The following is a 115,343-nucleotide window of genomic DNA, read 5'->3' on the forward strand; positions in this document are numbered from 1 at the left end:
CACCCAAATTAGCTGAGGCAATGGCATAGCTAGGACGCAGCTTTAATGCAAGCTCTAAATAATCTCGCGCTTCAATCCATTGACCTTGGTTGGCAGCTATCGCGGCAAGATTGTTATAGGGTTCTGGTAATTCAGGGAACTGCTGAGTAATTTCAATCAACGTTTTTTTGGCTTGATCGAATTGCCGCATCTCAATTTGTAAGCGGGCTTTTACAAAACGCAATTGCACATTGCGTGGTGTCTTCTTAAGATCTACATTGATTTGGGTAACCGCATCTTGGTATTTTCGTGCCTTGATCAGTTTTTCTACATCGGATGGCACCGCATTTTTGGTGATGGGATCCGGCTCAATAATCAAGAAGGATAAAAATGGGACGCCAACGGTCTCTGATAACTCTGGGTTTAATGGGTCATAGCCCATATCCGCCGATAACCTAGGGGGATCCGTTGGGCTGTAACCGCCTAAATAGGGTTGTGGAGCCATTTGGCCTGACTTCATTTCCTGGGCATTTAATGCCTGAATTTCAGCATCGGCACGTTGCTGGGCAGGCGTGCTGCAGCCTGTCATCAGTACCAGTGATACCAAAGTGGCAAAAGCTGGGACTAAGACCTTATTCAGGGCAAGGTGTGGCGCTGGGGCGTTGTGGGGCATAGAGGAAGGGGTGTGAAACGGGCTCATTCGATATACTCAGCGCTCAGTCTAACAAATTGGCGCTACTTGCCCCACCTTTATAGCCCTATGCTGCAAATCTATAACACCCTTAGCCGTTCTAAACAGGTCTTTAAGCCCATAGTGCCGGGCAAGGTCAAGATGTACGTCTGCGGCATGACGGTTTATGACTTTTGTCATATTGGCCATGCCAGGGTCATGATCGTCTTTGATATGGTGGTTCGTTGGCTTAGGGCTAGTGGTTATGAAGTGCTTTATGTGCGCAATATCACCGATATTGATGACAAAATCATCAATCGTGCCATTGAGAATGGCGAACCTATTTCTGTATTAACCAATCGCTTTATCGATGCGATGCATGCCGACTCGGATGAGTTGGGTTTAATGCATCCCGATCAAGAGCCGCGCGCTACCGATTACATCGCCCAAATGCAGGGCATGATTGGCAGGCTTATTGAAAACGAATTGGCTTATCAAGCTAATGATGGTGATGTGAATTTTGCGGTGCGTTTATTGCCACGTTATGGTCAGCTATCTGGTAAGTCGCTTGATGAATTACATGCTGGTGAGCGGGTGGCAGTGGGTGATGGCAAACGTGACCCACTGGATTTTGTTTTATGGAAAAGTGCTAAAGCAGAAGAGCCGGCTGATACTCGCTGGAAATCGCCCTGGGGCGAAGGCCGTCCAGGCTGGCATATTGAGTGCTCAGCAATGTCTTGTGACTTACTGGGCGAGCATTTTGATATTCATGGTGGCGGTGCCGATTTGCAATTCCCGCACCACGAAAATGAAATTGCGCAAAGCGAAGGCGCTTTGTATGGCAAAGATCGCAAAGAAGATGATGTTCCCTTTGTTAACTACTGGATGCATAACGGCCACATTCGGGTGAATGAAGAGAAAATGTCCAAGTCATTGGGCAACTTCTTTTTAATACGAGATGTCTTAAAAAGCTTTGATCCAGAAGTATTGCGTTTCTTCATGCTGAAGGCACATTACCGTAGCCCGATTAATTACAGCGATGCACAACTAGAAGAGGCGCGCTCAGGCCTTGGTCGTCTATATACCGCATTGGCTCAAGCCCCAAAAGCCCAATCAATTAATCTAGATCCACATAATCCATGGGCTAAGCGTTTTGCGGATGCCATGAATGATGATTTCAATACACCTGAAGCGATTGCAGTCTTGTTTGACCTGGCCAGCGAAGTCAACCGCGCGCAAGGTGATGAAAAGCAATTACTCGCCAATACAATGAAGGCTCTCGGCGCTTCCCTGAATTTCTTGCAACGTGATCCAACCGCATTTTTACAAGCAGGCTCTAAAGATCAGGATGGCTTAAGTCCTGCACAAATTGAAGAGCGTATCGCTGCACGTGTAGCCGCTAAACAGGCAAAAGATTTTGCCCAAGCAGACTTAATTCGTAAGGCATTACTAGAGCAGGGAATTGTTCTGGAAGATAAACCCGGCGGCTTAACAGAATGGCGTAGGGCTTAATGACTGTTGTAAAAGAAATAAAAGAAGAAAAAACAGAATCAATCTTGCAAGAAATTGCTCCAGACTATTGGGAGCAGGCTTGCATAGAATTGATGAAGCACGATCGTATTCTGAAAAAACTGATTCCTAAAATTGGATCCGGATTTTTAGTGACACGCGGCGATTCATTTAATACCTTGGCAAGATCAATTGTGGGGCAACAGATTTCAGTGGCAGCAGCCCAATCCGTTTGGAATAGAGTGGTTGCTGCCAGCAAAAAGAAAGTCACCCCTAAAAATATCCTAGCGCTCTCCGTAGAAGAATTGCGCGCCGCTGGATTATCTGGGCGCAAGGCGGAGTACATCCGTGATTTGGCAGATCACTTTGATTCTGGGCGCCTGCATGCCAATCAGTGGAAAGATATGGATGATGAGAGCGTGATCAAAGAATTAAGCTCTATTCGGGGAATTGGCCGCTGGACTGCTGAAATGTTCCTCATTTTTAATATGGTTCGCCCTAATATCCTCCCCCTAGACGATGTTGGTCTAATTAAAGCTATTTCCCTCAATTACTTCAGCGGTGAGCCTGTTAGCCGCCATGAGGCGAGGGAGGTGGCTGCCAATTGGGCCCCATGGCGAACGGTAGCTACCTGGTATATGTGGAGAAGTCTCGACCCCGCCCCAGTTGAACATTAAAATCAGACTATGAAAACGACTTTCCTGGATTTTGAGCAGCAAATCGCCGAATTAGAGTCAAAGATTGAAGAGCTGCGTTTTGTACAAGACGAGTCATCGGTAGATATCTCCGATGAGATCAAAACGCTTGCCGAAAAAAGTCAGCAGTTAACAAAAGATGTTTATGCCAATTTGACTCCTTGGCAGGTCTCTCAAGTAGCGCGTCATCCACAGCGTCCTTACACCTTAGATTATGTTGACGCCTTATTTACCGACTTCCATGAACTGCATGGTGATCGCACTTTTGCAGATGATCAATCAATCATTGCTGGATTAGCCCGTTTTGAAAATCAGCCTTGCATGGTGATTGGTCATCAGAAGGGCCGCGATACTAAAGAGCGTGCCCTCAGAAACTTCGGCATGAGTCGGCCAGAAGGTTATCGCAAAGCAATGCGCCTTATGCGTCTTGCAGAAAAGTTTGGCATTCCGGTATTTACTTTTGTGGATACCCCAGGCGCATTCCCTGGTATTGATGCAGAAGAGCGCAATCAGTCTGAAGCGATTGGTCGCAATTTGTTTGTGCAAGCAGAGCTTGAAGTTCCAATCATCGCCACCATTATTGGTGAAGGTGGTTCCGGTGGTGCGTTAGCAATTGCTATGGGCGATGTGGTCTTAATGTTGCAGAACTCCATTTACTCAGTAATCTCTCCTGAAGGCTGCGCCTCTATCCTCTGGAAGACCGCCGATAAGGCTCCTGAGGCGGCTGAGCAGCTGGGCCTCACAGCTCAGCGCTTAAAGGCTTTGGGTTTAATCGATAAGATCGTTGCTGAGCCTATTGGTGGCGCACATCGTGATTACGACAATATGATGAGCAATATGCGCAAAGCACTTGCTGAATCCTTAAAAACTTTTGATGGCATGAAGGTAGATGCATTACTTGAACGTCGTCATGAGCGTTTGATGAGCTATGGCAAGTTCAAGGAAATTACAGCAAAGTCCTAAGCCGGGAAAACGAATTGCGGTTGCCTTAAGTGGCGGCCTCGATTCGGTTGTGTTGCTCGACACGGTTTGCAAGGCGCAAGCTAAAGAAGCAACACAAAACAAAAACCAAACCAAGAACGAGATTTACGCTTTTCATATTCATCATGGCTTGCAAAAATCAGCAGATGAGTGGTTAATCTTTTGTGAGAAGCTAGCAAAAAAATACAAGATCCATTTTGATTTTCGACTCTTGCATCTAGACAATCCACACGAGCAAGGCAATATCGAGGCTAGAGCAAGAGCAGGGCGTTACGAAGCGCTCGCCGATCTCTGTGAAGAATATTGCATCGAAGATTTACTCTTGGCCCATCACCAAAACGATCAAGCGGAAACCGTTCTCCTGCAGCTCCTGCGGGGCTCAGGCGTAGCTGGCTTGTCTGGTATGCCAACCAGTAGGGGAGTTTCAAGCAATCAAAGTCTCACCCTATGGCGACCACTTTTAAATCAAAGTAGACAAGAGCTTGAGGCTTACGCAAAAGAACATAAGCTCCAATGGATTGAAGATCCCAGCAATCAAGATACAAAATATCGCCGTAATGCCGTTCGTAAAAGAATTATTCCAGTACTAGAAAAGATTCAACCAGAAGCCTTGGCTAATATGGCGCGCAGTGCAGAGCTTCTTAGCGAAGCACAAACACTACTTAACCGACTAGCAACACAAGATGGCAGAAGCATTCTCAATAAAGATCAATTGAAAGTAAGCCCATTACTAGCTCTTGCTAAAGATGATTTACCGGCAGCAAACAATGTCTTGCGCCATTGGTTGCAAACGCAGCAGTTGGCGATGCCATCTCAGGAGCGCCTACAAGCTTGGTGGCGTGATCTTGCTAAAGTCAAAGCAGATGCCAAATTAGAGTGGTTGCATGATGAGAAAAAAATCTACCTATGGCGTGGGGCACTGCAAGTATCCAATCCAGAAGAAGGGGGTTGGGTTCTCAAATTACTTCCAGCGAATTCCAAGCAATTAGGTCTGCCTGCAGATTGGGTAAAAGCTGCCCAAGAGAATAATCAAATCACCCTTAGAGAGCGCCTAGGCTCGGAGAAGATCCAGGTTAAGCCTAAGACGCCCCGTAAAACCCTTAAAAACCTCTACCAGGAGGCTGATATCCCACCCTGGGAGCGTCAGGCCCCCTTGCTCTATATCAACGATGAATTGATCGCGGTGGCTGGTATTGGGCTGAGTTACCCACATCTGACTTCAGATGGCAAACGTTTCCTGCCAATTTGGACTAAGGCGTAATCCCAGATTCTTTTTGATGACGTATGGTGCAAATGAGCACGGCATTTTTAGTTTCATCAAAGCTGTATAGCGCTACGTAACCAGACTTTCCGCGGGAGATAATTAATTCTCTGATGTGGGCATCGCAGGTGCGACCGATGTAAGGGTGTTCAGACAATATCTGAATTGCGCTCTCAATAATTTCTAAAGTAGCTAGAGCAGCATTTTTGTCACTTTCAACTAAAAAGTCAGTAAGTCTCTCGAGATCTAATAGGGCTCTTGGGGAGAAAACAATTCTTACCAATTCGCTGCTTTCAAGGTTGACTTCTTAACGGCAATGCGTGCTTTTAAATGTTTAAAGACTTTATCTGCATCATGCACTTTACCTTCTTGTAAAACCTCCTTGCGAGCATTGTTAGCGTCTTCAATAAAAGATCTCCGCAATTCCGCATTGATGCTTGCTTGCTTAATTGCTTCAACCATAAAGGCGTGAGTAGTAATGCCAAGATCTTTGGCCGCATTGGCTGCTTGGAGTTTGATTTCATCAGTGAGTTTGAGGGAGGTCGTACTTATAGGGCTCATGGAAGCTCCAAAGGAAACATTGAGGTAACACTAAAGTAACACCATGCTAAACCGGCCCTAGTGCAAAGTCAACGAGTTGGGCTTAAGCCCTACAAAACCCTGTAAAATAAGCCCTTTTTAGACCTCCAAGGATTCATTTCCTTGTTACAGATAGTTAAATAGACGGTTTTTATGGCTCTTATCGTTCATAAGTACGGCGGCACCTCAATGGGCTCAACAGAGCGCATTGCCAATGTTGCCAAGCGCGTTGCCAAATGGATGCGTGCAGGTCACCAAGTGGTGGTCGTGCCCTCGGCCATGTCTGGCGAAACTAATCGCTTGCTCGGCCTTGCAAAAGAAATTAATCCGGATGCAAACCCACGCGAGTTAGATCAAATTGCATCTACTGGTGAGCAAGTTAGCTCCGGTCTCTTAGCGCTGGCGTTAATCCGTGAGGGTATCGATGCAGTGAGTTACGCTGGTTGGCAAGTAACAGTCCACACGGATTCTGCATTTACCAAAGCGCGCATTAAGAGCATTGATAGCGAAAAGATTCTCAAAGACCTGAATGCTGGTCGTGCAGTTGTTGTTACTGGTTTCCAGGGTGTTGATCCTAACGGCAATATCACCACGCTAGGTCGCGGTGGTTCTGATACATCAGCAGTAGCGATGGCAGCAGCCCTGAAAGCCGATGAGTGCTTAATCTACACAGACGTTGATGGTGTGTACACAACTGACCCCCGTGTTTGTGAAGATGCACGTCGCTTAGATAAGATTACCTTTGAAGAGATGCTAGAAATGGCAAGCTTAGGTTCAAAGGTATTGCAGATCCGTTCAGTGGAATTTGCTGGTAAGTACAAAGTTAAAACCCGGGTTCTGTCTTCATTGACAGACCCATTGATGCCTTTAGACATTGAGATGAAGTCGGGCACCTTGATTACATTTGAAGAGGACAGCACTATGGAAGCCGCAGTTATTTCCGGCATCGCCTTTGCGCGTGATGAAGCGAAGATTACCGTTCTTGGAGTTCCTGATCGTCCAGGTATTGCGTATCAAATTCTTGGCCCGATTGCGGATGCCAATATTGATGTGGACATCATCATTCAGAACCAATCTGTAGAAGGTAAGACAGACTTCACATTTACAGTGCCACGTGCTGATTATCAAAAAGCATTGGACTTGCTCAAGAACACTGTGCAAGCGCATATTGAGGCAAAAGAAATCTCTGGCGATCCAAAAGTCTCTAAGGTTTCAGTTGTTGGTGTTGGTATGCGTTCCCATGTTGGTATCGCCAGCAAGATGTTCCGCACTTTGTCGGAAGAGGGCATCAACATCTTGATGATCTCTACTAGCGAAATCAAGATCTCTGTGGTCATTGATGAGAAATACATGGAATTGGCTGTACGCGCCTTGCACAAGGCATTTGAGCTGGACCAGAAGTAACTAAAAAGCGTAATAAACCCCTCAGGAGCGGTTATCCGTTAAACTGTGGGGCGTTGTAATAGTAAGAAGTACGGAGACGTGGCCGAGCTGGTCGAAGGCACTCCCCTGCTAAGGGAGCATCGGGGCTAAAACTCTGATCGGAGGTTCGAATCCTCTCGTCTCCGCCAAGTACTTAACGATAAAGGGGCTCTGAGCCCCTTTATTTATTCCTCTACCATCCTATATACCTAAAAAACCAGCTTACTTAGCCTGCAATGCTGAGATAGTTGCCTCTAATCTTGATGACGGATTGTCAACAGAAACAGCGGTACTAGCGTTTGGGCTTAAGGTTTTAATCGTTGCCTCTAATCGACTACTAGGATTATCAGCGGGCACAGTAGCGTTGCAATCAGTTTTACATAGACTTTGAATCGTAGCTTCTAACCGCTGTGATGGTGTGACTGTCGCTGCGCTTGAAGTGGTTGAGGATGAGCCACTACCGCCTCCGCAAGAAGCTAAGAGGATGGTGGAACAAGCCAAGAAAAGTTTAAGTGAGTGAGTATTCATTAGTACACGCTATATGAAATAGAAAGCGACTGTCCGTTATTGCCAATACAAGTCCCATTCAAGGTGCTAACAGATAAGTTGCAGGTAAAACTTCCTGTTCCTATATAAAAAGTGGCCACATATCCAGTTGGTGTACCCCCATTTGAATATTGAGTTTGATTATTAATACTAATGGTTGGAATCATGGTCCCTGTCACAGGAATGCTGCCTGTAAACGGACCCAGTTGGGTGAGATTATTTGGATTGATATAGTAAACAAGTGCAGTGCCAGCAATAGAAAAGAAGCCCTCGCTATTTTTTGGGTCAGTAATATTTACTATCATGTACTCAACAGCATTTACTGAAGTAGCACCTCCAGCATAAGGTATTTGAGTTGAATTTATAAAGCCAGCAAAAGAGCTTCCTACGCCACCAAGGCTCCATAGAATTGGACCGGCCACAGATGGAGTGGTAGTCGCAGCCCCGGCCAACATTGGGCATAAAAGAACTGCAGAGAAAATTAAAGTAATTAGTTTTTTCATATTAGGTAGGATTCTAATTTTGGTTATAAATATTAAATGTCTGCCCGTTAGAGTTGGTACAGGGTCCACTTAGACCTTCACTAGATACATTACAAACAATGACAGTTGTTCCTATGTAAAAGGTAACGATGTACCCATATGTATTAGCAGCGTTAGCTCCACCAGAATACAAATTGTTACTAAGAATTGATACCATACTTCCTGTAAATGGAAGTATGGGACCCTGTCCATTAGGATTGGAATACCATGTATTCGCAAACCCTGTAATGGCAAATATTCCCGTGGTGTTCATGGGCTCAGTAATATTTGCCTCAATAGTTTGAACTGTATTGACAGCCTGAGTTCCTCCTCCAGCCTTAGGCATGGTTAAAGCGGACATATTTCCAGCAGAAGTGCTGTAGTTAGTAAAGCCCCAATTAAATGGCCCTATAACGGCGGGGGTAGTAGTCGCAGCCCCAGCCCACATTGGGTATAAAAGAACAGCAGAGGCAATTAAAGTAATTGGTCGTTTCATGGCATTGCTTTCTATCAATGTCGTTGGGGTGTTCCAAATACTAGCTTAAATGCCCAAAGTGGTGTGGCTTCAAATTCCCCAATTTGGGTCATCCATAGCTCAGAAATTCAATGGAACGTTTCCTGTGGTTGCCGCTATCATGAGCTAACGAAATTGCCCAATAGGGTTCAAATAATCTAGGTGCTCATGACTACATCGCCACAAAGCCAAACCCAGAGCTCTAAAAATGTAGGCCTATATTCAGCTATTGCAATGAGTCTTAGCGGCATGATGGGCTCTGGTTTATTTACTGTCTTGGGGTATGCCAACCTCACTGCTAAATCTCATATCCCAATTGCTTTTTTACTTGCAGGTATTGCAGTATTTTTTACCGTGTACTCCTGTGCCAAATTAAGCGCCACATTTCCGGTGGCTGGTGGTCCTGCTGGTTATATAGTCTCAACTTATGGAAATGGCTTCATTGCCGGGTGGATGAACATCTTTCTCTATCTGGGATTTTTAATATCCACTTCGCTCTATGCATCGGGCTTTACCGAATTCATTGTGGTGCTGACAGGAAACATGTTTACCAGCTTTGAACTCAAGTTGATTGGTGGGGCATTAGTATTTATATTTGCTTTAGTAAACCTTCTAGGCGCAAGTATTGTGGGGCTTGCAGGTCTTGTTGCGATTGGGTTGGTATTGATTTCATTGCTTGCCTATAGCGCTGTGGGCATATCTCATCTAGATGCAGCGACACTTGATTTTGGTGTGGGCCCTATTGAGGGTATCGCTATCGCTACTGGCATGCTGTATATTAATTACCAAGGTTTTGCAGTGGTGAGTAGTGCAGCGGATTCGATGGCTGAACCTAAGAAAACAATTCCAAAGGCAATGTATATAGCAGTCTTATTCGTAATCGCTCTTTATGTATTGGTGAGCTTTGTTACGATTCAAGTAACGCCGGTTGACATTATTAAATCTAATCCAAGCAATGTGATAGGTGCCGCAGCAAATCTCTTAATGGGTAAAGCGGGTTTTATTGGTATCGGATTAATTGCTTTACTTTCCTGTGCTGCTGCAGTCAATGCCACAATTTTTACAGCCACCAAGATCCTTGGGGTGGTGGTCACGGAACATGCTAATGCTGCCTGGCTAACAAGAGCGCTCGGACGGGGACAGATGAGACGCCTGCTAGTTTCGGCTGCTATCGTGATTGTCTTGGTATTGGGCTTTCCGCTAGAGATCGTCGGAAAAATGGCCAGCATGGCTTTTTTACTCTTATTTGGTGTGATCACCTATGGTCACATTCGTATTTGTGGCCAAACAGGTGCCAATGCCATAGTTCTCTGGTTTGGACTGGTCATTAACCTAGCGCTATTTATCTTTCTGGTGCTGAACGGAATTCAATCCAACCCAGCCGGTGTTATTGTTCTTGTAATTGCCTTGGCGGCAACCGGTTTGATTCAATATAGATATCAATGTATTCCAAAACTTGGGAGGCAGTAATGGTTGCTGATTCAGATAACAATAACCCAGGCGTAGATAACAATAAGCCTCAGAATCCATCACGCCGTAATCTCCTCACAACAGGAGCAGCAGCAGTCGGAGCAACTTTGTTACCTGTTGGAATGCAAACCGCCCATGCTCAGTCCTATCCAGATAAGCCGCAACCCATTGCGCCTAATAGCCCGCCAGCGGGTTACAACATTCTTTTTGTATTGGTTGATCAAGAGCATTTCTTTCCCAAGTGGCCTATACCCGTTCCTGCACGTGAAGCCATTAAGAAGAAAGCCATCACGTTCACCAATCACCAAGCAGCTTCGATGCAGTGCTCATCTGCACGCTCAGTGATATACACGGGCTTGCACATTCAGCATTCAGGTATTTTTGATAATCTCAATTTCTTATGGCAGCCTGATCTATCTCACAATGTCAAAACCATTGGCCATCGCTTATCTGAATTAGGCTATCACGCTGCCTATCAAGGCAAGTGGCATTTATCCGCCAATATGGATGTCGTTAAAAAAGCATATGACGCGCCAATGGATACTTATCGGAAGATTATTAAATCCTATGGGTTTGATGACTTCTTAGGAGTCGGCGATATCGTTGATCAACAGCAGGGCGGCTATACGTTTGATAAGTTAACCCTTTCATCTGCCATTGGTTGGTTACGTAATGAAGGTCAGGAACTCCGGGCTAAAAAACAACCTTGGTATTTAGCAGTCAATATTGTTAACCCACATGATGTGACCTATGTGAATTCTGATTTGCCTGGCAAGCCAGTGCAGGGCGCTAAACATGCCATGACGATATTGCCGCCACCAACTACTGATTTGTATAAGGCTACCTGGGACAACTATCCTCTCCCTGAAAGTCGTCACCAAGCGCTCGATGCACCTGGCAGACCAAAAGCGCACAAACTCTATCAAGAAATTTGGGATTTACTCATGGGGGTATGGCCAAATGAAGATCGTCGCTGGAGGCTCTTACTAGACTATTACTTCAATTGCATGCGTGACAGCGATGAAAATGTTGCTGCTGTAATGCAAGGTCTTAAAGATAGCGGCATGGAAGATAACACCATCGTCATCTTTACTGCTGACCATGGAGAGTTGGGCGGTACTCATCAAATGCGCGGCAAAGGCACAACAGCTTACAAAGAGCAGAACCATATACCTTTGATGATTATTCATCCAGCCTATCCAGGCGGCAAAGAGTGTCAGGCAATTACTTCACAAATTGACTTGGCAACAACGATATTGGCAATGACGGGTAAAGATCCTCAAAGTATCCAAAAGGCTTCAGAGGGTCTGAAGGGTAAAGATTTAACTCCGTTATTTAAAGAGCCTGAAAAAGCTCAAGTAGATTCGGCAAGACCTGCTTCATTGTTTAACTTCAATATGTTGATGTTTACAAGCTGGTTCTGGGCAGAAAACACCTACTCATGGTTAATGTCTGGAAAATATGACAATAAACAAGCCATTAAGATCTTGAAACAGCACGAACCGAACTTTGCTAATCGAGTGGGTATTCGTAGCGTGTTCGATGGGCGCTATCGTTTCTCAAGATATTTCTCGCCACTGTTTTTTAATACACCAACAACGATGGAAGAAATGTTGGCTAAAAACGATTTGGAGCTATTTGATCTACAAAACGACCCGAATGAGATGAATAATCTAGCCATGGACCCCAAAAAGAATGGTGATTTGATCATGGCAATGAACAAAGTCATGAACGAGCGTATTGCTCAAGAGGTTGGGGTAGACGACGGAAGCTTCTTGCCAATTCGCAATGGCAGGTGGTATTTCCCGAAAGCTAATCAAAGATAGAAATTTATCTAATTTATAGTGCGTATAAATAAAGGGGCCCTAAGCCCCTTTATTGATCTCTACTGCAGTGATTATGCGATCAGTTAAATCCGTTGACCGCCTGCATATAACCTTGAATATATTGTGGCGGCACAAAGAGTTCGGTCTTCATTCCTGATTTGGAAGAAACAGTCAGGATGAAACCCTTCTTCATCTTATCTTTGAGGAATGCCTCAGGTATTTGAATAGAGACCACTTCTCTAAAGATGCAACCTCTATCACCACAAGCACCAGCTTCTCTACCAACCACTTTAAATGTTGTAGCAGGTGTGTTCTCTAGCATTGCAGAATCGTAATAACGCCATTGTGAGAAATAAGTTAATTGTGCGTTGAGCTCATAAGTCTTTGCGCCTTGCTTAGGCTGCTCTGCTCTGAGGCTAAACATTTCATAGGTATTAGCTTCATCCATCGTATTGATTGGAGGGCCCTGATAGGTTTTCCCGCCAGTTGCTGAATTAGGTGTGATGATGGTCGAGTGATAGACATCATTAACTTCCCAGCCACTAATTTTTTTATCATTCATATTGCAGGCAACTAGACCAGCGCTGATTGCTAGCAATAAAACTACTCGATAGATGATGCGATGCATATAAAGCTCCTAGAGAATCATCAAATCATACTATCCCTTGGGATCGGGTCTCGAATTCTGGGGCTTAGACATATTTCCCGGTTAGGCCGCCATCAACCACCAGCTCCGTGCCCGTAATGTAGGCAGCAGCATCTGAGACCAGAAAGGCGCAAGCATTTGCTACGTCCCAGGCTGTGCCAGAGCGTCCCATAGGTACCTGCTTATCACGTGCGGTACGAGCTTCATCAAGACCGTTTTCAGAGAACATCTTTGCTACGGTATGGGCAATACGTGGAGTATCTATTAGGCCTGGCACTACCGTATTGGCCCGAATTCCTTTATCCGCATATTGTTGAGCAATCATCCTAATAAATTGGGTATTAGCAGCCTTGGTAACGCTGTAGGCTAAATGTGGGTAGCCTAAGTAGCGCATACCGGCCACAGAGGAAATGGCAATGATATTGCCGGTACCGCGCGACACCATTTCAGGTAAGACTTCTTGAGCTGCTAGCAATAAGCTCCGCACATTAACTTTATGAATGCGATCAAAATCTTCAGCACTGGTTTCCATTGGTCCGCCAACTTTGCCAATGCCCACGTTGTGGTGCAGAACATCAATAGGACCAAATTGTTTACGTGCTTCGCTAAAAAGTCTTTTCACATCCTCTTCTTCAGAAACATCTCCAACAAAAGTCTGCGCTATACCGCCTTCATCCAGAATAATCTTGGTAGTTTCTTCTGCGGAAGCTTGATCTCGATCGACTACACAGACCTTTGCACCTAAGCGAGCATAGGTAACACATGATGCTCTACCAATACTCCATCCAGGACCTGCAGATCCGCCACCAGAGACGAAGATTACTCGATCAGTGAGATCTGTTGGCAAACCAGGAGGGTGCTTTGAACTCATTTACTGACTCAAGCCAACTGTCATGCCACCACAGACATATACAGTCTGACCGGTTGTATAACCAGCACGTTGATCAAGTAGTGAAGCGGCAATATGAGCCACTTCCTCTGGTTGGCCAATGCGACCAAGCGGCACGCTATCTAAGATGCGTTGCGTAGCAGGTACGCCAGGAGGGTTGGCACTCTGAAAGAGCTCAGTTGCTATCGGGCCTGGTCCAATCGCATTAACCGTAATGCCATCATTTGCGAGCTCTAAAGCCAAAGTGCGAGTCAATCCCAGTAATCCTGCCTTAGAAGTCGCATACGAAATACGCTCTTCTTTACCCAAAGCAGCACGACTAGCAATATTCACAATGCGACCAAAATGAGCGGCTTTCATGGCAGGGAGTACGGCTTGCACGCAAATAATGGCAGCAGCGACATTGACATTCAAGACCGCTTGAAAATCAGCAATAGTGGTTTTCTCAATCGTAGCGGGGCGAACGATACCTGCGTTATTGACCAAGCGAGTAATCGGAAATTTGGAGGTTACCTCAGCCAATACATCACGCAATACTTTTTCATCTGAAATATCTACTTTGACAAAAGTTTCATGCTCAGTAATTTTTACAGGAGACTCTTTATCAAAATTAATGACATGCATGCCATCCGCAATCAGACGCTCCAATATGGCGCGACCGATACCACGGCTAGCACCTGTAACTAATACGCATTCTCTAGAACCCATCATTAGCCAATCTTGTTGGCGCCATCCACAAACGGAATGGCATGTTCAATGGTGTCCCAAATAAAGCGACCGGATGGACTTTGTTGTTCCTCAACAATATGGGCCACTAAGCCAGCAGAGCGAGAGATAACGGCAAAGCCACGCATCACAGCAGTAGGTATGCCAATCTCACCAAGCAGGGCGGCAACGGCACCAGTCGCATTAATCGTAATAGGGCGACCAGCCACCTCATCCACCGCCTTGGATAAAGTTTCTAGCGCACGAATGTGGTCGCCTTTGAGTTCTTTCTCAGCACGGCCCATGTCTAATAGTTTGTAAGCGCGTGGATCTAGCGGCTTATGTAAGTGATGGCCAAAGCCTGGAACGGCACCTTTAATGCTCTTGTAATGTTGCGCAATCAAAAGGGCTTCAGCATATTGGTCTTTAGAAGCAATAATTCGATCTAGCAAGGCAGAGCAATTTTCCATCGTACCGATAAATGAGCTGCCAACAGCCAGCAAGCCAGCCGAGACTGCACCTTGAAGGTTCTCTGGGGCGCTCATATAGATCAAGCGTGTAGCGATTGCACTAGGCGTTAGACCATGCTCCATTAGCACAATGAGTACCACATCAGTAATGCGAATATCAACACCACGAGGCTCTCTACCCAGAATCTGCATCAACATCACTTCGGTAAAGGTTTTCTTGCCCATTAAATCTTCTACCAAATCTGCATCACGATAATGCAAGTTAGTAAGAGTATGTGTGCACAGGCTGGTAACAGGAGTTTTTTTGGTAGTCATAATCTATGAGTATTAAATATTGGCTAAGCGGGCGCTTGAAGTTTTTGAATCACTGCGCTCTTCAGTAACTTACCCACATTAGAGCGAGGCAAGCTTTCATAGAAGTGAACGTGTTTTGGAGTTTGCACTGGTCCAAGAAGATTACGCACAAAAGCAATAAGCTCAGCTTCATCCACTTTTTGTCCAGGGTGTAATTGGACGGCAGCTTGAACGGTTTCACCCCATTTTTCATCGGGGAGACCAAAGACGAGGCATTCATGAACGGCGGGGTGCTGACTTAGAGCATTCTCAACATCCACTGGGTAGACGTTGAAGCCGCCAGTAATCACGATGTCCTTAAGGCGATCCTTGAGATATAAAAATCCACGTTCATCAATCAAGCCACGATCACCTGTATGAAGCCAGCCATCGATAATGGTTTCAGCTGTTTTCTCAGGCATGCGCCAATAGCCATTCATCAGCAGATCACCTCGGGCAACTACTTCACCGATTTCACCGGTAGGTAATAGTTTTCCTTCGGGAGACATGATGCCCACATCACTAAACCAAGTAGGCCTGCCAACAGCCGCCCAGTTGTTGGGATCTTCAAAATCCTCAGGCCGCATTACTGTCAGAATTTGTGGTGCCTCAGTTTGACCATAGGTAGTGCCCAATACTGGACCAAAGAAATCACGCACCTTACGAACCTGTTCTGGAGGCATTGGCGCACCCCCATAAATCAGCCTTCGTAATTTTGGATAATCCTCTCTAGATGCATTAGGTAATGCCATCAACATATAAACAAGGGTTGGCGGCATGAAGCAAACAGTACCGCGTCGTTCACGAAAGGCTGTTCTCACTACTTCAGCGCCTGCACCATCCAGAATCACATGACAACCACCTTGCGCCAAGATGGGAACGATATAGGTAGATGTGCCATGGGTAATCGGAGCAGCAACAACATAGCGCTCATGCTCATCAAATCCCCATACCTGAATCTGATTAGTGATGTTTGCCATCCAAGCGCGGTAGGGCTGCATCACACCTTTAGGTGCCCCAGTTGTGCCGCCAGTAAATTTGATCGCCTGAATTGCGTCTAGAGGTAATTCAAAAGAAGGTTGCGGAGCATCCTCATGCAATTGAATTAATTCATTCATGCTGCGCGCAGAAGCATCAGAATCAGCGCCTGTATAAACCCATGCTCCCGCAGCGCCTTTCAGTAATGCTTGATTGGCGGCATCCAAAATCACAATAGAAGGCTCGGTGACATTAACAATGCGTTGAATCTCAGGGTGGGTGCTCTTAGGGTTCAGTGGTACCCATACCTTGCCGCAAGCCAAAATAGCTAGCAGGGCAGTAATGTGATCATCGCTATTACCCGCGCAAATAGCTACTCGACTCTGTAAAGTTGGATCTAATGCGGTAAGCCCCGCTGCTAGTGCTTTAACACGCTTAGCTAAGGTGGCGTAATGAATCGGGCCACTCGGTGTGTCAATGGCAATGCGATCGGGCCAACGTTGTGCAGCCCTCCAAAAAAAATCAATCGGAAACATAATGAATTATTCGGCTTTAGCGCCAGAAGCCTTCACAACATCCCGCCAGCGCTTCACTTCGGATGCTTCAAATGCCGCCATTTTTTCTGGGGTACCAGGCTCTGGTGTTGCGGCTAACTCTTGCATGCGCTGACGCACCTCAGGTGAGTTAAGTGCTTTATTCAGAGCGGCATTGAGTTGTGTAATGACTGGTTTTGGAGTTCCGGCTGGGGCGACTAATGCAAACCAAGACTGCACATCAAAACCGGGATAGCCTGATTCAGCAATAGTTGGAACATCTGGCAAAAATGGGGAGCGTTGGGCACTAGTCACAGCAATCGGACGAAGTTTTCCGGCCTTAATATGAGGTAATGCAGAGGGTGCGTTGTCAAACATGGATTCCACTTGACCACCAAGCAAATCCGTTACTGCAGGAGCGCTACCTTTATAAGGAATATGCAGCATTTGAATTTTTGCTTGCATCTTAAACATTTCACCGGAGAGGTGAATAGATGAGCCGCTCCCAGAGGAGGCAAAGGTTACGCCATCTTTCGCATCCTTAGCGTAGCGCACGTATTCTGCAAGCGTTTTTACTGGAAGATTTGGGTTTACTACCAAAATATTCGGGATCTTGGCGATCATACCGATCGGCTCAAAATCTTTAATCGGGTCATAGCTTAGATTGGGATAGAGCGTAGCGTTAATCGTATTCGCAATAGAAAAGGCGTAAAGCGTATAGCCATCTGCAGGTGAGCGAGCCACAATTTCAGCGCCAACGTTGCTATTAGCGCCGGGGCGGTTCTCAACCACGATTGATTGACCTAAGGCGTTACCCATTCCAACTGAGACTAGGCGGGTTAATACATCAGTTGCACCACCAGCGGAATAGCCAACAATAATTTTGATCGGCTTAGTAGGCCAGGCAGGGTTAGATTGCGCTAGGGCCGGAATTGAAGCGGCCGTGATGAGGGCAGCAAAAACAGTCAGCAAGCCTTTTTTGGGCGTGAAATGTAAAGACATAGATCTCCTTCAATTGGTAGGGTGCTTTAAGACAGTCTTAAGAAGCCCCAATTTCTTATTTATTCAGTATTTATAACACCAAAGCGGCTTAAACACCCCAATAAGGCCGAAGTCAAGGCGGCGATCCCCAATCCCTTTTATTAGGGTATCTCATTACTAAATTATTACACTTCACAACTTCACAACTTCAGAAGTTGTGATATAGTGTTGGTACTGGGAGATAAAATGAAGAGACAGATACCGAAAACACATCAAGCCTTGGAGTGGGTGGGGAAGGGTATGACCGCTGCTCAAGCAGCCAGAAAGATGCAGATTTCAGAATCCAGTGTGTATGCCGCCCTCAGAAAGACAAAGGCGAAAGAAGTAGGTTGTTGTCCAACGTGTGGTCACAAAATAAGGAACTAAGATGAAAAAGACTCTATTAGCAGCTGTAACAATCTCTGTTGCAGCATTCGCATACGCGAATACATCTCCGTCAGATTCTTCTGAGTTAGTCAATCAGCAGTGCAAGATATCTGCTGAAGCGGTATCCACCTTGAAGGGTCTGCGTTACGGTAACACTTCAATACGCAAGGATGTATCCACATTAATTAACGCGAGCCTCAAGACTCCAGAGAATCGCGAGCTAGCGCAAAAGACCTTGAACCTCATGGTTGACGATAAGACAACAGATATACGGGGTTTAGAGGGTAAGTACTGCTCTTAAGGAGTTCAGTCTGATTCCATAAGGTGGCACATAACGCTGAATGTCCTGACTGCGGAAATATGCGGGCATTGTTTAATCAGTGTCCGCATTGCGGTTCTGTCAATTTACCTATCTTGAGCTCGGACACGATTGAGCTCAATATTAAGCAAGATGGTCCATATGTTGAAGAGGCTCTAGATCGCCTAACGGACATCCTACGAAAATCGCTAGAAGTAGGGATTAAGGCCATCATTTTGATTCATGGATACGGGTCTAGTGGTGAGGGTGGTCGTATTAAGTGGGCGATTCATGAAGCGCTAGAAAATAACCGTTACTCAGATCGAGTTGATGAATACCATTTTGGCGAAGATGTCGCCTATGGTAGCGAGGCCTATCATGCCTTGCTTAGGCGCCGTCCTGGTTTAAAGCGGTATCTCAAGCGCTTTAAGGAGGGCAATGCTGGCATGACAGTTTTATTACTGGGATCTCAGGCTAGAAGTGCTTAGAATAGAAATATTGGCAATTAATGCTTTATCTATTAGGAATCCATTTCCATGACCGCTAAGAAACTCGAACATTCAGATTCGCATGATGATAAGCAAGCTGGCGCAGAAAGCCTGATTGGTGAATTCAAATCGCTGATGGCAGATGCCGAAGCTTTAATCAAAGCAACGGAAGATCATCCAGGTGCTGCTATTAGCTCCATTCGTAATAAAGCCCTAGAAACTCTTGCAGGCGCCAAAGAAAGCCTCTCAGGTGTCGAGGGCAAGATGCTTGATAAAGCGAAGGTAGCGGCTGAAGGTGCAGATGATTTCGTTCATCGCAATCCTTGGGAGGCAGTCGGTGTTGCAGCTGGCTTAGGTTTGCTGATTGGCTTATTCATTGGACGCCGCTAGACCTTTATGTCTCAAGAAAACTTACTTTCCTCCATCAAAGGCCTTGCATCAACTGGTGCATCGATAGCGCAAACGCGCTTAGAGCTTTTATCGCTGGATGTACAAATCGCTAGAAGTAAATTCATCAGCTTGTTAGTGATGATTATTGGGGCCTTATTCTTTTTATTCTTTGGCTTAGTGATGCTGGCATTGCTTATCGTGATTTATAGCTGGGAGACCGATCGCATGATGGCCCTAGGTTTATTGACCACAGCCTTTTTAATAGTTGGTCTGATTCTGGCAGCGCTGATTACACAATCACTACGTACGATGCCTAGACTATTCGAGGCCTCTATTACTGAATTAGCCAAAGATCGTGAAGCGCTTTCAAAATGAGTGAGCATTTAAAAGCTTTAGAGCTGCGCCAACATCAATTGAAGCTTCAGGCGCACCGTGAGCGCGCGGAGTTTGCCGAACATTTTGAGGCTTGGGAAAAGCCGCTCTCTTGGGCAGATAAAGGTATTGATACTGTCAACTTCCTAAGGAGTAATCCGATCCTATGGACTAGTGCATTTGCAGCCTTGGCACATTACAGGCCTAAGCTGGCAAGTAAGGCTCTTGCAGTGGGTTGGGGTGCCGTGAAGGTTATCAAGAGCGTTAAAAAACTGCTCTAGCTTCTAGCTTTTTAATACTGACTGATGGCGAATGCCTGATTGATTTAAAAGATCGCTGCCATTTAGGAAAGTAATTTCTAGCAAGGTGATTGCACCACATACTGCAAAGCCAGCACTACGAATCAATTTATCAGCAGCAACTAAGGTTCCGCCGGTAGCAAGAACATCGTCAAGCAGCAGTACTCTGGCATCCTTAGGTAGGCTAGATTGCTGAATCTCTAAAGCATCATTGCCATACTCAAGACCATAAGCTTCGCGGTGGCTTGCTAAAGGGAGTTTGTTAGGCTTTCTGGCTAGCGCTAAGCCTTTATGTGCATGGTGGGCTAGGGCAGAGCCAAAGATAAAGCCACGAGACTCAATTCCCAAAATGTGGGTGTAATCAAATTGCTGGGCAATCTCATTTAACTGACGAATAGCCTCTTTAAAAGCCGTTGGATTGGCTAATAAGGGCGATATATCCCTAAAAAGAACACCGGGTTTTGGAAAATCAGGAACCCCGGGTAGATAATCTAATAAATTCATCATCGACCAATATGAAAACAGAACTTCTTATTATTACCGCATTAGAGTCCGAGCTCAAGCGTGAAGCGCTACCAAGTGGCGTGGAAATTGTTTATTCAGGCGTTGGCAAAATTAATGCTGCCATAACCAGCATCAAAGCTATTCACCAATACTCACCAAAGAGAATATTGAATTTTGGTACCGCAGGGAAAATCAATACAGAATTACAGGGCCTACTAGAAATCGGCAAGGTAATTCAGCGCGATATGGATACCGAGCCATTAGCTCCTCGCGGCAGCACTCCTTTTTGCACAAGACCACAAGAGTATGTATCTACCGGACAATTTATCTGCGGCTCTGGTGATAGTTTTGTAACTGCATTCGATCCTTGGTTGCATAGCCAAGGGGTTGATGTAGTCGATATGGAGCTATTTGCAATTGCTGCGATTGCACATGATCATCAAATACCTTGGCAATCATTCAAATACATCACCGATGAGGCTAATGAAGACTCTGGGGAAGACTGGCAGGCGAAAGTTCATCTCGGCCAAGAACTTTTTTTGGCGGCTTTAAGTCAAGCTCTTGCTAACGATTCCTAGTTACCTTATTCCTTAATTTGAGCCCAAAATCACCCTAAAAGCACCCAAATAAGGGTTTTTTACCCTCATCAGGTTTGTGGTGATTTCTGCTGAGCCGCCTCGGCAAAATAAGTTCTTGTGTTATAAAATTCATTGACTAGTCAATTAGTTTTATGAAAAATACCAGCCCTTCACCATCCTCTTTCTACACCCCAGATAATTACCGCCCCCAGGGGAGTGTGGCTTATTTGATGTTGCGTAACAAATCAAGCTATCAACGCCTAGGTGATTTGAGGCTGGCAGATCTTGGTATTACTGCAGCGCAGATGAGCGTGTTGCTCCTCGTTTCACATTCTGAAGCGGCTACGATTTCTTCCTTATCGCAAGCGTTAGGAGTTAATGCCGCAGCAACAGTGCGCGTGGTTCAAAAACTGGAAAAGATGAAACTCATACAAAAAGAGCCCTCCAAAAAGGACGGACGTGTAATTGGCCTATCGCTCACTGCTGACGGAAAGAAGGCGGCAATATCGATTCCACCACTGTGGTGCGATCTATTAAATCAGTCATTAAATGGCTTTACGCAAAAAGAATTTGATCAATTACGCGATTTCTTATTGCGAATTGAAAAAAATAATTTACAGCAACTTGAGGTGAGCTCATGAGGCGCTTAGCTTGGGTATGTAGCGTAGTCCTAGTGACGTCCATAGGCTCTCTCCTATCGGCTTGTGCCTTTTTTCCTAGGCAGGCGTTGCCTGAGCAAGCTGCGAAATCTATTGATGTGCTTGAGCCAAAGCTGGCTACACAAACCAATAGCAATAACAGCAGTACTAATCCTATTGAAGATGCATGGTGGACGGCATTTGGTGATCCGCAGTTAAATCAATTGATTCAACTGGGGCTTAAGCAGTCTCCTAGCTTGGATACATCAGGCGCAAGGATAGCGGCAGCCCAAGCGATGTTAGAGAGTGAAAGGGCGGCATTTATTCCTCAGGTAAGTGTTGGAGGTCAGGTTGATCGACAACAACTTTCACAGAATTATATTTTTGTGCCTGGCATGCCTATTTACACCGGATACGGACTAGCCAATGCTTCACTGAGTTGGTCTCTGGATATTTGGGGAAAGCAAAAGAAGTATTTTGATGCCGCCAAGAATCAGGTACTTGTTGCTCAAGCAAATTACAAAGCCTCAGAACTTCTTCTCTCGACAACGATTGTGCGCGTTTATTTTGACTATGACCATATGGTTCAGGCTCGAGCACTTTATGCGAGGGAGCTTGAGGTCAGAAAGAATTTACTGCGTATTGCCATTGACCGCCAGCACGCAGGTCTAGTTGATGCGTTGACAGTAAATCAGCGCAAGGTAGAATTAGAGTCTGCTCAAGCTAATGTAAATCAGTCTAATTTGAGTGTGAAGATGATGCAGCATCAACTTGCTGCTTTGGTTCAAGAGGGCCCATCCTGGGGTGAATCGCTCAAGGCCCCATCGATTCAGGCAACCAATCTTAGTCTCCCCGAAGTTATCCCATCCGATCTATTGGAGCGCAGGCCTGATTTACAGGCATTGTTAAGTCAGATTGATGTAGCAAAGCTGCAATTAGAAGGTGCAAAGTTAGAGTACTTGCCGGACGTGAATCTTGCAGGTTTCATCGGAGTTCAATCATTTGGCTTATCCCAACTTTTTTCTAGCAGAAGTCAGCAATTTAGTATCGGCCCTGCGATAAATCTGCCAATCTTTGATGGCGGCGTAATTGATGCCAACGTAACTGGCAAAGAAGCCAATCGAAACCAAGCGATTGCCTCATATCAGGAGCAACTAGTACAAGCTTTGCGAGAGGTTGCCGATAGCATTGGATCTGTGAAGAATACACAGGCTAATTATGAGGGCTTCGCTAATGCCGAGATAAACGCCAAAAGAAATTTTGAAATTACGCGCAGTAGAAGCGAGGTTGGAATCGCCTCCAAAGAAGCGTCTTTAACTGCGGAGCAGGCTTATCTGTTGCAGGGGCAAAACTATGCAGATGCTAAATCCAAACTGTTAACTGCCAATGTGGTGCTGGTTCAGGCCTTAGGCGGATCTTATCTTCAGTCTAAATCTGAATCTAGAACTCAAGCGAAATTAAGCGGACAAACTCAATAAGTATTTCACTCGGAATATCCATGGACACTACTACAAACAATGGCGGTTTTAATCGACCAAAAGCTTTCAAGATCTTTTTCGCGATCCTGGTTGGCGTCTTTCTTTTAGGACTGCTGTACTGGCTTATTTTTAGCCGTCATTCAGAATCTACTGATGATGCATATGTAGCAGGTTCTCAGATTCAGGTTGTATCCCAAATAGAAGGCGCGATTGCTACTGTCAATGTTTCTGAAACCCAATCTGTCGAGGAGGGCCAAACACTCTTTAGGGTTGACCCTACAGAAGTACTGATTGCATCTGAAAAAGCAGACATTGATTTGCGAAATGCGAATGCAGATTACCAAAAGCGTAAGGTCTTACAGGGCGATGCCAGTGTGTCAAAAGAGGAGCTGGAACACTCTCAGTTGGCCTTGCTAAAGGCGATGGCTAATGCCCGCCAAGCCTACATCAATCTGCTTCGAGTTGATGTTCAAAGTCCAGCTAAAGCCACAATAGCAAAGCGGTATGCTCAAGTTGGCCAGCGTGTAGCTCCAGGCACTCAACTGGCAATGATGGTTGCGGGCGATCAGATTTGGGTTGATGCGAATTTTAAAGAAGATCAGCTTAAAAATATTCGCATTGGACAGTCGGTGAAATTGGAATCTGATATCTACGGAGGCAAGATGGAATTTCATGGCAAGGTAGTTGGCTTTGCCCCTGGAACAGGTTCCACTTTAGCTCTTTTGCCACCTCAGAATGCCACAGGAAATTGGGTAAAAGTAGTGCAGCGCTTACCTGTGAGAATCGCGCTGGATAGTAATGAGTTAAGTAAGTACCCCTTAAATATTGGCTTATCAATGAATGTTAAAGTCGATACTAGTGATCGCGATGGTAGTTCACTGCAGGCGATGGATAAAGGTCCCATTAGTGACACTACTATTTATCAAAAGCAATTTGATAAAGCTGAGCGCCATATTCAGTCTCTATTGACGAACTCTAAGAAGCCATAATTAGCCCTTATGAGTGCGCCTGAGCTAGAGCCTCTTAAGGGATATAAGCTGGTACTTGGAACCTTGGCTTTTGCCTTGGGATCCTTTATGAACGTTCTCGATATGTCCATTGCAAACGTTGCTTTACCAACGATTGCAGGAGATTTTGCTATTAGCCCAACTCAAGGGACCTGGGTCATTACTTCCTACGCAGTTAGCGAAGCTATCTTTTTGCCATTAACTGGTTTTCTAGCCAAGAGAATTGGCGAGGTACGTCAGTTTATCTTTGCCACAATACTTTTTACGATAGCTTCAATGCTGTGTGGGTTGGCGCCATCCTTCGAGGTGCTGGTCATCTCGCGCATCTTGCAAGGCATTGTTGGCGCTTCAATGATTCCGCTTTCCCAAACCTTGATCATGAAATGTTATCCGCCAGCAAAGCGGGGTATGGCATTGGGTATTTGGGCGACAACTACCATAGTGGCGCCTGTATTAGGGCCCTTAATTGGTGGCTGGCTTACCGATAATTTGGTGTGGCGTTGGGCTTTCTATATCAATTTGCCATTTGGCATTTTGGTTGCTGTGATGGTTTACTGGTTGTATGGGGCTCCAAAGCCTGAGTCCTCTAAAGAGAAAATTGATCTTATTGGCATAGCACTACTAGTTGCTGCTGTCGCCTCGATGCAAATTGCACTTGATAAGGGTAGTGAATTAGATTGGTTGTCATCATCATTCATTGCAACTTTAGCAACGATCTCCTTTATCTCTTGGGTCGCCTTTGTTCTCTGGGAGTTGGGGGCAGAGCACCCCATTGTGGATTTGCGCTTATTTAGGCTGGTGAACTTTCGTACCTCTGCCATCTGCTTGGGGATAGGATCTTTTGCCTTTTACATCTACATTGTGATCGGCCCTTTATGGCTGCAAACCCAATTGGGCTATACCGCATTTAACTCTGGCAAGGTCATGGCAATCACTGGAGTATTGGCTTTATTTTGTGGCCCTTTATTTGGGGCCAATATCCATCGTATTGACGCGAGAATCATTGCCACTATTGGATTTGCCGCCATGGCAATTGGGTGCTGGATGGCTGCCGGCTTTACAACTGGCGTCGACGAAAAAACGCTAATGTTTGCTCGCCTCATTATGGGTGTGGGTATTGCAGGATTCTTCATGCCAATGTCTGCAATTTCTATGTCACAGCTCAGGGGGAGTCAAATTGCTTCTGGTACGGGTATCTCTAACTTTTTAAGAAACGTGGGTGCCAGTGTAGGAACAGCGGTTGCCACTACGCTCTGGCAGGACAATGCGATTAGACAGCATGAGAACCTCATGAGCAATATTCAGACGGGGAATCTTGCATACCAACAATTGATGGAAACAACTGCCAAACTCGGCATGACAGAAATGCAACGATACGCCTTGATCGATAACTTGGTTACCTCTCAGGCCTACATGCTTTCAACCAATCAGCTAATGCTATTGGCAGGACTCATTCTGGTAGCGCTGATGCCCCTAATCTGGCTATCCAAACCTCCCTTTGGATCAGGCCTTATCGGTCACTAATAGGGCTTTCATGCTACCTCTTCATTAGGGATTCTACTGAGATGCTCCGAACACTGCATCCCAAAAGGCGGGCCATCCAATCAAGCAATTTTTGTGAGTCGAGGCTAAGATGTAGTTATGAATGGCATAACAACAACCCAAAATCCAGAGTGGAATGATAAGCGCTGGCTTTGGTTATTGAGCCCAACCATTCCATTTGCTTTTACCGCTTCTATTCTGGCATTCGTATTGACGGGTCAGTGGCTTTATTTGCTTTTTGCCCCCGCCATCATTCATATCGCCATCCCTATCTTAGATCTGACTTTTGGTGAAGACTTTAGCAATCCTCCGGAATCCGCTGTCGAGAGCTTAAATAAAGATTTCTTTTATCGCGCGCTGGTTTGGCTTTATGTTCCCCTTCAGCTCATTGGCACAGTCTATGGAACTTGGCTGGCAGCGACTCAGTCTTTAGATTGGTATGCCTACATCGCCTTAGTATTTACCGTGGGATCTACCAATGGTATTGGTATAGGAACTGCCCATGAACTTGGGCATAAACAAGATTCAATTGACCGCTGGCTTTCTAAATTAGCATTAGCTTCCAGTATGTATGGCCACTTCTTTGTTGAACATAATCGCGGTCATCACAAACGGGTGGCAACCCCAGAGGATCCCGCTAGCGCTCGTATGGGAGAGAGTTTTTGGGTATTTCTGCCGCGCACTGTATTGGGTAGCCTATATTCAGCATGGGAATTAGAGCGAGAACGCTTAAAAAGAAAAGGTAAGGGCGTTTGGAGTATCCAGAATGAAAATCTCCAAGCTTGGTCTCTCACCATTCTCTTGTATGGTGCTCTCATGCTTTGGTTGGGATGGGCAGCCCTGATCTTTCTTGCCCTTCAGGGCATCTACGCTGCCTCCATGTTGGAGGTTGTGAACTATGTAGAGCACTACGGACTATTGCGTCAAAAAGATCAAGATGGTGAGTACGTGCGCTGTGCACCAGAGCACTCTTGGAACAGCAACCATATAGTTGGAAACATTTTGCTGTATCACCTACAGCGTCATTCTGATCATCACGCACATCCAACTAGACGATATCAAGCGCTGCGACATTTTGATAAAGCACCGCAATTACCGGGTGGGTATGCATCCATGATTACCTTGGCTTACTTTCCACCATTATGGTTTGCCTTGATGGATCATCGTGTAGTGAAACACTACACTGGTGATCTAAGTAAAATAAATATTCAGCCATCGGCCAGCAGAAAGCTATATCAGCGCTGGTGCAATTAAGGAGACAGCATGACTTCACATAGCTATGACTATGTTGTGATTGGCGGAGGATCTGGTGGCTCAGTTGTGGCAGGGCGCTTAAGCGAAGATGCCAGCACCTCAGTGGTGCTACTAGAGGCGGGCGGCAAGGGCGATAGTTGGGTTGTGAAGACTCCGGCAGGCGCTGTTGCTATGCTGCCAACCCCATTAAACAACTACGCTTATGAGACCGTACCGCAATCGGGCTTAAATGGACGTCGTGGATATCAACCCAGAGGAAAGTGTCTTGGAGGCTCCTCAGCAATTAATGCAATGATTTATATCCGCGGCCATAAATCGGACTATGACCACTGGGCAGCATTAGGAAATGACGGTTGGTCATATCAAGATCTACTACCTTATTTCAAAAAAAGCGAAAATAACGCCGCTATAGCTGATGAGTTCCACGGAAATGATGGCCCTTTACATGTTTCCAATCTTCAATCCCATAATCCCTTTCAACAATTTTATTTAGAGGCCGCTAAAGAAGCTGGATTTAATATCAACCATGACTTTAATGGCGAGGAACAAGAGGGCCTGGGTATCTATCAAGTGACTCATAAAAATGGTGAGCGTTGGAGTGCTGCGCGCGGCTATATTCATCCATATATGGGCAAGCGCTCTAATTTAAATGTTCAAACTGGCGTTCAAGTCGAGCGCATATTATTCGAAGGTAAGCGTGCAGTTGGTGTGAGCTATAACCAAGGCGGCAAGCGGCATAGCATTCGCGCAAATAAAGAAGTGATCTTGTGTGCCGGCGCCTTTAACTCCCCTCAATTGTTAATGGTTTCTGGAGTGGGGCCTGAAAAAGAACTGCAAAAGTTTGGCATTCCGCTGGTCCATGATTTGCCAGGCGTTGGTCAAAATCTACAAGATCATCCCGACTTTATCTTTGGTTATTCTGCAGATAGTCTTGATCTAATTGGCATTTCACTTGGCGGCACAGTCAAACTTACGGGTGAGATTGTGAAGTATGTTCGCTCTCGCGAAGGCCTGTTGGCGACCAACTTTGCCGAAGGAGGTGGATTCTTGAAAACGGATCCGAGCTTAGAGGCTCCAGATGTGCAGTTGCATTTTGTGGTTAGTCTAGTAGACGATCATGCAAGAAAACTCCATATGGCTCATGGATACTCATGTCACGTATGCGTTCTTAGGCCAAAGAGCCGCGGTCAAGTAACATTAGCTAGCGCAAGTATGAATGAATCACCCTTAATTGATCCTGGCTTCCTAAAAGAAGATGAGGATCTAGAGACTTTAGTTAAAGGCTATAAATTAACTAAAAAATTAATGGATACCCCAACGTTTACTAAGATTCGTAAGAAAGATATTTTTACGCCTTATGTAAAAACAGATGATGATATTCGTCACGTTATCAGGCAAAGATCAGATACCGTGTATCACCCAGTGGGTACCTGCAAAATGGGTAATGACCCAATGGCAGTCGTCGACTCTCAATTAAAAGTTCATGGAATTGAGGGTCTAAGGGTGGTTGATGGATCGATCATGCCAACCCTTATTGGGGGCAATACCAATGCGCCCATCATCGCTATCGCTGAAAAAGCAGTCGATCTTATTCGGGCAGAAGCTTAAATAAGTTTCATTTTGAAAACTAGGCTAATAAAGGTAGCTTTCGGATGCGATTGCCAGTCAATGCAAATAAGGCATTACTTAATGCTGGTGCAACAGGAGGCACCCCTGGTTCACCCACGCCTGCTGGTGCCCTAGTGCTCGGCACGATCCAAGTCTCTACCTGGGGTGACTCTGACATGCTCAATATTGGATAGTTATTAAAATTTGTTTGCTGAACCACGCCATCTTTGATATCTATCTTGCCGTACAAAGCTGCTGTTAATCCAAAATTGACTGAGCTTTGTATTTGCTGGGCAACCGTATTGGGATTGATTACTGTGCCACAGTCAATTGCGCAAACTACCCTGTGGACCTGAGGTTTTCCATTCTGAATTGATGCTTCAACAACTTCCGCCACAATCGAGCCAAAGGATTCATGCAGTGCAATTCCTCTAGCGTGACCACTTGGAAGAGGGCCGCCCCAATTCGCTTTTTTGGCAGCCAGCTGTAAGACCGCTAAATAGCGCGGCGCATCTGTCAGCAAGGATTCTCTAAAGGCTAGTGGATCTTGTTTAGTAGCATACGCCAATTCATCCATGAAACTTTCTAGGAAGAAGGCATTTTGTGAATGACCAACGGAACGCCAATAACCAATTGGTACACCCATATGGGTTGGTATATGGGATATGTGTTGATTAGTAAAGGCATACGGAAAGTCAAATAGTCCTTCTGATGCTGTTTTATCTGGGGCATCAATTGGACCAGCCAAAGGAATGGAAACCCGCTCCATCCATCGGGGGGTAATGGCGTCACCAGCAGAGACAATGCGCAAGCTATCTACTTGACCTTTTTCATTGAGGGATGCTTTGAGCTGGGTAGCTTGCATTGGTCGATAAAAGTCGTTGGCCATATCTTGTTCTCGAGACCAAGTTAGCTGAACAGGTCTTCCATCTGTAGTCATGGCAACTTGCACAGCTTGGGAGACAAAATCAAGCTCTAGGCGTCGTCCAAATCCACCGCCCAATAGAGTCACATGAAGATTTACTTTCGCAACTGGAGCATTGGCGATTTTTGCAGCTAGTGCTCTCGCTAGTCCTGGAATTTGAGTTGGCACCCAAACATCCACTTGACCATCTTTAATTTGCACAGTGCAATTCATTGGCTCGAGAGTTGCATGTGCCAAATAGGGAGCAGAATAGCTGGCTTCGATAACTTTTCTGGCCTTCTTCTCGGCCTCTGTTGTATCACCTGTTTTATAGAAAGTAAATCCGTTATCCTTTTTTATATTTTCTTGGAGTGTCTTTAATATTTGATCGGTATTGATGGCGCCATCTTTTCTCTCGGCCCACTGAACTTTGACTTGTTTTGAGCCTTGCATGGCATCCCAAGTTGTTTTACCAACAACGGCAAAACCATTGGCTGATCCTGCATAGCTCTTGAGCGGAACAATCTTAAGTAACCCAGGTACATTCTGGTTTGTGTCTAGCTCCTTAATGCTGCCACCCATCATTGGAGCTTGAACTATAGTTGCATAAAGCATGTTTGGAAGTCTGATATCTATTCCAAATATTGCTGAACCATCCGTCTTTGATGGGATGTCTACGCGTTTCGTATCCCTGCCAATAACTTCCCATTCTTTGCGATCTTTTAACGCCACTTCATTTGGCGTGAGAGCTGCAGCCTCTTTAGCAAAGTCTCCAAAGTGAGCTGATTTGCCACCAGGACCAATAATTTTTCCATTTATTACCTGTAAATCTTTGGCGGGTACATTCCATTGCTTGGATGCAGCCATCAGTAGGCTGGCTTTTGCTGTAGCTGCAGCATAACGTAAATTGAGCCACGAATCCGCTACTGAAGTAGAGCCGCCAGTAGCATTGATACCTAATTCACGAGCAACTTTGCCAACAAGCCACTCACTACTTTTCATAATGAAAGGTTTTTCACCGTCATTGACGACGGGATGCAGCGGCAGGGCTCCCATAAAAAGTGCTACGTTGCCATAAATGCCGTCATAAGCAGCTTGGTGAAGATAAATGCTGGCCATTGGGGCGTTTAACTCTTCTGCTACAAGCATCATCAGGGCATTAAAAATACCTTGTCCCATTTCACTTTTATTCATAGCCAGACCCACGCTACCATCGGGAGCAATCTGAATCCAGCCATTCAGAGAAATAGCCCCATCTCCAGTCAAGAAATTATCAGGACTTCCAAGTCGTGATCTGGCTGGGAGGGCGCCCCATCCCACAATGAGCGCACCTGCAACACCAAGTGTGCTGAGGATCATCGTCCGGCGCTTCATGCTCGCTCCTTTGCTGCGGTATGTATGGCAGCCTTGACTCTTTGATACGTACCGCAACGGCAAATATTGGACATCGCTTCATCGATATCAGCATCGGTTGGCTTAGGTTTGCGTGTCAATAAATCTACAGCGGCTAATAGCATGCCACTTTGACAATAGCCACATTGTGGAACTTGTTCTTGAATCCAAGCAGCTTGAAGAGGGTGGGGCTTTTCTGGGGTGCCTAAATATTCAATAGTGGTAATTTTTGCGCCAGAGACACTTTCCACCGGGGTTACGCAGGAACGCGTAGCTCGACCATTAACGAGAACAGTACAAGCTCCGCAAGCGGCTATGCCGCAGCCATATTTCGTTCCAGTCATATTCAAAACATCGCGAATAACCCACAGTAGGGGCATGCTAGGATCTACCGTCAGCTCAACTGATTTATCATTAATGGTTAATTGCATATTTTCTCCCGAATTGATAGATCTAGGAATGCTACATTCTCAAAAACTAAAAACCATTACTAATCCAGCCCATCAAAATTAGGAGCGCGCTTTTCTAAAAAAGCGGTCAGAGCCTCTTTCGCTGCAGGACTATGAAGCCTATCAATGAAGAGTTTGCCCTCAATATCAATTTGATTGAGTACTGCAGTCTTCAGAGCGCCATCTTTCAATAGTGACTTAGTGCGTAAAACAGACCCGAAGGAGAGGGAGGTAAGTTTTTGAGCTTGCAGCTCTGCATAAGGCAAAGCGGATGGCTCTGTAATTACCTTGTTTGCAAATCCAATTTGCTTTGCATCGTCAGCGCTCATGGGTTCGCCAAAAAGCAATATTTCTGACGCTCTTTGATGACCAACGAGGCGTGGAAGTAATAAAGAGATGGCGCCTTCTGGAACCAATCCTAGCGAAACAAATGGAAAAATAAAGCGTGCATCCTTTTGAGCGTATACCAAATCACAATGAAACAGTAATGTCGCCCCTATACCAACGGCAACACCATCAACCGCAGCGATTAACGGCTTAGTTAATCCTGCCAGCACTTTCAATAGGTTAATGGGCGGGGCATCTTTATGAGTAACGGGGGATTGCATGAAATCAGCAATATCATTTCCGGCAGAAAAGGCATTGCCAGCCCCAGAAATCAGCATTACTTGCACTTCAGGACTTTTGTCGCCATCAGACAGTATCTGCGTAAGCTCGCGATACATCGCATTGGTGAACGCATTCTTTTTTTCAGGACGGTTCAGTAATATCTTCAGAATGCCGTCTACTAGCTGATGATTAATCATATGGGCTATGCAGTGCCTTTAAGCAGGCTGGCTTTAGTTTGATCGTATTCAGTTTTTAAACGAGCAACGAACTGCGCTGTCGGTGTAACCGCTTTCACGGCCCCAATACCTTGACCGCAACCCCAAATATCTTTCCACGCTTTCTGGGCTGCGCCACCAAAGTTCATCTTGCTTGGGTCACTTTCTGGAAGATTATCCGGATCCAAGCCAGCGTTACGGATGGAGGGCGCCAAATAATTACCGGATACACCAGTAAAAAGGTTGCTCAAGATAATGTCATCTGAGCTGCAATCAACCACTGCTTGCTTATAGTCCTCACTCGCACGCGCTTCTTCAGTGGCAATAAATGCAGAGCCAATGTACGCATAGTCAGCGCCTATGGCCTGAGCTGCCAAAACAGCACCGCCAGTAGCAATAGAGCCACTCAGTACTAATGGTCCTTTAAACCATTCCCGAATTTCCTGAATTAACGCAAAGGGGCTTTTAATACCGGCATGTCCACCAGCACCAGCTGCAACTGCAATTAAGCCATCAGCACCTTTTTCTATCGCCTTTTTAGCAAAAGCATTATTGATGATGTCATGCAATACGATTCCGCCATAGCTATGTGCGGCAGTATTAATTTCTTCGCGTGCACCAAGGGAGGTAATGATGATGGGTACTTTGTATTTGACGCATAGCGCCATATCATGCTCAAGACGATCGTTACTTTTATGCACAATTTGATTGATGGCAAAAGGTGCAGCAGGCTTCTTAGGATGTTCTTTGTTGTATGCATCCAATGCAGTGGTAATTTCAATCAACCATTCTTCAAGCTGTTCGGCTGGTCTGGCATTGAGGGCTGGCATAGAGCCAATCACGCCCGCTTTGCATTGGGCTATCACTAATTTAGGATTGCTGATAATAAAAAGTGGGGCCGCAATGACGGGTAAATTACCATCCGCCAAATGTTTGCGTAGCACTTCTGGAAGAGGTTGATGGCTCATATTTTTTAAGTGATCTGTAGATTACTGCTCAGCTTTGTACCAAACTTGGGTACGACCTAGTAATGGAACACCAATATAGCCACGGACATCCATTTTCTTGCCATCTTCAGTTGCAATTTTGACGCGATAGATTTCACCTTCTTCAGGATCCAGAATTTTTCCATCTATCCAAACACCAGGTTTGTCTCGTCTTAGATCGGTCATGATTTTCATCCCAAGGATAGGCTTATCTTTGCGATCATCTTTGCATAGCGTGCAATACACCAAAGGCTTTTCATTCGGCTTTGGAAAGGTTTTGATAATAGTGCCTTCCAGTTTGCCGTTTACTTCATCGATCTTGATTAAAGAAGAGGGCTCATTGGTTTTGTCATCAATCGTCTTCCAAACTCCAATAGCTGGGTCGGTAGCTTGAGCATTCACGTTGCATCCAATTAGACCAAGTATGCAGGCCGATAGGATAAATTGCTTCTTTAACATTCTGAAGTCTCCTGATTTAAATTAGGCTAATTAACAGCGCTCAAAAATTCCAGCAGCGCCCATGCCAGTACCAACGCACATCGTCACCATGGCGTGCTTAAGATTACGTCTCTGTAGGGCATGAATCGCTGTAGCAGCACGGATGGCGCCTGTTGCACCCAAAGGGTGTCCAAGGGCAATAGCGCTACCCAAAGGATTGACTTTGCTTTGATCCAAACCGAGATCGCGGATGACAGCTAAAGACTGAGCTGCAAACGCTTCGTTCAATTCGATCCAATCTAAATCCTGCAAATTGAGCCCTGCAAGTTTTAAGGCGGCTGGAATTGCTTCCTTAGGACCAATGCCCATGATTTCAGGTGGAACACCTTTTACGGCAAAGCTAACAAAGCGCGCCAAAGGGGTGAGGCCAAAGGTCTTGATTGCTTTTTCACTAGCCAAGATAAGTGCACCAACACCATCAGAGGTTTGTGAACTATTGCCAGCAGTAACGCTGCCCCTTGCGGCGAATGGAGACTTGAGTTTGGCCAAACCTTCAAGCGAGGTATCTATGCGTGGACCTTCATCTTTAGAAAATTCACGCCATTGCACATCTACTTCACCTTTACCCAGATCCATCGAGCGATGAGCTACCTTAACTGGGAAGATTTCAGAGTTAAATTCACCGGCAGCTTGTGCAGCCATAGCCTTTTGATGCGAATGGAATGCAAAAGCATCTTGATCCTCGCGACTGATCTTCCATTGCTGCGCAACTTTCTCAGCGGTTAAGCCCATGCCGTAAGCGATACCAATATTTTCATCGCCCATAAAGATTTCTAGCGACATTGATGGGGAATTGCCACCCATCGGTACCATGCTCATAGACTCAACGCCACCAGCAATCATCACATCCGCTTCACCAACCCGAATGCGGTCAGCTGCCATGGCAATAGCATTTAATCCGGAGGAGCAGAAGCGGTTTACGGTAATGCCACCTATAGTATTTGGCAGGCCGCCAAGGAGTAAACCTATGCGAGCCACATTCAAACCTTGTTGACCTTCTGGCATTGCGCACCCAATAATGGCATCTTCAATGGCTTTGGGATCCAGGGTAGGGACTTGCGTCAGAATATGTTGCAAGGCATTGCCAAGCAAATCATCTGGCCTAGTATTTTTTAATGCGCCTCGTCCAGATCTGCCAACGGCACTGCGAGTAGCTGCAACGATATATGCGTCTTGGATATTTTTCATAGTGATATCTCGGTAAATTAGTTTCTAACAGGCTTGCCAGTTTGGAGAATGCCCATAATTCGTTCCATCGATTTAGGGTGACCAATGAGCTCCACAAAAGCCTGACGCTCTAGTTTGAGCAGCCATTCTTCTGTTACCAGTGTTCCTGCATCGACATTACCACCGGTAATAATCTGGATGATTTTCTGAGCAATGTGAGCATCATGTTCAGAAATAAATCCACCATCACGCATATTGACTACCTGGCCCATCACGGTGGCAGCAACAGAACGGCCGCCTACGGGTATTAAGGTTGGGATAGGTGGCCTATATCCTGAGTAGCGCATTGCCTTGACCTGATTTTGTGCTTGAGCTAGTAACTCATAGACGTTAGCAACAATAATGTCACCCTTTTGCAGGTAAGCCATCTTCATTGCTTCTTGGGCCGATGAAGAAACTTTAGCCATCGCAGCATTTTCAAAAGACGCTTTGGTGAAATCTAAGTAATTGGTATTACCAGCAAGCGCGACTCCCTGTGCAGCCCGAATAGCCGCTTCTTTTAGTCCGCCACCAGCAGGCAATAGGCCAACACCAACTTCCACTAAGCCGATATAGCTCTCCATAGCGGCAACCCTGCGTGCAGATTGAAGAACCAGTTCGCAACCACCCCCTAAAGCAATGCCAGAGACTGCAGCAACTACAGGTACTTGGGAGTATTTGATTTTCATCATCGTGTCTTGAAACTCTTTGACGAACGGCTCAACTCCAGCAGGACCGCCTTTCATAACCATTGGCATCGCGGCTTCCAAGTTGGCGCCTGCAGAGAAAGGTCCGCCAGGTGTGCCGAGCTTTAATGAACTTGGCTGCCAGATCACCAATCCCGCATAATTTGCTTCTGCAATCTCAACTGCTTTTTGCAGACCACTTAAGACATCTGGACTGAAGGTATTCATCTTCGAGCGGAATGAGGCAATTAAAACCTCAGGTTGATTAGCATCTACCCAAGCTCGGAAGTCTGTGTTTTCAAAAATAGTAGTGCCCGCTATTTTAGGATCGGGAGATCCATCTCCTAATAGTGGCGCTCTAAATACTTGCTTTTGATACACCGGCAAAGCAGAGCGGGGGATGTATTTATTCTCAGACGCAGACCATGAACCTTCAGGCGTGTGGAAAGCTTGCTTATCAGCAACTGGGCCGCTAAAGATCCATGCGGGCAAAGGTTCTTTGCTTAGTGATTTGCCTGCATCAATATCTTCTTTAATCCAATTAGCCACTTGCGTTACGCCAGCCGCTTGCCAGTCTTCAAAGGGGCCTAAATTCCAGCCATAACCCCAACGCATTGCAAAATCAATCTCACGGGCCGATTGCGCAATCTCACCAAGATGAATGGCACAGTAGTGAAAGATATCCCGATAGATGGCCCACAAGAATTGCGCTTGGGGTTCATCAGTTTCCCTTAACAATTCTAGACGTTCAGCAATAGGTTTTTTTAGAATGCGTTCAATCAGCGGTTCAATTGTTGCAGTAGATGGTTTGTATTCACCGGTGGCAGCATCTAATACAAGAACATTCTTGCCATCCTTGCGATAAAAGCCTGCCTTGGTCTTCTGGCCCAGCGCACCTTTTGCAATGAGCTGACTTACAACCTCAGGCGTTTTAAATAGGGCGGAGAAAGAATCGCCTTGTAATGCATTTTCCATGGTTTTAATGACATGAGCCATGGTGTCTAAGCCAACGACATCGCTGGTTCTAAAGGTCGCTGACTTAGCACGTCCAAGTTTGCTACCGGTAATCGCATCAACTTCATCAAAGTCCAGACCAAACTTTTGTGCCTCTGCAAAAACAGCCAGGATCGAGAAAACACCTACACGGTTACCGATAAAGTTCGGCGTATCTTTAGCACGCACAACCCCTTTGCCCATCGTGGAAGTCATAAAGGTTTCTAGAGCATCTAATACGGCAGGATCGGTATCCGCTGCCGGGATGAGTTCTAGTAAATGCATATATCTAGGTGGATTGAAGAAGTGCACACCACAGAAGCGCTTCTTCAGATCTCCAGAAAAGCCTTTGGCAAGCTCGCCAATAGGAAGGCCTGAGGTATTGGTAGCAAACAGAGCATGCGCCGGAATATGTGGAGCCACTTTTTCATAAAGAGCATGCTTCCAATCTAAACGTTCAGCAATAGCCTCAATAATGAGGTCACAATTTGCCAAGAGGCCTAAGTCGTCCTCATAATTTGCAGGGGTGATTAGATTGGCTTCTGAAGATAAACCCAGTGGAGCGGGTTTTAGTTTCTTCAAATTCTCGATCGCTTTCATTGCAATCGCATTCTTGTTAACAGGTTTGCCATCATCCGATTTGCTTGGCAAGTCAAATAGAACCACTGGTAGACCGACATTAATGCACTGCGCAGCAATCTGGGCACCCATCACACCAGCACCTAGGATGGCTACTTTTTTAATAATCTTGTTATCACTCATGTTCAGTCTCTCAGAAAAAATCAGCAGGCATAGCCATTAACGATTTAGAGCCAGCACGTGCTTGACGGATCAGCATGGCTGTCTCAGGAAGGAGTTTGTCAAAGTAGAAGCGGGCAGTAGCTAGCTTCGCCTGATAGAAAGGATCATTACTCGATTTATTGGCCAAAGCAATCTTTGCCATGCGCGCAAAAAGATAGGAATAAATCAAATGGCCCACAACGCGCAAGTAAGGAACTGCAGCAGCGCCCACTTCTTCGTGATTCATCATGGCTTTCATACCAATTTCTTTGGTGAGCTTTTCAACCTTGACAGCGATATCAGAAAGCGGATCGATAAACTCCTGCATTTCCTTGCGAACACCTTCATCTTCGATGAACTGTTCGATGATCTTGCCAAACTTGGTGAGCTTCTTGCCCATATCTCCAAGAACTTTTCTACCCAAGAGATCAAGGGATTGAATGGTGTTGGTGCCCTCATAAATCATATTGATACGGGCATCACGCACATATTGCTCCATACCCCATTCGGCAATATAGCCATGACCACCAAATACCTGCATACCTTCATTCGTAGCAGTAAATGCGTTATCGGTTAAGAAGGCCTTAATAATTGGCGTAAGTAGGGCAACCATCTCGCCCGTTTCTTTGCGAACCTTTTCATCAGGATGATTGAGTTCTTTATCAATCATCAGAGCTACCCAGTAAGAAAAAGCCCTGCCTGCTTCTGCATAAGCTCTCTGAGTTAAGAGCATTCGCCGTACATCAGGATGAACAATGATTGGATCAGCCGCTTTCTCAGGAGCCTTAGCACCAGTCAAGCTGCGCATCTGTAAACGCTCTTTGGCATAAGCAGCAGAGTTTTGATACGCCACTTCGGTCAAGCCTAGACTTTGCATACCCACACCCAAACGCGCTGCATTCATCATCACGAACATCGCGTTAAGACCCTTATGGGGTTCGCCAACCAATGTACCGATAGCACCATCAAAGTTCATAACGCAAGTGGCATTCCCATGTATGCCCATCTTATGCTCTAGAGAGCCACAAGACACTGCATTGGCTTTACCAATTGAACCATCAGCCCCAACTTGAAATTTCGGAACCGCAAATAAAGAGATGCCTTTGCTTCCAATTGGAGAATCAGGAAGACGTGCCAAAACAAGATGAACAATATTCTCGGCTAAATCATGATCACCGCTAGAGATAAAAATCTTTGTTCCAGTAATAGAGTAAGTGCCATGGGCTTGAGGCTCAGCTTTAGTCTTTAGCAAGCCAAGGTCAGTACCGCAATGTGGCTCAGTTAAGCACATGGTTCCAGTCCATTGCCCGGACACCAATTTTTCCAAGTAAGTTTTCTTCTGCTCCTCAGTCCCGTGTGCATGCAAGCACTCGTAGGCACCATGTGATAAACCTGGATACATCGTCCAAGATTGATTGGCAGAATTTAAAGTCTCATACAAAACCGTATTGAGTAATTGCGGCAATCCTTGGCCACCGTATGCGGGGTCGCATGATAAAGCGGGCCATCCACCGGCAACATACTGCTCATAAGCCTGCTTAAAGCCAGCAGGAGTTGACACCGATCCATCCTCATGCCGCGTACAACCTTGTTGATCACCAATTTGATTCAATGGGAAGGCGATCTCACTGGCAAATTTGCCGGCCTCTTCGATGATCTGATTCATGGTGTCTTTATCTACATCCTGATATGGAGGCAGAGCAGCAAACTCTTTGCTAGCATCAAGCATTTCATGAATAACGAATTGAATATCGCGGAGGGGTGGGTTGTATTGAGGCATATTCTTTATCTTCTGTGATGGGATTTAAGAGTTGCTTATTAGGAATTATTTAGTTACTTGATTTGCTGCAAAAATTTCTTTAATTAGCTTATTTGCAATTGCTAGACATTTTGGATTTTCTAGAAAACGAGAATCATGGTGAACACCTAGCGCAATGCTGTAAAGCCTAAAGAGTAGAGCTTGGGCATCCACTGATTTTTTTAGATGTCCCTCAGAAATTGCTTCTTTAATGGCTCTTAGCAAAGCGGAGCGCCATACTTCAACGCTACGAAGTAGCTCATCTCGAACAATACCGGGACAGTCATCAAATTCAGCGGCTCCAGAAATAAAGAAACAGCTAGAGGTATCACCACCGCTGCTCATTTTGAGCCAAGAGCTAATCATTTGATTAAGCCTGGGCAGGCCCTTTGGTTTTAATAGGGCGGGTGCGAATACCACTTCTTGAAATTTTTGATGGTATGCACGAATAACCTCAACTTGCAGCTCTTCTCGGGAGCCAAAGTGTGCAAAAACTCCACTTTTACTCATCTTCACAGAGTCAGCTAGATTCCCAATGGTCAGTCCTTCTAAGCCCGATTTGCTTGAAATCTCTAAGGCTGCATTCAGGATCAAAATCTTGGTTGCTGACCCTTTGGTTGGCTCGTCTGTAGCCTTTAAATTAACCCTTACTTGATTCATGGGATGTATTTTACCTTGCAATGTTGTAAAAATAATACGATCGTTCGTTTATATTACATCAATACCAAAATCTTTAAACTAGTTTCTAGGCCCTTTAAACATAGCTTCCCATCTGTAAGGTCAACCCAATTGATGCACTGCAAAATAAATAAAGGGAAAACCCGAGATACAAATTCAGAAAAAGATATTTAAGATTCTCTGAGTTGTTACAGATTTATTACAAAATAAACACAGGAAGACATAAATGAAAACAGTAAAAATTAGCGCCTTAGTTATAGCAATGGCTGGAGTATTTGCAACTAGTGCACAAGCACAGTCGGCGAAAAAGAATGCGTGGGAAGGTGCTTATGGTCAATTGGGTGTTGGGTTCGGAATTTTTACACCATCACTAAGTAATGGAACCCCTAAATATCCTGCGCCATATTCTAGCGTGCCTGCAACCATGTCGACTTCAAACATTAACAATGTTAATACGGGAATAGTTAATTTAGCCGCTGGTTATAATTTTGGAATTAATGAGTCTTATGTTTTGGGAGTAGGAGCAACTTACTATCCTGGCGCAAGTTCCTCGGCTACTGGCAACTTGACTGTGGGCACCTCGGTATCTCCTTACTCTTTATCCCCAGCACTTAATAAAACTGAAACGGCAACCTACAACGTCAAGAATCTTTATAGTATTGTCCTCACACCCGGTTACGTGATTGATAAAGATAGGCTTGCATATGCAAAGGTTGGCTATACAGGAGCTACGATTGGTATATCTACCGCTAGCATTGCATATAACACTACCAATTTAACTGGATATACCTTAGGTTTGGGTTACAAGCAGATGGTTAGCTCGTCCATTTATGCTTTCGGTGAAGTTAATTATGCTGCTTATGGAAACAAGACAGTTTCAACCATTACATCTTCATCTGGGGCAACCTACAGTGGTATTGGGGTTAAGGGAACTGGACTTGATTTCTTGGTCGGCGTTGGATACCGCTTCTAATCGTTGCAATTTGTTAAGTCAAAGCCCTCTCATAGCAGAGGGCTTTTTCTTTAGATTTATTGTTCCTGTGATTAGAATGAGTCATACAGATTTAATAATCTGACTATAAGTAAAACTAGATCGAGACTGGAAGTAACTCATGGTTAATCCCTCAAAACCTTGGTTAAAACACTATCCTGAGGGCGTTCCTCATGATGTAGATATCTCTGGCTATAACTCTTTGCTAGATATGTTCGAGGAAGCTTTTGAACGTTATCCAAATAGACGTGCCTGTGAGTATCTCGATAAGTTCTTAACGTATCGAGAGCTAGATCAGCACTCCAAGCACTTTGCCTCTTACTTGCAAAACCTGGGTTTAGAACCTGGTGCTCGTGTGGCGATCATGTTGCCTAACGTATTGCAGTTTCAGATTGCGATGATCGGTATTCTTCGTGCTGGGTACGTAGTGGTCAACGTTAATCCACTTTATACCGCTCGTGAGTTGGAGCACCAGTTAAAAGATAGCGGCGCTTCAGCTTTAGTGATTTTAGAAAACTTTGCCCATGTTTATCAGCACATAGCTGCTAACGTACCATTGAAAAAAACCATCGTTACCTCGCTTGGTGAAATGATTGGGCTAAAAGGCGCTGTAGTTAACTTTGTTGTGCGGAATATTAAAAAGCTAGTACCCGCATGGGATTTGCCTGGACACACTACTTTCTTAGCGGCTCTAGGTGAGGGCAGTCGTCATCATTGGAATAAACCCAATACCTCATTAAGTGATGTTGCCTTCTTACAGTACACAGGTGGTACCACGGGCCTATCTAAAGGCGCCATTCTTTTGCACAGCAATATTCTTTCTAACGTTATTCAGACGGAGTTATGGCTTGAGCCAGGATTGAAGCGTAAAAAAGTAGATCAATTAGTTTTCTTGTGTGCGCTACCCATGTACCACATCTTCGCTTTAACGGCCTGCTCAGTCTTGGGAATGCGCAAAGGCGGCCTGTTGGTTTTGGTTCCTAACCCTCGAGATTTTGATGGGTTCATAAAGCTATTGAAAAAGCATCCAAATATTAATATTTTCCCTGGTGTCAATACACTCTTTAATGCGCTGATGCATAAACCTGAATTTGCTACTGTAAAGTTCCCCAATATTTTGGCAACTATTGGCGGTGGTATGGCAATGCAAAAAGTGGTGGCTGATCATTGGCAAGAGATGACCGGCGCTCCTATTGCCGAAGGCTACGGCCTCTCAGAAACCTCACCGGTTGCTTGCGTTAATTCAGCCTTGATCGAAAGTTTTACTGGTTTTATTGGTTATCCAGTACCAAGTACAGAAGTGCTTATTTTGGGTGACGATGGTATTGAGGTGCCATTTGGTACTCCTGGTGAGATTTGCATCCGGGGGCCACAGGTAATGGCTGGTTACTGGAATAAGCCTGAAGAAACTAAGAACGTCATGACATCCGATGGCTTCTTCAAATCAGGCGATATTGGCATTATGAATGCAGATGGTCTAACTAAAATTGTCGATCGCAAAAAAGATATGGTTCTGGTTTCTGGATTTAACGTCTATCCAAATGAGGTAGAGGAAGTCCTATCATTAATTCCTGGTGTCTTGGAGTGCGCTGTCATTGGTGTGCCTGATGAAGACTCTGGTGAGGCTGTCAAAGCTTTCGTTGTAAAGCAAGATCAGTCCCTAACAGAAGAAGCTATCTTGGCATTCTGCAAAGAAAACCTTACCAACTATAAGCGCCCAAAGCACATTGTTTTCCGTGCTGATTTGCCAAAAACCAATGTTGGAAAAATCCTAAGACGTGAATTAAGGGATTTATGAGTATTACCAAGGGTCATCACCCAAGGCCAATCATTTAAAATACTTTTTTAGCGCTTTATTAGTAAAAAATACTATCGTGATGCTTTGGCTGCGTTCCTTTCTATTCTATTTATTTGGCTTCACAACTGTCACCATTGTTGCAAGCGCAATTATTCTGGCCATTCCCTTTACAAGTCGAAGCACGCGTTATCAGATGGGCGTATTTTGGTGTCGTTTAACCCAGAAAGCACTCTTATTTTTTTGTGGAATTAACATAAAGATAAAGGGCTTTGAGAATATCCCTCGAGAACCTAATAAATCATTGATCATTTTAGGTAAGCATCAATCGGCATGGGAGACCTTTATCTACCCAGCATTTTTCCCAAGACAACTTTGCTTTGTATTCAAAAGAGAATTATTGTTTGTGCCATTTTTTGGCTGGGCTTTAGCCTCTTTAAAAATGATTCACATTAATCGTGGTGATCGTGAGAAGGCTCGTGAAGCAGTCAATGAGCAGGGCAAAGTAGTTTTATCTGATGGAAATTGGATTGCGATTTATCCAGAGGGTACTCGAACCCCACGTGGGTCATATAAGCCTTATAGAAAAGGCGGCGTACGCCTTGCTATTAGTACGCAAACAGACATTCTTCCGGTGGCGCAGAACTCTGGTGCCATATGGCCTAGAAATACTTTCTTAAAGCGTCCTGGGGTCATTACACTTTCTATTGGACCAGTGATCTCAGTAGCGGGAAAAACGGAAGATCAGTTACAGTTGGAAGTAGAGACTTGGATTGAAGGCGAGATGCGGAGAATTGATGCGCCTGCTTATACAAATTAATGAAGCGATGAATAGAAAGGCTAGCAATGTACGTTAGCTTTTCTTCATCTTCTTGCGGATATACAAAGTCTTTGTGATGCGCGCCACCACATCATCCTCTTGATCTTTTACGTCGACTATAAAGTCCCTTAAGACCTTATCTCCAGGCTCTGCGGCAGTAACAATTTCATCTAATTGGTCTTGAGTAATTTCAAAACTAGCATGAACTTTTCCTTTGCCAGGCTTAAGGAATTCAATTTTGGCCGCCTGGTCCCAGATAATGTATCCCTTACCTAGGTTTTGGGAGACCATCATCATAAAGAATGGATCGGTCATCGCAAAGAGACTGCCGCCAAAATGAACCCCCACAATATTACGATTCAATAGACCATGCCTAAGGCGTACTCTGGCATGACGAAAGTCTTTGGCAATATGCTCAACCGTAATGCCAGCACCCAGAAATGGGGGCCATAGATTCATGCCCCTACGCAAGAGATTGGCGTTAATCACTGAAAACTTTTATTTAGATGAAGGGGTTTTGCCAATCATTTTGACTGCTCTCAAGAAATCAAAGTCCACACCTTGGTCTGCTTGGGTAACGGTATCCAAAAAGAGTTTCTTGTAACCACGTTCAGCAGTCGGCGAAGTAATGGGATTATCTTTCATGCGCTGAGTCAGTTCTTCATCCGAAATGAGTAGGCTTATTTCACGATTCTTTACGCTTAAACGAATACGGTCACCATTACGCACTTGAGCTAATGGACCACCAATAGCAGATTCAGGAGTAACGTGGAGCACAATCGTACCAAAGGCAGTGCCGCTCATACGTCCATCGGAGATGCGCACAATGTCTTTGACGCCGGCTCGTGCCAATTTCATGGGAATAGGAATGTAGCCAGCCTCTGGCATACCAGGAGCCCCTTTGGGACCAATATTTTTGAGTACCAATATATCATCGGCAGTGACATCTAGGTCTTGACTATCAATACGATTAGCTAAGTCCGCAGCATCTTCAAATACTACTGCACGACCTTCGTGCTCCATGAGTTCTTCGTTGGCAGCAGATTGCTTGATGATGGCACCACCAGGCGCTAAATTACCATGCAACACAGCAATGCTGCCACGCGGATATATTGGCTTATCAAATGGACGTACAACATCTTGCTTGAAGCTTGGTGGTGCAGCATCAATTTCTTCGCCAAGAGTTCTGCCAGAAACAGTCATCGCATTAAGTTTTAATAGTGGCTTAAGTTCACGAAGCAAGGTGGTCATACCGCCAGCATCATGGAAGTTTTCCATATAGTGATCACCAGATGGTTTTAAGTCCACCAAAACTGGAGTTTCATCACCCATCTTATCGAGGGCATCCAAATCAATTTCTAGACCCATGCGTCCAGCAATAGCAGCCAAGTGAACAATGCCATTAGTTGATCCGCCAATAGCTAACAAAACACGCATCGCATTTTCAAAGGCGTCTGCAGTAAGTACCTTGTCAATCGTTAAACCTTCTTTAGCCATCTTCACGGCACAAGTACCGGTTTCTTCAGCTACGCGGATACGGTCTGCAGTCACTGCTGGAGGAGTTGCGCCACCTGGAACAGTCATACCTAGCGCTTCAGAGATACAAGCCATCGTGCTTGCTGTTCCCATCACTGAGCAGGTGCCAACGCTGGCTACCAGTTGATCATTGACTTCATCTTTTTCAACTTCATCAATTTCACCAGCACGGAATTTACCCCAGTAACGACGGCAGTCAGTGCAAGCGCCTACACGTTCGCTGCGATGGGATCCGGTGAGCATTGAGCCGGTAATCAGTTGAATGGCGGGTAAGCCTGCAGAAGCGGCACCCATCATTTGTGCAGGAACAGTTTTATCGCAACCACCAATCATGACGACTGCATCCATTGGTTGTGCGCGTAACATTTCTTCGGTGTCCATGGACATCAAGTTGCGCAAATACATGCTAGTAGGCGCAGCAAAACTCTCATGTATCGAAATTGTCGGAAATTCCATTGGCAGACCACCGGCCAACATCACACCGCGTTTTACCGCTTCCAGAAGCTGAGGCATATTGCCATGGCAGGGGTTGTAAGCGCTACCGGTATTGATAATGCCGATGACAGGGCGATCTAATGCGCTATTGGTATACCCGGCACCTTTGATGAAGGCCTTACGTAAAAATAAAGAGAAGCCTTTATCCCCATAGCTAGTCAAGCCTTTGCGTAAACCGCTCTCTGCTGGATCTTTTGGTTTATTACTCATGATTGTCTCGTATCTCTTTTTAATGTTCTTTGGCTTTATTGTAGCGATGGAATAGCCTATTTACCTACAGTCCGCCTCCCCAGCGGTACTGCCAGGAAATCCCCAGTGCGGTGTAGTCAGTATTGGTGTTGGAGTAGACGCCTTTGCTACCGGTTAGGCGAATTGAATTGTGCTTATTAATTGGGTAAGAAAAGGTGCTGCCAAAACGCCAATTTTCTTGTGAGCCACTAATTGCAGTCCCGTTGACATATTTCTGACCACCCATGAAGTAGGTGGCATCGGCAGAGATATAGGCCGTATTCTGAAAGTAATAGATCGCATGGGCTTCCGAGGAGTAGATGGGATTTTGGGAGAGCGTATTGCTTCCCAGAAAACTGGTATTGCTGGTGTAGATTGTGGCCATGCCTGCTAGTTCCAAACGCCATGGTCCGACTGCTTGAGATGCTCCGATGGCTGGCTGAATAAGAGAGCGATTGGCGCCCACGTTGATCATTTGCTCGCTGTTGTACTTGCCCCATGGGATGGATGCAGCAAGACTGGTGCCAATAATGAGATCTTGTTTGTAGTTATTAAATTCTTCTAGCGAGAGTGCTGGCGCACCATAAAGATTGGCGGAGATCTTTACAACCGGATCGGATAAGCCTTCGGCAGATGCATTGACATTTTGAGGGCCAAGACTACCAGTACCAGAAAGCTGGGCATACGGTAGTAGCAGGCTAATTCGACCAGACTGTCCGAAGACATTAATAATGCGGGTCAGACTTGCTGCTTCAGTAGTGAGGGTGTATGAACCACTCTTGGCCTGGGCTATTCCACCCGAAACAAAGTTAATGCCAGTAGGCGCATTCGAATACGCGCGAGCTTCAATCTCTTGAGCGGACGCTTGTTGGCAAATAAATCCCAACAAGCAGAGCCAAAAAATTCTCACGCAATACAAGTAAGACAATTATTTTTTGGGGCCAAATAGGACGGCAAGTGTTTCAGTATTTCCAACAACCTTATTGAACCCTACAAAAATTAAGTAAGGCCAAACAATTAACCAATACACAATCGACATCGCCAATACCCTTAATGGATCACCGCTTCCAAAAGCGGCCATGGAGGTAATAAATTCTTTTCCATGTATTAGGCCATCGATTCCGGCTTCAATATAGTTCAGGGCAATAATGACAATAATGTATACGATAGACTCAATAAATAGAGGTCCAACAATTCCATGTGCTTTATCGACCTTGATTGGATAGGCAGCCTGAGCAATCAGCATAAATTTTGCCGATAAGCCTGCCTTAATTAATGCAAAGCCAAAGAGAGCTAGGGGAATAGGGCGCTCTTCTAAAGCAGTTGTAGCCATAAACGTAATCGCGCAAAACCAAATACCGAAATAAAGCGACAGAGCAAGCGCTTTCTTCATTTCATCTTCCAGCTTTAATTTCAAGCTGGGTTTGTTTGGGGGGTTCTTGGCGCCGTTAGTCATGAAAATCTTTAATAAGAAGAGTGGGGATGTTAGTCGCCGCAAGTAGAGCAAGAGCTAGAAGTAGTTACTTCAGCTGGTGCGGGTTCTTGTGTATAGCGCGCAATAAAGGCATGAGTAGTGGCCATTGGAATTTTGAGCCAAACAAAGTGACCTGAGCCAGGAGCAACATCAATCGACTCGCCCTTCATATTCCACATCTCAGTCAATACAACATCCGTGTTTCCGTTTGGTTCGATGATTTCAATTTTGTCACCAACAGAAAAACGATTCTTCACATCCACCTTGACTCGGCCGGTAGCAGCATCAATCTCCAGCGTTTCACCAACATACAAGCTACGTCCCGATAAAGAGTGGCCACGCATATAGAGTTGGTAGTCTTTGTCATGGTGACGCTCATAAAAGCCGTCTGTATAGCCGCGATTAGCTAAACCTTCTAATTGACCTAACAAGGCGGTATTAAAGGGCCTACCAGCAACAGCATCATTCATTGCTGCCCTATAGGCTTGAACAGTTCGTGAAACGTAATAAGGTGATTTAGTGCGACCTTCGATCTTGAACGAGTCAACACCCATCTTTGTCAGGCGCTCAATATGCTCAACGGCTCGCAGATCCTTTGAGTTCATGATGTAGGTGCCATGCTCATCTTCCTCCATCGGCATTAAGTCATCAGGACGGCGCGCCTCCTGAAGTAGCACCACATCACCACTCGTATTTTGCTGTCCAGGCTTTACTTTGTAATCCCAGCGGCATGCATTAGTGCAGGCACCTTGATTGGAATCTCGATGAGACATATAGCCAGATAACAAGCAGCGACCAGAGTAGGCAATACAGAGAGCACCATGAACAAATACCTCAAGCTCCATTTCTGGGCAGTCTTGACGCACTTCTTCAATTTCATCAAAGGAAAGTTCGCGGGACAAAATCACGCGGCTGATGCCAACCGAGCGCCAAAACTTAGCTGAAGCACCATTCACAGTATTAGCTTGTACTGATAAATGAATGGGCATATCTGGCCACGCTTCACGTGCCATCATGATAAGGCCAGGATCGGACATGATTAAAGCATCTGGCTTTAATGCAATTACAGGATCCATATCCTTAATGTAAGTACGCGTCTTACCACCATGAGGTAATAAGTTAGAAACTAAATAAAACTTCTTGCCCATTTCATGGGCGGTATCAATTCCATTCTTTAACACTTCAATCTTGCCAAAGTCGTTATTACGAACCCGCAGTGAATAACGAGGTTGCCCGGCATAGATGGCGTCGGCACCAAAATCAAAGGCAGTACGCAGCATAGAAAGGCTGCCGGCTGGAGCGAGAAGTTCAGGAATCTTAGTCATTTGCCTATTTTAGTGAATACGGCCGAACTTGTTTGATTTGCCTTATGACTCAGTCCTGGGGCCTGCTAGAACTGGGTTTGTGTAGGCCTGACAATTAGGCAGCTAGCTAATGAAGAGTATCCTAAGGGGGATGTGGAGAGCATTGTCAAGATGAACGGGGGCCTTCCCTTTGACTTTTCACCCTAAATTGAAGGCGCTTACTAAAAAAGCAGAACGAATCCAGAAAGAATGCAATGACAAAACTCACATCCAAACCCATCCTAAAAAAAGCCAGTGGTATTTTGGCTCAAGAGTTTGCAATACCTAAAGATATTGCCTGGGCATGGGTCACTTTATTGTTATCACAAGAAGAGCAAAAGAGAGATAGCGAAGAAAAGCGTTACAGCCGCATTGCTGAATTTGAAGCTTGGATTTTGGGTCTAAGCCTACCAACCGATCCAAAGAATCCTGAGAGCGGTGCAGTGAGTCCAGAGGCAGTAAAAAATTCTGCAAGAAATGTCTTTGAGTGGCCACATGAGTACATCTTCGAAGAGCCGGTAGCACCAAACCATATGGATGCTAAGGTTACGTATAGCGATACGATCACCAAACCCATTTTGGATGCAGTGAAAGATGCCGGCGGATCCGATGATCGAGCAGCACTCATTGCCATCTTGGAAGGTTACGCTAAAGAGGGCCAAGAGCCTTTCGCCAGCATCACACCAGAAGGCATCGAATGGAAAGGCAGCGCCTGGAAGGAGGGTGAAAAATACAACCTCCTAACCATTAAGACTCTTAATAATCGTTTGGCTAATCTACGTAAGAAGGGCTTGATCTAAGTAGATTGCTTCAACTAGACCGCAAAAGAAAAAGCCCCTAGATTTCTCTAGGGGCTTTACTTATTTGGCTCCTCGACCTGGGCTCGAACCAGGGACCTACGGATTAACAGAGGAAAAAACACTCTAGTAGTGATTATTTAGTATATACAAGTTTTTGTAAGGTTTAGTAAGGCTTAGGAAATCACTCAGTTTTAGCTGATTTTGGAGGGTCCGCTCCCGGCCACTGGGTGACGCTCAAAATTTAAAACTATCCTGCTAACTTTGATTTGTAAGCATAAAGTTGATGTGTCCCATTTCAACGTTAGTTGAAGCGAGCTTCACTCGTACTTTATTGCCAATAGAGGCGTATTTTGGTGGCTTCAGCAGCATACCTTCCGCTGGTGGATTAAAAATTCTGACCCACCCATAGCTTGGTGTAATGCCAGTAATGACGCCATTAAAGTCTTTGCCGATATAAGGCTCAAGGAAAAGCGCAGCCTCTGACTTTCTCATACGGCGCTCAACTTTTCGGATCGCATCTTCTTGGGTGGTGCAGTGGAGCGCTAAGGCATAAAGCTCTTTAGTTTCATACGCAAGAGGTTCGTTATTAATTGCATTTTTGAGCATACGTAAGGTGATCAAATCTGGGTATCGTCGATTTGGAGCTGTCGAGTGCATGTAATCTTGCACCGCTAAGCCAAAGTGGCCAATTGGATTTGCTCCAGGCTGCTCTAATACATATTCTCCGGGCCCCATCAACTTCACTACGATTAAAGATAAGTCTGGAAATCGAAGGGGGTCGGCGTCATGACGTTTGGCTAAAAATTGAGATAACGCCTTAGAGTCTGCTTCATTGGGCAATACTTCCCCGTATTGTTTGGCAAGTTCCACAATACGGAGCCACCGATCAGGGCTACGCACAACCCGGCGTAAAGAAGGAATACCTTTTTTAAGCAGAAAGCGTGCTGTTGATCCGTTGGTGGCAATCATGAATTCTTCAATGAGTTGCCTGCCGCGGTTATGTTCTTGTTCTGCAATGCCAATAATCCGCTCACCCTCAAAAATCGCCTTTGGTTGAAATATCTCTAGCTGTAGCGATCCTGCTAGCTGCCGTTTCATTCTTAGTCTTTGGGCAATTTGATCTTGAGTTTTGATCTGTACATCCATTCCTGCTACAGTCGATATTGCTGCTGGCACCCCACCTGTCCCTTCAATCCAGGCTGATACTGCGTCATAGGCTAACTTAGCCTTGTTTCTTACCTTAGCCCTGTAAATCGTGGAGCCTAAAATTTCTCCCATACTACCCACAACGATTTCCGTTACCAAAGCCAATCTGGGCTCATTAAAATTTAAGGAAGTGAGATTAGTTGAAAGCTTTTCTGGAAGCATCGGAAAGATGCGCGCAGAGGTATAAATTGATGCCGTATTGTTTTGTGCATGAGCATCAATTGGCGTATCTTTTTTAATAAGAGCATCCACATCGGCTATAGCAATAAAGATTTTATGACTGCCATTGCCTAAATCGGTGCATGCAGTTAACTGATCTAAGTCCTCGGAATCATCATTATCAAGAGAGCACCATAAAACATCAGTAAGGTCTTGGATTGAAGGATCTAAATCCTCGCCAGGTGCATTGATTAAATTCAGCTGTTCATGAGCTTCTTTAGGGAAAAAGGGTTCAAGCCCTTTTTCCTCCATAACCACGGCAGCAATTCTAGCTAAATCAGAACGATCATACTGCTTATGTTTATTCATTTATTACACGCTCATTTCAAAGAGTTTCATGTCTAAGTCTATTCTCAATCAAATGCGCCGGTTCACTAAACCATTTTTATGTTTCAACATAAGGATTAGCAAAAAAGCACGATTTAACTATCCAGCCAATTAATGACGTCCCCTACGTAATTTAGCGTGCAGAACGATTACTTCGCATTTGCTGACTTATTTTGTATTTTTGGCTGATTTAAACCACACTAAATTTCTCAGGTATGTGTGGTTCACCACAAAAAAGAACTGTTTTTAAGGTCTCCATTGATGTCTAAGGTGAAATATCACCCCTATTTGACATAGATCAATATTTAAGAAATTATCTTAATCAGAATGGTTACATATCTTATATGTATTCATTCAGTAGGCCAGGCTGATGCGCTTGTGACAGGACTTCTGAATCTTTAATTTGGGGGCTGTAAATGTTAAGTACCTTAAGAAATATCCACAAAGTTACATCTGCCAATGTGCTATCAAGAAATATTGGCTCTGCAAAATTTTTTGCATTCACTTGCTTTCTCTTGCTAGGTGCATACCTAAACAACGTTCTTGCGGCCGACTGCTCACCCAACCCCGTGACCAATGGAACCACTGTCACTGGACCCTGCTCGGTAGCTGCGGGTGGCATAACTGTTAATGCTGGTGGCACGATCCGAAATAACACTTCTGGCGGATATGCATTAGGTCAGGGGAGTGGAACTCCTGGGTCTATTTCAAATGCAGGATCTATTACAGGTGCAGGATATGGAGTATCTTTTTCGGCGCAGTCAGCAAACGTTACGCTAACCGGAGGAATCTCCAATACAGGAAGTCTTGTTGGTTCAAGTGGATACGGTATCTATATAAGCGGGGGTAGTCCCGGCCCTGGTCTTGACTATTACTCAACTATCAATGGCGGAATTAACAATAGCGGCACACTCACTGGCAATGGAAGTGGTGCAGGTAATGGCATAGCCATAACTATTGGCGATCGCTCTGTATTTAATGGCAGCATTACAAATACCTCTTCAGGGGTAATAACCGGCGGTGATTACGGGATTAGCCTGGCAAAATCAAATACCAGCTTCACAGGCGGCGTTACTAATTCAGGTCTAGTTCAAGGTAGGTTGGGTGCAATAGCAATGGGGGTGGTTGGAACTGGTATCTCTAACTCAGGAACCATAACGGCTAATGCATCTCAGGTTGATATGCCCAATTTTGGCAACCAGACAGCTGTTGGCTCGGGAATTTATCTCAATGGCACAGGATCTTCTGGGACTGGAATTAACAACACGGGCTCAGGTCAAATCAGTGGAACTGCTACCCAAAGCATTATTAATAACGGATTTGGTGGTCCATTTACTGGTGTTGGTGTTGGTATCCAAATTGATGAAGGAGAAGGCGGTAAGGGTGGGGCGCCAATAGTTAGCGGTGGGATTACCAATGCGGTCGGCGCATCAATTACCGGTAACGCTACATTTACCATTAACCCAGATGTTGATCCTCAGCAATTGAATAGATATACGGGAATTGGGGTCGGCATCTTAGTGGACTCTCAAGGTCAATTACTTGGAGGCATCACGAATAGCGGCACTATAACCGGCACTGGAACAGTGACCGCTCAGCCTGCAGCTCTTTCTTCTATTAACGGCGTAGGCGCTGGTATTTTTCTTGCCGATACAGCAATCGTTAGTGGCGGCATAACTAATAATGCTAGTGGAGCAATCACTGGTAACGTTACCGGGATTCTGGTTGACACAGGCGCTACATTAGATGGCATTACCAATAGCGGAACTATTGCTGGCACATCAAAGTCACTTGACTTAAACAATACTGCCAATGCTTTTGCCGTAACCAATACTGGCACTTTAAATGGCGCTGTTAATTTAGGTATTAATGCACTTAATCTAAACGGTACTTCAGGCCGAGTTATTGGTGATGTCACAGGCACTGGTAATGTCAATGTGAATGGCACCTTTACCACCGAAGGAAATCTGAGCAATACCGGTAGCGTAAATATCGCTAATGGTGGCGTTCTCAATCTAGCCAATACCATTACTACTGCTCCGGTTGTTAACAATGGTACCTTTGACATTTCTAGAACATCAGGCACTGCGGTAACTGCTATCTCGGGTAGTGGTACGGTTGCACTGGGGTCTAAAAATCTCTCCATCTCAAACGCTAACGGTAACTTATCCGGTGCCATTACCGGCACAGGTGGTCTTGCTGTTACAGGTGGTACACAAACATTATCAGGCGTTAGCTCATACACTGGTACTACAACTATTAATTCTGGAGCCAATCTATCTCTATCTGGAAGCGGTTCGATTGCAGGATCTAGTCAGTTAATTGATAACGGTACCTTTGATATTTCACAGACAACAACTGGCGCTACCGTAAAAATGCTCTCTGGTAACGGCAGTGTTATCTTAGGCACGAAGAATTTAATTGTTACTAATGGTAGCGGCGTATTGGCTGTGGACTTAATTGGAGATGGCGGACTTAATTTAGCGGGTGGCAATTTAACCCTTATTAAAAGCAATAACTTTTCTGGGGGCGTTAAAGTGCTACCGGGCGCAGTTTTAGCTATTCCTGATCCCTCTGTTTTAGGTACTGGACCTCTTGCATTGATTGGGTCGGCAACTACTCCTGCGACTCTAAGAGTAACAAATACTCTGGCTATATCTAATCCTATTATCGTTTCTGGCGACCCAGTATTTGATATCGCTCCTGGGACTACTACTACAGTAAATTCAGCAATTAATGATGGCGTATCTGCGGGCGATGTTGTTTTAACTGGTGGGGGCACTCTTTCATTGACTGCTGTCAATGGTTATACGGGCCCAACAACGATAGAGGCTGGCTCTACGCTGTCACTTAGTGGTTCTGGCTCTATTGCCAGTTCCAGCTCCATTACGAACAATGGTAATTTCAATATAACCAATAAAACAACAAATGTGACTGTCGCTTCGTATACCCAGACAACAACTGGTAGCCTGTCCATCAACTTTTCGCCAAGTTCTAATCAAAAGTTGATCGTTACCGGTGCAGCATCTTTGGCGGGTGGCTTGAGTCTTAATGCAAGTGCTGGTACTTATAGTGTTCGCAGTAGGTACGCTTTATTGACTGCCAATGGGGTTAGCGGAAAATTCGGAACCTTTAGTTCAAACTTATCCTCTTATACAACTTTAGGGTACGGCCTCTTTTATGACGCTAATGATGTGTATTTAGTTTTCACACCTAACTCTGCAAATACTCAGCAATCTTTAGTCAATGCATCTCAAGCTCTGCAAAATACTTTTACCTTGCAAAACTCGGTATTGGCTAATAGCTTTTCGTATGACTGTGCCGAGTTTGGGGTAAACAATATTTGCATCTCAGCAGGTGGGCGCAATACAGCAGTATCAGCTGCCAATGGTCTAAACAACACAAGCGCTTTACTGATCGCAGCCTATCGCCCGCATCCAAACTATCGCTTTGGAGTCTATGCTGACCAGAACCTATCCATGAATAATGCCGGTAGTGCTGTTAGCCTTGGTAACAATACTCCACTCATTGGTCTTTTTGGTGCGTGGAATGAGCGCTTAGACGGTACTGGTACCGAAATCAAAGTATCTACTGCATATGGTCAAAAGAATACAACCGTGACACGTTCGGTAGTGGGCAGTTCTGAGCCTGGCTCAGGTTCATCGCAGCTCAATAGCCAAGGCGCACAAATAACAGCTAAGTACGGATTTGGCATTGTTGACAATGTCATCGTATCGCCATACCTTGGTATGCGCTATACACAAAATAATATGGGTGGCTATACCGAAGGTGCCTCTAGTGCTGTTACAACGCCATTAACATATAGCGCTTTGAATACCAATGCGACTACTGCATTGGCTGGAGTAGGAGCTTCATATCGATTCATTCCTGCTGCCACTTTATTTGCTAGTGCTGGTGTAGAGACCGACACTAATACAGCCAATGGCACTTATTCAGCAACCGGCATCACTGGCTTAACTCCTATTAACTTCAACGCAAACCCAGTAAAGACACGCCCAACAGCGATGTTAGGCGCTTACTACAATATAGCCAAGAATCAGAGGTTAGGTATTACTGGCATTTATAGACAAGAGCCATTCCAGGCAGTATCTACAACTACTGTGATGGCAACTTATGCGGTCGGTTTGTAAGAATTTATTAATTACAGGCATCTAATATTGGTGGAGGGTTTAAATGGGTGAAAATATAAAAGATCAGAATCATCTTTTTCACTCCATCCCGCCGGTAGACTGGGATTTACTTTTACCCGATCTTGAGTCCATAGAGCTGAAGCTGGGGCAGGTTTTATATGAGCCTGGAACCAAAATGGGATACGTGTACTTTCCCACAACGGCAATTGTTTCTCTGCTGTACGAAATGGAAGATGGTTCATCTGCTGAAATTGCTATTGTTGGGAACGAAGGCGTTGTAGGCATCTCCATCTTTATGGGTGGTGAGTCAACACCAAGCAGGGCGGTAGTACAAAGCGCAGGGCATGGATATAGAATTAAATCTGGCCTCCTATTAGAGGCATTTAATCGCTCAGAAGCGTTTATGCATTTGCTTTTGCGGTATACGCAAGCCCTAATTACTCAGATGTCTCAAACGGCAGTATGCAATCGTCACCATACGCTAGACCAACAGTTATGTCGTTGGTTATTGTTGAGTCAAGACCGCCTCCCAAGTAACGAGGTTATCATGACGCAGGGACTAATTGCCAATATGTTGGGGGTGCGAAGAGAAGGCGTTACAGAAGCCGCATGCAGACTCCAAAAAGCAGGGCTAATTAAGTATGCACGCGGACACATCACTATTCTTGACCGGACGGGCTTAGAAAGACGTACTTGTGAGTGCTACAAAGTTGTTAAGGACGAATACAAGCGCCTGCTTCCAGAGCGCCTAGCAACATAGTCCGATATGAGGTGGTGATGCCTCTTAAGGGGTGGGTAGCAGCCGTTTATTTTTAATCGCATTGATTATTCGTAAATAAGGGCTCTAGGCTGATAGGTTAGCCAGTTACCTATCTATTAGCATATTCAGGAAATGAAGTTGAAATTTTCTAAACCATTTATATGGCCACCTATTTAGAAAAAGACACCCCCCCAGCCGGATTGACACCCCCTGGGGGGTAAACCTTTTTATTTTTCGGACAGTATTAGGCTTCGATCTTCGGATTGTTCATCCGTCGATCATTTATTGGTAAGCAATCGCTGTTTCCAGTCTTCATAACGCTTATTGAGGATTGGGTGGCACCAATCTAAGGTTTCTTTACCCTGACTGTGTATCGTGCCTGGCATGCGAACCTGGTACCAATCACTGTTTGGTGGGTTATCGTTAGGGATCCGAAGCCTTGGGAAGGTGATCTCCGGCCTAAAATCAAAGCTAATGAGCGGGTCAATCGCATTGATCCCACAATCCTTTAGCCATTCAACCACATCAAAGACAGTTGGCAACGGTCTGTAAAAGCCTCCGCAAGCTGTAAAGAAGATATTTGTATATGCCGCGCCAGATAACGCTGCAACCTCTTTTTCTAATTGAATGATTTGATTCTCAAGATCCTTATTCAAGCGCTTCCTCTAAAGTAAGTGTTTTATAAGTTCGAACGGCTGTATTTTGACGGTTTGATTTGAGTCTCTGTATTTGGCTTGAGAGGTCTTTTAATCTTTGGGCTAATGCCCCCGCTAAAGAAGTCTCCGCAGCACGCTCTAGAAGCCCTAAAGCTGCGTTTGCATCCTCTAGAGATATCTCGCCCCTAGCTGCTGCAACAACGATGCTATGACTTGTTAAATCTGCTGATTCGGCAATGTTGAATTTAACTACTCGTGAAGCTGGGGGTAGTAAGTAGCGCATTAATAATGATGCGCTAGCAGTATCAGTTTTTGCCCTCTCTGCTAGATTGCCGATTATTTCGGGTGCTTTATTAAGAATTAGATGCAGGGCTTTGGTAGTGTTTTCTTGTGCGAGGGTCAGTGTGTCTCGAGGTAGATCTTTTGCTATAACCCCAAGGCTAAGCGTGAGGGCTTCAGTTGCTAACTCTACGGCAACTTTCCGCTGAGCCTGTCTTGCTCGAGTGGCTCTGGTGCGCGTCGTTGAAGGGGAGAGCGTAGATCCTTCCGGAAGGGGTGCTCTCCCTGGCTTTCTCTTTTGTGGAGTTGTCATCGCTACATATCGCTACAAAATAATGATGACTAAGCCTATCAAGAAACAGTTGGTTTAGTAAGGTGTTAAAAGTAGCACGTTAATTCTGACTCATTGAATCATTGGCACATTTCCTACTTGGCTTATCTCTATGAATATGGATAGTAGGGTATGAGCCTCTTTTGGGGTAAATGCTAATTAATCCAGCGTTTGCTAAACGCTTCAGCGATGTTGATATGGTTTGTCTACTAAGGCACGTAATATCACCGACCATAGAGTCGATCTTAAATTTTTGCGTATTGGTTATACCTACATAAAACCACAAAGCATTGCCTACCAACCCTGGTGATACTCCCACTTTAGAGGCTTTTGCTAACCATTCACACCAAACAGGACCCCTTATAAATTTGTGTTCAAGGTTCTTCATTCATACTCCATAAATATTATTTAATAAGATATATAAGACTGCACAGTTGTTCAATTGATTAACATCTAGGTGTTAAAGGTAGCGGTGATTGTCTTAAGAGCTTGTCTTTTATAGCCATGACACGGTGCCAAAATTCCTCGCTGGAAGCATTTAAAAACCGTTGCGGGTGTTTAAATATTTCCACATCACTATTTAATTCAAAGCCATTCAAAATGATTCGACTGGCCTCTTTCATGCAATGTTGGGCAATCTCTACGTCCCGCTCAATATTTTCTAGCTTGGCTTCAATCAAAATTGCATCATGGACTGGGGCACAAATTTTTACGTTTTCCCGCACCATCAAAATACAGGCAATTCTTAGCATTTCTGCCGAATTAGCTTGCATTGGGAAATTCCTAAGGCTTCTTGGGTTTACATCCGGCCTTACGCGCAAAAACCAGCCAAGGACTGTGAATGCTTTATTTGCATTTACTGCTCGGTTGTAGAACTGATCAGACCAGTCCCAGAATTGCTTATAAACCTGTCTATGCGCTTTAAGTAGTTGTTTGGCGCGAAGCAGGGGTTGCTTTAGTCTTATGGCCAATGATTCCGCGCCCATGCCATATTGCGTTGCAAGTACACATGCCTTGTATTGCTCCCTCTCTTTTGGGTGCGTAGCCTTGGTTGCATCATTTGGTACTGCTCCAGCTTGTTTCGCAAAAGCTAGGTAAGGGTCGCCACTATGGTATGCAGCCATCATATTTTTATCGCCAGATAGGGCGGCAGCCACTCCAAATTCTTGTTGGGACCAGTCAATGTAGGCAATGGCATATCCAGCATGAGGTTGGATAAGGCCGCGGGCCCACTTGGCAAGTCCAAAGATAAATTTGCTTGTTGAGGGCTGGTTCCTTCCTGTTGACGAGCTATAGGGTGAAATAAGACAGCGGTTACGACCATCTGCGCCCACCTGCAATGAATTAAGTCGAAACTTAGAAAGGCTATCCCTTAGTTGGCGAAGGGGTGCAATGCTCGGATGAATTTCGGCCATTAGTTTGAAAGTCTTCTCATCAAGCTTTAGCTTGCCGGATTCTTGTCGGGGCCATGCAATGCCCTCATTAATGAGATAGGCTTCAAACTTAGACTGTCGAAACGAGCCGTTTTCATAAACCCCGTATTTACTATCAATCTCATTGATAAGCTCAAGCTTGATGTTGTCCCAGTAAGTACATAGCTCGTTATAAGACACTAAATCTAGAGGGATTCCATGGCCTTCCATTTGCGCTAATGGGATGCTGTATTGGCCGCGTATTAGGGCCCTTGGGAGGTCAATACTTGGCGCCATTGCCGGCAACAGCTTTTGAAGTGCATCAACATCACTTTGGCAGTATTCGATTAGCCCAACTTTCTCTTCTTCGCTGTATGGCATTCCCCGCAAAGCTAAAGTTCGCATACTATCTTTATGCTCGGATTCAATTGCCTTCAGGTCGAAAAATTTCATTGCGCCAAGGAGGGAGTGCCCCATCGGAACAATATGCCCATTGGTTATATTTTTAAATTCAACAAACAGGTCCAATACGTTTTTTGGCCAGCTCCAACCAAGAGCTTGGAAGCAAGCCATTTCAGCGCTTGCGTAATACGCGACTAATATCGTCTTGTCATCATCACCAAATGGATGGTCCTTCATGTTTGCCAGTTCATCAGCCCACAATCTCATGTATTTATTTGTGGATGAATTAAAAGCAACCATGCAAATGACCTCCAAGGGATTGCCTTCAATTCCGCCTGCCTGCCTATATTCAAAATCAATAAAGATAAATTCATAGTCTTGTTCATTTATAGAGCTCATTACAGTCTCCCTTGAAGTTGTTGAATTAACGGGTGATCTTCTTGTGCAATCACGCGACCAAGAAAGACCGCCTCAATTAATTTATCCATCGACTGATTTGGCCATGTTGGTTCGCCTAGGTCGTTTGCAGCAACAATCACAAAGTATTGTTGTGAGTCCATGTTTGATTCAATTCGCACCCATTCAGTCTCTGCGCGCTCAATTGCATCGAGCATCGTAGTTGTCCAGAGAGTTGTTCTTGCTGATTGATCAATAATCGGCTGGGCAATAATCTTAGGGGTGCCTGCGTTATCAACTGCCAGCCTCAATATTTTGGGTTGAGCCATTCGCCCAAGGTGATGTGCCATCTCAGGCGTGGCTAAATATTCCTCTCCTGACTCTTTGTCTTCAACGACGTAGATCGGAAATTTATATTCCTCACCTGGGTGTACGCGAGAAAAACGCTGTTTGCTCAATTTCCCATATGTTGGCTTTGTAGGTAGTTTGATGCCCATGACACCGCCTACAAAATTCTCCGGGAGCCTGCTTTTCTGTAGAAGACTGCTAAAAGTATTTTCTAAACTCATTTCTTGTTCTCCTTATGCTGCTTTACGTAGGTTGTTTGGCTTTCTCCCAGAGAGCCATAAGCTGAGCCGTTCAGAGAACGACTCACGTAAAAACGTCCCGCTGCGTAGATTGATAACCGCATCACCAAAGAAATCACGTTTTGTCTTGATAAGTTGCAAAAAGCTGCCGCGCGTCCAGATTGCACGCACTGCGGCATTTGAGTCGTAATACTCTGCCCAATGTTTTAGGGGTTGAGTAAGGTCAATTTCTAAATTTAATACCTGCTGTTTCATAAAAATTCCTTAATTTTGTTACTGAAAGTTATTCAAAATAGTCGCCCGCAAAGGCTTCTATGAACATTAAGGAATTTGGTGACATGCAGAAAGTAAAAAAGGGGCCTAAGCCCCGTATTTTTTGACTCAAACGGTCGTTATCGGTTAATCGTCACCTTGAACGCGCGTTCGATCTTTTCGGAATTTATCCTTTTCTCATACCTAGCAATCATGTCTGAGAATGCTTTTTGATTCATGCTTTTTATTGTCAAGAATTCTTGGTTAGAGAGATTGTCAAGCGCATAGCTGACGCAAGCCTCGTAAATATTCTTCCACACCTTCCGTTTGTTTGGGATGGTATTGATTTTGACAATTTCAAGGAATTTCTCCATAACTACGTTATTAAAATTACTGGAATTTTTAGAATTCTGTATGGAGGTTGTGAGTTCCCCTTGAAACTCCTTGTGTTCAGCAGAGCCTAGCTGATAGTAAAGAAGTAAAAACTCCTTTTTTAGAACGGGGTCGAGCATTTCAAAATTAGGTAATGCCATATCGCGAAGCTTTATTTTTACTTCGGGCTTGTCGTGCATTTGTAACGTAACCCAAATCGTGGGACTACCGGTGTAGTCATATTCCATGTCAAAAATAATCCTATCTTTTTTCATGATTTATTAGCTCCAAGCGCGAGATACCGCATCGATTAAATGTTGATTTGATAAGTGACTATAACGTCTTGCCATTGAAGGGCTTTTTTGACCCAACTGAGCCATAACGGTGGCTTCATTGGCATTAGCTTGAGAGAGTAGGCTTGCGGCTACATGGCGTAGCAAATGAAAGCAGGTGAGCTTTTCTTCCAGCCCGGCATCTATTACAGCGGACTTATACGACCTTACAAAATGGTGCTTTCCAAAGACTAGGTCGGAGGGTTGATGATGGGCCCGTTTTAGCCTATGAAGTTGCTCCAAGGCGCTTGGGGATAGTGCGCAGGAGTAGGCGGAGCCATTCTTGGATGTGGGTACGCTGACTAACCTGCGCTCAAAATTAATGTCAGACCACTTAAGAGCCCTTAAGTTACCTAATCGCAGCCCAGTACTTGCTGCCGTGGCGATGATTGCGGGTAAAGGCTTCCAGCGGGCTAGGCCGGCTACCAAAATTAGCCTATCGATCTCCTCCCGGGTAATTTCGATATAGCGCGCATTATCTTCGCGCTGTTTAGTGACAAACTTCGTGGGCGATTGATAGGAGCGGGGTAGTAGATAGCGCTCCTTGGCCATCTTCACGAGGCTTGGGAAAGCCATTAGTAATTTGTTGATGGTAGCGGCGGCTAGCGGCTCGCCGGTAGATACAACGCGTCTAGTGACGTTGGGGGGTTTGCCTGAGCGAATCACTTTAGATTTGCCTGCGGCCATATAGATCGCTAGGGCGCGCTCAATATCCTCAGTGGTGATATCAACCCAAGGCTTATTGCCGAGCTGTTCAATCCAAAATTTGCAACGGGTAACAAAAGAATGATCGGGGCCTCTGTAGGCTGCGATCAGCTTAGTGGCGGTATCGCCAAAAAGAACCTTATCCATATTCCAAAACTCCTTAGTCTTTGCGTTCAGGTTCGACGGAAAAGTCCGTCGAACTAATGACCGCCTTTGCGGGCGACTAAAGTGTTTGGCTCCTCGACCTGGGCTCGAACCAGGGACCTACGGATTAACAGAAACCCAGGCTCGTGAAAATACAATATGAAACAAATAGTTATATTGTTTATAGACCAACGTGTAATAAACCGTGTAATTCAATATTAGTAACATAATGTTACTGGAAGGTTTTAAAAGCCAATGCAGCTGAACAATACACAGTACGAGTAGCCATGAAGTTTGATCAACATTAACTTAGGTATCTATTAGCGACAGACAAAAAAACCATTTATCTAGGCTTGGTACATTAAGTAGCGATATCTTAACCTGCCGTAGCGGCCTGTAGGTTCTTGCTTAATGCCTCGAAGTGCTTGTTTGCAAGCTTGGTTAAATGAACCTCTTTACGTCTACCATCTTCTTTTGCAATCTTTAATTCAAGAAGCCCCTTATCAACAAGGCTTGAAAGTGCTTTATGTAATGTAGCTTGTGATGCTATTTTATCTAGACCAATTAAGTCTGTAACATACATCACATTGCTGGCATGTATTTGCAATGCCACTTCATTTAACAACAATCGCTCATAATTGCTGAGATTATGCGTTTGAGTCTCAGCAAGCTTAGCCAGGAATCTAATGTAACTATTCATCTATTGGAATTTTTAATTTCAATTTAATGGTGCTCTGCAAACCCTACAAGCATTTTTTGGATTGTTACAATTATGCTCAGAATCAAGACGCTTAAAAGAAACTTTATAGCAAAGTATTGCAGGTTCCAATAATCTGGCATTCCGAATGAATTATAAGGGGGGACGAAACTATAGAAACTTAAGACGGACCCAATTGCAAAAGATGCAAAACCAATGCGTGCTCCAAACCTAAAGGTCAGAATAACTGAGTTGATACTGAAGAAAACTAAAGGAAGTTTGTCTTCTAGTAAAAATTGAAGCTCAAATCGGATTGCAAAAACTACGATAGTGCTAATAATCGCCAGAAGAAAGCCCTCGTATAGTACGAATTTGTTCAAAGAAAAGATCTGGGTGGGCATTGGTTAAGAAATTAGTTATGTGAATATTGTTCAAATAGAGGGGGGGGTATGTATAGCGAGCCCTCAACTTGTGAATTACAAATAATATATTTCCCAAGCAAAGCAACGTTCTTGGTATCTACTGCTCCAGGAGATTTCCAGAACTCCTCTAAGCTTCCCTGAAATGTCACCCCATGTTTATTAAAAAAAGATCTTCCAAGGGTAATGACTGGAATATGGTGATAAAGCGCTTGCAGACCAAGCGTTGAATTAACCGTCACAAAACCCTTTATAAGAGGGAGGATGGAAGGAAGTCTAATATCATGAATATAGATGACCCTATCAGCTATTCCTAGGGTTGTCGTTAAGTAATAAATATATTTTTTATAGTTAGAGCTTCCCCTACCCATTGGATGGTGCTTGATGATTAAATATTCGTTACTTGATTCAAGAGCCCTTGTTGCAAAGGAAGTAATCACCATTTCAAGCATTTGTTCCAAGTCATTAAAGTCTGAGTGGGTATGAATTTGAGCATCATCATGGAGCTGAAGCGCTAGTAAAAAATATTGATGCGGCATTTTTTTAGAAGCGTTCTGAAAAATTGCTTTCTTCTTCTTATATTCGCTCACTTGGTAAATCCAGTAGCGAAAAAAGCTTTTAATCCAGGCTTTTCCTAATCTCCAGTCAAGTGCTCTGTGGTGATCGTAGTCAGGGTAATGAGTTTTATTGAGTAGCGAAAATAGCCAATACTGAATCGCTGCCCATGCCATATGCCAGAAAGCATTTTGATTGATGGTATTCGATAGAGTGATGTCCTTGTCATTTGCTAAACGAACATCAATTTGACGAAGGTCAATATTGGCCATAGGGGAGAAATGATTAACCCCAAAATGTTCTAAGGTAAAAAAATGAGGCCTATAGTAACCCTCTTCAAAAACCCAGACATCAATGTTAAGAGCTTTGCAAATTGAAATAATGGGTTTATGAATAGGGCGGCAATCTCCAAATAAAAAAACTGCATCAATATTGAGATTTACCAACAACTTGCTGGCAAAAGAGGGCCAATAGTCCAGCTTAAAGCGGTATTGGATGACATTGAATTTTCCTTTGGGGAAGAAATAGTCATCTCCACCGTTAAAATTGACTTTATTAACTATTGATCCGCGTGCATTTAGGTGTTTAGCAAAGTGGTAAAAAAAACTACCAACGGGACCTTGCAATAATAGAATATTTTTGTGGAATGGTAGATCGGATAATCTCCTAGGGCGTGATTGCTGTATGTGCGGCGTTTCCTGCTTTAGCTTTAGAGTTTCAACGGTTTCTTGTACATAGCCCATGGGCTAATATTCGATGATTTTCCCCCATATTTTTACAATTAAAGTTGTCATCTTTTGCCTATTGGGGGGGGGGATCCAATACTAATTGGAATAATTCTAATAAATAGAAATAATTTTGTGGGATTGGGACGCCCCTTAAAAAAGTAACTGCTAGCATCATCTTTTAATAATTTGAATGAATTGATCATAAAAATAAGGCAGGTTTAAAATGGGCTGCATGCTAGTTATTTTCCAATTATCACCAACATTATGTTTGAATAAATATTGATTTCGATTCTAAGATCCTGTAGAAAATCGTTAGTGCGTGGGTATAAAAAGTACATTGAGGTATTTTTTCTACCCATACGCCTACAAAAGCGCTTGGGTGAACAAAGCGATGGGCTACAGAACAGCTTGCCCCTTGCAAAAATTCAATGCCATCAAGCAGAAGGCTGCGCCCATCCACAATGCCAGCGCTTAATTGCTTCTTATGCAGGTTTTTATGAGCAGTACTGCCGTACGCCCCGTGACGATTCCAAATCCTCTCAAAAAAAATTAACCCTACATGCCATTGCTTTGAATGATTACCCTGAAACTTTTTCGTATATGGAAAAAGTGAGTAGGCGCAGTAGTTTTTTTAGTCGTGATGTCAAAAAGGCTCAAAAAAATGGATTTTGGGTTGCACCTTTCACGCACTCTCAAAAAGCTCAAGAAATGGATGACATTAGAGGGTCTGTACGAATGCGTTCGTTTGGACCAGTAATGCAGGGGCCATTATTTAAAAAATTCTCAAGCAAAGATGAGGTCCGCTCCCATCAGAGTGCCGCAGATGCAATTAGCTGCCCATTGCACTGGGAGCTATTATTTGGGGTGTTTGATGGCCCCCAGTCTGATATCGATCAAAGCCGTTTAGTTGGATTTGCTCGCTTACACCGCATTGGCAATATTGCTTCGTACGATGAATTAATCGGCCATGGTCAGTACTTGCATCGTGGCATTATGAAATTACTACATACACACATTGTTCAATGGTTAGTGGATGCTCCAGATCCAGCTACACAAGGTATTGAGTATTTGGCCCATGGTTCAGTTGAGCGTGGGAATGAAGGATTTTTCTTTTGGAAGAAAAAGGCCTTATTCATGCCCCATTTAGTTGAATTGGTTGATTTTCAACTGCCGGACGATTTTGATGAAGAGCTATATTTGACGCTTAACCCTGATGTACTAAAATCTCATATTCCACCAAAGACCCATTACAAGATCCATGGAAAATTAGAGGGTCGAGCTTATAAGTAATGGTGTTTAAAAAAATTTATTGCTAATAGATTGCTTTATTTGGGGCGTATTTTTATATGCCCTTAAGCCTATGAATAAAGCCCATTGTCTTTTTCTTGACAAAATTGACAGAAGTGTGAAGAAGATGCTTTAGTGGGTTTTTGCTGGTGTGCATTTGTTCATAGAGTGCCTCTATCAAAGTTTCCGGTGTGCAGTAAAGCCCGCTTTTGGGGTGAACATATGTTGGGTATAGGATCAGTGCCCCAGCAATTAACTCGGTAATAGTAAGTTTTCGGGTACGACGCTCACAAGCATGGTGATCTACTGTCAGCCCCCAGCCTGCATAAAATGGTAGTCCATAACAAACTACTGGTTTTTCTCGAAGCAAAGCCTCAAACCCCGCTAGTGAACTGATGGTGTGTACTTCATCGATGAGATCTAGGCAATCGGTAAGATTGCTATCGGAGAGTAATAAATCATAAATGCTTGGATCTAGCTGATCATTACTGCCCTTAAATCGAAGTGCATGCTCAACATCGGGATGGGGCTTATAGACAATAAAAGCAGAAGGGTTTGCTGAGCGTACAGCTTTTAGTAAATCAGAATTCGTGCGAATATCCACCCCTCCAAATTGAATTGAGGCATCCGATTCCACCTGTCCAATGACCAATAAAAAAGGCAACGCACGTTTTTCCTGACGGGCTTGGCGCAAGATTCGAAGACTAACATTGCGATCTTGGGATCGCCCAAGGTTGTATTTGCTAATCCCTAATGAAATGATTTTTTGACGCAAGGCTTCAGCTCGATCGGTTAAAGCGTCATCAAATTTCCCGTTTTGAAGAATGCGCTCTAAATCACTGGGCCTGCTTGAATCATAGTAAATGCCGGTTTGATCAAACACCCAAGAATAGGGCGTCGATAAGGCTGCCCCTAAGCCTATAGAGCGAATAAATCCATCCTCTAAGCGAATGACTTTTTGAGCCTTTTTAGAGTCGATCATTGGTGTGGGCCTTGAGCCCCAAAGGAGAAGAGCATCATTCTGACTAAAGGATTGAGAATCAGCAATCAGAGCGCACCCCTGAATAAAACGTTTTAAATGACGACGCTTATTGATTGATAGTTCATGAGAGTAGAGTGCTTGTTTAAAACGTTGGTGCTGCATTTTTTGAAAGCCATAATACTCAATCAGATCCTCTATTTGACATTGATTCCCTGTTTCAGGATGAAGATATCTTGAATAAGAAACTAAGGTTGAATAAATCAATTGCTCTAAAGAGGCACTTCTACGACGCGGTGGTTTAAGTAAAAAATCAAAAGTTAATCCCCAGCCCGCATAAAACGGCATCCCAAAAGTATGGACAGGCTTACCCCATAACAATCCCTCAAAACCTGCTTGTGAGCTCACGGTAAACACAGCGTTAGCCTCTTTAATAACACTGCTCAGGTTACAGTCTTGATCCAGAATGCGGATCCTGGGATGGGATCGTAATGCGGATGTAGCAGACACATCAAAGTGACCCAATTTATTTCCACTTACCACTTCTGGATGCACTTTTATTAAGATATGTTGGAAGGTGCTTTGCGCTAATGCTGTATTGAGCATAAGTTCAAAGCTTTTTGCATCAGCCATGGCCCCAGCAATTGATTGGTCTCCACGAGTTTGGTCGATTAAAAGAATAAAAGGATCCTGACTCCAGTCATCAGAGGGTCGTATCCAATCGGGGGCATGATTGTATTTAGAGACCCCATGCATTTGCCACAAGGATTGAATGGATCTGGCGCGCAATATCTGCGATTCAGTTAAATCAACCCCAATGCAATGCTCTAGACGGGAAGGGTAATTTGCGTCGTAGTAGATACCCAGATCATCAACGACTAGGCTTGAACGTGCTGAAGTTCTTGGTTCAAGCCCATATAAGAAGCCATCTTCAATCCGGATAAGCGGAATATTGCGCTTGTGCGCAAGAGCAGCTGCTCTTTTGGAACTAGGCTTATTCCCCCAGGCTAAGATGGCGTCTAGAGGGACACCCATACGAAATACGATGGGGTTTAAAAGCCTTGCATCATTAAAAAATAGCTCTAAATGCTGGCGAGACAATCCCCAAGAAGCAATCCCATAGTGTTGGAAGGCTTGTTGTTGATAATTATTTTCTGGTGAAGAGCTGAAAGTGGTGGAGTGGGCATCGGCTGACACAGAAACAGTCTACTGAAAGAGCGGAAAATAATTCCAACTTTTAGTGGAAGCAAGGAGAAAACGGATTAAATGCATTTATGCGGCTATAAATTTCCGAGGAAATCTTACGGATTATTTAGATTTGATAGGCGCATGATCGATTCATTGAGCTCATGAAGGTATTGCTGAACATTGGGCGAAGCTGGGCTATTATCCAAAACTTTGAGCCATGCTGCATCCGCCATCTGCTGTCGCAGTTCAGGTGAATTAACTAAATTGACTATCGTATCCACCCAAAGCTCAGGATCATTGCGTAAAACAAAGCCATCCACTTTATGGGAGACAAATTCTGAGAATGCAGGTCCAGCAGAATAAATCCCAACAGCGCCAGCTCTCGCATAGTCAAAGAACTTAATAGGTCCACGACCTCGATTAAAGAGAGTGTTTCGTAAGGGCGCTAAACCAATATCTTGTCGCACGCTTTGGGTATGCTTCAAATAATCCGGCCACGACATGGTAGGCAATACAGAAACTCGAGGAATTCCTTTGAAAATACTGGCAACCCGATCACCACCTATTACTTCAAAAACAGAATTGGGGCATTGTCTTTGCACCTCCGCAATAACAGGGGCAAGCCATTTCATATCATCACGATGAGACCAGGTACCGTGGTAACAAATACGCACTGGATTAGTAGAGGCTAAAGAAGGGGAATTAATTGAATCGATCCATGGACGATCCAAAAGGGGCCCAGACGCAATGGGCTTTATAAGACGTGGATTCCAGGCAGAATACTTGTGGGCTAAATAAGGAGTGGAGACCCATAGTTCAGAGCAAGAAGAAAGAATCTGATTTCGTTTGGAACAAGCTTTTCGCCAAAGACGAAATGCATAAGGGAGTGGAATACCTAGTAATACTTTCCAGTCTAGTAGGTCGTCGTCCATGAAATAAATAGCAAGATTTTGATTGGATTTAGGATATCTCCTTGTAATATTTTGAGGGAATGAAATTGAGTTGAGAAAATATTCTGACAAAGTTTTTAGAGCTTAATTCTAGGCTGGGAATTATCTAATAACATTATTAAGTTTGTATGCGGAAAGACTTGACCAATTAAAATAGCTCATTAAATACGGAATATTTCCAACATAAATTGGGATTTTAGGGGGATAATTCCTATATATTTTCGAAATGATTTTCAAAAAAAAACCTCTAGTAAAATCGCAAAAAAATAATATTCTAGGGTATGTAGAGTACATAGATAACCAGCGTATTACTGGGTGGGCCTGGAATAAAGCCATTCCTCTGATGCCTCTGGCTATTGAAATAATCATTGATGAGATTGTTGTAGCGGAAGTGGTTGCAGATAATTTTCGCCCCGACTTAGTGGCTGAAAAAATAGGGAAAGGTTTTCATGGGTTTGAGGCCAAATTACCAATAAAGATAAGCAGTGTCACTTTATCGAATGTGTTGGTACGAGTAAAAAATACCAATTTTTTTCTTCCACGCCTTCCAGAAATCAACCCATTAATGGATGTGCAGCTTCCCCAAAAAATAATTTTTGGAAGTATAGAGAGTGTAACTCCTTATGAAGTGAAGGGATTTTATGAAAAGGCTGACTTAAATTCTCTTTTACACATTCAAGCATTTAAATGCGAAGACTTAATCGCAGATTACTTCATAGAAGACTCCTCACATGAATCGCTCAATCGAGGCTTAGCATTTTTCGAAATAAATCTGCTTAAAAATTGTGCTCAATCAGCGAAGGAAATTCGGATCGAGGCTCAAGTCAATGGAGTTAATGTCAATTTTCAACACACCGAAGACGATAACCCAAAATGCTGGGGAGACTTGAGGGTAGTAAATTCATCAAGCGTTGAGGGGTGGGTTTGTTGCGATCTAGATGGTAACTCGCGAGAAGTTGAGATTTTATTGGGTGAGAAAGTTATCTGGAGAGGTTTATCTCGGCGTATGTTGGGTAATCAAGCAATAGGATTTAAAGTTGATCTACCCCTGGTGACCGATTGGGAAAAAATGGTAACCATTTCAGCTCGGCGAGTTGAAGATGGTTTAGAAATTGGCTCCCCAGTTTATATTATTCCGCGACAGCGATTTGATGGAGCTGTAGATTTCTCTGAATTAAAGAACAATATATTGACCGTATCAGGATGGGCGCTTGACAAAGGTGCACCCTTTAAACACTTAGAGTTAAAGCTTTATTTGGATGGCAAAGAAATTGGGGAAACTATTGCCAGGGATTTTCGTCCAGATCTCGTTAAGATTTTTAAAAGCGGCGATCACGGGTTTAAATTTAGCATACCTCAAAATTCAAAAAACCTGTCTTATGAGAAATTAGTCATTTCAGCTATGGGGGTAGATATCATTCATGATATTGACCTAAAGATGATTCCTGATGAGCCCGAATCGGAGCCCGATTTAATAGCGTTATCAAAAAGCAAAGTAACGGGGAAGCTCGATTATATTGAAGGAAATACAATTAATGGTTGGATGATCTATGAAGATTTTCCTCGGGTACCAGTGCTTTTAGATGTTTTTATTGATAACAACCTCTATTTAACAGTAACTGCAAATAAATATAGACCTGATTTAGATGGGAAATTTAAAAAAGGGGGAAATCATTGTTTCCTTGTTAAATTACCCCCTAATTTTTATCAAGGGAATGATTTTAAGGTAACCGTAATTCCGCGTTATGGGATTCCAACCCTAATTAAAAGTGAGTTAATTTTTACCAGTAAATTTAGCGGTCAACTTAACGCAATACCAAACCACACACCCTATGTGCTAAATAAAGCAACCTATGAGCTTGAAGAGCCTCAGAGGATTTGTTTTATTGTTTTAAATTTAAACGGAGCTCATCATTTAGTTAAATTCTTTGAGTCTTTTAAAAAATTTATTTTATATCCTGAGTATGAAATTATGGTCGTTGACCATGGATCCTCTGATAACAGCCTAGATATTTGTAAGGAATGGAGTAAAAGCCTTAATTTAAATCTGATTGAGCGCGGTAAAAATTACTCTTTTTCAGAGTCAAATAATTACGCCGCAAAATTAACTGATACAGATATTTTAATATTTGTTAATAATGATATTGTCTTTGTAGAGAATGTTGCTGGTGAAATTATAGATGTTTTAAATGATAAAAATATTGGTTTGGTAGGGATTAAATTGCTAGATCCACCAATTCCTGGATTTTTTTCAATGCCTTTAATTCAACATCTTGGAGTTCATTTTAATTTGAACAAGAGAGATAATATTATTGAGGCTTTTGAATCTCGATATGCCCCCCAGTTTTCCAATGTTGCTAATGGTTTTTTTGAGGTTCCAGCTGTGACGGGCGCATTTATTGCCTGCAGGAGAGAGGAGTTTTTAGGATTCGGAGGGTTTGATGAGCAATATTATTATGGTGCTGAAGATGTTGATTTATGTCTTAATTATTCATTGGGGTACGGTAAAAAAATAATAAGCATAAATACTGTTTCAGCCATTCATGATAAGGGCTCAACTAGGTTTGAATCAAAAAATAAAATACAAAATTTCAACATTGCTAATAATTGGAAAATTCTAAATGAAAAATATGCCAAGACTTTTCGAAAGCATCTAAATCGAGATAGGTTTACAAGGCCTGGATTTTGGAGTGGTTCAGCCCCTAGGGTAGCCTTTGCTGTTAGCGAGGTTGGATTGGGGGTAAAAGCGGGGGATTATTTTACGGCCCTTGAATTGGCTAAAGAATTTTTAAATTTAGTTGACTGCCAAATCGTTTTCCTAGACTCAAAAGTTAACTGGTATGACTTGTATGGCATAGATGTGGTGATCTCTATGTTGGATACCTATGACTTGCAAAAAATTAGCAACCAATCTCCGCACTTAATAAAAATTGCTTGGGCTAGGAATTGGATTGATCGGTGGGCTCAACGAGAGTGGGTTCATGATTACGACTTAGTTTTTTCATCGTCAGAATATTCGTCGGCCATTCTCTCTAGGGCTCTCAGCAGGAATGTTCCGGTGATGAGGCTCGCTACCAATTACAAGGCATTTAGCGAAGGTATATTTAAAGAGGATTTAGCATCCGACTATTGCTCTACATGCTCCTTCTTTAATGTATCAAGGAGTTTTACCCACCTTCTAAATCCCTCGGCCCTTCCCTTTAAGTATGCACTTTATGGTCATGGGTGGAATTCAATTTCAACAATGAGCAATTATTGGCGGGGCTCGGTACCATATTCCGAAATGCCCAACGTTTATGCCAGCACAAAGATTGTTATTGATGATGCAAATTCAGCTACAAGAGAGTTTGGTTCAGTTAACTCTAGGGTTTATGACGCAATTGCGTCTGGGGCCTTAGTTATTACAAATGGCGCCTTGGGAAGTACAGATGCTTTTGATGGTATTTTGCCTGTATATTCTTCATCTCAGGAATTAGAGTCTTTAATCTGGAAATACTTGTCCAATGATGAGTCTAGGATAGAGTTAGTTAAAAAACTGCAGGAAAAAATACTTAGCAGTCACACTTATCATCATAGGGCAAGTCAACTACTGGAGGCATTGGTTGAATTAGGCGGGCATCAGAAAAAAATCTCAATCAAAATAGGCGCACCAAGCAAGGTTAAGCAGAAAGAGTGGGGTGATTACCACTTTGCGCTGGGGGTGAAGCGAGCTCTCACAAGGCTGGGGCACTCAGTAAGAATTGATTGTATTGATAATTTTTACATAAATGAAAGAATGGGTGATGATGTAGTTATAGTTCTCAGGGGTCTGGCTTCTTACACTCCCACCATCACTCAGATTAATGTTATGTGGGTCATTAGTCATCCTGATGATATTACCCTCTCAGAATATGAATCGTATGATCATGTGTTTATTGCTTCGGAAAAATACGTAAGAAGGTTGTTGGAGTCAACTTTACTAAAGGTAAATATTTCAACATTATTGCAATGCACTGATCCTGAAATATTTAATCCGGAGATTATTCCAAAAAATGAAATCGATCAATATCTTTTTGTCGGTAATTCGAGGGGTGTATTTAGGGATGTAGTGAGGCTATCCCTCAAGAACGATATTCCATTAGCAGTGTATGGCCCTGGTTGGGAGGGTTTTATTCCCTCAAGTATGCTTAAGGATGAATACATCCCGAATGAGATTTTGGCATCATTTTATAAGGGGGCACACGTTGTTTTTAACGATCATTGGAAAGATATGCGAGATAACGGATTCATTTCGAATCGTATTTTTGATGTCGTGGCAACAGGTGGTTTGGTGGTCACTGATTACGTCGAGGGTATAGGGCAGGTATTTGAATCTAACGTGTTAACTTATGCCGATGAAGCGGAATTTATAAGAATAATTGAAAAAATTAAAACTTCAAAGGATTGCAATAAAGTTGCATCATCACAGATATTAAGTAAACATACCTTCGATCAGCGAATTCAAGAGATTATTAAGGCAATCACCACCCACGAGGTACATCATTGTAAGAAATCCAATGTTAACTAATTATCTTAATGCGTACTACAGTGGTTGCGAGATAAAAGAAAGAATTGAAGAGATTCCGGATAGTGGTTACAGGCTTGATTTTACTGGTGCTCTATATGACTCTAATAATTTAATTATTGGAGATTCAATTCGTCTTATTGATAAATCCGACCATGTTCTACCCATTGATGTCGCTTTTGTTCCGGTAAGAAAAAATTGCAAAAAGATATACGGTAAATCAATCTATTTAGGATCCTTTTTCAGTCATTACGGACATTTTCTGACTGAAGGACTCTCGAGGATGTGGCTTGAAAAATTTAGTGAGTATGACAGTGTCATATTCCAGCCATTCATCTTTGGAAAAAAAATGCTATCTGTACACAATTTTATTTTCGAGCTTTATAAAATAGGAGATGAAAAAATAAAAATTGTAAACACCCCAACCGAATTCGAAAGCATAGATGTTCCACAGCAGTTATGGCTTATTAATCGTGAACCAGATATTCGAATGCGTAGTATGTATGAGAATATAAAAAAGAACTGTTTAGTGAAGCATAAAGATGAAAATATATACGGTAAGATTTTTCTATCTTCCAGGAGTTTTTCAAGGGTAGATAATATTGAATCAATAGAAAATCTTCTACGTACGAATGGGTTTAATGTTATTTATCCAGAAGATTATGAGTTTTCTCACCAGGTATATCTCTATGCTAATGCAAGTGTTTTTGTTAGCATTTCTGGTTCTGGAATGCACAATGTAATTTTCTGCAACCAATCGGCCTTAATAATTGAAATTGGCGATTTTCGGTCTAAAAAGAGCCCGATAAATATGCAAATTTTTTGCAATTCAATTGCAAGGTTAAAAAATTATCATTTCTTCGAGAATCTTGACAGGCAAATTAAGGTGGATATCTTTTCAGCTTATTTAATAGATTTGGTTAATTAGTAAATGCATGCGCAATCTATCTCGGTCATATGCCGCAATTTTGTACTTTATTAAATTTTATATATGAAATTAAAATCTCTTGACTTGGGTTGTGGTGGACACATTAGGAATCCATTTAATGCTGAAGAATTATATGGAGTAGATATTTCAATTGAAGGAACGGTAAAAGGGTGCGAAATTCGTAAAAGTGATTTGGCTGTTGAGCCAATCCCATATGATTCACTATCTTTCGATGTTGTAACTGCATATGATTTAATTGAGCATATTCCAAGAGTTTTATATTTACCAGAACGAAGAAGTCCTTTCATTTTCTTGATGAATGAAATATCTCGAGTTTTGAAACCTGGGGGAGTTTTCTTTTCCCAAACACCAGCCTATCCGCATGCAGCTGCCTTTCAAGATCCCACCCACGTAAACTTTATAACCGATGAAACTTTTAGGGAATATTTTTGTATAAATGGAAAAAATAGGGCTATTAATTACGGCTATAGAGGATCTCTATACTTAGAGGACCAAGGCTGGAGAAAAGGAATGCATATAGTAGCGATAATGACAAAGAAAAATAATGGATGATGGCAATCAAATTTCACTTATTGCAGAAAAAAAATTTCTTGCCAATGACTTCATTTTATAAAACTTGAGTGTTTCTAATTTTATTCATATCTAATAATAATTAGATTCAAAATTTGTAGCTATTTCAACAGCAATATTTTTTTGCTATAAATATGTTACGTTGATATATTTAAATTAGTAGAGGGTGGTATCTAAATGAGTCAATAGCTAAGGCTGGGCGGCTCTATAAGCGTTAGCCGTAATTTTTTTGTAGATACTATTTTTTCGTTTATCTTATGATCTTCAAGTAAATTTAATTGAGGATTATAAAAATAATCCCCTGATTTTAAAAGTGATTCCCACCTAGATTGAAATCTTCTTGAGTCACTAGGGTGGTGCATTTTAGAGTGTGTTTTTCGTGTTAAGGACTCATGATGAATTAGTGTGGCATTTTGGGTTAACAGTATTTTTAAACCTAGATCTCTTATGCGCAAACATAAATCAATGTCATTAAAGCCAATCTCAAATTTTTCATCAAAGCCCGCTACCTTTAAGAATGTCTCAATTTTCATCATTAAGCAGGCGCCAGTTACCGCAGAGTAATCTCGCGTACATACTAGAGACCCAAGATATCCAGGGTTGATTTGATTCTTTGTGCTACGGAAATGTTGAAATTTATGAGCATGCTCTGCTAAACCATTCATTCCAATAATGACGCCGGAGTGTTGAATGGTGTTGTTGGGGTATAGCAATTGCGCACCTGCTGCACCAACGTCATTTCGGGAGCATAAAGACTTTAGGCTATCTAGCCAGCCTCGAGTTAATGCCTCAATATCGTTATTCAAAAATAAGACGTACTTGCAGCCTTTTGAAAATTTTCTTACTGCGATGTTATTCATTTTGGAAAAGTTGAACTCTCCCTTGTAGTTCATAATTTCTGCAACGTCCTTTATCGAGTCTAGGTAAGCTAAAGTATTGATATCTTTAGACTCATGATTGATTACAACTATTTTTAATTCACTCAAGTTTTGTGTATTTAGGATCGAGCGTATGCATTTTTTAAGAAGATCTACTTGATCTTTTGTTGGAATTATAATTAGTATGTCCCCTGTGGCTTTGGGATATTGAATGTTAAAAGTATTAAATGAGCTTCCTTTTTTTATTTTTGCCGAAATTCCAATCTCATGAAGATGCCTATTAAGGGCCTCGGAAGTTGCTTGTTCTACCATCTTGATATTGGAATGTCCATGACTAGTTTGATGGGTGCGCCAGCGGTATAAAAAAGAAGGTATATGCGCAACTAATTTTGATGTTGCCAGAACTTTAAGTACAAAATCAACATCTGCAGATATTTTCATTGACTCATTCCATCCCCCAACATTTTTAGCAATATTTTTTTTCACAGCTATCATGTGAACAAAATATGGGTGCGAAAGATAATAGTCATATGAAAAAGATGGCCTTGCTGCATACTGAATAATATCTTCAACATTAGATCCAGTAATAATTTCATCTGAATATATTAGATCAGGTTTTTTTCTTGCGGCTTGTAAAAGGTGAATTACTGCATCGGGCTCCAGTACGTCATCATGATCCATGAATGTAATGTACTCACCTCTTGCCTCTTCAATGCCTATATTGATGGTGGCAGCAATACCCTTATTAGTGCAAGAGTTTATTAATTTAATTCTTGGATCAATTTCTATGAGTTCCAATATTGATTTAAGATGGGTCTTATTTTGAGAATAATCATCGACAATGATAAGCTCCCAGTTGGGTGACCATTGTTTTTTAACACTCATAATTGCCTCTTCAAACCACTTTGGGTTGGAATTATAGGCGGGCATTATTATTGAAATTGTTTCACCTATAAATTTTTTCCTATAAAAGCAATTTAATCTTTCAAGTATTCTAGGCGTAGTTCTTTTTAACCTATTGAGCCATTTGATTGTGCTGGGATCAATAGTAAATTTCCAAGGGGAATTCGCCAGCTGACGGCCGCTAATTTTGAGTTCTGCACTTATAAAGTCTCCATCATTGAAAATTTTATTTGAGGCTGAAAAATTGAACCCAGCCAATCCATTGTTAATTTTGAGTTCCCGTAGATCTTCTCTGAATATGTCAGCCTCTAAAGTCGATATTTTCTTCCCGTTAACTTTAATAATAATTTCTGTCTTTTTATTTGTTTTGGTGGGATCATGCGCCCATCCCGTTATTAAGTTGGCGTTAACTTGATCAATGCTTCCAATTAGCCCTGGACTATCTTTTTGAGTGTTGTGTGTATAAACTAAGTTCGATGTGTATTTAAAGATCTTCGCCCATTTGCGCTTAAAGTAATTAAATTCCTTGGCATTTTGCATATATTTACCGCTCGGCCCTTCAAGTGCGCGGGATTTGGATTCATGGTGTCTGAGTTCAATATGTGCAAGTTGAATGTTTGATCTTAGGGTGGAGCTTGACTTGAGACATAAGTCTATGTCATTAAAGGCAATTTTTAGGTTTTTTTCATCGAGGCCGTTTACCTTCCAAAATAAATTTTTTTTTATCAATAAAGCTGCCCCAGTAACGGCCATTGGATTTGTTATGGAGTGCATGTAATAAAAGTGGTCGTTAATGGGCTTATTTGTGAGTCCATTGAAAATATGACTAAGATGTCCGTTAATGTCAACATGGACGCCAGCATGTTGAATAATCATGTCTGGGTAATAAAGCATGGCTCCTACGCAACCAATTTCTGGTCTTATCGCATGAGAAACCATCTCAGTTAGCCAATCTGGTGTTATGACCTCTGTGTCGTTATTAATTAACCCCAGTATTGAGCCTTTAGCTTGTGTAACTGCGTAATTATTGATGGCAGAGTAGTTAAATGGTTTGTTATATTTCAGTATGCGTATGTCAGGATATGCACTTTCAAGCTTGTTCATATACTGAATAGTTTGTGGGTCAGTCGATTGGTTATCCACAATCAGAATTTCATAATTCTTGTACGTTGTTTTTTTGAGTATTGATTGAACGCAGGTCTTAAGAATATCGTAACCATCTTTGGTTGGGATGATCAGGCTGACTAGGGGCTCAGGCTTTGGAATTGTCCAGTGATGCCTGTAAAGCTTTGGTTTAATTTGTTTTACTGCTACTTTTCTCTGCTGCGACTTAAAAAATCTCTTGAGTAGCGCTAAACCCTGTTCTGATTGTCTCTTCTCATCTGGTTTACTTGGTCCAATCTCTAACACTTGCTTGCTTTTAGGGTTTACTATTAAGCGTACTCTTTGGTGATACAGAATCTTTGGAATGTGTTTTATTGGGCTATCAGCGCCTAATAACTTTGGATTTGGGCGACCTAGCTTTGTTAGAGTACCAATGGCACTGAGATTAAAGGCATAGTCATAGGCTGCACTATATTGGCTATCCCAGCCATGCAATCTCTTTAGTAGAGACTTTTTTACCAAAACAAGATTATTGATGTAATTCTGGCAGTAGAGCAGATCTGGGCTGAGGTCTGGCTTGAAAAAGGGTTTAAACCTTTTCCCCTGCAAATCAAGGTGATCGTGGTCCGAGTAAATAAATTGCGCTTTAGGATTTTCTACTACGCATTTGAGAAGCTCATAGGACGTCGTTTCAGCCAGCAGATCGCCCGCTTGAATTAGTGCTACATACTGACCTTTGCAAAGCTCTAGCCCTTTGTTACATGCAATGGCTGCATTTTTAGAGCTTGTGGTTATGAAGCGAACATTGCGGAGATCCTTCTTGCTATTCAGTTCACTTTGTAGTGTTTCACTTTTATTCACTAATCCCCAAATTGCTGCTACTTTTTGTTCAAGCGCCCTTTCGACAACCACGATCAACTCCCAATTAGGGAGTGATTGAGAAAGAACAGATTCAAAGGTATTGGCTAAATGCCTTAGGGCAATACTAGAGTTAGTTAATCTAACGCCAGTTTCTGTTGTGACGGGAAGGATGTAGCTAATCTTCACGCGCTTACTTTTTAGGTTGACGATTTTTCATCATCCAGAGTTGAAGATTGCGTAATTGCTGGGTACGACTAGGTGTTTGTTTTGCCTCTATTTCTTCAATATAGTATTCATATTCTGTAAAAGGATTCTTATGTCTTTTAAAGATCGAGTCATAACGATTCCATAAGACTTTCAACTCCTCCTGTGAAAGTTGCTTACATTTTTTGATATCAAACTGACCTCCAATCTTATTAAACATTCTGCTTAAGAAAAAGTTTTTGGTTAGTCTTGCAAGGCGTAAATGATAAATTTCAGAAGCCGTGATATTGCTGGGCAAGCTTGCTTCTAGTTTTGAATTGTTTTCTAAGCAAATCAGGCGTTTACTAATTCGAATGGATTTTGCTTGTAACTCAAATTCCTGATGCTTGGATTTAGTTTGATCCACAGTTTTGAGATCAAAGCCAATTTGAGAGCTAAATTGACTCGTTTTGATCCCTAATTCCAACATGTAATAACCTGCAGGAATAATCGCCTTAGAGATTGCCTTTGTTTTGGTGAAAGTAAAATCCTCTTTTTTAAACTCCCACTGAAGATCGCGTAAGGGAAGGCGATCACGATATTGGTAAAACTTCTCTACATCAAAAGTGTTTAAGCCATTTTCTGCAATGCTCTTAAAAAAGCGCTTAAATTTACTATCCTGAATTGGTAGCTTGAGGTCGGCAGCTTCAGGGTTGGCGATAATTTGATTGAGAAGTGCTCTTTCTTTATCGGACCATTTCAATTTAGAAAAGCGAGTCTTGCCATTGACATTATTCAGGGCCCAATCCACCGTCTTATCAACAATGTATTGGTGAAATTTTGTTGAAAGAGAGGTCTTTCGCTCTGTATTTGCGTATTTGGTAAGTGTAGTACTTTGATTTTTCATAGTTCTTAATTAGTCTGCTTAGAATCCTTTAGAGATAACGCCAGCGTTCACAACCGGATAAATCGCTGACACCAAGATATTCAGGAATTTCTGTAGCTCTACAGTGGATGCATTCGATACATACAACACATCTTTATCTTTAATAGGGAAGTTTTGCGCTGTTAAGAAAACACCACCATCACTCATATCCACCCTATAAACCACTGGCACCTTGCCATTGATAAGTTCAGCAGAGGCAATTTGCTGGGTGGTTACGGCTGCTGGATCTTCAAATCTAAAGATGAATACACCTTTGGCATCGGCTCTTTGATCTTGAACGCCGCCCACTCTTGCTAAGGCCTGCACAAGAGAAATGCCTTGGGCTTCAAATGGAACTTCCTGATTTTGAGAGGTAGCCCCTAAAGCAGTAAAGCTAAAGGGCTGAAAATAGCTTGTTATGACATCGCCAGGAGCTAGGGGAATATTATCTTTTGGAGATTTGATGATCGTCTCAAGTGGCATGGTGGAGGTCTTGCCATTACGTGCCATCTGAATTGTTACTTTATTAATTGGGTCTTTCACACCGCCTGCCATAGCAATAGCATCTAATAGCTTCTCTTGCTTTGGTGAAATGGGAATAAGCATGCTGTTATTCACATTGCCAACCACAGTAATATTTGAAGTGGTGTTTTGGGTCAGTCTGACGAGAACCTGAGGAAAGTTAGCCTTTCCTCGCAGTGCCTGGGTAATTTGCTTGCTAATTGTCTCGGTATTTTTCCCGGTCACCTTGATATAGCCCACAAAGGGAACATTAATAGTACCGTCCAGCGCCACCACTTGAGACGGCAGTGTAGTTGCCTTGGAGGTGGATGAGTTCTGTATGGCAATAGAAGCATTTGATGAGGAGCCAAATAATATCGGGGGATCTGCTTCCCAGATATTGACCTCTAAGACATCTCCAGGGCCTACTAAATTCTTGTTGGGCTTAACACTTTGAAAAACTTCAGAAAATTGGTTTTGCTTTTGAGCTTTTAAAATATTTTGTGCGGTTAATGGTGTGACATCAATGATTTCAATATTTGGCTCATTGTTATTACTAGTAGCTGAGGGGTTATCAATCACCTGTGAGCGACTCGGTCCAGAGGTTGGAAAAAGTGCGTTGAAAGTAGAGCATGCTGTTAAACCGCATGTTAAAAAAAATGCCAATACAAGACGTGAGGAAGATTGAAAAAATGTCATGCGTTGTAATGATGATAGGCATCATCCATTGAATTAAAAGACAGCAAAGAGCCGGCTTCCAATACATAAGCTTTTTGGCAAAATTGACGAATGCTTTCTTGTGCGTGAGCTACCATCAGAATTGCACAGTCTTTCTTAGCCTCAAGCGCCTGATGACAGCGATCAGCAAAACGTGAATCGCCGGCTGTTAGGCCCTCATCAATCAATAGGCAATCAAAATCAAAAGCCATGGATAAGGCAAAGTTAAGCCTTCCTTTCATACCCGCAGAATAGGTTTTCACAGGCTCCTTTAGAAAGCGACCTAATTCTGTAAATGAACGAACGTAATCAGCAACCGGGCTTTGATCTACTCCGTACACCCTGCATAAAAATGCAATATTGTCGTAACCGGTTAGGCTGCCTTGCATGCCGCCGCTGTAGCCTAGCGGCCAAGAGATTGACATGCCTCTAGTGATATTGCCTGAATCTGGAGTTTCTAGATCACCAATAATCCGAATTAATGTGGACTTTCCCGCACCATTTCTACCCAAAATAGCCACTTTTTCGCCTGGCTCAATATTCAAATTGATGTCATTAAGGACTCTCAGTGTTCCACCCTTAATTGGATAGGATTTAGTCAGGCGTTCAATTTGCAGCATACTATTCTGACCCAGTAAATTTGTTAACCTGGGATACTAAAAATAATGCAACGGCAGTAAGGATGATATTGCAAGTGATGATAAACGAAATGGAGTATTGGGCTTTCACAATTTCACCAAAATAACCCTCACGCAACATTTCAACTCCATTTACCATCGGAGATAGCAGGTAAGTAGGCTGTAATTTTTTTGGCAGCCAGCTTACCATTGCAAATGCACCCGTTAATGGAAGTGTTAGGTACATCAGCACGTGAGAAATGCGATGAAAAAGTTCAGATTTTTCAGCCAGATATAACGCTATTATACCGGCGCAAATATAAAACCAGCCCAATAGAAGCCATGCGCATATGGTCTTTAACGGATATACGGGGGGCACTAAAATATTCAAGCCAAATAAAACTATTGAAAGAAAAAGAAAAGAAGTGCTCACTGAAGAAAATTCGAAGATAGATCGCGATAGTGCTAGATCAAGCACTGTTACATTGCGATGGAAAAGTAGACCCTTATTTGCAGTCAGTGCAACTGATGTTTTATTGACGCAATTACGCCAACCCAAAATAGCCGAGTATCCTGTGAGCGCAAATCCTGCGGAAGGCATTACTCCGTGCTCATGACCAACTAAAGCCCATAGGATCATAATCCCTATCGTCACCATCATCGGTTCTGCAAACATCCACAGAAATCCAATGTTGTGTCGCCCAAAATGCGAGATCATCTCTCTTAGAAAGAGGGCTTTGATAACTCTGCCTTGGATTTTTAGGGAAATCCAAAAAGACTGCTTAGCAGGAATGCGCAGGGTTGAGCCGGGATTCATTGGTTATGGTGCTCTTTCACGCCTGTGATCACCATGGAGGCAATGCCCCAGAAAAACAATCCCAGCACAAGGATGGTAATAATTCCCCGAATGCGCTTAGGCTCCATGGCCATATCAGGCTTGCTTGGCTGGGCAATGCGCTCAATGTATAGAATTTTCCTCATCGCCTCGATGCGTGCTTGTTCCATAGTGGCTAAAGCGGCAGCGAGGTTGCGATCGGCAAATTGTTTTTCACTGGCCAATTGCTGATAAAGAGTGACTTGATTGTTGGGGGAGTTGGCACTCGCCACCGACTTATCTGAAAACTTGAGTTCGTTATTGCGAAATTGATAAATCTTTTGATTGGTGTCTTCCACCTTTTGTCTGGCAAGATCGACCTCATTTTGGGCAAATTGCAACATATCTTGCCTAGCTCGTGCATTGAGGCGATTGATTAAATCTTCACTGAGATCATTGAGTTTTTGATTGATTTCGTAGGATAAGACGGGGGTAAAAGCGTTCACACTTAAAGTGGTAATTCCTGACTGATCATCGTGAGTCACGCTCACGATATTCTTGAGGTAATACTGAAAAAAAGCTTCCTGGCTTTTATCCCAAAATACAATTCCCCCAAAGCGATTAAAGCGATCTACATCACTTGATGAATAGGCCTTAGTTAAGTCGTAACTTTGGTTTAATTGTTTCAGGGCATCACGTGACGTTATATAGTTTTCTGCAGTAAGTGCATCATTTTGTGAAGAGCTGAGCCCTCCAAGGCTGCTAGCTAGGCTTCCAATAGCACTGCCGCCCATTGTCCCGCTAATGCTAGCGGCCAAATTATTAGAATTGTCTTTCCCTTGGGCTCTGACAATAAAACGAGACTCGGAGATATAAATGTTGGAGGCAATCAGACCAAAGTAAATCACCGAGAGCAAAGTTGGGACAACGACAAAAATCAGAAATAAGCGATTTCTCAGAATGCTAATCTGTTGTAATTTTTGGGTTTGTTCGGCCAAGTTGAATAGATATCTAGCGCTACTAAGTTTCATTTTTTGAGACCCTTCGAGCGCCTATATAAATCAACAATTTCTAGAACAGTTTCCCTTTCACTTTCTTGGAGTTCGCCAAAAGATTGGAGTAGATGAATCATTTCCCGATCAATCGATTTTTGCGTGCTAAAACTAGCAGTTTTATTTGCATCTCCCGCAGGCTTAAATGCCTCATCTAATGCTGATGCGTCAAATCCGATCCAATTTGAGAGCGTTCGCATTCTCGCGCTTTGCGGAAGGTTAATGCCATGAAGCCATTTTCGAATGGTTTCTATAGATAGTGGCTCAATGGCTGTCGGAGAGGCTAAAGTAAAATCTCTTGCAATGACTGCTGCACTTGGGATTTTTCCATAATGCTCAATTAAGCATCGCCGAAACTCTTTCACAAATGCTTTTTTTAGCTCATCCATACCATGAGAATTCATACTTATTAAATAACTGGGTCAATTGTTGAATAAAAATTTATCTTCCCTTTATAAACAATATTAGTTGTAGAAATAACAACTAATATTGTTTAGATTATGTTTCTTATACATAAAAGTTGGAATTAATTTATTTTTTTAGGGGGGGGGCTAAAAATCGTTGTTTTTTACTCATGAGTTTGAGTATTGGAGCTTTTTTATCAAGTAATTTAGTAGTAAATTTTTTTGCATCAAAATTCAACCATTCAATGGATAACTGTAACTTCAGTCAATGTCTAAAATCTTGTTGACATCTTAAGTATTGCCAGTTAGAAGCTCACATGATGGGCTAGCCTAGTTTTTCTTTGTAATTTGAATACGTTGCTTTTAGTAGCACTTAAACCCCCAAAGCCTTCCTCAAATAGAGATTGATATCCATTTAAATCAGTAGCCACTGTTTATAGTGCTGGAATAGTTCCTAACTAACGTTGTTTGCTTTAACTAGCTGCTGCTGTCCCGATTTAATCTTCTGCCTAGCTCGTTCAGCGTTTACAGCCTCTTGATCGCGCTTAACTCGATCCTTCATGGACTTAAGTCTGGCTTGTTCAGGACTTAAAGGTTTTTGTGGGGAAATTTCATCAAATCTCATGGGTTTATATCTTTATCCAATCTGCTGTGGTTGATGGGGAACATTACTAGTGCCAAAGATGGCTTGAAATAATTTGTATGCTTGAGCCTGGTTCTGGGCGTACAAAATGGTTTCTACCCACAATCCGGCTGCATTGACTGTTGCCTTATATCGTTTCATGCAAGTATTTAGCTTTTCTTATCCAGTTATTAATACAAGCGTTACCCCCAGTAACGCTTGTCGTGGTAGCTATCTGTTTTTATTGAAGTTCAGTTTTAATGCGCTGCTAGCTATCTCAATAGCCCCATCTAAACTCCCTTTTTCAGTTTCGAATTTGAGCAATTCCAGTGTTGTAATTAAGTCAGTCATGTTTGCTACGTTAATAGATGTTTTGCCAGGAATAATCTCAATACGTTTACTGCCGTAGAACACCGATAGACACAAAGAGCCATTCATTGCCATATACCACCAAGGTTTAATCCTTTTGGGTCGTTCAATTTTCTTGTAGTTGCCCTCTAAGTCTTTAACAGTCACTCTGCGCTTGATAATAAAATGGGTGTGCTCTAGCTGACTTTTGGCTAGCTGGATCTGCTCCCATAGCTTATTACTTAACTTATTACGTCTTAGCTGTACTGCTGGAATGGATCTCGGTCTTACTGCGTCGACAAACTGCAAATGACTTAATGCATTGGATGTGCCCATTGTTTTCTCCTATCAAAATTGGTTGAGTACACTTAATGTATGACCGAGAATCCAGTTTGGACAACCGAAATATTGGATCAATTTGCCCGAAATGTCGGATTTAGCCCAAATATTCTTTAAGTAAGGGCTTATTTCGGGTTAATTTTGGATAGAAAAATATAGGTATTTCTTATCAATTGATAAATATTTTTGCGAGTTGCTAGGTTTCTATGTGCTGGTTACTAGAAATAAGAGAAGTCGCTCATAGGTAGCTAGTAAGTAACTAGTAGTAGCAAATGAGTTACTCTGACTAGCAACAGGACAAAGCAACGTCTCTTTTGAGATCTCTAGCAACAGTAACTAGAGCAACTTCTTTTTGGTCTGTACTCAAGTAACCAAACAACTCGCAACTCATCACATTAAGGAGAAATTACATGAGAGAAGTGGCGATTAGAGGTTTTATTAACGAAAAGTTTGGCAGCACCTTTGGCAAGGGCTTATTTAGACGAGCCTTGTATACAGGCTCAGTAGAACTGCACAATCCAAAGCAAAAGTATTTAGTCGATTTTTATACCTATGCTGACTGGGAGTTTTCCGCTAAATCAGATGAGCAAATAGCAGTGCTTAAAAAGCTAGATGCAACTGATATTGCTAAAACTCCCAATATTTTAATGTCATGGTTGGTGCATTACGATCCATTAACGAAATGCAAATCAGCGGCTGATGGCTTTTGCATCTATGCCCAAGACACCAAAGAGTTGCACCTCAATATTGATGATGCGCATAATGGTGTAATGGATGAGTGGACGCTAGATGTACAGCACTGTAAGACGGCAGGGCATAAGAAGCCTGTTTTTATCGCCGCAAACGTCGATTTAACAGTTTGGCATTAATGCTTCATATTGCAAAATCCCTCAAATAAGCGCTGTAACAGGCGCTTATTTCACCTCATATGCATGGGTAGCTGATGCTTATTAAAGCGCTACATAGACGGTTTTTGAGGGGCTTGCACAGCTACAGCCAAAACCCATAGTTATCACGCATTCGCTCCGCAAATTGTCGCCTTGATGCCACAAATAAAAGCTAAATAAGTGTGTAAAAGCATACATAAGAAAATATGACTAATCTTTACCCGATTGCTTAAGTCATTGATTCTTGGAAGGTCTTGGTTATGAAGGATATCGCTAAAAAACCATGGGCAAAGATGACAAATTCATGGGGCAAATTGCAAATCTCATCAGCATCGATTAACGCCTCGGCAAATTTCGGTCGACCATTTGTGCAAAAGAAAACACACTACTTATTTGCTTTTTATTAACCAACTACTACTTAAGGAATAACCATGTCACAAGCCAAAACCCTCACTACTCAAGAATTGCAACAAGTCCTCGACTTTCTTAAAACCAAACGCTATCCAGAGCGTGATCGCGCAATGGTGCTCACGAGCTTTTATTCGGGGCTTCGCGTCTCAGAAATCGCAGCATTAAAAATGGGTGATGTAGTCAACAATGACGGTACGATTCGGAATGAAATTCGCTTAAGCGCCGATCAAACGAAGGGCGGACAACCTAGAACCGTGTTCATCTCTCAAAAACTACAGGTCGAGCTAACTAATTACTTGCAAACGCGCCATGCGCGGTTTAGCGATATTCCTTTTTTCCACACCTCAAGCCGCCTGGGTTTTTCCGCTAATAGCTTATGTCAATGGTTCTTTTGGTTATATCGCGATGCCGGAATTGCAGGAGCCTCAAGTCACAGTGGTCGCAGAACCTTTATTTCTGGGCTCGCAAATAAAGGCATCTCAGTGCGAGTATTGGCTGGTCTGGCAGGACACAAGAGTATTGCGGTGACGCAAAAATATATCGACCTTAATCCGGAGATGATGCGTAACGCCGTGGAGCTCGTTTAGGTAGTAAAAAGGGCATAGGCATCTTGCTAAATGAATCTAAGATAGAAATGACCTCCTCTTTGGGCGATTGATGATCGACTGGCAAAAGACGGCTTTGTGCTGGATTTAAAAACGCAAATTCTTGGCTAAGCCAGTTAGGGCTATGCCAAGCTCCAGCAGCAATGGCTTCTAACTTGCGTTTATTTTGTTGTGGACTCCAACGTGCTTGTACATTGACCTTATCGCGGCAGGGAAACTTACCAACTTCCACGTTATCAATGACAGTTCGTGCAAGTACCTTATTTTGGCAAACTAAGGCACGCAAACAACTTTGCTTTTTCTTAGCTGTTGCCAGGGTATCAATCGGCTTAGGGTGTTGCTGTTTGGCAATGCCTAGGTGAAAGCCCATTTCATAACAACCCCATTTTTTCATGATGTGTTCAGAATCAACGCCATCAAGATAGTGTTTCAGCAAATGTACGCGAAAGCTATTAATTAAGGCTTTCTTACTCTTTGGATCAATAGGCCCAATTTGGTAGGGTGGGGCAAAGAGGGGCTCACAATGCAGATAGGCTTGCGATCGTTCTTTGCGGATTTGTTTTAAGACATTAGCAAATGCCTGTTGCGCTTTCCTTAAATCCATATCAATCGGAACGCAGATGAATGCTGAATTAGTTACCAAAGAAATGCTGGATAGGTTTTCTTTGGTGACTAACTGTAAACAATCAGCGCAAGCAGCCGATTGATGCATCGCTTCAAATGTGACTTTGCCTTTACTATCAAACCAATCATCTAGCGTTGCATAGCTAAACAAATCTCCAAAATCCTGCCAAACCGCATGTAACCTAGGGTCTAGGCAATTGCCTTTCTCTTGGCAAACCCACCAGTAATCTTGGCTTTGCCGCAAATAAGCAATCCACCAGAAAAATAATGTACTTCTCATCGTATTTGCTGCAAGTGCAGCATCATTTTCTAGCAAGGATTGCATATAAACCTCTCCAAGATAGCTATAAATTAAACAATAAATTGTTAAGCCATCTAACTGCGCTTTGTCACTTAATCCCATTGGTGTTTAGCCTGATTTCTCGGCGGCATCCTTAGCCGTCATTTACCCGAAAGGAAATATCATGCAATTAACCAATGGTGCGTTAAAAAAACATCTAGCAAATCAAGCAGTAGCTTTAGGTGAAAAAGGCAATGTGGTTTTTGAAAGTGAGGCAGATTATGAAGAGCTAGATTTATCAGCGTTTATGGTGCCGGCAGTAACCAAAAAGGATGGTCAATTACGACCATCAGATAGTGCAGCCAAAATCACTGAAGCAGAGAAATTCTTAGGCGAAAGTGAGTCTTTATATCAGCTAGGAGTGAAGTATGAAACTGAAGTGGTAGCTAGAGGGCATAAAGCCTTATATGAGCTACTAGCTTCCATCTATAGCTTGGCACTGCGTATTGAAGATAACGTGGCTAAGGAGCAAATCTTGGAATTGATGCGCAAAAACCTCAAAGAGAAGTTTGATATCAAGATCAATAAGAATGCTAGCCCCATTTCAGCTTTAGTGCGCTTTGTGGTGCGTACCGATAAAATGAGTGCTTCGCGCTATAGTAGGGCGCTAGAAGTCGCTCGGCAAGAGAATTTGTCTGCAGAAGAATTGCCAGCATACATTGCTCGTCGCGGAGGCGTTTCTCAGATTCAAGAAACGGAAGCCAAGTTTTTAGCTAAGAAAGAGGGTGGCAAAACTAGCAAAGAAAGAACTGCTTTAATTCGAGAGTATTTTGAATTACTTGGATATGGGTCTAAAACACCACTTACTTATGACGGTGAGATGATTGTCTTTAATGAGGAGAAGGATACGGCTGCTGAAACATCTTCATTTTGCTTTTTCATGGCGCATTACGATGGGGATAACCAATACCGTATCATTACGGCAAATGATCTAGGAAAATCCTTTGAAGATAATATTATTAAATTCTTGGGTAAAGCAATGCCCAATGATTTGCATGTGCTAGAGCGTGGCGTTCGCAATCAAAAGAAAAAACTCATGATGGATGAAGGCCTTCCAAAAGCCCTGCGAGATAATATGCGTGAGCAGTTGGCTAAGCCATATAGCTACAAACAGAATCAAGTTATTGAGATGGATGAGCCCCAGGAAACGGAAGAGTAATTCCTAAATGGGCAAGGCAATAAAGGCGCTGGGATATATTACCCAGCGTCACTTGCCAAAGAAAACCAAACATTCCAATTCTTATGTGGGGCCATTATGACTACTTATCTTGTGTGCGAGAAAGATGAGCGTTTTCCGTTTTCAGCAAAGCCAGATTCGCCAGAAGCAGTGGCGATTGAGATTGCGGTTGCCATTGAGCATGAATACTGCGAATACCAGTTAGTAGCCTACAAAGCCGATAGTAATGAGGCATTGACCGCCAGATTATGTGATCGAGCTATATATGAGCTTGATTTAGATTCAGATACCTTGAATTCGTGGGTTGAGGAAGGGAGGTTGCTCTCAGGTGGGTATGAACAGCTCGATTTGCGGGAAGAATTTTTCCATGCTTGTAACGATATAGAGCGAAAAATGAGTGATTTAAGACGTATCTGCAACAATAGCAGTTATTTTGATGGGATCGACTTTGATATAGATCATTACTTAGACAATGCTGCCAATGAGTTTTTTCAAGATATTGAATATTCATTGCAGAAAAAATTTACCAACCTGTATCAATTTAAGGCTCTGGCATCAAATGCTTAGAGGTTGATTTAGGTTTGAGAAAGATTGGCAAAAGCTACTTGCTTCTCTAATCCATAGATGGCTGCTTGCGCAGCCATTTTGTTTTTGCCGGCATTAAGCTCTACCTTAATGTTTTGCCCGGTAGTAGTGATATGGACCTTTACAGCCCCAGCATCTGTGGCAAATTGATGCAATACATCAAAGCGAGGTAGGTGCTCTTGGTGCATTTTTACTTGAGAAACCTTACTTTTGGCTGCTTCTTTAAGTTTCGCGGGCAAGTCCCAAGCATTTTCACTGTCTTTTGCATAATCGGTTAAAGCGGCTTTAACCACTGCAGTAGCGTTTTTGACGCCGACTTTCTTGATAATCGGCAGCTCAGTACTTAAATCCTCTTTATTTTGTAATCGAGCTAAGATGCGTTCATAAAAGCTCTTAGCCACCAAGTCTTTCATGAGTTGATCTAAGGCGTTTTGAGCGTATTGCTCAAAATAGAGGGTCAGTTCAGTGCTCATTGCGCCTTCCGATCTTTTGGCCGTGAGAATAGATTTGTCGTGTATGCATATTTTTTACTTAGGCGCCTTTAAGTGCTTTTAGCTTTTGCTTTAAGGCGAGACTCAAAATCTTTGGTCAATTCTGAGCTTTGTACCAGCAATGGCATGGATAGCCCAGTGCTCATTTGCACGAGACTGAGGATATTGTTATTGACAACCGATTGGGCTTGCATAATCTCGCGAATCTGAGCCGCTTCGCCACCAGCTACGCCATCCACCACGCCGGCAAATTGTTTGGCTTTCATGAGTGGCGTTAAGTGGCTGTAATGGTCTGTAATCATTTTGACCGAGGTGCCCATTTGCTCGGCTAGATCATGGATCGGAATGCCTTCAAGCAATCTTTGCGTAGCGTAATAGTGGCGCAGGCTATAAAGACTGCGTTCTTTATTGGTGACTGGGCAATTTAATAGCCCACAATCCTCTAGCATTTGTCTAAACGATTTGTTTAAATTATCAGGAACGGTGCCATCTGATAAACGAAATAAGCGCTTAGCAATCCTTTTCTTAAGCACTTCTTCTAAAGACATTTTTGCAAGATCGGGGCTTAATTGACGCAAGCGTTCTAGTAAAAGCCAGCAGCTATAGTGCGCCACAAAGTTACGTGGGCCACGTTTGCCTTTTTGCAGGCGGATATGCAGGATAGGTTGCCCATCACGCATTTCTACATCTATGTGGCGCCATTCAATGAATTCGGATTCAGTACCAGGGCGCATGCCAGTACTAGCCATAAACGCAATGTAGATAGCTAACAACTCCCGAATCATCTTGGTACGCTTTGTGCGCCCATTTTCGGTAAATTTATTGGAGAACCTGATAAGCGTTTCTAATTCTTCCTGGCTAAATTCAGCACGCCGATCGCTATCGCCGCCCGTATTTTTAGTGGCAGGGCGTTGATATTCTGTTGTATAGCCACGCTCAATCGCTTCGTCTATTACGAGATTAAACGCGGCGTTATGGTTGTTTTGAGCGCTACCTGAGAGCTCTCTGCCCACTAAGTTACGGCGCCATTCATGAAATTCAGAGACAGTAGAGGGCTTTATAGAATCTACGTTGAAATTTCCATAAAAAGGGATAAGATAAATCCGAATAGCAGCAGTGTAGTCACGGGTACTTGGTTTGGCTGTTCCAGCCTTAATTTGCTCTTCAAGCCTTGCCAGTACTACCTCTGCGACCGGTTTAAACCTTTTACTGATGACGGGACGACCTTCTTCATGATCAAAAGTAGCCTTCATCCACAAGCGCTCCGCAAGGCGCTTCGCTTCCTTGATTTCAGCGGTATCTACCGTCTTTCTAAACCACTTTTTAATGCCATCTATCTTGTAATGAACTTGCCATTTTTTGCTGTCAGGGCGCTTCACAAGCCGAAGTTGCTCAGGCTTAAGAACTATGCTGGTAGGGGCTGGGATGCGCATTATGGCAGTATATAGGGCTTTTTATTATTAAACAATCAGAGGCATATACTATATTCGTGTAATAACCGTGTAATTAAGAAGTTAAATTAAAAGCAAGCTGTAAGGGCTTGCTTTTAAAGGACTTCTTGGCTCCTCGACCTGGGCTCGAACCAGGGACCTACGGATTAACAGTCCGGCGCTCTACCGACTGAGCTATCGAGGAATAAGCCGATATTATAGCAAGATGAATTCACTTCTTCCCACTTCTGTGCAGATCCCCAAAGTACTGACCATTGCTGGGTCCGATAGCGGCGGCGGGGCGGGGCTCCAGGCCGACCTCAAGGTCATCACCGCCCTTGGTGGCTACGGCATGTCAGCCATTACTGCAATTACCGCCCAAAATACCTTGGGTGTAACGCGTATTCAAGATGTCGATCTTGAGGTTGTGGAAGCCCAGATTGACGCAGTTTTAATGGATATTGGTGCTGATATTGTCAAAATCGGCATGCTGGCCAGCCCAGAAATAGTCCGAACAGTTGCTAAATCTTTACGCAAACACGGTATGAAACGCATTGTCCTAGACCCTGTTTTGCGCGCTACCTCCGGCGCTAGCTTGGGTGGTGACGACACCGCTCAAGCAATGATTACTGAATTATTTCCGATGGCATTACTGGTTACGCCTAATCTAGATGAAACTTCATTACTACTTGGGCGTGAGATTAGTGGCGCAGATGATTTCAAATTAGCCGCAGAAGAGTTACTCGAGATGGGTCCACAAGCAGTACTTATTAAGGGTGGCCACTTAGATAGTACTCATACCCAAATTACCGATTATTTAATGTGGCGTTCCATAGAAGACGATCTTGAAGTTGTGCAATCAAAAGAATTCAAACACTATCGCGTCAATACAGTAAATACGCACGGCACTGGATGTTCTTTAGCATCTGCCATTGCTACCTATCTAGCTGATGGTCATGATCTAGCTCATGCAGTTGCTAAGGCGATCGCCTATGTAGAGGCAGGCTTAGAGGCAGGGCGCTTCTTGAGTATTGGTGAAGGTCCAGGACCTTTGTGGCATATGCATGATTTCTATCCAACTGCGCTACTTGACGAAAAAACAAAGCCTTAGCAGTGTTTTTAACCTCAATCTACCAATGTTAAAGACCTTAATTGCCATAACATCTTTTTCTTTGGATAATAGAAGCTATGAGCAATTTCTTCATTGACGATCAAACAAAAGCTGCTACATCAGTTTTTATGGATAAGGTCGCTCAATACTTTCCAATAGCAAAAGCGTTGTTGTTTGGAAGTCGAGCTAGGGGTACTCATCACGTAGAAAGTGACGCCGATGTTGCTATTCTTTTGAAAGGCCTAGCAACTCCATTTATGGCGACAAAATTTGTTATGGATGACCTTGCTTATGAAGTTCTTTTAGAGACCGGTATACGTATTCAGCCGCTACCAATATGGCAGGAAGAATGGGATCATCCAGAAACTTATTCAAATCCAAGCCTTATCAATAATGTGCGAAACGAAGGTATTGTGCTTTGAAGGCAAAAGAACTTTTTATTAAAGCGACAACAGCAGCAGCCTCAGCAAAAATACTATTAAATGCTAGTGATTTCGATGGAGCATGTAATCGAGCCTATTACGCTATGTTTGACGCTGCTCGAGGTGCCTTACTTGCTTCCGGTGAGGTAGATTCGGTCGAGCATACAAAAACCCACAGTGGTCTCATATCTGTTTTTAGTTTGAAATTGGTGAAAACAGGTCAAGTCTCAATTGAATTTGGCAAAGCATTAAACAGGGTCGAAGATCTTCGTTTAATGGGTGATTACAAAGGTGATTTGGTGGCCAAGGAGGATGCACAATGGGCGGTTGCTAAAGCAAGTGAATTCGTTGAGCACCTTTTGGGGTTATTTGATAAACCCTAAATCGATTTAAGCCTGCATTAATTCTTGTAAGTGTTTAACTGCTGCCTTAGGATCTTTAGCTTGGGTAATGGCTCTCACAACAGCCACTGAACCAACGCCACTTTTTGCCACCGCATGAATGCTATCTTGATCAATGCCGCCAATAGCAACTAGCGGGTAATTGTCCATGAGCTGAGCATATCGATATAAGCGACCCAGTCCTTGCGGTGCTGTAGGCATCTTCTTTAAATTCGTAGGAAAGACGGCTCCCATCGCAATGTAACTTGGGCAATGGCGATCTGCATAAGCCAGCTCTGCATAGCCATGCGTACTTAATCCCAGTCTTAAACCCGCCATCCGAATTTCTTCTAGGTTGGCATCTACTAAATCCTCTTGACCTAAATGCACGCCATAGGCGCCGGCATCAATTGCTTCTTGCCAATAATCATTAATGAAGAGCAGGGTCTTGCTATCTTTGACTGCTGCAACAGATTCTTTAATTTGTTTTCGGATCTTGGATTTTTCATCCGACTTAAAGCGAAGTTGTACTGTAGGCAGCTCCGCCTCAACCATGCGCTTTACCCAATCGGCATCTGGCATGACACCATACAAGCCTAAACGTTTTGGACATTCTTTAAACGCATTGGGATTCATATTGCGAGTCCAGGGCAATAAATCAAAATGCTCAGGCCTGCTGGGCCATTTAATGGGATTAAAGCCACCATCTTGCGATGTCATGCGTGACCATGCCTTGCCAAGTATTCTGGCATCAGACTCAATAAAGCCCATTTCAATTGCCGCTAGTGCGCCTGCTAATTCGTAATGATCGACTGCTGCTTCGTTATCAATGAGTGGAGGCGGGGAGTTCAGGCTAAAGGCCTGAATCGGAATACATAAATCTTCATTGCGATGCGCAGCAACGATTTGATCAGCAAGGTCACGAATCAGGCTCATGGGTTCAGTGTACTTAAATTAGCGTCACTACGATTGGTGCCAAAACGGAGTACCCACCAAAGGCGTGCTTGCTTGAGCTGATTCCTGAGGCTTCATGGCGCCAGATAAATAGGCTACACGACCAGCATCAACTGCCATAGCAAAGGCTTTGGCCATCACCACAGGATCATCCGCCAAGGCTACTGCTGTATTTAGCAGTACACCATCAAACCCCCATTCCATCACAGTGCAAGCATGAGAAGGAAGTCCTAGGCCGGCATCTACCAAGAGTGGAACCTTTAGACGATCACGCAAGAGTTTCATGGCATATGGATTTAAAGGGCCTTGTCCGGTACCAATTGGAGCAGCCCAAGGCATCACCGCTTGGCAACCGACATCAACCAGACGTTGGCACAAAATGAGATCTTCAGTGCAATATGGCAGAACCTTAAAGCCATCTTTAATCAGAGTCTCTGCTGTCTGCACTAAGCGCAAGACATCGGGTTGCAAAGTGTAATCATCACCAATAAGCTCTAACTTGATCCAATCAGTTTCAAACACTTCGCGCGCCATTTGCGCGGTAGTAATCACTTCTTGTGGGCTATGACAACCAGCGGTATTCGGTAGAACAGGAACAGCCATCTTCTTAAGCAAATCCCAAAAGCCGCTATGTGCTTCAGCGGTGGATGTGCCTTGGCGACGTAAGCTCACAGTAATCATGCCGGGATTCGATACTTGTACAGCGTTCTCAAGAACCTGTGGAGAGGGGTAGCGTGAGGTACCCAATAGCAAGCGACTCGCAAAGCTCTCGCCATAAAGGACAAGTGTATCGGCGCTATTGAGATTATTAGGTAAAGGAGCGTTCATAGCAAAATAATTTGTTTTTAATCAGCCGCCAGTAACTGGAGCAATCACTTCAATTTGGTCGTTCTCATTTAATACAAAGTCTGCATGTTTAGTCTTGGGCACAAAATGAAGATTCACTGCAACGGCGTAAGGTGGTTTCGCCTTGATCAAGGCCAGAGCATCACTCACCATGCTCTTGCTGGGTAACTCATAAGCTACTTGATTAACGATTACGCGCATACCGCCTCAATCTGATTATTGTCTTGAGTCATGCTTAATCCCAAATCCAATGCAGTCTTGCTTGTGCCGAACTCCAGGAGCTCTAATGCGCAATCGAGTACTGCAGGAGAAATCATAAAACCATGGCGATACAAGCCATTGATCATGATCAAATCTGCAAGCCCTTTATCTCTTATTGACCGAATTTCTGGGAGATTATTTTTTAAAGTCGGGCGACACTGCGTTGCCATCTCCAAAATGCGGGCTTCTGCAAACCCACTATGAACGGTGTAGACAGCACTGAGCAATTCCATGGCAGAGCGTAAACTCATTTCTGATAGGTCATCAGATTCAATCTCCGTTGCACCAACTACATAGACGTCATTTTCTTTAGGAGCAATATAAATCGGGTAGCGCGGATGTATTAAGCGGGTAGGGCGACGCAACTTCACTTCTGGTGCATGGAGTCGAATGACTTCACCACGAACGCCACGTAAGCTATTGGGCCTGTCCCCAGATAACCAAGCTTCTTTAGCACCCGTACCGCGGCAATCAATTACCGCTTTATAGCCAGTCTGTTTACGCAATTCAGATGGGTTGATCTCGGTATGCCAGTGACAATTAACCTTCAATAGCGTTAACTCGCTAGCGAGAGCATCCAATAGCTGGCGATTATCTAATTGCCCTTCATTGGGTAAATACAGTCCTTGAGTAAAGCGATCGGCAACGCCAGGCTCGAGTTCGCGTAATGCTTCATTATTGAGCTTTTGTGGTGCGCTGAGATCAACGTTTGAGCGACAGTTCTTCTCTAAATGAGCAGTAAAGCGTTCGGCTTCACTGGCATCTTGGCGGTGCCACAAAATCAAGGTGCCATCTTGCTGAAAGTAAACCGGTGAAGATAAGTCAGCAATAAGCTCCTTCCAGCGAGGCAGGCTATGCAAACCCATGCGCACTACCGAATCTTCAGTAATTGCAGACTCAGCTAATGGCGCCAACATCGCTGCAGCAATGCGCGCAGCAGCATGGTTGCCGTCGGGACCCCCTTTATCAAAGAGATCGACTTGAGCACCTCCTTGAGCAAGCGCAACAGCCAGCAAGCGACCCATCAGGCCGCCACCGACAATTGCGTATTTGCTATTGGAGAAGCTTGCGCTAGCCATATTTATCTTTTTAGCTCGTTGGCTTACTGATAAATCTCACTGCCGCGCTTGCGGAACTCTGCTGACATTTCTTCCATGCCCTTAGAAGCGTCAGCTACTTCAGTAATGGGAATAACTTTAGCTTTAGGACTGCCGTCAGCGTCTAAAGTAGCTGCGTAGTCACGAACTTCTTGAGTGATCTTCATGGAGCAGAACTTCGGACCACACATGGAGCAGAAGTGCGCAATCTTGGCACCTTCAGCTGGTAGTGTTGCGTCGTGATACTCACGCGCGCGCTCAGGATCTAAGCCCAGATTAAATTGGTCTTCCCAGCGGAACTCAAAGCGTGCCTTGGAGAGGGCGTTATCACGCACTTGTGCACCAGGCAAACCTTTGGCTAAGTCAGCACCATGGGCAGCAATCTTATAAGTGATGATGCCTTCGCGTACATCTTCCTTATCTGGCAATCCCAAATGCTCTTTTGGTGTGACATAGCAAAGCATTGCTGTGCCATACCAACCGATTTGCGCAGCACCAATGCCGCTGGTGATGTGGTCATAGCCAGGGGCGATATCGGTAATCAATGGTCCGAGGGTGTAGAAGGGAGCTTCTAAGCAATGCTTGAGCTCTTCAGTCATATTCTCTTCAATGCGCTGCATTGGCACATGTCCAGGACCCTCAATCATGACCTGTACATCATGTTTCCAAGCTTTAGCAGTCAGCTCACCGAGTGTATGGAGTTCGCCAAACTGAGCAGCATCATTAGAGTCAGCAATACAACCAGGGCGCAAGCCATCACCCAAGCTAAATGACACATCATAGGCTTTCATGATCTCGCAGATTTCATCAAACTTTGTGTACAGGAAGTTTTCTTTGTGATGAGCCAAGCACCATTTAGCCATGATCGAACCACCACGAGAAACAATGCCCGTAATACGATCAGCTGTTAACGGTACATAACGTAGCAATACACCCGCATGAATGGTGAAGTAATCCACGCCTTGTTCAGCTTGCTCAATAAGTGTGTCACGGAACATTTCCCAAGTGAGATCTTCTGCAATGCCACCGGTTTTATCTAGTGCTTGATAGATTGGAACTGTGCCAATAGGTACTGGAGAGTTACGAATAATCCATTCACGAGTCTCATGAATATGCTTACCAGTGGAGAGATCCATGATGGTATCTGCACCCCATCGAATGGACCACACCATCTTTTCTACTTCTTCATTGATAGAGGAGGTAACAGCAGAGTTGCCTAAGTTGCCGTTAATCTTTACACGGAAGTTACGGCCAATAATCATTGGCTCTAATTCAGGATGATTGATGTTTGCTGGAATGATCGCACGGCCTGCAGCAATCTCAGAGCGCACAAATTCACCGGTAACAATGTCGGGCAGATTGGCGCCATACCCTTTACCTGGATGCTGCTTCAATAACTGCTTGTATGCAGGATCTTTGCGCAGTTGCTCAAGGCCCATAGATTCACGCAGAGCGATGTATTCCATTTCAGGAGTAATGATTCCTTGGCGAGCGTAATACATCTGACTGACGTTATGACCAGACTTCGCAACGCGCGGTGCGCTGATATGAGAAAAGCGTAAATTTTGTGTGGCTTCATCTTGTGAACGCGCAACGCCGTATTCAGAGCTAGGCCCTGCCAACTGGATCGTGTCATTGCGTTCAGCAATCCAGGCATCACGGAGTCTTGGCAAACCTTTTTCAAGATTAATCACAACATCAGGATCGCTGTATGGACCAGAAGTGTCATAGACTGGTACAGGAGGATTTGCCAACATTTCTTCACCTACGCGAGTAGGTAGTTGCTCAATCATCCGGATTGGCGCTTTGACATCAGGCCGTGACCCTTGAAGGTAAGTTTTAGTTGAAGCTGGATAGGCAAACTTTTGCCCGAAGTCGCGCTCCAAACTTTTTAAACTTGGAATCTCGTGTTTTGCATTTTTAGTTGAAGTCTTGCCTGTACTCATGTCCATCTCCTAGCTGTTTTAGATGGACGAAACCGGGTGTCGGTCTGATGTAACTCCCCACGCCAGCATTACCTGGATCGGGTTCTAGGGTCTTTCTCAGCGCCTTCTAGCAAAACTGCTATTAAGGGCACCCCTGTTTCATCCTTAAGATGAATTTAACCACGAATTGACTGATTACTGCATGACGGCAGTCATGCCCTGCCAAATAGGCCCTGCAGGCTACTTATTGCGGCGCAATATGAAATCAGCCGTAACAAAGGCAGCATCAGAGGTAAATTCATCAGCTAGGATTCTGGCGGCAGCTTCCGGCAGAGAGATTTCAATAAAGCCACTGACTTCACCATCATGATTGGTGGGGACAAAGTTGTCAGCCAGCTCTAAATCGTAGACATATAGCTGTTCATCATGAAAGCCTCGACCGGCTATTGGGCGGCGCATATGAATACGTCCCACAGGCTCAATTTGATCGGAGATTTGCTCAGGTACACCAGCTTCTTCCCAAAGCTCACGACGCGCGCTAACCCAGGGTGTTTCATCAGCAGTAATACCACCGGCAGCCAAGTTATCTAACTTACCTGGATCAGTAGGCTTAGTTTCACTGCGTCTTCCAAGCCAAATCGTATTGCCTACCGTATAGCCATTGATATGCGTTGCCATACTGCGAAAGCCAAAGGTACGAAACGCAGCACGCTCCATGCGAAAGTATTTGTGACCATTTAGATCAACCCAAGCAAAGTCTTCGTTACGCCAACCTGGAATAAAACCACCCAATCTCATGCGATTGGCTAACTGATAAAGGCTATTAGATAAATCTCTAGGCTTACCTAATTGAATAGTGAGTTTGTCGTGACCCATTGCAATGAGAGCAATAGCTTCTTTGCGCAAAGAATCTTGCAGATAAGGAATAAATTCTGGATTGAGATGGCCAATGAGTTGTTCACCTATTGCACCGCGGGATAAATAAATCGGCAGGTATTCCGCGGGAGCAGAACGCGCCGTGTTTTGGAGCATTTCCTCGAGGGCAGCTAAAGTGCTGGTTGAAAGGCTGGTCATGCCTTAAGTGTAAGGGAACTTCCCGTTCCATGCCTCTGTTGGTAAAACTGCATAACACAAATTCCTATAAGAACTAACTTAAATATTTATTTGCAAATGCACAAAATAGATAAAGATATTCTGCACACAAATTAGGCAAGCTAGGTCTACCTATACAAATCTGTGACTTACGAAAACTTTTGAGGATTTATCCACAATGCCTGTGGATAAGTATGGGAAATTTTTGGTCCCGCCGACAGGAATCGAACCTGTATCCCACGCTTAGGAGGCATGTGCACTATCCATTGTGCTACGGCGAGATGCTAAGAAAATAAAAAGTGTGCTAAGTCAATTCTAATGAATTACAAACCATGAACTACCAACCACACAGCGCCCATACTTGATTTGTTACTGCCACCATCATATCGGGTGCGAAGTACATGGAGAAAACAAACAACAATGCGAATAAAGCAAACCCATAAAAAATGATTTTCCCAATGCTTGGTTTTCTCTTAAGCATTGGCCACTCTGTGAATTGCTCGTTCCTTTACAGGAAGATTAACTAAGAAAGCAAAGACGCCTAATCCAATTGCGATTTCCCAAACAATTAAATAGGAGCCAGTTTGGTCAAATAAATAACCACCAAGGAAGGCTCCGCAGAAACTACCCAATTGATGTGAGAAAAAGATGAGACCAGAAAGCATTGTCAAATACTTCACACCAAAAATTTGCGCAACAATACCATTGGTTAGTGGAATAGTTGAGAGCCACAAGAAGCCCATGATGGCTGCAAAGATATAAGTGCTCATCGGTGTTGGTGGCAACAACAAGAACGCTGTAATGGCAATGGAACGCCCAATATAGATTGCAGATAGTAAATAGCGTTTAGGGAAGCGCTGACCTAGGATGCCAGAGCTATAGGTGCCGAAGATATTAAACAGGCCGATTAAGGCTAGGGCGGTCGTCGCGACAACCGGAGCCCCGACAGCTGGATGGGTAGAAGACAGGTCCTTAAGGTAAGGTGCCAAATGAACCGCAATAAACACCACCTGAAAGCCACAAACAAAATAACCTAAAGTCAGATAGCGAAAGCTTGGATTACCGATGGCTTCCTTAAGCGCCTGTTTGATTGTTTGATCGCCCAAATTGTGATTGTGGGTGAAATTCTTTTCACGCAACATAAATGCAGTTGGGATCATTAGGCTGGCCATCAATGCCAACATGAGAAGCGCATCTTGTGTACCAAACATACTGAGCAAACCTTGCTCAGCTGGAATCATGAGGAACTGACCAAATGAACCGGCAGCTGCAGTGATACCCATTGCCCAAACTCGTTTCTCCGCAGACACATTGCGACCCAGGATTCCATAGACCACGCTGTAGGTCGTGGCGGTTTGTGCCAGGCCAATAAGTAGGCCGCCGGCTAAAGTGAAATTCATGACATCAGTAGAGATAGCCATGCCTGCTAAACCTAGGGCGTACAAAATCCCACCAGCAACCATGATTTTGAATGCGCCGTAACGATCAGCCAAAGCCCCAGTAACTGGTTGCACAGCGCCCCAAATCAGATTTTGTAAAGCAATAGTCAGAGCAAACGTTTCCCGACCCCAGCCATTGGCTGAAGTAATGGGTAAATTAAAGAGGCCAAAGCCATGACGAATACCCATCGATAGGGTAACCATGAGTCCACCGTAGATGAGGACTTCCTTCATCGAAAGCCCTGCTTTGGATGTCTGTGTTGTCATGGGGCTTAGATGATTCCCTTGGTGCGCAGCGCTTCAATCGCTTGATCATCTAATTTGAGACGTTCATGCAAGATCTCTTGCGTGTGTTGACCGAGCGTGGGCGGTGCCATTCGCACTTCAGTGGGTGTTTTAGAGAGACGCATAGGACTAGCAACCAATTTCATATTGCCAACAGTAGGGTGTGGAACATTGATCTCTACCCCACGAGCTATGACTTGCTCATTTTCAAAGACTTCTTTGAAGTTATTGATCGGTCCGCAAGGAACATTAGCCTTTTCTAGAAGTGATATCCATTCTTTCTTTGTTTTTTTACGGGTCATGGCTTCAAGTAGCGGCACTAGCTCATCTCGGTGCTGAACACGGAGTGGGTTAGTGGCGTAACGTGGATTATCAGCAAGGTGGCCTTCTTCGCCAGCCATAACAAAGTGTCGGTATTGACCGTCATTGCCAGCAGCAACAATCATCCAGCCATCCGATGTTGGGAAGGTCTGATACGGAACAATGGTTACGGAGGCATTGCCAATTCGACGGGGCACTTTTTCAGATGTAAGGTAGGCGCTTGAAACATTAGCCATCACTGCAATTTGGGTATCCAATAAAGCCATATCGATGTATTGGCCTTCACCTGTATGGTCACGGTGAATGACAGCTGCCAATATGGCTGTAGAGGCATACATGCCGGTAAAGATGTCTGCGATTGCAACCCCTGCTTTTTGTGGGCTAGCTCCTTTAACACCATCCGCTTCACCGGTAACACTCATAAAGCCGCCCATACCCTGAACGATGAAGTCGTAGCCAGGACGATTAGCAAAGGGACCAGTCTGACCAAACCCTGTAATTGAGCAGTAGATCAAATCTGGCTTTACTTTTTTGAGGCTTTCATAATCAAGGCCATATTTAGCGAGGTCGCCAACTTTGTAGTTTTCAATCACCACATCCGATTCGGCAGCCAGCTGACGGATCAATTCTTGACCTTCGGGTTTTGCAATGTCGACCGTAATTGAACGTTTATTGCGGTTAATGCAAATAAAATAGGCAGATTCTTCAGTTTCGTTGCCGTTGGCGTCTTTGACAAAAGGAGGCCCCCAATGGCGGGTATCGTCGCCAACGACCGGTCTTTCGACTTTGATGACATCTGCACCCAAATCCGCTAGGTTTTGAGCGCACCAAGGCCCTGCCAAGACACGGCTAAGGTCTAAAACGCGAATATGACTTAAGGCTCCCATCCCCCGATTTTGGCATGGATGACAGGGGAATTCCCGAAAAATTCGGCCTGGAGCTCAGACATGACTACAATTTGCGCGCATGGCTACCCGTAAAACTTCCGAATACAGCGAATCGTCGATTCAGGTCCTAAAAGGACTAGAACCAGTCCGTCAACGGCCTGGAATGTACACCCGCACCGACAATCCACTCCATATCATTCAGGAGGTGCTGGATAACGCATCCGATGAAGCTTTAGGCGGTTTTGGTAAGCAAATCATTGTCACGATGCATACCGATGGCAGCGTAAGCGTAGAGGATGATGGGCGCGGCATTCCAGTGGGGATGCATCCTACCGAAAAATTACCGGTAGTGGAGATTGTGTTTACCCAGCTTCATGCTGGTGGTAAGTTTGAAAAAGGCACCGGTGGTGCCTATGCATTCTCAGGTGGCTTGCACGGCGTTGGTGTTTCTGTAACAAATGCCTTATCCAAAAGATTAGAAGTCACCGTTTGGCGTGATGGCCAAATGTCGACATTGACCTTTTCTGATGGCAAAGTAATTGAAAAGCTCAAAACAATTTCTTCTACAAAAGAAGATAAGTCACACGGTACGCGCGTACGTGCATGGCCAGACGGTAAGTATTTTGATAGCTCAGTGATTCCAATGCCTGAGCTCATTCGCCTATTACGCTCTAAGGCTGTTTTATTGCCTGGCGTGAAGGTAACGCTGATTCAAGAAAAATCAGGCGATACCCAGACATGGCAATATGCACAAGGCTTACGTGGCTACTTAAATGAAGCGATTGCGCAAGCAGGTCATGGCGCCGAAGTCATTCCACCATTCGAAGGCGAGCAATACGCTACCGGCACTGGAGAGGAAGATTCTTTTGCTGAAGGCGAGGGCGCGGCTTGGGTAGTTTGTTGGACTGAAGATGGCGCACCAGTGCGTGAGAGTTATGTGAACTTGATTCCAACGCCTGCAGGCGGTACTCACGAAAGCGGTTTGCGTGAAGGTTTATTCAATGCCGTTAAAGGCTTTATTGAGATGCATGCATTGCAGCCGAAAGGTGTGAAACTCATGCCTGAAGACGTATTTGCTCGCGCGTCTTTCATTTTGTCAGCCAAAGTATTGGATCCTCAGTTTCAAGGACAGATTAAAGAGCGCCTGAATTCTCGTGATGCCGTACGTTTAGTTTCTGGCTATGTGAAGTCTGCTTTAGAGCTTTGGCTCAACCAGCACGTTGACTATGGTCGTAAGTTAGCTGACCTAGTGATTAAACAGGCACAAGCGAGAACCCGTGCTGGCCAAAAGGTAGAGAAGAAGAAGTCTTCTGGTGTAGCTGTTCTGCCTGGCAAGCTTACCGACTGTGAGAGCCAAGACATTGGCATGAATGAAATCTTCCTAGTAGAGGGTGATTCTGCTGGTGGTTCAGCCAAGATGGGCCGTAATAAGGAATATCAGGCTATCTTGCCATTGCGTGGCAAGGTATTAAATACTTGGGAAGCTGAGCGTGATCGCTTATTTGCCAATAATGAAGTACATGACATCGCTGTAGCGATTGGTGTGGATCCGCATGGAGCAAATGACACCCCCGACCTATCCAATCTGCGCTATGGCAAGGTATGCATTCTGTCTGATGCGGACGTTGATGGCGCACACATTCAGGTATTGCTCTTAACCTTGTTCTACAAACATTTCCCTAAATTGATTGAGTTAGGACATGTGCATATTTCTAGACCACCACTATTTAGAGTCGATGCTCCAGCGCGTGGCAAGAAACCAGCACAGAAGATTTATGCCCTTGATGCAAATGAGCTTCAAGCGATTGAAGATAAATTACGTAAAGACGGCGTTAAAGAATCTGCATGGCAGATCTCTCGCTTTAAGGGTCTGGGAGAGATGAGTGCTGAGCAACTTTGGGATACGACTTTGAATCCTGACACTCGTCGTTTACTGCCGGTCACTTTGGGCACATGGACTGAAGACGAAACGTTTAAAACAATGGACATGTTGATGGGTAAATCAGAGTCTGGTGCACGCCGTGATTGGTTAGAAGAGCGCGGCAATGAAGTGGAGGCGGATATCTAATGACAACCAAAAAAACTCCTGGAAAAAATACTCCAGCCGATCAAGCAGATTTGTTTGCCAACCCCATTGAAATAAATATTGTTGAAGTGGAAGAGACTCCTGCAGTTGCTACCTCTTCTGGCGGTGGAGCGGGTAATCATGACCCCAAAACGGTTGACTTAAATGAAGATGGTAAAGACAGCTTAACGCTAGCGGTATACGCAGAGCGCGCCTATTTAGATTACGCAATAAGCGTAGTTAAGGGCCGTGCATTACCAGATGTATCTGATGGCCAAAAACCTGTACAGCGTCGCATTTTGTTCTCAATGAGCGAAATGGGATTGCGTGCAGATGCTAAGCCGGTGAAAAGTGCGCGTGTAGTTGGCGATGTGTTGGGTAAGTTCCATCCCCACGGTGACCAATCCGCATACGATGCCTTGGTTCGTTTGGCGCAAAGCTTCTCATTGCGTTACCCATTAATTGATGGTCAAGGTAACTTCGGCTCACGCGATGGCGATGGCGCGGCAGCGATGCGTTACACGGAGGCTCGTCTTACTAAGATCGCTAGTTTGCTTCTGAGTGAGATTGATGAAGGTACGGTAGATTTTGCGCCGAATTACGACGGCTCATTCCAAGAGCCTAAATTATTACCAGCGCGCTTACCTTTTGTATTGCTCAATGGCGCATCCGGTATTGCCGTTGGTATGGCGACTGAGATTCCTTCGCATAATTTGCGTGAAGTGGCTACAGCTGCCGTTGCATTAATGAAGTCTCCGAAGATGAGCACTTCAGAGTTATTGGAGATCATGCCTGGTCCCGACTATCCAGGTGGCGGTCAAATCATTTCTTCTGCTGCAGAAATTGCGCAGATATATGAGGCAGGGCGCGGCAGTATTAAAGTGCGTGCACGTTGGTCTGTCGAAGAACTCGCTCGAGGTCAATGGCAGATTGTGGTTAACGAACTGCCTCCAGCAACCTCCTCGCAGCGTGTGCTGCAAGAGATTGAAGAAATCACTAATCCAAAGGTGAAGGTTGGTAAAAAGACCTTAACCCCTGAGCAAAACAATCTTAAATCGACCATCTTGAATGTGCTCGATGGCGTGCGTGATGAATCGAGTAAGGATGCCGCAGTACGTTTGGTATTTGAGCCAAAGAGCAAAAATATTGACGTGAATGAGTTTGTCAATTTATTGCTTGCTCATACTTCATTAGAATCCAATGCCCCAATGAACTTGGTGATGATTGGTAATGATGGTCGTCCACGTCAAAAAGGACTAAAAGAAATTCTGTCTGAGTGGGTCGCATTTAGGGTTGCCACAGTAACGCGCAGAACGCAGCATCGCTTAGGCAAAGTCAAAGACCGAATGCATATTTTGGAAGGACGTTTAACCGTTCTTCTCAATATTGATAAGGTCATTAAGATCATCCGTAATAGCGATGAACCTAAAGCGGATTTGATCAAAGAGTTCAAGCTGAGTGATCGCCAGGCTGAAGATATTCTGGATATTCGCTTGCGCCAGTTGGCTCGCTTAGAAGGCATCAAGATTGAGCAAGAGCTGAAAGAGCTTAAGGCTGAACGTGATGACTTAGAGGGTTTGTTGCAAAACGACACGGTATTGCGCAAGCGCATCATCAAAGAAATCGAATCCGATATGAAGGACTTCGGTGATGATCGTCGCACCCTGATTCAGGAAGATAAGCGCGCCATTGCTGAGACCAAAGTCATTGATGAGCCAGTTACAGTGATTGTTTCTCAAAAGGGCTGGGTACGTGTGCGCCAAGGCCATGAGCATGATGCAACTCAATTTGGATTCAAGGCAGGCGATGCTTTATATGCCACCTTTGAAGTGAGAACTGTAGACGTTATTCAGGGCTTTGGTAGCGACGGACGTGTATACACAGTTCCTGTCAGCGAATTACCGGGCTCTCGTGGAGATGGTTCGCCATTAACTAGCTTCGTTAATTTGGCCGCTGGCTCCCAAATGGTTGCCTATTACGCTGGTCAACCAGATGATTTGGTATTGCTTTCCACTAAAGCCGGTTATGGATTCTTGGCTAACGTTGCTGATATGACTACCCGTAACAAAGCGGGCAAATCATTCTTGAGTATGGACGCTAAGGTCCCTGGCGATGCCCCTTTAGGTGCCGCCAAGGTAAAGGTAGGCATGAAGCAAGTTGCCTGCTTATCAGAGGCTTCCAAGTTATTAGTATTCCCATTAGATGAACTCAAGCGTCTGCCAACCGGCGGTAAGGGCGTCATTCTCATGGGCTTGGATGAAAAAGAACACTTGGCTTCGGCTATCGCAGTTGGTCCTGACGGGGCTACCTATTCAGGCGCTGGACGTGCTGGTAAACCAACTGAACTCGGCCTTGACGCCAAAACCTTGAAGTCTTTTGCAGGTAACCGCGCACGCAAAGGCCACTTTGTTGAGCCGCGCTTAAAAGACGGCAAGTTAACAGCGAACTAAGCCAGCCAAGTCGACTAAGTCAGCTAAGTTTTCTTCGGAATACTCACGCCATATTTAACAGCAATTACCTCCGCCAGAATCGAAACTGCGATCTCTGGTGGGGTGAGAGCGCCAATAAATAACCCAACAGGGCCATGTAGCTTTTCAACCTGCTCCTGGCTGACATCAAACTCGAGCAAACGCTCTTTGCGTTTCTGAGTATTTTTTCTGCTCCCTAACGCCCCTACATAAAAGGCAGGAGACTTCAGGGCCTCCATCAAAGCCATGTCATCTAACTTGGGGTCGTGTGTCAGAGCAACAACGGCAGTGTGAGAGTCAACACCTATCTCCAGCAAGACATCATCTGGCATGCCCTTTGAGAAAGTAATATCACAACGATTTAGACCTTCGGCATATTCTTCACGAGGATCAATCACGACGACTTCGAAATCTGAAGCCAGCGCAAAATCTGCCGTGTATAGGGATAGCTGACCAGCGCCAATAATCACCATGCGCCAACGAGGGCCGTAAGTGGTTTGCATTTCCTGTTCATTACAAGCAAATTCATCACTGCGATCGCCTAAGCTGAGGGTAGATTTGCCAGTAGCCAAATTGACGGAGCGGCGTGTAATTTGATGAGAAGAAATATTCGCAAGCAACTTTTCCAAAATAGCTAGTTCTGGCCTAGGCTCTACCAATAAACGTAAGGTGCCACCACAAGGCAGACCAAAACGGGCGGCCTCTTGCTGTGTTACTCCGTAAACCACCATTTCTGGGGTATCGCGAGTGAGGATTTCAGTTTGGACTCGACGAATCAGGTCATCTTCAACGCAGCCCCCTGAAACAGACCCAGCAACTTGTCCATCAGCTCGTATAGCAAGCCAGGAGCCGACTGGACGGGGTGCTGAGCCCCAAGTCTGAACCACGGTCGCAATTGCGACAGATTGACCCGATTGGAGCCATTCGACGGCAGATTTGAGTACGCTTAAATCGGTGCTGTTCATGCGTTTTCTTCTTTTTCGTTCTTTTGTGAAAGCTTTTATTAATAACTATTTATTATCACTCTAATGACTGTCTCCGGTGAATCCTCCAAAAGCCCTAATTTGCGTCTAGCCATCCTGATATTGGCAGCGGGTGAGGGAAGTCGTTTGGGTGGATATCCCAAAGCCTTATTAAAAAAAGGCGGAGATAGTTTGTTAAAGCGCTTTATTCAATCTACCCAGAGTTTTGACCCCATTGAGACTTTGGTCGTTACAGGCTTTTACTCGGACCAAATCGAAGCAGAAATCAAATTACTCAAGCCGGCCGTAGCAAACCCAATAACTTGGGTAAAAAATCTCCAGCCGGAATTAGGTCAAGCCTCTTCAGTACGTCTTGGTCTTGAATCGCTAAAAAGTGACTACGACGTTTTGTTGATTGCTTTATGCGATCAGCCAGGCATAGGTAGTGATGAGGTCGAGGCATTACTGTGGCAATGTAATCAAAGAGGCGCAAACCAAGAGGTCGTATTGCCGATGGTGGATGGTCAGCGAGGTAACCCCGTGTTATTTTCAAAACTAATCATTGAGAAAATCTTAGCAATACCCGGAATGGTCTGCAGACCTTACATGGATCTACATCCCGAGCTAGTTAAAACTTTTGTTACTGATAATCAAGCCTTTGTAATGGATGTCGATACGCAGAAGGATATCGAGAAACTAGGGCTGGATAGAATCCAGCCCCATTAAGTTGTTTTGAGTTAAATCTCGGCAATCAATTCAATTTCTACACAAGCTCCAAGCGGGATTTGAGCGACACCAAAAGCGCTACGTGCATGTTTGCCAGCGTCGCCAAAAACTTCAAACAATAATTCTGAGCAGCCATTCAACACTAAGTGTTGCTCGGTATAACTGTCAGTCGAGTTCACCAAACCCATGACTTTGACAATGCGCTTTACCTTGTCCAAAGAGCCAAGATAGTTCTGCAACGTAGATATCAGGTCAATCGCAATAGCGCGGGCAGCGGCTTTACCAGTTTCTGTATCCATATCTTTACCGAGCTTACCAACCCAAGGCTTACCATCATGTTTGGCAATGTGACCAGAAAGAAACACGGTATTGCCACTGGTGGCAGCCATGACATAGGCAGCAGCAGGAGGCCCTGGTGGCGGTAAATCGATGCCAAGAGTCTTAAGACGTTCGCTAATAGTTGTGCTCATATGAGTTTTCTGTAATTGAATTGAATAAAAGAATCTTACTTGGAAAGCTGACGCATGGCACTTTCAAGACCATTTAGAGTGACTGGGTACATACGATCTTTCATGAGGTTTTGCATGATGTCGATCGATTGACGGTATTGCCAGATGGATTCGGGCTCAGGATTAAGCCACGCAAAATGCGGGAAGTGGTCAATGAGCCGATTAATCCAAACAGTGCCCGCTTCTTTATTGTTGTATTCAACGGAGCCGTTAGGGCTCAATATTTCATAAGGAGACATCGTCGCATCTCCAACAAAGATGAGTTTGTAGTCGGGCCCATATTTATTAATGATGTCTTGCGTTGCAGTCACTTGATCACGCCTACGGCGATTGCTTTGCCATAAGTTTTCATAAACACAGTTATGGAAATAGTAATGTTCTAAGTGCTTAAATTCCGCTTTGGCAGCAGAAAATAACTCAGCAATGCGTTGGATATGATCATCCATCGAACCACCGACATCCATGAGCAGTAGAACTTTTACCTGGTTGTGTCGCTCGGGTCGCATTTGAATATCGAGCATGCCCGCGTTGGCGGCAGTTGAATGAATCGTTTTATCTAAATCGAGCTCTAAAGTCGATCCTTCTCGGGCAAAACGACGCAGGCGGCGTAAGGCAACCTTGATATTACGAGTGCCCAATGCTAAATCACTGTCATAGTCCTTAAATTCTCGAGCTTCCCAGACTTTGATAGCCGTTCTGTTGCCCGCACTCTCGCCACCAATACGGATGCCTTCGGGGTGATAGCCGCTGTGACCAAATGGTGAAGAACCACCTGCGCCAATCCATTTATTGCCACCGCCATGCCATTCTTTTTGCTCTTTTAAAAGCTCCTCAAGACGCTTCTTTAAGGCATCCGGACCACCTAATTTCTGCAGAGCAGCTTTTTCTTCATCCGTTAGTACGCGTTGAAGTTTTTTCTCTAACCATTCCAGTGGAATATCTGGCGATAGCGCAATGATTTGTTCAATCCCGTTGAAGTAGCTACCAAACACTTGATCAAAGCGATCAAAGTGTTGTTCATCCTTAACCAAGGTCAAGCGCGAGAACTGATAAAACTCATCAATGGAAGGGTTAATAACACCCGATTTCAAGCCCTCCAAAAGAGTTAAAAACTCTCGCACTGAAACAGGCACCTTGGCCTCTTTCAGATTTAGGAAGAATTGAATCAACATTGAAGAAGTCTTCTGGCTAACAAGTTAGCGATGATTGCGATTCATCATGACCAAGCGTTCAAATAGATGAATATCTTGTTCATTCTTAAGAAGAGCTCCGTGCAAAGGTGGTACGACAATCTTTTCATCGCTGCTGTGCAGCGTTTCAGGCGGAATATCTTCCGCTAGTAGAAGCTTGAGCCAATCGATTAGTTCAGATGTTGAGGGCTTCTTTTTTAAGCCCGGCAACGAGCGTATTTGGTAGAAGGCCTTGAGGGCAGCATCCAAAAGATCCTGTTTGATATTAGGGTGGTGTACATCCACGATGCTTTGCATCGTATTAGCGTCTGGGAAGGTGATGTAATGAAAGAAGCAACGACGCAAGAAGGCGTCGGGCAATTCTTTTTCATTGTTTGAAGTAATGATGACGAGTGGGCGATGTTTAGCCTTAATCAATTCACGAGTTTCATAGACATAAAACTCCATGCGATCAATTTCGCGTAATAAGTCATTCGGAAACTCAATATCTGCTTTATCGATTTCATCAATGAGCAATACAGTCGGCTCGTCTGCTTCAAATGCTTGCCATAAAACACCTTTGATAATGTAGTTCCGAATATCGTTTACTTTTTCATTGCCCAATTGGGAGTCACGCAAACGGCTTACGGCATCGTATTCATATAGACCTTGCTGAGCCTTTGTGGTTGATTTGATATGCCATTGCAATAGCGGCATGTTGAGGGCAGCAGCCACTTCTTCAGCGAGCATGGTTTTCCCAGTTCCAGGCTCACCTTTAATGAGGAGGGGACGCTGCAGAGCAATGGCCGCATTCACAGCCAATTTCAGATCATCAGTGGCGACATAGCTTTGGCTACCAGCAAAGCGACTTGGGGAGGGCGAAGTGGATTTGCTCATGGACATACCTAAATAAGGACTGGATTAAGCTTTCAAGTATAGGTAAGTGAGGGAAATTTTTCAGTGTTTCTAGTGATTTTGGCCTCTAAAATGACGGGAAAGGCATCTGTCCGCTATACTCTCTCCAAATTGATCCAAATCAAACTCATTAATAATGATTTCTATGAAAAAACTCACATTTCTTCCTCATTTGGCCGTTGCTGCATCTCTAGCTTTTGCAGGTTCTGGTGCTCAGGCTGATGAAGTTAAGGGTACTGCAGCTGCTGGTAACGCTAAGGTTTGGCTTTGTGTTGGTTGCCACTCCATTCCTGATTACCGTGCTGATTACCCATTGGTATACAAAGTGCCTATGTTGGGCGGTCAAAATGGTGCCTATATTGCTACTGCTTTGTCAGAGTACAAAAAAGGCGAGCGTAAGCATCCAACGATGCGCGCTATCGCTGCCAGCTTGTCTGACCAAGATATGGCCGATATTGGCGAATACTATGCCGCGCAAACTGCCAGCACACCGAACAACCCATTGAAGTGATTCATTGATAAAGATACATAGAGATACTTTTATGAAATTTGCACTAATTACAGCAGTTTTGCTCTCCAGTATTGGTTTGGTAAACGTAGCAAATGCTGCTAACGTAGATAAAGGTCAGGCATTGGTAGAGAAGGCTAATTGCGCCTCTTGCCATGGCGCTGGACTCAATGCCCCAATCTTGCCTGTTTATCCAAAGTTAGCTGGCCAGTATTCTGATTACTTGTATTACGCCTTGAAAGCGTACAAAGTAGGCAATGGCAATCCTCAGTATGGTCGTAATAACGCCATCATGGGCTCACAAGTACAAGCCTTTAGTGATGCTGATATGCAGGATATCGCCGCTTATGTTTCCAGCTTGCCAGGAAATTTTGTTATTAAAAAGTAAATCCTGCTAGCTCAGGCTACTTAAATTAAAGGCTTAGAATATCTTTCTAAGCCTTTAATTTTTATGGGTTTTATCTTAACGCTTCTAGCCCTTGGGCAAGGTGTTTACGCATCACCGCTTCAGCAGCTTGCTCATCTCGCTTGAGAAGTGCTCGAAGGATTTCTCGGTGCTCAACTAAAGAGTTTTGCAGTCTACCGGTGCTGGTTAATGAGTCTCTACGATGTAATTTGAGTACTTTACGTAGATCAGCAATCACTCCATTCATCCATTTATTGCCTGCAATTTCTTGAATTAGCTCATGAAATTTGCCATTTATCTCAAAAAATTGCTCAATATCCCGGTCAGCAGCTGCTTTTTCTAAGCGGTGGTGTAGGTGATCCAGCATATTTAATTCAGCCTCAGTCGCTTTAATCGCTGTTTCCTTGGCTGCTTGACCCTCTAAAAGGGAGAGAATCGTGAAGATTTCCTCTAGATCTTTTCTAGCTACCTCAGTTACATAGGCACCACGGCGCATCTTGATGGTTACCAGGCCTTCAGAGGCTAAAACCTTGATTGCTTCGCGCATAGGGGTGCGACTAATCCCAAGCTGATCTGCTAGTGATTGCTCATCTAGCCAGCTTCCTGGGGCCAATTGCTTGCTAAAAATCTGCTCCCGCAAACGGTCAGCAACGTCTTCGTATAAGGGCCTATTATTCAGTTTTGTATTCATAATTATGAATACATGATAGCTAGACAAATTAAGAATAGTCAAGCAGAATGTAAGGATATTTCGATGCAATGCAGCAAAAATTAACCGGGAGTTTTTGTGAGTTCTAAAGAAAACAATTCATGGCCATCATTTCCAGACGCCAATCTAGAGACCTGGAAAAAGTCAGCGCAAAAATCTGCACCTAATGGTGATGTTGATTCCTTGGGTTGGAAAACTCCGGATGGAATTCATTTAAAAGCTTTGTACACATCATCGGATGTTGAAGGTCTTAACTACACCGATACATTGCCTGGATTTGAGCCATTTGTTCGTGGTCCACAAGCGACGATGTACTCAGTTCGTCCTTGGACCATTCGCCAATACGCTGGATTTTCAACTGCAGAAGAATCCAATGCGTTTTATCGCAAGGCGCTTGATGCAGGTGGTCAAGGTGTATCCGTTGCTTTTGACTTAGCCACTCATCGTGGTTACGACTCTGATCATCCACGTGTTACCGGTGACGTTGGTAAGGCCGGCGTTGCCATTGATTCTGTTGAAGATATGAAAATCTTGTTCGATGGCATTCCATTGGACAAGGTATCCGTTTCGATGACGATGAACGGAGCTGTATTACCGGTACTGGCTGGTTACATTGTTGCTGGTGAAGAGCAAGGCGTTAAACAGGAGCAACTATCCGGAACGATTCAGAATGACATTCTGAAGGAGTTCATGGTGCGCAACACATACATCTATCCACCAGAACCTTCGATACGCATTATTGGCGACATTATTGAGTACACCGCTAAGCACATGCCGAAATTCAACTCGATTTCTATTTCGGGTTATCACATGCAAGAGGCTGGAGCCAATCAAGTTTTGGAGCTGGCATTCACCTTGGCTGATGGTAAAGAATATGTAAAAACAGCCCTGGCTAAAGGGTTGGACGTAGATGGTTTTGCGGGTCGCCTTTCTTTCTTCTTTGCTATTGGTATGAACTTCTACCTTGAAGTTGCCAAGTTACGTTCCGCCCGCTTGTTGTGGTGGCGCATTATGAAATCATTCGAGCCAAAGAATCCGAAGTCATTGATGTTGCGTACACACTGCCAAACATCGGGCTGGTCCTTAACCGAGCAAGATCCATACAACAACGTAGTAAGAACTACGGTAGAGGCGATGGCCGCAGTATTTGGTGGCACACAGTCATTGCATACCAACTCTTTGGATGAGGCGATTGCATTGCCTTCCGAGTTCTCCAGCCGTATTGCGCGTAATACTCAGTTAATCCTTCAAGAAGAGACGCATATTCCTAGCGTCATCGATCCATGGGCAGGCTCCTACATGATGGAAAACCTCACTCAAGAGATGGCTGACAAAGCCTGGGAAATTATTCAAGAAGTAGAAGCCATGGGCGGCATGACCAAGGCCGTAGAGAGTGGTTGGGCCAAACTCAAAATTGAAGCTGCTGCTGCTGAGAAACAAGCCAAGATTGACTCTGGCTCTGATGTGATCGTTGGCGTAAATAAATACAAGCTTGGTAAAGAAGATCTCGTTGATGTTTTGATGATCGACAACGATAAAGTTCGCGAAGGTCAGGTTGCGCGCCTCAAGGAAATTAAGGTTAAGCGTGACTCTAAAAAGGTAGAGGCTGCGTTAGAGGCATTAACTAAGGCTGCTGAAGATAACTCTGGAAACTTGTTGGAGTTATCTGTCAATGCAATTCGATTACGAGCAACTGTTGGTGAAGTATCTGATGCATTAGAAAAAGTTTACGGGCGCCATCGCGCCGATACTCAAAAGGTGACCGGTGTGTATGCAGCTGCTTATGACTCAGCCGAAGGCTGGGCAAAACTCCAAACTGAAATTGCTGACTTTGCAAAAGACTTTGGTCGTCGTCCACGTGTGATGATTGCTAAGTTGGGGCAAGATGGCCACGACCGTGGTGCAAAGGTGGTTGCTACGGCTTATGCTGACTTGGGATTTGACGTGGATATCGGACCTTTATTTCAAACTCCAGAAGAATGTGCACGCCAAGCGATTGAGAATGACGTTCATGCATTGGGTGTCTCCACTTTAGCGGCTGGCCATAAGACATTAGTGCCAGCCATCATTGCTGAATTAAAAAGACAGGGTTCAGACGACATCATCGTATTCGTTGGTGGTGTGATTCCAAGACAAGATTACGAGTTCCTTTACGAGGTAGGTGTAAAAGGTATTTACGGTCCAGGCACTCCAATTCCGGCTTCGGCCAAGGATGTGCTCGAGCAAATCCGCAAGTCTGTTAAACCAGCTTAGTGCGGGCCATAGGCATGCTCGAAGCCGCTGATCAAGCTCTAGTGAATGATCTCACTGGTGCTCCATCGCTTAGACAGCGACGTGCATTAGCGAAGATCATTACGCTGCTTGAATCAACTCGCCTAGACCATCGTCATCGTGCGGATGACGTGCTCAATTCTTTATTGCCTAAAACAGGCAAATCCTTTCGGCTAGGTATCTCTGGCGTCCCTGGTGTTGGTAAATCAACCTTAATTGAATCTTTAGGCCTTTACCTTATTGAAAAAGGACATCGAGTTGCTGTACTTGCGATCGATCCTTCTTCTAGCATCTCTGGCGGCTCCATTTTGGGTGATAAGACCCGTATGGAGCGT

108 protein-coding genes, 3 tRNA genes and 1 riboswitch (2 of these 112 cut by a window edge) are annotated in these 115,343 nt (G+C 43.9%); of the genes, 44 read left to right on the forward strand and 67 right to left on the reverse strand.

Annotated elements, in window-relative coordinates; all coding sequences use genetic code 11:
• Positions 1-679: the 5' portion of a M48 family metallopeptidase gene (locus tag ICN44_RS05760; protein WP_216263081.1), read on the reverse strand. 236 nt of this gene lie to the left of the window's left edge; the window shows 679 of its 915 coding nt (coding positions 1-679); its start codon is at positions 677-679; its stop codon lies beyond the left edge, outside the window.
• 60 nt (positions 680-739) lie between these two features.
• Between ICN44_RS05760 and cysS the strand changes: the two genes are divergently transcribed.
• From cysS to tilS, 4 genes are read left to right on the forward strand one after another with little or no spacing between them, the layout of a single operon-like run.
• Complete coding sequence (gene cysS, locus ICN44_RS05765; RefSeq protein WP_216263082.1) at positions 740-2,161, forward strand: cysteine--tRNA ligase; 1,422 nt, start codon at positions 740-742, stop codon at positions 2,159-2,161.
• Entirely contained in the window at positions 2,161-2,835 is a 675-nt protein-coding gene (locus tag ICN44_RS05770; protein ID WP_216263083.1) for a DNA-3-methyladenine glycosylase, read from the forward strand. The genes cysS and ICN44_RS05770 overlap by 1 nt, the downstream gene beginning before the upstream one ends.
• A gap of 9 nt (positions 2,836-2,844) precedes the next feature.
• Positions 2,845-3,816: an acetyl-CoA carboxylase carboxyltransferase subunit alpha gene (locus ICN44_RS05775; RefSeq protein WP_216263084.1), complete on the forward strand. Its 972-nt coding sequence runs from the start codon at positions 2,845-2,847 to the stop codon at positions 3,814-3,816.
• A complete protein-coding gene (gene tilS / locus ICN44_RS05780) occupies positions 3,782-5,095 on the forward strand; it encodes a tRNA lysidine(34) synthetase TilS (protein ID WP_216263085.1) in 1,314 nt (437 codons plus the stop codon). Before ICN44_RS05775 ends, tilS begins: the two co-directional genes overlap by 35 nt.
• Here the strand turns inward: tilS and ICN44_RS05785 are convergent.
• Both ICN44_RS05785 and ICN44_RS05790 read right to left on the reverse strand, forming a co-directional pair.
• Positions 5,085-5,378, reverse strand: coding sequence for a type II toxin-antitoxin system RelE/ParE family toxin (locus ICN44_RS05785; RefSeq protein WP_216263086.1), 294 nt, complete (start codon positions 5,376-5,378; stop codon positions 5,085-5,087). The genes tilS and ICN44_RS05785 overlap by 11 nt on opposite strands.
• Positions 5,372-5,656 (reverse strand): hypothetical protein, encoded by a 285-nt coding sequence (locus ICN44_RS05790; RefSeq protein WP_216263087.1) that lies wholly within the window; start codon positions 5,654-5,656, stop codon positions 5,372-5,374. Before ICN44_RS05790 ends, ICN44_RS05785 begins: the two co-directional genes overlap by 7 nt.
• A gap of 171 nt (positions 5,657-5,827) precedes the next feature.
• On the opposite strand from ICN44_RS05790, the gene ICN44_RS05795 reads away from it, so the two are divergent.
• Both ICN44_RS05795 and ICN44_RS05800 read left to right on the forward strand, forming a co-directional pair.
• Positions 5,828-7,078 (forward strand): aspartate kinase, encoded by a 1,251-nt coding sequence (locus ICN44_RS05795; protein ID WP_216263088.1) that lies wholly within the window; start codon positions 5,828-5,830, stop codon positions 7,076-7,078.
• 72 nt (positions 7,079-7,150) lie between these two features.
• Positions 7,151-7,245 (forward strand) — tRNA-Ser (locus tag ICN44_RS05800).
• A 73-nt stretch (positions 7,246-7,318) separates the two neighbouring features.
• Here the strand turns inward: ICN44_RS05800 and ICN44_RS05805 are convergent.
• Genes ICN44_RS05805 through ICN44_RS05815 form a run of 3 tightly spaced genes read right to left on the reverse strand, consistent with a single transcriptional unit; the run spans position 7,319 to position 8,659 of the window.
• Positions 7,319-7,624, reverse strand: coding sequence for a hypothetical protein (locus ICN44_RS05805; RefSeq protein WP_216263089.1), 306 nt, complete (start codon positions 7,622-7,624; stop codon positions 7,319-7,321).
• The gene (locus ICN44_RS05810; protein ID WP_216263090.1) at positions 7,624-8,145 is read right to left on the reverse strand and encodes a hypothetical protein; all 522 of its coding nucleotides are present in this window, start codon (positions 8,143-8,145) and stop codon (positions 7,624-7,626) included. Before ICN44_RS05810 ends, ICN44_RS05805 begins: the two co-directional genes overlap by 1 nt.
• A 13-nt stretch (positions 8,146-8,158) precedes the next feature.
• Positions 8,159-8,659, reverse strand: a complete 501-nt coding sequence (locus tag ICN44_RS05815; RefSeq protein ID WP_216263091.1) for a hypothetical protein — start codon at positions 8,657-8,659, stop codon at positions 8,159-8,161.
• A gap of 186 nt (positions 8,660-8,845) precedes the next feature.
• On the opposite strand from ICN44_RS05815, the gene ICN44_RS05820 reads away from it, so the two are divergent.
• On the forward strand, positions 8,846-10,147 hold the full coding sequence (locus ICN44_RS05820; protein WP_216263092.1) for an APC family permease: 1,302 nt from the start codon (positions 8,846-8,848) through the stop codon (positions 10,145-10,147).
• Positions 10,120-11,973: a sulfatase-like hydrolase/transferase gene (locus tag ICN44_RS05825; RefSeq protein WP_216263093.1), complete on the forward strand. Its 1,854-nt coding sequence runs from the start codon at positions 10,120-10,122 to the stop codon at positions 11,971-11,973. The genes ICN44_RS05820 and ICN44_RS05825 overlap by 28 nt, the downstream gene beginning before the upstream one ends.
• A 79-nt stretch (positions 11,974-12,052) precedes the next feature.
• Here the strand turns inward: ICN44_RS05825 and ICN44_RS05830 are convergent, their stop codons facing one another.
• The 6 genes from ICN44_RS05830 to ICN44_RS05855 form a co-directional block, all read right to left on the reverse strand.
• Positions 12,053-12,601, reverse strand: coding sequence for a hypothetical protein (locus ICN44_RS05830; protein WP_216263094.1), 549 nt, complete (start codon positions 12,599-12,601; stop codon positions 12,053-12,055).
• A gap of 64 nt (positions 12,602-12,665) precedes the next feature.
• Positions 12,666-13,490 (reverse strand): SDR family NAD(P)-dependent oxidoreductase, encoded by an 825-nt coding sequence (locus ICN44_RS05835; RefSeq protein WP_216263095.1) that lies wholly within the window; start codon positions 13,488-13,490, stop codon positions 12,666-12,668.
• On the reverse strand, positions 13,491-14,216 hold the full coding sequence (locus ICN44_RS05840; RefSeq protein WP_370624880.1) for an SDR family oxidoreductase: 726 nt from the start codon (positions 14,214-14,216) through the stop codon (positions 13,491-13,493).
• A 2-nt stretch (positions 14,217-14,218) separates the two neighbouring features.
• Positions 14,219-14,998 (reverse strand): citryl-CoA lyase, encoded by a 780-nt coding sequence (locus tag ICN44_RS05845; RefSeq protein WP_216263097.1) that lies wholly within the window; start codon positions 14,996-14,998, stop codon positions 14,219-14,221.
• Positions 14,999-15,021: 23 nt separating this feature from the next.
• The gene (locus ICN44_RS05850) at positions 15,022-16,530 is read right to left on the reverse strand and encodes a class I adenylate-forming enzyme family protein (RefSeq protein WP_216263098.1); all 1,509 of its coding nucleotides are present in this window, start codon (positions 16,528-16,530) and stop codon (positions 15,022-15,024) included.
• A gap of 6 nt (positions 16,531-16,536) precedes the next feature.
• Positions 16,537-17,529 carry a tripartite tricarboxylate transporter substrate binding protein gene (locus tag ICN44_RS05855; RefSeq protein ID WP_216263099.1) on the reverse strand — a complete coding sequence of 331 codons (993 nt, stop codon included), beginning with the start codon at positions 17,527-17,529 and terminating at the stop codon, positions 16,537-16,539.
• A gap of 406 nt (positions 17,530-17,935) precedes the next feature.
• Between ICN44_RS05855 and ICN44_RS05860 the strand changes: the two genes are divergently transcribed.
• The 5 genes from ICN44_RS05860 to ICN44_RS05880 are packed head-to-tail and all read left to right on the forward strand — an operon-like array spanning position 17,936 to position 19,763.
• Positions 17,936-18,235 (forward strand): hypothetical protein, encoded by a 300-nt coding sequence (locus tag ICN44_RS05860; RefSeq protein WP_216263100.1) that lies wholly within the window; start codon positions 17,936-17,938, stop codon positions 18,233-18,235.
• A gap of 23 nt (positions 18,236-18,258) precedes the next feature.
• Complete coding sequence (locus tag ICN44_RS05865; protein ID WP_216263101.1) at positions 18,259-18,720, forward strand: Smr/MutS family protein; 462 nt, start codon at positions 18,259-18,261, stop codon at positions 18,718-18,720.
• Positions 18,721-18,768: 48 nt separating this feature from the next.
• On the forward strand, positions 18,769-19,110 hold the full coding sequence (locus ICN44_RS05870) for a YqjD family protein (protein WP_216263102.1): 342 nt from the start codon (positions 18,769-18,771) through the stop codon (positions 19,108-19,110).
• 6 nt (positions 19,111-19,116) lie between these two features.
• Entirely contained in the window at positions 19,117-19,485 is a 369-nt protein-coding gene (locus ICN44_RS05875) for a phage holin family protein (protein ID WP_216263103.1), read from the forward strand.
• Positions 19,482-19,763, forward strand: a complete 282-nt coding sequence (locus tag ICN44_RS05880; protein WP_216263104.1) for a YqjK-like family protein — start codon at positions 19,482-19,484, stop codon at positions 19,761-19,763. The genes ICN44_RS05875 and ICN44_RS05880 overlap by 4 nt, the downstream gene beginning before the upstream one ends.
• Before the next feature lie 3 nt (positions 19,764-19,766).
• Here ICN44_RS05880 and ICN44_RS05885 read toward each other — a convergent pair whose 3' ends face one another.
• Positions 19,767-20,288: an adenine phosphoribosyltransferase gene (locus ICN44_RS05885; RefSeq protein ID WP_255537435.1), complete on the reverse strand. Its 522-nt coding sequence runs from the start codon at positions 20,286-20,288 to the stop codon at positions 19,767-19,769.
• Positions 20,289-20,296: 8 nt separating this feature from the next.
• Here ICN44_RS05885 and ICN44_RS05890 point away from each other — a divergent pair, with 8 nt between their 5' ends.
• From ICN44_RS05890 to ICN44_RS05920, 7 genes are all read left to right on the forward strand, one after another.
• Positions 20,297-20,863: a 5'-methylthioadenosine nucleosidase gene (locus tag ICN44_RS05890; RefSeq protein WP_216263105.1), complete on the forward strand. Its 567-nt coding sequence runs from the start codon at positions 20,297-20,299 to the stop codon at positions 20,861-20,863.
• A gap of 152 nt (positions 20,864-21,015) precedes the next feature.
• Positions 21,016-21,504: a MarR family winged helix-turn-helix transcriptional regulator gene (locus ICN44_RS05895; protein WP_215322043.1), complete on the forward strand. Its 489-nt coding sequence runs from the start codon at positions 21,016-21,018 to the stop codon at positions 21,502-21,504.
• Positions 21,501-22,979, forward strand: a complete 1,479-nt coding sequence (locus ICN44_RS05900; RefSeq protein WP_216229136.1) for an efflux transporter outer membrane subunit — start codon at positions 21,501-21,503, stop codon at positions 22,977-22,979. The genes ICN44_RS05895 and ICN44_RS05900 overlap by 4 nt, the downstream gene beginning before the upstream one ends.
• 20 nt (positions 22,980-22,999) lie before the next feature.
• On the forward strand, positions 23,000-23,968 hold the full coding sequence (locus ICN44_RS05905) for an efflux RND transporter periplasmic adaptor subunit (protein ID WP_216263107.1): 969 nt from the start codon (positions 23,000-23,002) through the stop codon (positions 23,966-23,968).
• Between the two features lie 9 nt (positions 23,969-23,977).
• Entirely contained in the window at positions 23,978-25,510 is a 1,533-nt protein-coding gene (locus ICN44_RS05910) for a DHA2 family efflux MFS transporter permease subunit (protein WP_255537437.1), read from the forward strand.
• Between the two features lie 117 nt (positions 25,511-25,627).
• Positions 25,628-26,782, forward strand: coding sequence for an alkane 1-monooxygenase (locus ICN44_RS05915; RefSeq protein WP_216263109.1), 1,155 nt, complete (start codon positions 25,628-25,630; stop codon positions 26,780-26,782).
• 9 nt (positions 26,783-26,791) lie between these two features.
• Positions 26,792-28,390 carry a GMC family oxidoreductase gene (locus tag ICN44_RS05920; protein WP_216263110.1) on the forward strand — a complete coding sequence of 533 codons (1,599 nt, stop codon included), beginning with the start codon at positions 26,792-26,794 and terminating at the stop codon, positions 28,388-28,390.
• 19 nt (positions 28,391-28,409) lie between these two features.
• Here ICN44_RS05920 and ICN44_RS05925 read toward each other — a convergent pair whose 3' ends face one another.
• Genes ICN44_RS05925 through ICN44_RS05965 form a run of 9 tightly spaced genes read right to left on the reverse strand, consistent with a single transcriptional unit; the run spans position 28,410 to position 39,566 of the window.
• Positions 28,410-30,668 carry a molybdopterin cofactor-binding domain-containing protein gene (locus tag ICN44_RS05925; RefSeq protein ID WP_216263111.1) on the reverse strand — a complete coding sequence of 753 codons (2,259 nt, stop codon included), beginning with the start codon at positions 30,666-30,668 and terminating at the stop codon, positions 28,410-28,412.
• Entirely contained in the window at positions 30,665-31,117 is a 453-nt protein-coding gene (locus ICN44_RS05930; RefSeq protein ID WP_216263112.1) for a (2Fe-2S)-binding protein, read from the reverse strand. The genes ICN44_RS05925 and ICN44_RS05930 overlap by 4 nt, the downstream gene beginning before the upstream one ends.
• Positions 31,118-31,176: 59 nt before the next feature.
• Positions 31,177-31,941, reverse strand: a complete 765-nt coding sequence (locus ICN44_RS05935; protein WP_216263113.1) for an enoyl-CoA hydratase — start codon at positions 31,939-31,941, stop codon at positions 31,177-31,179.
• A gap of 5 nt (positions 31,942-31,946) precedes the next feature.
• Positions 31,947-32,927 carry a nitronate monooxygenase family protein gene (locus tag ICN44_RS05940; protein WP_216263114.1) on the reverse strand — a complete coding sequence of 327 codons (981 nt, stop codon included), beginning with the start codon at positions 32,925-32,927 and terminating at the stop codon, positions 31,947-31,949.
• A 21-nt stretch (positions 32,928-32,948) separates the two neighbouring features.
• Positions 32,949-33,404, reverse strand: coding sequence for a DUF2147 domain-containing protein (locus tag ICN44_RS05945; RefSeq protein WP_216263115.1), 456 nt, complete (start codon positions 33,402-33,404; stop codon positions 32,949-32,951).
• Between the two features lie 30 nt (positions 33,405-33,434).
• On the reverse strand, positions 33,435-34,631 hold the full coding sequence (locus ICN44_RS05950) for an acetyl-CoA C-acyltransferase (protein ID WP_216263116.1): 1,197 nt from the start codon (positions 34,629-34,631) through the stop codon (positions 33,435-33,437).
• A gap of 17 nt (positions 34,632-34,648) precedes the next feature.
• Positions 34,649-37,090: a 3-hydroxyacyl-CoA dehydrogenase/enoyl-CoA hydratase family protein gene (locus ICN44_RS05955; protein WP_216263117.1), complete on the reverse strand. Its 2,442-nt coding sequence runs from the start codon at positions 37,088-37,090 to the stop codon at positions 34,649-34,651.
• A gap of 10 nt (positions 37,091-37,100) precedes the next feature.
• Entirely contained in the window at positions 37,101-38,888 is a 1,788-nt protein-coding gene (locus tag ICN44_RS05960; RefSeq protein ID WP_216263118.1) for an acyl-CoA dehydrogenase C-terminal domain-containing protein, read from the reverse strand.
• Between the two features lie 45 nt (positions 38,889-38,933).
• Positions 38,934-39,566: a TetR/AcrR family transcriptional regulator gene (locus ICN44_RS05965; RefSeq protein WP_216263119.1), complete on the reverse strand. Its 633-nt coding sequence runs from the start codon at positions 39,564-39,566 to the stop codon at positions 38,934-38,936.
• A 244-nt stretch (positions 39,567-39,810) separates the two neighbouring features.
• On the opposite strand from ICN44_RS05965, the gene ICN44_RS05970 reads away from it, so the two are divergent.
• From ICN44_RS05970 to ICN44_RS05980, 3 genes are all read left to right on the forward strand, one after another.
• On the forward strand, positions 39,811-40,557 hold the full coding sequence (locus tag ICN44_RS05970) for an outer membrane protein (RefSeq protein ID WP_216263120.1): 747 nt from the start codon (positions 39,811-39,813) through the stop codon (positions 40,555-40,557).
• A gap of 139 nt (positions 40,558-40,696) precedes the next feature.
• Positions 40,697-42,373, forward strand: a complete 1,677-nt coding sequence (locus ICN44_RS05975; protein ID WP_216263121.1) for a long-chain-fatty-acid--CoA ligase — start codon at positions 40,697-40,699, stop codon at positions 42,371-42,373.
• A 79-nt stretch (positions 42,374-42,452) separates the two neighbouring features.
• Positions 42,453-43,190 (forward strand): 1-acyl-sn-glycerol-3-phosphate acyltransferase, encoded by a 738-nt coding sequence (locus tag ICN44_RS05980; protein WP_216263228.1) that lies wholly within the window; start codon positions 42,453-42,455, stop codon positions 43,188-43,190.
• Positions 43,191-43,223: 33 nt separating this feature from the next.
• Here the strand turns inward: ICN44_RS05980 and ICN44_RS05985 are convergent, their stop codons facing one another.
• The 5 genes from ICN44_RS05985 to ICN44_RS06005 form a co-directional block, all read right to left on the reverse strand.
• Complete coding sequence (locus ICN44_RS05985; RefSeq protein ID WP_216263122.1) at positions 43,224-43,649, reverse strand: DUF4442 domain-containing protein; 426 nt, start codon at positions 43,647-43,649, stop codon at positions 43,224-43,226.
• A gap of 39 nt (positions 43,650-43,688) precedes the next feature.
• A complete protein-coding gene (locus tag ICN44_RS05990; protein WP_216263123.1) occupies positions 43,689-45,431 on the reverse strand; it encodes an IlvD/Edd family dehydratase in 1,743 nt (580 codons plus the stop codon).
• Positions 45,432-45,495: 64 nt separating this feature from the next.
• Positions 45,496-46,359, reverse strand: a complete 864-nt coding sequence (locus ICN44_RS05995) for a transporter (protein WP_370624874.1) — start codon at positions 46,357-46,359, stop codon at positions 45,496-45,498.
• Between the two features lie 18 nt (positions 46,360-46,377).
• Positions 46,378-46,905, reverse strand: coding sequence for a hypothetical protein (locus ICN44_RS06000; protein ID WP_216263125.1), 528 nt, complete (start codon positions 46,903-46,905; stop codon positions 46,378-46,380).
• Positions 46,906-46,934: 29 nt separating this feature from the next.
• The gene (locus ICN44_RS06005) at positions 46,935-48,248 is read right to left on the reverse strand and encodes a U32 family peptidase (protein WP_216263126.1); all 1,314 of its coding nucleotides are present in this window, start codon (positions 48,246-48,248) and stop codon (positions 46,935-46,937) included.
• A 233-nt stretch (positions 48,249-48,481) separates the two neighbouring features.
• Here ICN44_RS06005 and ICN44_RS06010 point away from each other — a divergent pair, with 233 nt between their 5' ends.
• On the forward strand, positions 48,482-49,066 hold the full coding sequence (locus ICN44_RS06010; protein ID WP_216263127.1) for a hypothetical protein: 585 nt from the start codon (positions 48,482-48,484) through the stop codon (positions 49,064-49,066).
• A 255-nt stretch (positions 49,067-49,321) separates the two neighbouring features.
• Here ICN44_RS06010 and ICN44_RS06015 read toward each other — a convergent pair whose 3' ends face one another.
• On the reverse strand, positions 49,322-50,800 hold the full coding sequence (locus tag ICN44_RS06015) for a ribonuclease catalytic domain-containing protein (RefSeq protein WP_216263128.1): 1,479 nt from the start codon (positions 50,798-50,800) through the stop codon (positions 49,322-49,324).
• A 434-nt stretch (positions 50,801-51,234) separates the two neighbouring features.
• Here ICN44_RS06015 and ICN44_RS06020 point away from each other — a divergent pair, with 434 nt between their 5' ends.
• Positions 51,235-54,969, forward strand: a complete 3,735-nt coding sequence (locus tag ICN44_RS06020) for a hypothetical protein (RefSeq protein ID WP_216263129.1) — start codon at positions 51,235-51,237, stop codon at positions 54,967-54,969.
• Positions 54,970-55,012: 43 nt separating this feature from the next.
• The gene (locus ICN44_RS06025; protein ID WP_216263130.1) at positions 55,013-55,729 is read left to right on the forward strand and encodes a Crp/Fnr family transcriptional regulator; all 717 of its coding nucleotides are present in this window, start codon (positions 55,013-55,015) and stop codon (positions 55,727-55,729) included.
• Positions 55,730-56,007: 278 nt separating this feature from the next.
• Here ICN44_RS06025 and ICN44_RS06030 read toward each other — a convergent pair whose 3' ends face one another.
• The 9 genes from ICN44_RS06030 to ICN44_RS06070 form a co-directional block, all read right to left on the reverse strand.
• Positions 56,008-56,385, reverse strand: coding sequence for a hypothetical protein (locus ICN44_RS06030; protein ID WP_216263131.1), 378 nt, complete (start codon positions 56,383-56,385; stop codon positions 56,008-56,010).
• Positions 56,378-56,977 (reverse strand): hypothetical protein, encoded by a 600-nt coding sequence (locus tag ICN44_RS06035; RefSeq protein WP_216263132.1) that lies wholly within the window; start codon positions 56,975-56,977, stop codon positions 56,378-56,380. Before ICN44_RS06035 ends, ICN44_RS06030 begins: the two co-directional genes overlap by 8 nt.
• A gap of 464 nt (positions 56,978-57,441) precedes the next feature.
• Entirely contained in the window at positions 57,442-59,208 is a 1,767-nt protein-coding gene (locus ICN44_RS06040; RefSeq protein WP_216263133.1) for a DNA polymerase, read from the reverse strand.
• Positions 59,208-59,774, reverse strand: a complete 567-nt coding sequence (locus ICN44_RS06045) for a hypothetical protein (RefSeq protein WP_216263134.1) — start codon at positions 59,772-59,774, stop codon at positions 59,208-59,210. Before ICN44_RS06045 ends, ICN44_RS06040 begins: the two co-directional genes overlap by 1 nt.
• A 12-nt stretch (positions 59,775-59,786) precedes the next feature.
• Positions 59,787-60,047 carry a hypothetical protein gene (locus tag ICN44_RS06050; RefSeq protein ID WP_216263135.1) on the reverse strand — a complete coding sequence of 87 codons (261 nt, stop codon included), beginning with the start codon at positions 60,045-60,047 and terminating at the stop codon, positions 59,787-59,789.
• Between the two features lie 137 nt (positions 60,048-60,184).
• Positions 60,185-60,691, reverse strand: coding sequence for a hypothetical protein (locus ICN44_RS06055; protein WP_216263136.1), 507 nt, complete (start codon positions 60,689-60,691; stop codon positions 60,185-60,187).
• Positions 60,692-60,697: 6 nt separating this feature from the next.
• Positions 60,698-61,600, reverse strand: coding sequence for a site-specific integrase (locus tag ICN44_RS06060; RefSeq protein WP_216263137.1), 903 nt, complete (start codon positions 61,598-61,600; stop codon positions 60,698-60,700).
• A gap of 373 nt (positions 61,601-61,973) precedes the next feature.
• Complete coding sequence (locus ICN44_RS06065; protein ID WP_216263138.1) at positions 61,974-62,297, reverse strand: MarR family transcriptional regulator; 324 nt, start codon at positions 62,295-62,297, stop codon at positions 61,974-61,976.
• Between the two features lie 409 nt (positions 62,298-62,706).
• Positions 62,707-64,011 (reverse strand): capsular biosynthesis protein, encoded by a 1,305-nt coding sequence (locus ICN44_RS06070; protein WP_216263139.1) that lies wholly within the window; start codon positions 64,009-64,011, stop codon positions 62,707-62,709.
• A gap of 300 nt (positions 64,012-64,311) precedes the next feature.
• Here ICN44_RS06070 and ICN44_RS06075 point away from each other — a divergent pair, with 300 nt between their 5' ends.
• A complete protein-coding gene (locus tag ICN44_RS06075; protein WP_216263140.1) occupies positions 64,312-65,286 on the forward strand; it encodes a hypothetical protein in 975 nt (324 codons plus the stop codon).
• Between the two features lie 52 nt (positions 65,287-65,338).
• On the opposite strand, the gene ICN44_RS06080 is transcribed toward ICN44_RS06075, so the two are convergent.
• Complete coding sequence (locus tag ICN44_RS06080; RefSeq protein WP_216263141.1) at positions 65,339-67,459, reverse strand: capsular polysaccharide biosynthesis protein; 2,121 nt, start codon at positions 67,457-67,459, stop codon at positions 65,339-65,341.
• Between the two features lie 104 nt (positions 67,460-67,563).
• Positions 67,564-68,382 (reverse strand): glycosyltransferase, encoded by an 819-nt coding sequence (locus ICN44_RS06085; protein WP_216263142.1) that lies wholly within the window; start codon positions 68,380-68,382, stop codon positions 67,564-67,566.
• A gap of 244 nt (positions 68,383-68,626) precedes the next feature.
• Here ICN44_RS06085 and ICN44_RS06090 point away from each other — a divergent pair, with 244 nt between their 5' ends.
• The 3 genes from ICN44_RS06090 (at position 68,627) to ICN44_RS06100 (ending at position 74,444) form a co-directional block, all read left to right on the forward strand.
• Positions 68,627-72,946: a glycosyltransferase gene (locus ICN44_RS06090; RefSeq protein ID WP_216263143.1), complete on the forward strand. Its 4,320-nt coding sequence runs from the start codon at positions 68,627-68,629 to the stop codon at positions 72,944-72,946.
• Positions 72,936-73,871 carry a DUF563 domain-containing protein gene (locus ICN44_RS06095; RefSeq protein WP_216263144.1) on the forward strand — a complete coding sequence of 312 codons (936 nt, stop codon included), beginning with the start codon at positions 72,936-72,938 and terminating at the stop codon, positions 73,869-73,871. The genes ICN44_RS06090 and ICN44_RS06095 overlap by 11 nt, the downstream gene beginning before the upstream one ends.
• Before the next feature lie 63 nt (positions 73,872-73,934).
• The gene (locus ICN44_RS06100) at positions 73,935-74,444 is read left to right on the forward strand and encodes a class I SAM-dependent methyltransferase (RefSeq protein ID WP_216263145.1); all 510 of its coding nucleotides are present in this window, start codon (positions 73,935-73,937) and stop codon (positions 74,442-74,444) included.
• A gap of 200 nt (positions 74,445-74,644) precedes the next feature.
• On the opposite strand, the gene ICN44_RS06105 is transcribed toward ICN44_RS06100, so the two are convergent.
• The 10 genes from ICN44_RS06105 to ICN44_RS06150 all read right to left on the reverse strand — a co-directional run bounded on the left by ICN44_RS06105 (position 74,645) and on the right by ICN44_RS06150 (position 84,727).
• On the reverse strand, positions 74,645-78,394 hold the full coding sequence (locus ICN44_RS06105) for a glycosyltransferase (protein ID WP_216263146.1): 3,750 nt from the start codon (positions 78,392-78,394) through the stop codon (positions 74,645-74,647).
• Positions 78,395-78,398: 4 nt separating this feature from the next.
• Complete coding sequence (locus ICN44_RS06110) at positions 78,399-79,298, reverse strand: hypothetical protein (protein ID WP_216263147.1); 900 nt, start codon at positions 79,296-79,298, stop codon at positions 78,399-78,401.
• A gap of 18 nt (positions 79,299-79,316) precedes the next feature.
• Complete coding sequence (locus tag ICN44_RS06115; protein WP_216263148.1) at positions 79,317-80,516, reverse strand: polysaccharide biosynthesis/export family protein; 1,200 nt, start codon at positions 80,514-80,516, stop codon at positions 79,317-79,319.
• A complete protein-coding gene (locus tag ICN44_RS06120) occupies positions 80,513-81,154 on the reverse strand; it encodes an ABC transporter ATP-binding protein (RefSeq protein ID WP_216263149.1) in 642 nt (213 codons plus the stop codon). The genes ICN44_RS06115 and ICN44_RS06120 overlap by 4 nt, the downstream gene beginning before the upstream one ends.
• Before the next feature lies 1 nt (position 81,155).
• On the reverse strand, positions 81,156-81,968 hold the full coding sequence (locus ICN44_RS06125; RefSeq protein ID WP_216263150.1) for an ABC transporter permease: 813 nt from the start codon (positions 81,966-81,968) through the stop codon (positions 81,156-81,158).
• Entirely contained in the window at positions 81,965-82,996 is a 1,032-nt protein-coding gene (locus ICN44_RS06130) for a hypothetical protein (RefSeq protein ID WP_216263151.1), read from the reverse strand. The genes ICN44_RS06125 and ICN44_RS06130 overlap by 4 nt, the downstream gene beginning before the upstream one ends.
• Positions 82,993-83,421, reverse strand: coding sequence for a hypothetical protein (locus ICN44_RS06135; RefSeq protein ID WP_216263152.1), 429 nt, complete (start codon positions 83,419-83,421; stop codon positions 82,993-82,995). Before ICN44_RS06135 ends, ICN44_RS06130 begins: the two co-directional genes overlap by 4 nt.
• Before the next feature lie 454 nt (positions 83,422-83,875).
• On the reverse strand, positions 83,876-84,046 hold the full coding sequence (locus ICN44_RS06140) for a hypothetical protein (protein WP_216263153.1): 171 nt from the start codon (positions 84,044-84,046) through the stop codon (positions 83,876-83,878).
• A gap of 12 nt (positions 84,047-84,058) precedes the next feature.
• Complete coding sequence (locus tag ICN44_RS06145) at positions 84,059-84,205, reverse strand: hypothetical protein (protein ID WP_216263154.1); 147 nt, start codon at positions 84,203-84,205, stop codon at positions 84,059-84,061.
• Positions 84,206-84,274: 69 nt separating this feature from the next.
• A complete protein-coding gene (locus ICN44_RS06150) occupies positions 84,275-84,727 on the reverse strand; it encodes a DUF6641 family protein (RefSeq protein WP_216263155.1) in 453 nt (150 codons plus the stop codon).
• 413 nt (positions 84,728-85,140) lie between these two features.
• Here ICN44_RS06150 and ICN44_RS12325 point away from each other — a divergent pair, with 413 nt between their 5' ends.
• Entirely contained in the window at positions 85,141-85,599 is a 459-nt protein-coding gene (locus ICN44_RS12325) for a hypothetical protein (protein WP_255537446.1), read from the forward strand.
• Between the two features lie 449 nt (positions 85,600-86,048).
• Positions 86,049-86,615, forward strand: coding sequence for a site-specific integrase (locus tag ICN44_RS06160; RefSeq protein WP_216263156.1), 567 nt, complete (start codon positions 86,049-86,051; stop codon positions 86,613-86,615).
• Here ICN44_RS06160 and ICN44_RS06165 read toward each other — a convergent pair.
• A complete protein-coding gene (locus ICN44_RS06165; protein ID WP_216263157.1) occupies positions 86,575-87,660 on the reverse strand; it encodes a hypothetical protein in 1,086 nt (361 codons plus the stop codon). The two genes, ICN44_RS06160 and ICN44_RS06165, sit on opposite strands and share 41 nt — an antisense overlap.
• A gap of 61 nt (positions 87,661-87,721) precedes the next feature.
• On the opposite strand from ICN44_RS06165, the gene ICN44_RS06170 reads away from it, so the two are divergent.
• A complete protein-coding gene (locus tag ICN44_RS06170; protein ID WP_216263158.1) occupies positions 87,722-88,756 on the forward strand; it encodes a hypothetical protein in 1,035 nt (344 codons plus the stop codon).
• Between the two features lie 96 nt (positions 88,757-88,852).
• Positions 88,853-89,341 (forward strand): hypothetical protein, encoded by a 489-nt coding sequence (locus ICN44_RS06175; protein WP_216263159.1) that lies wholly within the window; start codon positions 88,853-88,855, stop codon positions 89,339-89,341.
• Between the two features lie 8 nt (positions 89,342-89,349).
• On the opposite strand, the gene ICN44_RS06180 is transcribed toward ICN44_RS06175, so the two are convergent.
• The 3 genes from ICN44_RS06180 to ICN44_RS06190 form a co-directional block, all read right to left on the reverse strand.
• Entirely contained in the window at positions 89,350-89,832 is a 483-nt protein-coding gene (locus tag ICN44_RS06180) for a hypothetical protein (RefSeq protein ID WP_216263160.1), read from the reverse strand.
• Between the two features lie 68 nt (positions 89,833-89,900).
• Positions 89,901-91,283, reverse strand: a complete 1,383-nt coding sequence (locus ICN44_RS06185) for a tyrosine-type recombinase/integrase (RefSeq protein ID WP_216263161.1) — start codon at positions 91,281-91,283, stop codon at positions 89,901-89,903.
• Between the two features lie 126 nt (positions 91,284-91,409).
• Positions 91,410-91,485: transfer RNA gene (locus ICN44_RS06190), tRNA-Asn, on the reverse strand.
• 21 nt (positions 91,486-91,506) lie between these two features.
• Between ICN44_RS06190 and thiD the strand changes: the two genes are divergently transcribed.
• The 3 genes from thiD to ICN44_RS06205 all read left to right on the forward strand — a co-directional run bounded on the left by thiD (position 91,507) and on the right by ICN44_RS06205 (position 93,196).
• Complete coding sequence (gene thiD / locus ICN44_RS06195; RefSeq protein WP_216263162.1) at positions 91,507-92,391, forward strand: bifunctional hydroxymethylpyrimidine kinase/phosphomethylpyrimidine kinase; 885 nt, start codon at positions 91,507-91,509, stop codon at positions 92,389-92,391.
• A gap of 77 nt (positions 92,392-92,468) precedes the next feature.
• The gene (locus tag ICN44_RS06200) at positions 92,469-92,813 is read left to right on the forward strand and encodes a nucleotidyltransferase domain-containing protein (protein WP_215360180.1); all 345 of its coding nucleotides are present in this window, start codon (positions 92,469-92,471) and stop codon (positions 92,811-92,813) included.
• The gene (locus ICN44_RS06205) at positions 92,810-93,196 is read left to right on the forward strand and encodes a HEPN domain-containing protein (RefSeq protein WP_216263163.1); all 387 of its coding nucleotides are present in this window, start codon (positions 92,810-92,812) and stop codon (positions 93,194-93,196) included. The genes ICN44_RS06200 and ICN44_RS06205 overlap by 4 nt, the downstream gene beginning before the upstream one ends.
• Before the next feature lie 6 nt (positions 93,197-93,202).
• Here ICN44_RS06205 and thiE read toward each other — a convergent pair whose 3' ends face one another.
• The 9 genes from thiE to ICN44_RS06250 all read right to left on the reverse strand — a co-directional run bounded on the left by thiE (position 93,203) and on the right by ICN44_RS06250 (position 102,300).
• Positions 93,203-94,129: a thiamine phosphate synthase gene (gene thiE, locus ICN44_RS06210; RefSeq protein WP_216263164.1), complete on the reverse strand. Its 927-nt coding sequence runs from the start codon at positions 94,127-94,129 to the stop codon at positions 93,203-93,205.
• A gap of 27 nt (positions 94,130-94,156) precedes the next feature.
• Complete coding sequence (locus ICN44_RS06215; RefSeq protein ID WP_216263165.1) at positions 94,157-94,975, reverse strand: thiazole synthase; 819 nt, start codon at positions 94,973-94,975, stop codon at positions 94,157-94,159.
• Between the two features lie 21 nt (positions 94,976-94,996).
• The gene (thiS, locus tag ICN44_RS06220) at positions 94,997-95,194 is read right to left on the reverse strand and encodes a sulfur carrier protein ThiS (RefSeq protein ID WP_216263166.1); all 198 of its coding nucleotides are present in this window, start codon (positions 95,192-95,194) and stop codon (positions 94,997-94,999) included.
• On the reverse strand, positions 95,185-96,333 hold the full coding sequence (locus ICN44_RS06225) for an FAD-dependent oxidoreductase (RefSeq protein ID WP_216263167.1): 1,149 nt from the start codon (positions 96,331-96,333) through the stop codon (positions 95,185-95,187). Before ICN44_RS06225 ends, thiS begins: the two co-directional genes overlap by 10 nt.
• Before the next feature lie 23 nt (positions 96,334-96,356).
• Positions 96,357-98,297: a phosphomethylpyrimidine synthase ThiC gene (gene thiC, locus ICN44_RS06230; protein WP_255537447.1), complete on the reverse strand. Its 1,941-nt coding sequence runs from the start codon at positions 98,295-98,297 to the stop codon at positions 96,357-96,359.
• A 37-nt stretch (positions 98,298-98,334) separates the two neighbouring features.
• Positions 98,335-98,442: riboswitch (TPP riboswitch) on the reverse strand.
• 74 nt (positions 98,443-98,516) lie between these two features.
• The gene (locus ICN44_RS06235) at positions 98,517-99,350 is read right to left on the reverse strand and encodes an NUDIX hydrolase family protein (protein ID WP_216263168.1); all 834 of its coding nucleotides are present in this window, start codon (positions 99,348-99,350) and stop codon (positions 98,517-98,519) included.
• A gap of 224 nt (positions 99,351-99,574) precedes the next feature.
• Positions 99,575-99,649 (reverse strand) — tRNA-Arg (locus tag ICN44_RS06240).
• A gap of 192 nt (positions 99,650-99,841) precedes the next feature.
• On the reverse strand, positions 99,842-101,074 hold the full coding sequence (locus tag ICN44_RS06245) for an MFS transporter (RefSeq protein WP_216263169.1): 1,233 nt from the start codon (positions 101,072-101,074) through the stop codon (positions 99,842-99,844).
• Positions 101,075-101,079: 5 nt separating this feature from the next.
• Entirely contained in the window at positions 101,080-102,300 is a 1,221-nt protein-coding gene (locus ICN44_RS06250) for a CaiB/BaiF CoA-transferase family protein (RefSeq protein WP_216263170.1), read from the reverse strand.
• A 79-nt stretch (positions 102,301-102,379) separates the two neighbouring features.
• On the opposite strand from ICN44_RS06250, the gene ICN44_RS06255 reads away from it, so the two are divergent.
• Both ICN44_RS06255 and parC read left to right on the forward strand, forming a co-directional pair.
• Complete coding sequence (locus ICN44_RS06255) at positions 102,380-104,368, forward strand: DNA topoisomerase IV subunit B (protein WP_216263171.1); 1,989 nt, start codon at positions 102,380-102,382, stop codon at positions 104,366-104,368.
• A 71-nt stretch (positions 104,369-104,439) separates the two neighbouring features.
• Positions 104,440-106,815, forward strand: coding sequence for a DNA topoisomerase IV subunit A (gene parC, locus ICN44_RS06260; protein WP_216263231.1), 2,376 nt, complete (start codon positions 104,440-104,442; stop codon positions 106,813-106,815).
• 23 nt (positions 106,816-106,838) lie between these two features.
• Here parC and ICN44_RS06265 read toward each other — a convergent pair whose 3' ends face one another.
• Entirely contained in the window at positions 106,839-107,798 is a 960-nt protein-coding gene (locus ICN44_RS06265) for an XdhC family protein (protein WP_216263172.1), read from the reverse strand.
• A 63-nt stretch (positions 107,799-107,861) separates the two neighbouring features.
• On the opposite strand from ICN44_RS06265, the gene ICN44_RS06270 reads away from it, so the two are divergent.
• Positions 107,862-108,521, forward strand: a complete 660-nt coding sequence (locus ICN44_RS06270) for an NTP transferase domain-containing protein (RefSeq protein WP_216263173.1) — start codon at positions 107,862-107,864, stop codon at positions 108,519-108,521.
• A gap of 11 nt (positions 108,522-108,532) precedes the next feature.
• Here ICN44_RS06270 and ICN44_RS06275 read toward each other — a convergent pair whose 3' ends face one another.
• The 3 genes from ICN44_RS06275 to ICN44_RS06285 are packed head-to-tail and all read right to left on the reverse strand — an operon-like array spanning position 108,533 to position 111,096.
• Positions 108,533-108,991 (reverse strand): RidA family protein, encoded by a 459-nt coding sequence (locus ICN44_RS06275; RefSeq protein ID WP_216263174.1) that lies wholly within the window; start codon positions 108,989-108,991, stop codon positions 108,533-108,535.
• Positions 108,992-109,026: 35 nt separating this feature from the next.
• Positions 109,027-110,202, reverse strand: coding sequence for a VWA domain-containing protein (locus tag ICN44_RS06280; RefSeq protein ID WP_216263175.1), 1,176 nt, complete (start codon positions 110,200-110,202; stop codon positions 109,027-109,029).
• 24 nt (positions 110,203-110,226) lie between these two features.
• On the reverse strand, positions 110,227-111,096 hold the full coding sequence (locus ICN44_RS06285; protein WP_216263176.1) for a MoxR family ATPase: 870 nt from the start codon (positions 111,094-111,096) through the stop codon (positions 110,227-110,229).
• Positions 111,097-111,259: 163 nt separating this feature from the next.
• Here ICN44_RS06285 and ICN44_RS06290 point away from each other — a divergent pair, with 163 nt between their 5' ends.
• Both ICN44_RS06290 and ICN44_RS06295 read left to right on the forward strand, forming a co-directional pair.
• A complete protein-coding gene (locus ICN44_RS06290) occupies positions 111,260-111,625 on the forward strand; it encodes a cytochrome c (RefSeq protein ID WP_216263177.1) in 366 nt (121 codons plus the stop codon).
• A gap of 31 nt (positions 111,626-111,656) precedes the next feature.
• On the forward strand, positions 111,657-112,010 hold the full coding sequence (locus ICN44_RS06295; RefSeq protein WP_215322117.1) for a cytochrome c: 354 nt from the start codon (positions 111,657-111,659) through the stop codon (positions 112,008-112,010).
• 70 nt (positions 112,011-112,080) lie between these two features.
• Here ICN44_RS06295 and ICN44_RS06300 read toward each other — a convergent pair whose 3' ends face one another.
• Entirely contained in the window at positions 112,081-112,719 is a 639-nt protein-coding gene (locus ICN44_RS06300) for a GntR family transcriptional regulator (RefSeq protein WP_216263178.1), read from the reverse strand.
• Between the two features lie 96 nt (positions 112,720-112,815).
• On the opposite strand from ICN44_RS06300, the gene scpA reads away from it, so the two are divergent.
• Entirely contained in the window at positions 112,816-114,990 is a 2,175-nt protein-coding gene (scpA, locus tag ICN44_RS06305) for a methylmalonyl-CoA mutase (RefSeq protein WP_216263179.1), read from the forward strand.
• Between the two features lie 14 nt (positions 114,991-115,004).
• Positions 115,005-115,343, forward strand: the 5' end (the start) of a protein-coding gene (gene meaB / locus ICN44_RS06310; RefSeq protein ID WP_216263232.1) for a methylmalonyl Co-A mutase-associated GTPase MeaB. It continues 687 nt past the right edge of the window; the window shows 339 of its 1,026 coding nt (coding positions 1-339); the start codon lies at positions 115,005-115,007; the stop codon falls past the right edge of the window.

The sequence above is a fragment of the Polynucleobacter sp. JS-Fieb-80-E5 genome, from assembly GCF_018882015.1.
GTDB lineage: Bacteria > Pseudomonadota > Gammaproteobacteria > Burkholderiales > Burkholderiaceae > Polynucleobacter.

Bases quoted from the DNA above. Each gene is read 5' to 3' on its own strand.
- ICN44_RS06125 (WP_216263150.1), bottom strand. From the start codon at position 81,968: ATGAATCCCGGCTCAACCCTGCGCATTCCTGCTAAGCAGTCTTTTTGG.
- ICN44_RS06045 (WP_216263134.1), bottom strand. From the start codon at position 59,774: ATGAGTTTAGAAAATACTTTTAGCAGTCTTCTACAGAAAAGCAGGCTC.
- ICN44_RS05820 (WP_216263092.1), top strand. From the start codon at position 8,846: ATGACTACATCGCCACAAAGCCAAACCCAGAGCTCTAAAAATGTAGGC.
- ICN44_RS06275 (WP_216263174.1), bottom strand. From the start codon at position 108,991: ATGAGCACAACTATTAGCGAACGTCTTAAGACTCTTGGCATCGATTTA.
- ICN44_RS06185 (WP_216263161.1), bottom strand. From the start codon at position 91,283: ATGCGCATCCCAGCCCCTACCAGCATAGTTCTTAAGCCTGAGCAACTT.
- ICN44_RS05825 (WP_216263093.1), top strand. From the start codon at position 10,120: ATGTATTCCAAAACTTGGGAGGCAGTAATGGTTGCTGATTCAGATAAC.
- ICN44_RS05795 (WP_216263088.1), top strand. From the start codon at position 5,828: ATGGCTCTTATCGTTCATAAGTACGGCGGCACCTCAATGGGCTCAACA.
- ICN44_RS06160 (WP_216263156.1), top strand. From the start codon at position 86,049: ATGTCACAAGCCAAAACCCTCACTACTCAAGAATTGCAACAAGTCCTC.
- ICN44_RS06115 (WP_216263148.1), bottom strand. From the start codon at position 80,516: ATGACATTTTTTCAATCTTCCTCACGTCTTGTATTGGCATTTTTTTTA.
- ICN44_RS06170 (WP_216263158.1), top strand. From the start codon at position 87,722: ATGCAATTAACCAATGGTGCGTTAAAAAAACATCTAGCAAATCAAGCA.
- ICN44_RS05915 (WP_216263109.1), top strand. From the start codon at position 25,628: ATGAATGGCATAACAACAACCCAAAATCCAGAGTGGAATGATAAGCGC.
- ICN44_RS05805 (WP_216263089.1), bottom strand. From the start codon at position 7,624: ATGAATACTCACTCACTTAAACTTTTCTTGGCTTGTTCCACCATCCTC.
- ICN44_RS06225 (WP_216263167.1), bottom strand. From the start codon at position 96,333: ATGGCTAGCGCAAGCTTCTCCAATAGCAAATACGCAATTGTCGGTGGC.
- ICN44_RS05770 (WP_216263083.1), top strand. From the start codon at position 2,161: ATGACTGTTGTAAAAGAAATAAAAGAAGAAAAAACAGAATCAATCTTG.
- ICN44_RS06065 (WP_216263138.1), bottom strand. From the start codon at position 62,297: ATGAATAGTTACATTAGATTCCTGGCTAAGCTTGCTGAGACTCAAACG.
- ICN44_RS06145 (WP_216263154.1), bottom strand. From the start codon at position 84,205: ATGAAACGATATAAGGCAACAGTCAATGCAGCCGGATTGTGGGTAGAA.
- ICN44_RS06090 (WP_216263143.1), top strand. From the start codon at position 68,627: ATGATTTTCAAAAAAAAACCTCTAGTAAAATCGCAAAAAAATAATATT.
- ICN44_RS05875 (WP_216263103.1), top strand. From the start codon at position 19,117: ATGTCTCAAGAAAACTTACTTTCCTCCATCAAAGGCCTTGCATCAACT.
- ICN44_RS06020 (WP_216263129.1), top strand. From the start codon at position 51,235: ATGTTAAGTACCTTAAGAAATATCCACAAAGTTACATCTGCCAATGTG.
- tilS (WP_216263085.1), top strand. From the start codon at position 3,782: ATGGCAAGTTCAAGGAAATTACAGCAAAGTCCTAAGCCGGGAAAACGA.
- ICN44_RS05815 (WP_216263091.1), bottom strand. From the start codon at position 8,659: ATGAAACGACCAATTACTTTAATTGCCTCTGCTGTTCTTTTATACCCA.
- ICN44_RS06110 (WP_216263147.1), bottom strand. From the start codon at position 79,298: ATGAAAAATCAAAGTACTACACTTACCAAATACGCAAATACAGAGCGA.
- ICN44_RS05835 (WP_216263095.1), bottom strand. From the start codon at position 13,490: ATGAGTTCAAAGCACCCTCCTGGTTTGCCAACAGATCTCACTGATCGA.
- ICN44_RS05775 (WP_216263084.1), top strand. From the start codon at position 2,845: ATGAAAACGACTTTCCTGGATTTTGAGCAGCAAATCGCCGAATTAGAG.
- ICN44_RS05870 (WP_216263102.1), top strand. From the start codon at position 18,769: ATGACCGCTAAGAAACTCGAACATTCAGATTCGCATGATGATAAGCAA.
- ICN44_RS05810 (WP_216263090.1), bottom strand. From the start codon at position 8,145: ATGAAAAAACTAATTACTTTAATTTTCTCTGCAGTTCTTTTATGCCCA.
- thiD (WP_216263162.1), top strand. From the start codon at position 91,507: ATGAATTCACTTCTTCCCACTTCTGTGCAGATCCCCAAAGTACTGACC.
- ICN44_RS05895 (WP_215322043.1), top strand. From the start codon at position 21,016: ATGAAAAATACCAGCCCTTCACCATCCTCTTTCTACACCCCAGATAAT.
- ICN44_RS05960 (WP_216263118.1), bottom strand. From the start codon at position 38,888: ATGCCTCAATACAACCCACCCCTCCGCGATATTCAATTCGTTATTCAT.
- ICN44_RS05840 (WP_370624880.1), bottom strand. From the start codon at position 14,216: ATGGGTTCTAGAGAATGCGTATTAGTTACAGGTGCTAGCCGTGGTATC.
- ICN44_RS06245 (WP_216263169.1), bottom strand. From the start codon at position 101,074: ATGACAACACAGACATCCAAAGCAGGGCTTTCGATGAAGGAAGTCCTC.
- ICN44_RS06000 (WP_216263125.1), bottom strand. From the start codon at position 46,905: ATGACTAACGGCGCCAAGAACCCCCCAAACAAACCCAGCTTGAAATTA.
- ICN44_RS06015 (WP_216263128.1), bottom strand. From the start codon at position 50,800: ATGAATAAACATAAGCAGTATGATCGTTCTGATTTAGCTAGAATTGCT.
- ICN44_RS06150 (WP_216263155.1), bottom strand. From the start codon at position 84,727: ATGGGCACATCCAATGCATTAAGTCATTTGCAGTTTGTCGACGCAGTA.
- ICN44_RS06255 (WP_216263171.1), top strand. From the start codon at position 102,380: ATGGCTACCCGTAAAACTTCCGAATACAGCGAATCGTCGATTCAGGTC.
- ICN44_RS06290 (WP_216263177.1), top strand. From the start codon at position 111,260: ATGAAAAAACTCACATTTCTTCCTCATTTGGCCGTTGCTGCATCTCTA.
- ICN44_RS05850 (WP_216263098.1), bottom strand. From the start codon at position 16,530: ATGTTTCCGATTGATTTTTTTTGGAGGGCTGCACAACGTTGGCCCGAT.
- ICN44_RS06060 (WP_216263137.1), bottom strand. From the start codon at position 61,600: ATGGATAAGGTTCTTTTTGGCGATACCGCCACTAAGCTGATCGCAGCC.
- ICN44_RS05830 (WP_216263094.1), bottom strand. From the start codon at position 12,601: ATGCATCGCATCATCTATCGAGTAGTTTTATTGCTAGCAATCAGCGCT.
- ICN44_RS06300 (WP_216263178.1), bottom strand. From the start codon at position 112,719: ATGAATACAAAACTGAATAATAGGCCCTTATACGAAGACGTTGCTGAC.
- ICN44_RS06070 (WP_216263139.1), bottom strand. From the start codon at position 64,011: ATGGGCTATGTACAAGAAACCGTTGAAACTCTAAAGCTAAAGCAGGAA.
- ICN44_RS06085 (WP_216263142.1), bottom strand. From the start codon at position 68,382: ATGGACGACGACCTACTAGACTGGAAAGTATTACTAGGTATTCCACTC.
- ICN44_RS06200 (WP_215360180.1), top strand. From the start codon at position 92,469: ATGAGCAATTTCTTCATTGACGATCAAACAAAAGCTGCTACATCAGTT.
- ICN44_RS05985 (WP_216263122.1), bottom strand. From the start codon at position 43,649: ATGAATCTATGGCCCCCATTTCTGGGTGCTGGCATTACGGTTGAGCAT.
- ICN44_RS06235 (WP_216263168.1), bottom strand. From the start codon at position 99,350: ATGACCAGCCTTTCAACCAGCACTTTAGCTGCCCTCGAGGAAATGCTC.
- ICN44_RS06270 (WP_216263173.1), top strand. From the start codon at position 107,862: ATGACTGTCTCCGGTGAATCCTCCAAAAGCCCTAATTTGCGTCTAGCC.
- ICN44_RS06050 (WP_216263135.1), bottom strand. From the start codon at position 60,047: ATGAAACAGCAGGTATTAAATTTAGAAATTGACCTTACTCAACCCCTA.
- ICN44_RS06165 (WP_216263157.1), bottom strand. From the start codon at position 87,660: ATGGGATTAAGTGACAAAGCGCAGTTAGATGGCTTAACAATTTATTGT.
- ICN44_RS05925 (WP_216263111.1), bottom strand. From the start codon at position 30,668: ATGAAGCGCCGGACGATGATCCTCAGCACACTTGGTGTTGCAGGTGCG.
- ICN44_RS05935 (WP_216263113.1), bottom strand. From the start codon at position 31,941: ATGATTAATCATCAGCTAGTAGACGGCATTCTGAAGATATTACTGAAC.
- ICN44_RS06100 (WP_216263145.1), top strand. From the start codon at position 73,935: ATGAAATTAAAATCTCTTGACTTGGGTTGTGGTGGACACATTAGGAAT.
- ICN44_RS05900 (WP_216229136.1), top strand. From the start codon at position 21,501: ATGAGGCGCTTAGCTTGGGTATGTAGCGTAGTCCTAGTGACGTCCATA.
- ICN44_RS12325 (WP_255537446.1), top strand. From the start codon at position 85,141: ATGAGAGAAGTGGCGATTAGAGGTTTTATTAACGAAAAGTTTGGCAGC.
- ICN44_RS06280 (WP_216263175.1), bottom strand. From the start codon at position 110,202: ATGTTGATTCAATTCTTCCTAAATCTGAAAGAGGCCAAGGTGCCTGTT.
- ICN44_RS05940 (WP_216263114.1), bottom strand. From the start codon at position 32,927: ATGAGCCATCAACCTCTTCCAGAAGTGCTACGCAAACATTTGGCGGAT.
- ICN44_RS06135 (WP_216263152.1), bottom strand. From the start codon at position 83,421: ATGAATTCTCATGGTATGGATGAGCTAAAAAAAGCATTTGTGAAAGAG.
- cysS (WP_216263082.1), top strand. From the start codon at position 740: ATGCTGCAAATCTATAACACCCTTAGCCGTTCTAAACAGGTCTTTAAG.
- ICN44_RS06295 (WP_215322117.1), top strand. From the start codon at position 111,657: ATGAAATTTGCACTAATTACAGCAGTTTTGCTCTCCAGTATTGGTTTG.
- ICN44_RS05975 (WP_216263121.1), top strand. From the start codon at position 40,697: ATGGTTAATCCCTCAAAACCTTGGTTAAAACACTATCCTGAGGGCGTT.
- ICN44_RS06285 (WP_216263176.1), bottom strand. From the start codon at position 111,096: ATGAGCAAATCCACTTCGCCCTCCCCAAGTCGCTTTGCTGGTAGCCAA.
- ICN44_RS06175 (WP_216263159.1), top strand. From the start codon at position 88,853: ATGACTACTTATCTTGTGTGCGAGAAAGATGAGCGTTTTCCGTTTTCA.
- ICN44_RS05945 (WP_216263115.1), bottom strand. From the start codon at position 33,404: ATGTTAAAGAAGCAATTTATCCTATCGGCCTGCATACTTGGTCTAATT.
- ICN44_RS06040 (WP_216263133.1), bottom strand. From the start codon at position 59,208: ATGAGCTCTATAAATGAACAAGACTATGAATTTATCTTTATTGATTTT.
- ICN44_RS06215 (WP_216263165.1), bottom strand. From the start codon at position 94,975: ATGAACGCTCCTTTACCTAATAATCTCAATAGCGCCGATACACTTGTC.
- thiC (WP_255537447.1), bottom strand. From the start codon at position 98,297: ATGAGTACAGGCAAGACTTCAACTAAAAATGCAAAACACGAGATTCCA.
- ICN44_RS06130 (WP_216263151.1), bottom strand. From the start codon at position 82,996: ATGAAACTTAGTAGCGCTAGATATCTATTCAACTTGGCCGAACAAACC.
- ICN44_RS06120 (WP_216263149.1), bottom strand. From the start codon at position 81,154: ATGCTGCAAATTGAACGCCTGACTAAATCCTATCCAATTAAGGGTGGA.
- ICN44_RS05920 (WP_216263110.1), top strand. From the start codon at position 26,792: ATGACTTCACATAGCTATGACTATGTTGTGATTGGCGGAGGATCTGGT.
- ICN44_RS05845 (WP_216263097.1), bottom strand. From the start codon at position 14,998: ATGACTACCAAAAAAACTCCTGTTACCAGCCTGTGCACACATACTCTT.
- ICN44_RS05890 (WP_216263105.1), top strand. From the start codon at position 20,297: ATGAAAACAGAACTTCTTATTATTACCGCATTAGAGTCCGAGCTCAAG.
- ICN44_RS06025 (WP_216263130.1), top strand. From the start codon at position 55,013: ATGGGTGAAAATATAAAAGATCAGAATCATCTTTTTCACTCCATCCCG.
- ICN44_RS06250 (WP_216263170.1), bottom strand. From the start codon at position 102,300: ATGGGAGCCTTAAGTCATATTCGCGTTTTAGACCTTAGCCGTGTCTTG.
- ICN44_RS06005 (WP_216263126.1), bottom strand. From the start codon at position 48,248: ATGACTAAGATTCCTGAACTTCTCGCTCCAGCCGGCAGCCTTTCTATG.
- ICN44_RS05965 (WP_216263119.1), bottom strand. From the start codon at position 39,566: ATGAATCAAGTAAGGGTTAATTTAAAGGCTACAGACGAGCCAACCAAA.
- ICN44_RS05860 (WP_216263100.1), top strand. From the start codon at position 17,936: ATGAAAAAGACTCTATTAGCAGCTGTAACAATCTCTGTTGCAGCATTC.
- ICN44_RS05990 (WP_216263123.1), bottom strand. From the start codon at position 45,431: ATGAGTAATAAACCAAAAGATCCAGCAGAGAGCGGTTTACGCAAAGGC.
- ICN44_RS05950 (WP_216263116.1), bottom strand. From the start codon at position 34,631: ATGAAAAATATCCAAGACGCATATATCGTTGCAGCTACTCGCAGTGCC.
- ICN44_RS06095 (WP_216263144.1), top strand. From the start codon at position 72,936: ATGTTAACTAATTATCTTAATGCGTACTACAGTGGTTGCGAGATAAAA.
- ICN44_RS05970 (WP_216263120.1), top strand. From the start codon at position 39,811: ATGAAAACAGTAAAAATTAGCGCCTTAGTTATAGCAATGGCTGGAGTA.
- ICN44_RS05790 (WP_216263087.1), bottom strand. From the start codon at position 5,656: ATGAGCCCTATAAGTACGACCTCCCTCAAACTCACTGATGAAATCAAA.
- thiS (WP_216263166.1), bottom strand. From the start codon at position 95,194: ATGCGCGTAATCGTTAATCAAGTAGCTTATGAGTTACCCAGCAAGAGC.
- ICN44_RS05885 (WP_255537435.1), bottom strand. From the start codon at position 20,288: ATGATGAATTTATTAGATTATCTACCCGGGGTTCCTGATTTTCCAAAA.
- ICN44_RS05855 (WP_216263099.1), bottom strand. From the start codon at position 17,529: ATGTCTTTACATTTCACGCCCAAAAAAGGCTTGCTGACTGTTTTTGCT.
- ICN44_RS05880 (WP_216263104.1), top strand. From the start codon at position 19,482: ATGAGTGAGCATTTAAAAGCTTTAGAGCTGCGCCAACATCAATTGAAG.
- ICN44_RS06055 (WP_216263136.1), bottom strand. From the start codon at position 60,691: ATGAAAAAAGATAGGATTATTTTTGACATGGAATATGACTACACCGGT.
- ICN44_RS05930 (WP_216263112.1), bottom strand. From the start codon at position 31,117: ATGCAATTAACCATTAATGATAAATCAGTTGAGCTGACGGTAGATCCT.
- ICN44_RS05905 (WP_216263107.1), top strand. From the start codon at position 23,000: ATGGACACTACTACAAACAATGGCGGTTTTAATCGACCAAAAGCTTTC.
- thiE (WP_216263164.1), bottom strand. From the start codon at position 94,129: ATGAGCCTGATTCGTGACCTTGCTGATCAAATCGTTGCTGCGCATCGC.
- ICN44_RS05910 (WP_255537437.1), top strand. From the start codon at position 23,978: ATGAGTGCGCCTGAGCTAGAGCCTCTTAAGGGATATAAGCTGGTACTT.
- ICN44_RS06010 (WP_216263127.1), top strand. From the start codon at position 48,482: ATGACAAAACTCACATCCAAACCCATCCTAAAAAAAGCCAGTGGTATT.
- ICN44_RS06140 (WP_216263153.1), bottom strand. From the start codon at position 84,046: ATGAGATTTGATGAAATTTCCCCACAAAAACCTTTAAGTCCTGAACAA.
- ICN44_RS05980 (WP_216263228.1), top strand. From the start codon at position 42,453: ATGCTTTGGCTGCGTTCCTTTCTATTCTATTTATTTGGCTTCACAACT.
- ICN44_RS06265 (WP_216263172.1), bottom strand. From the start codon at position 107,798: ATGAACAGCACCGATTTAAGCGTACTCAAATCTGCCGTCGAATGGCTC.
- ICN44_RS06180 (WP_216263160.1), bottom strand. From the start codon at position 89,832: ATGAGCACTGAACTGACCCTCTATTTTGAGCAATACGCTCAAAACGCC.
- ICN44_RS06035 (WP_216263132.1), bottom strand. From the start codon at position 56,977: ATGACAACTCCACAAAAGAGAAAGCCAGGGAGAGCACCCCTTCCGGAA.
- ICN44_RS05955 (WP_216263117.1), bottom strand. From the start codon at position 37,090: ATGAGTGATAACAAGATTATTAAAAAAGTAGCCATCCTAGGTGCTGGT.